Here is a 115,030-nt window from a genome sequence, read left to right as displayed (position 1 = left end):
TACTCCTCGGCCGTGCATGCCTTCGCGCCCGAGATCGCGGACGCCTTCTTCGCCGCCTTGAACAGCGGTGACGACAGCACTGTCGACCGGCTGCTGCGTGACTTCTACGTCCCCCTGGTCGAGCTGCGGGACCGGGTGCCGGGATACGCGGTCTCCCTCGTCAAGGCCGCGGCGCGGCTGCGCGGCAAGCCGGTCGGTCCGGTCCGCGCACCGCTCACCGACCCGGGCCCGCAGGACCTCGCCGAGCTCGAGAAGCTCCTGGAGACGGGGCTGGAGCTGGTCGGCGCGACGCGCTGAGACACGTCCCAACTGCGCACAGTTCAAAGGGGAACTGACCCATGCCTCTCGTCGTCGTCGGAATCAGCGTGCTGGTCCTGCTGTTCCTCATGACCAGGCTCAAGCTCAACGGCCTCATCGCCCTCCTCCTCGTGGCCGTCGGCGTCGCGCTGGTGCAGGGGATTCCGGCCGCGGAGATCGGAGACACCCTCGGCGAGGGTGTCGGCAGCCAGATCGGCGACACCCTGCTCGTCGTCGGACTCGGTGCCATGCTCGGCCGCGTCATGGGCGACTCCGGCGCCGCGCAACGCATAGCCGGCCGGCTCGTCGACGCCTTCGGCCCGCGGCACGTCCAGATCGCCATGGTCATCACCGCCATGCTGATCGGCGTGACGATGTTCTACGAGGTCGCGTTCGTCATCATCGTGCCGGTCGCCTTCACCATCGTCCGCGTCACTCGCAAGAACCTGCTGTGGGTGGGCCTTCCGATGTCGATCGCCCTGTCCACGATGCACAGCTTCCTGCCGCCGCACCCCGGGCCCACCGCCGTCGCCGCCACCTTCCACGCCTCCGTGGGCCACACCCTGCTCTACGGCCTGTTCTTCGCCGTCCCCATCGGCGCGGCCATCGCTCTGGTGTGGCCGCGGCTGCCGTTCGTGCGGCGGATGGACCCGTCCATCCCCCAAGGGCTCGTCACTGAGCGGGTGTTCGAGGAGGACGAGCTGCCGGGCATGGGCTGGTCCCTGTTCGTCGCCCTGGTCCCGATCGTGCTGATCGCGGGGGCCGCCGTGGCCGACATGGCGGTGGACGACGACAAGAACCGGGTCCTGCACGCCGTCGAGTTCATCGGCTCGGCCCCGGTCGCCCTGCTGCTGACGCTGTGCCTGGCCATCTGGGCGTTCGGTCCGCGCATCGGCCGCAGCCTGGACGAGGTCAGCGCCTCCTGTGTCTCGGCCGCCAAGTCGATGGCGATGATCCTGCTGGTCATCGGTGCCGGCGGCGCCTACAAGCAGGTCCTCGTCGACGGCGGGATCGCCGGCTACATCAAGGACTTCACCGAGGGCTGGGACATCTCCCCGATCATCCTGGCCTGGCTCATCGCCGCGATCCTGCGCGTCGCGCTCGGCTCGGCGACGGTCGCCGTCGTCACGGCGGCCGGTGTGGTGGCGCCGCTCGTCGCGGGCAGCGGGGTCCACCCCGAGCTGATGGTGCTGGCCGTCTCCTGCGGCTCCATCGCCTTCAGCCACGTCAACGACCCGGGCTTCTGGATGTTCAAGGAGTACTTCAACCTGTCGGTCCTCGACGCGATCAAGACGCGTACGACCTACACGACCGTCCTGGCGGTCCTCGGCCTGGGCGGCGTACTCGCCGTCGAACGCGTCCTGGACGCCCTCAGCATCTGACCTGCCCCCTCTTGAGCCATAAGGACTTCCGATGACCAGCCGCACCCAGCCCACCGTCACCGCGTTCGCCGTCTATCCCGTCGCGGGCCGCGACTCGATGGAACTGAACCTCTCCGGCGCCCACGGCCCGTACTTCACCCGCAATGTGGTGGTGCTGACCGACTCCGAGGGCCGCACGGGGCTGGGCGAGGTGCCCGGTGGCGAGAAGATCACGCAGACGCTGCGGGACGCCGAGTCGCTGGTCGTCGGCGCACGCGTCGGTGACTACAAGCGGGTCCTGCGGGCGATCGGGGACCGGTTCGGCGACCGCGACTCCGGCGGCCGCGGCCTGCAGACCTTCGACCTGCGCACCACCGTCCACGCGGTCACGGCCGTCGAGTCCGCGCTCCTGGACCTGCTCGGCCAGCACCTCGACGTCCCCGTCGCGGCCCTGCTCGGCGACGGGCAACAGCGCGAGTCCGTACGGGTCCTCGGCTACCTCTTCTACGTCGGTGACCCCGACCGCACCGATCTGGAATACGTCCGCGAACCCGACGCCGAAGTGGCGTGGCATCGCATCCGGCACGAGGAGGCCCTCACCCCCGAGGCGATCGTCCGCCAGGCCGAGGCGGCCTACGAGCACTACGGCTTCCGGGACTTCAAGCTGAAGGGCGGGGTGCTGGAGGGCGCGGAGGAGGTCAAGGCGATCCGGCGGCTGAAGGACCGCTTCCCGGACGCACGGATCACCCTGGACCCCAACGGGGCGTGGTCCCTGCGCGAGGCGGTCGAGCTGTGTGCACCGCTCGTGGGCACGCTCGCCTACGCCGAGGACCCGTGCGGCGCGGAGGACGGCTACTCGGGCCGGGAGATCCTCGCGGAGTTCCGCCGGGCCACCGGGCTGCCCACGGCCACCAACATGATCGCCACCGACTGGCGGCAGATGACCCACGCCCTGGCGCTGCAGTCGGTGTCCATCCCGCTCGCCGACCCGCACTTCTGGACCATGCAGGGCTCGGTGCGGGTGGCGCAGTTGTGCAACGCGATGGGGCTGACCTGGGGTTGCCACTCCAACAACCACTTCGACATCAGCCTGGCCATGGTCACGCACTGCGGTGCGGCGGCACCCGGCGAGTACAACGCGCTGGACACACACTGGATCTGGCAGGAGGGCCTGGAACGCCTCACGGTCGCCCCGCCGCGCATCGTCGACGGTGAGATCGCGATTCCCCGGGCGCCGGGCCTCGGCGTCCAGCTCGATACGGACCGGCTGCTCGCCGCGCACGAGCTGTACCGGGAGAAGGCCCTCGGCGCCCGGGACGACGCGGTCGGCATGCGCTACCTCGTCCCCGACTGGACCTTCGACAGCAAGCGGCCGTGCCTGGTGCGCTGACCAGGTGTGCGCCGTGGCTGTCGTCGCCTCTCAGGGGGTGGCCGTCGGCCAGGTGCGCAGCTGGGCGGTGATTCGCGCCGTGGTGCAGGCGGGGTCGCGGAGCAGGTCGCGCAGGGCGATGGCGTCGTCGCGGGTGGGCTTGAGGGGAATGCCGGAGGCCTCCAGGTACATGACGCCGGTGGCTGCGGCGACGGCCATGTTGGAGCGCTCCAGCCAGCGGCAGCGGCCGAGGATGTGGACGAGGGCGGCGGCGCGGGCGTAGGGGCCGTCGTAGACCGGATGGTCGAGGAGTTCGGCGCGGTGGGCGGCGACGGCGGCGACCGGGATGCCGTAGTCGTCGGGGGCGGGGTCGCGGGCACCGGCGATCTCGGCGACCTGCAGGATCCAGGGGACGTCGATGTGGAGATCCATCAGGCGGCGTGGGCTCCTGGGGCGGCGCGGTCGGCGTCCTCGGCCTCGTCGAAGAGGGCCTGGTGTTCGTCGAGGAAGCGGCGGGCGGCGTCCAGGCCGCGGGCGCGCAGGCCGTCGGTGTCCTCTCGGACGAGCGCGGCGATGTAGTCCCCGACGCTCAGACCCCGGTCCTTGGCGCGGGCCTTGGCGAGCTCGGCGACCTCGTCGTCGACGCGGGCACCCAGTTGTGTCTTTGCCATACGAGCATGGTAACAGCTGTTACCAGGCCGCTGAGGGCTCTGCGGAGGCGCCGGACGCCAGGGCGCTGGGTGCACGACAGATGGACGCGACGGGGGCTGCCCTGGGCGGCGTTGCAGTCCCCCGTCGCGAGCCCGTGTCAGGCCTCGGCGCGCTTGGGCAGGCGCCAGTTCGGGCGCGGGAAGTGGCAGGTGTAGCCGTCCGGGTAGCGCTGGAGGTAGTCCTGGTGCTCCGGTTCGGCCTCCCAGAACGGGCCGGCCGGTACCACCTCGGTCACCACCGGCCCCGGCCACAGCCCGGAGGCGTCGACGTCGGCGATGGTGTCCTCGGCGATACGGCGCTGCTCGTCGTCGTAATAGAAGATCGCCGAGCGGTAGCTGAGGCCGATGTCGTTGCCCTGGCGGTTCCTGGTGCTCGGGTCGTGGATCTGGAAGAAGTACTCCAGGATCGCCCGGTAGTCGGTGACCTGGGGGTCGAAGGTGATCTCGATCGACTCCGCGTGCTTTCCGTGGTCGCGGTAGGTGGCGTTGGGCTTGTCGTTGTCGCCGCTGTAGCCGACCCGGGTGTGGGTCACTCCGGGCAGGGCGCGGATCAGCTCCTGCATGCCCCAGAAACAGCCGCCCGCCAGCAGCGCCTTCTCCTCGGCGTCGCTCATGACACCACACCTTTCCGTCGCGTGTTCTCGGATCCGTACGCCCAGGCCGCCAAGCCCGCACACCGGCGAACGAGAAACTTCCAACCCTGCATCACCGCTCAAAGCGATGATGAGCTCGTAGGGCCTGAACACCGTCGACAGCGAGGAAATTCCTGATCAGGGGGTTCCCGAGCTCGGTGAAAGGGGCCTACGCGAGGCGGCCGGTCAACCGGCGGCCGCGGTCGGCTTGTGGGCCAGGTCGTAGGCGAAGCTCACCGTTTCGGTGAGGTGGCCGTCGATCGCGTAGGGGCTGAGTTCGCCCCTGAGGTCGGCATCGAACTCAGGGGCGCGGTCCGCGAGCACCGACGGAGACAGAAAGGAGGTCGAGCGCACATGTCCGGCCAGTTCGTCGATCGTCCAGCGATGCTCGGCCGTGAACTGGTGGCGGTCGGCAGGATCAAAACCGGCGCGGGAGAGCACGTCCTGATCGGGGTCCGTCTGTCGTTGTCGCTCAGCACCGGGCGGAATCCGGCTTGTTGCGCCCAGCGCCTCTTGCCACTTGCGCAGGAGGCCGGCGAAAACCCGCTGCCAGTCCAGGGGACCGGCCCATGGGCTCGTCGACCAGCAGAGAGCCAGATGACCGCCTGGTCCGAGCCAGGTGAGGGCGAGTTGGGCAACTCGGTCACGGCGCAGGCGGTGGAAGGCATTGCCGATGACGATCAGTTCGACGCTTCCCGCGTCCATGGTCAATTCCTCGGCTTGGGCGGTGACAGCCCGGACGTGGGTCGCGCCCTCGGTGGCTGCTGCTTTGGCGCGGATCGCGTTCGTCATGTCGCACTCGGCGTCCACGGCCCAGACGTCCGCGAACCGCTCGCGGAGCGGGAAGGCGAGTTGGCCAGTGCCACAGGCCAGATCCAGCAGACGTCCGCGCCCGGAGGGGCCTGTGCGGCGGCTCAGGTCGGTGAGCATCGTGTCCGGGTAGGACAGTCGGAAGCGGTCGTAGTAGTTGGCGGTGCCTTTATACAAGTCGGGTTGGAAAATTACGTCGTTGGCCATGCGCCGCATGCACCGCACCCTCCATGGACCTGCTTTTTCAGGAGACTTTCTCTCCTGCCGTGAAACGAAAACACACACCCGAGGTCGCGGTCCGGTGCAGCCACCAGGGGCGGCGCAACCGTAGTGGTGGTGTCAGGTGTGTGACCATCTCGCATTGACACGTATCCCCCAGATCCGTCGCGTGGGTACCATGCGCCACATCATCCATATCGAGGGAGGGAACGGTCGTGACCAGCGAATCAGCCGCCACACTCCGTTCGCGGTATGTAGCACAAGCCGCGTCGGACTTGGAGGAAAACCGTCGGCTACAGCAGGAGTTGGCGAAGCGAATCTCTGTTTTGAAGCAGGAGGAAGCCCTCCTCTCGGACATCCTCACCCTCGCAGAGGGGTACGAAGAAATCGCCGACACGCCCCCGCAGCCCGAGCAGTCGAAGGACGAACCCGTCGCCGCGGAGGCGAAAAAGACGACCACCACAACCGCCGCTCCCCGAAAGTCGACGTCGGCGAAAACAGCTCGGGCCGGCAAGGCGGCGAAGACGGCGAAGGCGGCCGTAAAGGGGACGCCGCAGCAGCCGCTCCTCGGAGACTTGCTGGCGGACGTGCTGAGCCAGTACGAAGAGCCGCGCCTTGCGAAGGAACTGCGCGACGAACTCCTCGAAAAGCACCCGGACCGCAATCCCACGCCGCAGGTGGTGCGCAACACCCTGGAATCCCTGGTCGCCAAGGGCCGTATCCGACGTCACAAGCAACAACGCTCCGTCATGTACACCCTGGTCAAGCCGGGCGAGTCAGTCAGCGACGACAGCTCCGACTGACCGTCCCGCCGGGAAAATCAATCTGAGCGAAGAATCGAACTGTTCGATTCGGGGTTGGTGGTCACCGCCCAGATCCCCTCTGGAGGGTTCTGACGAGTCGGCTCGCTCACCGGCGACATTGCCCAGATGGCAGACAAGGCGTCCCGTGGATCGCCCCTCATTGACGTGACGTACATGAGGGGCGATCCACGGGACGGCTGCGAAGCTCGGTCAGGTGGCCCGCCGGAGCGGAACAACGACCCGCTCCCCCAGCCGGCCCGGCGTGATCCGGTAGTACTTGATGTGCCCGATCTTCTCGGTCTCTTCCAGCCAGCCGAGCCCGATGACCTGTTTCCGCGTCCTGGAGAAGACGGGCGGCGCCATGCCGACCAGCTTGGCCAGCTGCGCAGCGGTCTCCAGAACCGCGCCTGACCGGTCGGTCGGGTGCAGGGCGTAAAGCATGACGACGAGACGCTGGTTGGCGGTCATGCCGGCCGTGGCCTCCAGCAGCCTGAGGTTCTGCTGCTTGTCGTCGCTGGTCACTTTGCCTCCCACCGTGCGGGGGTGTTCTCGTCGAAGCCCGGAATGTCCGGTGGATTACATGCTTTCACCGCTTCACGCTGTTCCAAGCCTGTTCCGTGGAAAGCGATGTAAGGACTGATCCGGTACAGGTTGTAGTTCCCGATACGTCCACGAATCACCAGGACGCGGTGCTTCGTCAGCTTCCTGTTGATTTTTCCGACCGCATCGGTCGACATGCCCACCCGCTTGGCGATGTCGGCCCCTGTGGCCCTCAACGGCTCCATCCCCTCGGGAGATACGCCGATCCACCACAGGACGAGGAACTTCTCACTGGGCGTGAAGGCCCTGGACTCGGTGATGGCCTCGACCCTGGCCTTGTCCACCTGAGTGTGCCTTCCGGAGAAGGCGTACGGCGCATAGGGGATGGGCTCACCGGTGTCGGCGTCGACCAGTCTGCGTACTGCTCCCAACACGCCCTCCGTGCATAGGTCGTTGCCGCACTGTCTCTTCGAGGCGGCCCTCGGACCGCGCTCATGAACTTAACGTACATGAGCAGCAAGTCAATTAACTCCGCCTGTCGGCCGTGTCGCTGACCCCTGAGGGCGGGTGAGACATGTACGTGGCGTCAATCAACCACGATCCTGGAACAGCGGTACTCAGTTCCTGTGGACGTGGTGGCAGTTCCTGAGAACTGACTGCCACGATCCCTGGGACTGGGTACTCAGTTCCTCTGAGCTGCCTGTGCTGTCACAGGAACTGCCTGGCAGTCCCCACGATCGTGGTCCAAACCCCTGTTTTCGCAGGTCAGAGCCGCTTTGGAGAAGTCGCTCTCTTACCTTGTGACACAGCGCCGTACTCCACTCCCCCACCCCCTTTCACCCCGACAACTCACCCGCGCGGCACGACCTCCGCCCCCTCTGCTCCCGCACCACAGAAAGCCAGCCACGACGGCCCGGAACGCGGTCGCTGAGGCGCGCGTATGTCTCGGCCAGCCCCCACTGAGCTCAGCCACGCCAATTGCTTTTGAACCCAGCACAAGCAAGCTGGTGGGCAACCGGCCTGCGGCCCAAGCGACGGGGCCTCGGCCCGACGTGGAGAGCCCGGCTTGCTGCTCGGCCGACCTATTACGCCGTAATAGGCAGAGACGGCTGTGGCCGGTACGGGATCTCCCGTACCGGCCACAGCCGCATCAACCAGAAGCGTCAGGCTCGAGACCCGATGCGCTGGCTCTGATGTTCCTTGAGGATGTCGAGCATCCTGTCGAACTCGACGTCGCTCATCTTCTGGATGAGGTGCATGGCGATGAACGCGCCGTCCTCATAAGGGAGTCGTCGAGCAGTACCGGACTCGACCTGGTCCTGGTCTACATCTCCGATGACGCTGTCGGCTGTCCGGGGGTCGGGCACGGTCTCCCCCGGTTTCGCCGATACTTCCTTCTTCGCCGGCTGAGGAGTTGGCGTCGGATCGGCTACGGCGGGTGAGATGGGAGCCGCCTCGGAGACCGCTTCCTCAACCGGTTCCGGTTCGTCGAGGACCTGGGGGATGTCCGGTACCTCCGGCGCGGGGACAGGTGGCGGGGGCATCCGCCGTTCCGCCTCCTTGCGGGCGCGTTCGGCCTTGAGCTCCTGAAGAGCTGCTTCCTGTCGGTCGTGGGGTTCCTTCGCGACCGAACGCAGGAGCTCGACGGGCTCCTCCCCTACTGCCGCCTGAAGCTCAGGACTCAGATTGAGCAGAGCCAGACGCTGGGACACCCATCCCTGCGACTTGCTCAGTCGCTTGGCCAGCTTGACCTGTGACCCGTGGATGGCGAGCAGCCGCTGGAGCGCCTTCGCCTCGTCCAGGGGGTCGAGGTCGTTGCGGTGGATGTTGGCGACGAGTGCGGACTCCAGGATGGCGTCGCCATCACTCCCCTGCTCGTCGTCGACCATGACGTTGAGATGGGTCAGGCCTGCGTCACGGGCGGCAGCCAGTCGGCTGCTGCCGTCCACGACGACATGGGTGGTGTCGGGCTCGAGGTCGTTCGCCCGGGCGGGGTTGGCCTTGATGTAGGCGTCACGGTTCATGACCGTGATGGCCTGCTTCTGGCCGTGTTCTTTGAGGCTGTCCGCGAGTTCGGTCAGGTCCCCGAGCGAGGTGCGGGGGTTCTCAGGGTTGGGGCTGATGCGGGTGACGGGGAGCCGGTTCGGAGGGGCGACCCCCTCGGTCGGCACGCCGGTGGCTGCGCCGATGGCAGCTCGCCGGGCGCTGACGGGCCGGGTCCCTCCCCCGAAGCGTCCGGTTCCCAGCTGGTCGGCCTTGCTCATGAGATCTCCCGGGCCAGTGCACGCATGGCGATGGCCTGCTGCGAGGCCGGCGCATAGCTGAGCAGCGGCTGCTTCATACGGACGGCTTCCTTTTGTTCCTTGAGGTCGTTGATGAGGCCGACAACTCGCGGATCCTTTATGTCGACCCATCCCTGCAGCGACGAGGTGGCGATGTAGCCGCGGCGGCCGTCGTAGAGGTTGACGACGATGCCCAAGTAGTCGATGTCGAGGGCGAGGTCGTTACGGAGATCCTCTATCTGGTTCGTCAGCAGGTCGTAGGCGTCGGCGGAGCTGTCCTCGGCCTGGACGACGATGAGGGCGCCCGACTGGCCCGGCCCCTCGCCGTCCCGGCGGCGGCCGTAGTAGGCAGCGGCGTCCATGCTGAGGCCGAGGCTGGGCGGGCAGTCCACGATCACTACGTCGTAATCGGCTTCGAGCGGCAGAAGGGCCCGCTCCAGCGCGGCCTCGCGGGCGCGGACGGCAGACAGCCGGACGTCAAGGAGGAAGGCGTCATGGCACGCGGGCAGCAGATGCAGCCGACCTCCGAAGTGGTCCTCGTCGACTGAGACGATCAGGTCCTTCAGCTCGCCCTTGGGGTCGCCGGCCATGTGATTGGTGAGGCTGTCACCGTTCATCGCCAGGGGAGCCGCACCCAGTTGGTTGGTGAGGTGGCACTGGGGGTCGAAGTCGACCAGCAGGACGCGGAGCCCGTGTCCAGGAAGCTTCTCGATATCGAGCGGGTCGCTTTCGACGGCAGCCGCATCGGTTTCGCTTTCGCCTGCGCGGAGCGCGGAGACCAGAGCCTTGGCAACGCGTACGGGGAAGAGTCGGTCGGGGTCCTCTGACAGGGCCTCACCCACTCCTGCCGTGATGGCGGTCTTGCCTACCCCGCCCTTCTGGTTGCAGACGACGATGCGACGCGTGATGGCCGGACGCTGGACATCGGGCGCAGGGTTCGTGTCGAGCCAGAGCTGAACGGACTGGGCGAGTCCCTGAATCAGCGAGACACGGCGGTCCTCCGCGATCCTCCGGAACTCCTCCCACTGGCCCGGGGGAAGGAAGGTGGAGAAGGACTCGGCTCCAGCGGTGTCGACCGGTGCCGTGGCTGAGGCGAGGTCGCACCATGCGGTGATGCCCTGCTCGACGGCGGTCTGAATCTCGATCCCGAGCTGGGCAGTTCTGACCTTGAGGTTCTGCCGGAGCCATCCCGGCAGCTTGGAGACGACCTTGGCTCGGTCGCTTGAGGTGGCTGGCATACTCATGGCGCTACCTTACTAACGTCAGAGATCATCTTCAGCAGCGACACGTTAGTTAGTGCGACTTGGTGATGGGGGAGGGGCCTCGCACCCCTATTACGGCGTAATAGCTCGGCCGGGTTTCGGGACCCTCAAGGCTCCCCAGACTCCTCGGCTCGGGCTCTCTCTACAAGCCCCCGCGGCCCTCGAGGCTCTCCTCCTCGACGAGTCGTCGAGGGCCTGTCGAGCCCTCAGACCTATTACGGCGTAATAGGTCTGGCAGAGAAGCCCTTGCCTCGCTCTGTCCCGAGGTTCGATCCTCTTTACGAGTCATGAGACTGTCTGGCCGTGTCAGAGATGCTGAGTGGGGTGGAGGCTGCCTTGGCTGAGGCATCGTCTCCTTCCTGGACGCAACGTGTTCGTGCCGGGCGTGTCCTTGCTTCCTTCGCTGATGTTCCCGAGGCTGCTGAAGCGCTCTTGGGGCTGCTGCTGGATGTCGAGGACACGGCGGTGACCCGTCAGACGGCAGAGGCCCTGGCCCGGGTAGGGATGGTGACCGCCGTAAGGCTCATCGCTCTCGCGGTTGCTGAGGCTGACGACAACCAGGCTGACTGGCTGCAGACCGGAGTGCATGACGCGCTCGTGGGAGTGGGCGGAGGGCCGGACGTTGCAGCGGCCTGCGGCGAGCTCGTCCGGGACCCAGAAGAAGCTGTCCGTCGCGGTGCCGCAGAGATCTGGGTGTGGACAGGCGACACAAGGCATTGATCTGAAGCGACGTGCCTGTGGCTGGTTCATGCAGCTGCCGCTTGAGCGAGGCGGGGTGGGCGACGTCGGGCTCATGCCTCACCTATTACGCCGTAATAGGTTCAGCGCCCTGCCAGGCGGCGCCCGACTCCAGGGACTGGAAACGCCGGCCACTCCAAGGCGGGGGAGTGGCCTATCCCAGGGGGCGGTCCCTGACGTAGGGCCAGGAGAGAGATCGTCTGAGGGACCAGGGGCTGAGAGGCGGGACTGGGAGGGACTGGGTCTCTTTCAGTCCCTGGGCCTCGGTCCCTGGTGTTTTCGCAGGTCAGAGGCTTTTCGCTACTTCAGTTAGGGACTGAAGGGACTGAAAAGCGCAATTATGACGTAGACAAGACATGTATTCGTACGCGCGCGCGTATACGAAACACACATCAACTTCAGCTCATAATGGCGAAGTTCAGTCCCTACAGTCCCTGCCTCGGTAGGCTGTACGTCCCTGACCTGCAATGATGTCCAGGGACTGACCCAAGACTCCCGCTCCGCACAGACCCTGCCGTTTGGTCCCTGGACCCTTGGGTCCCTCCCCGGCCCCGCACCGGACCGGAGGGACCCAAGGGACTGAGGAACCTGGTAGAAACGGCACGCCGATTGGACAACCTCGTTTTTGCGAAGGTGGGCCCTACACTCCTTTCGCATCAGAGTCCCTTCGGTCCCTGGCGGGGTGTCCCGCAGCAGGTGTGTGAAGTGACCGGCAGACACGAAGTGACAAGGACGAGACCTGTGCCGCGCGAGGGTGAAGACCGAGACAGTGCAGCCAGAGTCACGCCCGCGTCCCCTACGCCCCCGCAGGCCGTCGCCCGCTGGTGTGCGTCGCAGGGCTGGCCGGTGCACCCTCTGTCCCCAGGCCGTAAGACGCCGGTCGGGAACTGTGCCGCCTGCGCAGGGGGCCGACACGAACCCTCGACCTGCCCTTGCCTCCCCGCAGGACGTCCCTGCCATGGTTTTCACTCGGCGACGACCGACCCGACCCTCATTGACCGCTGGTGGGCGGACATCCCTTCCGCCGGTGTGGGAGTGGCCTGCGGGCCTGCCGGTCTCGTCGTGATCGACATCGACGCCCATCAGGTGTCGGCCGCCGACCGCGCGCATCTGCTGCCGGGTATCCCCATCCCCGAACAGGTCGAACTCGCCGGTCTGGCTTCCGGTTTCGACACCCTCGCGCTTCTTGCCGCCTACCGGGGAGAGAAGGATCCCGCGTACGACGAGAGCACGCTGCGGGTACGGACTCCTTCCGGCGGCCTGCATGTCTGGTACCGGAACCCCGATGCCGGCACCCGCTACCGCTGCTCGACCGGTTCCGGGCGAAACACGGCGCTCGCCTGGCAGGTCGATGTGCGGGCGGACGGTGGCTACATCGTCGCCCCCGGCACCCGCACGCCCCAGGGTGTCTACCGTGCCGAAGGCACCGCCAGGTATCCGGCCGTAATACCGGAGTGGCTGGGGAGCGAACTCCGCCGCACAGGGCATGTCATCGAACCCAGGCCGCCGCAGGGCGCGTCTGCCGCAGGGTCCCCGACAACCGCCCCGTCTCCTGAGGCAGCTGTCCCGAGCAGAAGTCGTGCCAGGCGGACAGCCGGTGCGCATCAGGTCATCGATCCCCTGATCGCCCAAGTCGCGGAGTGTGCCTCCGCGTCGGAGGGCATGGGCTTCTCCGAAAAGCTCAACAGGGCTGCCTACACGGCCGGTGGCCTGGTCGGCGCGGGCCATCTGGAGCACGCCGCCATTCGCGAGCGACTTGTCCGTGTCGCCCACTACGCCCGCCCTTGGCAGCAGTCCAGGAATGAAAAGATCGTTGACGACGCCCTTGCCGTAGGGTCCGTCCGCCCTCTTCACCTCAAAGGACGTCCATGAGCAGCAGTGCCGAAGGCTCCCCGCGTTTTGATCCGCAGGCCGCCGCTCAGCAGATGCTCGACCTTCAGTCGGAGGAAGTGGTGGTCCCGGGGACGCCCCGGCTCCCGGCGCAGGGCTCTGCCGGTTCGTCTGTCGCCCCGGTTCCCCAAGGAGGGCTTTTTCCGGCTGGGGCTGCCGTCGGTGTCCCGGCCGCGCTTCCTCCCTCGCTCTCCGACCGTGGCAACGCGCGTCTCTTCGTGCAGCTGCACCGCGACCAGTTCCGTCATGTCGAGGGCCTGGGCTGGTTCTCGTGGGACGGCTACCGATGGAAGCGTGGGGGAGGGGAGAAGGCAGCGCTGTGGGCCGCGGGAGAGATGGCGGAGGACATGCCGCTCAGTGACCCGCGCGGTGTCTTCAGCGACCGTGAACTCGCCCAGCACAAGCGGCGCACCCTGTCGACCACGGGCCTCAAGGCGCTCCTGACCCAGGCGAAGGCGTCCCCGGACATCTCCGTCGACCCCGACCAACTCGACGGAGACCCCTACGCCCTGTGCACACCCGTCGGTGTCGTCGACCTCAACAACGGACATCTGCGCAAGCCCGACCCCACCCGCGACTTCCACTCCCGTGCCACCAGCGTCGCTCCCCAGGACATGGAGACCCCGCGCTGGCACCGCTTCCTCGCCGACACCTTCGGGGACGACGACGAAGGCCGGGAGATGATCGACTTCCTGCACCTGCTGCTCGGGTACTCCATCACCGGCGACGTCGGCGCCCAGGTGCTGCCCTTCCTGCACGGTGAAGGCAAGAACGGCAAGTCCGTCCTGCTCGACATCATGATCCAGATCCTGGGTGACTACGCCGACGCGGCCCCGCCGGGCTTCCTGATGGACCGAGGAGCCTTCTCCGAGCACTCCACGGAGCTGACCGAACTGCACGGGCGCCGCCTGGTGGTGTGCAGCGAGCTGAAGCCCAACGACAAGTTCGACGAGGCCCGGGTCCGGCTGCTGACGGGCGGCGACAAGATCAAGGCCCGCCGGATGCGGCAGGACTACTTCTCGTTCACCCCCACCCATCACCTGTGGCTGCTTGGCAACCACCGCCCGGAAGTGTCCACCGGCGGCTTCGCCTTCTGGCGCCGCATCCGGCTGCTGCCCTTCACCCGGACCGTCCCGGCGCACCGCAGGATCGACAACCTCGCCTTCGAACTCGTACGGGACGAAGGCCCGGGGATTCTGCATTGGCTCATCCAGGGGGCGCAGCGGTATCTGCGCACCAGGGACCCGCTGGAGGGCCCGGACCGGGTGCGTATGGCGACCACCGCCTACGCCACCACCGAGGACCACATCGGCCGCTTCCTTGCCGAGTGCTGCACGCGGGACTGCGATCCGGGCAAGGATCTGCGAGTCGAGCAGGGGCTGCTCTACGCCGAGTACAGCTCCTGGTGCAACGCTGGCGAGGGCATCCGGCCCGCGACCCCGCGTGCCTTCGCGAACCGCGTCCGCCAGGAGGTGGGCGTGGCCTCGCCGACCGACATGATCAAGTCGAACGGCCGTAAGTACTACCCGGGTATCGGCCTGCTGGAGCAGGTATGAGGGCTGGCGGTGGGCGGCCGCCCACCCGACATGCCCTACACCGGTGTCGCGGTGCGCTCTACGATGGTGGCCCGGCCCCGCGCGCGGTGGCCCCCACACAGCGGCCCGTCATCTGGCGGCGAGCGGGCCGGAGCGAGACGGACAGATGCCCGGACATGCCCCCATGGCCGGGGAGCACGCCGGAGAAGGAGGGGCTGCAGCCATGAGTTCGCTGTTGACCGAGAGCGACCTCATCCACGAGGCCGAGGTGGTGTGGCTGGAGAACCTCGAGCGGCTCGACTACGTCCGTCAGGCACTGGACAAGACCCGGCGGCGCAACACCAAGCCGCCGTACGCGCGCGACGGCCGCATGGTGGGTTACGCGCTGCTGGACGAGGGTGCCTCGCCGGACCCCGACAGCGGGCTGTACAAGCGGCGGGTGTTCTTCCTGCTGCCCCATGACCGTGACAGCTTTCCCGACGGCCTCTACCGAGAGGGAGCGCCGGGGGAGGCCGTAGACCCGCGGACGATCGAGCCGAAGAAGCCGGGTGCGAAGACTCCTCGGTCCCAGTCCGGTTCGGTGGCTGTGGCATCGGCGCCCTGACCCTCGCCGATCGGCTTCCGGCGCACCCTTGCGGCGCGGAAGAGGGAGCCCTTGGGGGAGCGGCGGTCCTTGACCGCCCTGCTGCGCACGTCCCACGGAACGGGAGGGCCGTCCAGCATGTGGTCGCCGCGGCGTGCGCCCTCGCGTCGGCGGCAGACTGGAGGGGCGGTCGGCACCTGCTGGTGAGCCTGATCGAAGCCGGGTCACCGGTACTTCAGCGGGCGCGTTGCACAACGGAACTTCTGCTGCCCCGCGACAGGACCTCCCCGAGGAAGGCTGAACACGGTGACGACCGCCGCATATCAGGGTGAACCCGGATCAAACTCGGCGACCGCCGCGCGTGCCCTGTTCCCCGACGGCCGCGAACTGCCCTGCACCAGCTTCGAACAGGCTTTGGACGCGGTGACGCTCGGCGCCGCTGACGTCGCCGTCATCCCGGTCGACAACTCCGCGGCCGGCCGTGTCGCCGACGTACACCATCTGCTGCCCGAGTCGGGGCTCTTCATCGTCGCCGAGTACTTCCTCGCCATCCGCTTCGACCTGATGGGCGTGCCCGGCGCGCGCCTGGACCAGGTGGAGTGCGTACGCAGTCATGTGCACGCACTCGGGCAGTGCCGCAAGATCCTGCGGGAGGGCGGCTGGCGCACTCTCGTCAGCGACGACACCGCGGGAGCCGCCCGTGAGGTGGCCGAGCTCGGCGACCCGCGGCATGCCGCGCTCGCCCCGCCCGCCGCGGCCGAGCTCTACGGCCTGGACGTGCTGCGCCCGGAGGTCGAGGACGACCCGGACAACACCACCCGCTTCGTCGTCCTGTCCCGGGACGCGGCCTTCGCCCCGCACAGCGGGGAGCCGACGATGACGAGCCTGTTCTTCTGTGTGCGCAACATCCCCAGCGCGCTGTACAAGGCGCTCGGCGGGTTCGCGAGCAGCGGCGTGAACCTCACCAAGATCGAGAGCTACCAGATGGGCGCGGGCCTCAACCCCAGCCGTTTCTACGTCGAGATCGAGGGCCATCCCGACGACGAGCGGGTCGCCCTCGCCCTGCACGAACTGCGCTTCTTCTCCTCCGAGGTGCGCATCCTGGGCGTCTACCCCGCGCACCCGCACCGCGCGAAGAGCTGACCGCACACCACGCACGTCAGGCAACAGAGGTTTTACCTGGAAGAGGAATGTGTCGGCCCCGTCGACAGTTGCTCGTAGCACTCGCCCTGCGGCTTCGCAGCCATCAGTGTCTGCTGTGCCCAGAGGCCGAGGCACGTCGAGCACACCGATGGGAGAAGCCTTGAAGCGCTCCACCGTCACGAACGACCAGCCCCGCCTGCGCCGCGTCCACCTGCCCGGTACCGTGCCGTCGCCCTCCCCGGCGGCCCCGCAGCCACGAGACGCGAAGGAGAAGCGGGAGGCCTCCGACAAAGACCCTGCCCGGCTCGTAGTGGAATGAGGAACCGGAACGCTGGCCTGCGGGCGGCGTGTGTCAGGCCGCGAACCCGATGTTGGTGACGTACTCGTACTGGCCCCACTGCGAGCCCAGGTCCACGATCTGGTCGACCCACGCGTCGTCCAGGGCCTGGAGGTTGTCCGCGGCCCAGGCCTCGACGATGCGGTCCCAGTGGCGGACGTTGAGGGTGCGGTACTCCACCACGCGCTGGCGGGGGCGGGGGACCTGCGACTGGTTCAGGGGGTGGATCTCGACGCGGGTGCCGCGGCCCTCGCGGTTGAGGCGGGCCAGGAGGTAGCGGGCGGTGTTGTGGCGGCGGACCGTGCGGTAGGCCTGCTCGATGCGGTCGAGGTTCTTCCTGGACGGGCTGCGCTTGCCGTCCAGCCAGGCCTTCAGGGTGCGGTCGGTGACCGTCAGGCCCGCGGCGCGCGCGGCGGCCCGGGCGTGGTCGGTGCGGGTGAGGTAGTGCAGACGGGCCATCAGACCGCGCTTGGCGGTGATGGGGGTGGCGATGTACCCGGCGAGGGCGTCCAGGCGGCGGGCGACGGCCTCGTGGCCCTTGATGCCACGGGCGCCGTACAGGCCGAACTCGTGAGTGCGCTCCGGCATTTCCTCTCCTTGCTGGCCCGGCGTCCTTGCTCGCCCGTTTTTCCCGCAGGAGATCAGTATGGGCCAGGAGGGGGAGAAGTCGGCCGTACGGGGTAGCGGTGTTGCCGTTTGGCCCGGAGCCGGGGCGGCAGGGCTTCGGTCGCTTCCGTCCGCTCTCGGTCGCTGCCAAGAAGGCGCAGGTCAGGGCGTTTTCGGTGGGGAACAGCGACTGAAGCGATTGAAAGCCTGAAATATGCGAAGGAGTTGGCGGTCGCACCGATGCTTTTCGGACGGGAGGGCCTCACCCGGCTTCAGGGCGGATGCAGAGTCGCTTGAGTCGCTTCGGTAGCTGGGCCCGCGAGTGGCGCCGGCTTCGGTCGCTGACCTCGGATCGGCCCGGAGAGCGGCCAGCGACTGAAGTCCAGCTACTGAAGCCGGTTCGGTAGCTACTCAGTCGCTGGGGAGAAATACCAGGTCAGGTTGGGTGTGCCCAGGGAAACAGCGACTGAAGCGACTCAAGGTCCGGGTATATGAAGACATTGGCGTGTGCGTGCGTGCGTGTGCGCGTGCGCGTGTGCGCGTCATATATTCAGTCGCTCAGTCGCTTCAGTCGCTGTTTTGGTCTCTCTACCATCTCTGACCTGCGGTTTTCTTTGAGCGACTGAACAGCTACCGAAGCTGCTTCAGTCGCTGGGTCGCTTCTCGTTCAGTAGCTGGGCCTCGAATCGAATCGAATCTTTGTTTTCCACAGGGGACTCTGCGTTCCCACTTGCTTCGCTAGGCTGTTCCGGTCGCTCAGTCGCTTCGGTCGCTGGTGGGGGGTGCGCATGGCCTCTGAGCTGCACAACTGGCGTAGCTACTCATCTGTGTCCGCCCCGCTCGCGGGCGCGCTGGTGACGGCTCGGTGGTGTGCCAGCCGAGGATGGCCCGTCCATCCGCTGGCCCCGGGGCGCAAGACCCCCGCGGGCAACTGCGACGACTGCCGCCGCCCCGGCCATCACCACAAGGGCTGCGGCTGTCCGGCCGCGGGTCGCTGGTGCCACGGATTCCACGCCGCCACCCTCGACTTCGCCCGCATCGAGCGCTGGTGGGGCGCCAACCCGAGCTTCGGCGTCGGCATCTCCTGCGGGCCCGCCAATCTGCTGGTCATCGACATCGACGCACACGAACGCCAACTGCCGGACCGGGACCGGCTTTTACCGGGCATCGGTATCGCCGACAGCATCGACCTGACCGGGCTGGCCAACGGCTTCCACACCATCGGCGTGCTGGCCGCCCTGCGCGGCTTTCCCAGCCCCGCCGACGACGAGACCACCCTGCGCGTCAGAACCCCCTCGGGCGGCCTGCACGTCTGGTACCGGGCCCACAGCGGGCACCGCTGGCAGTGCTCCACCGGCTCCGGCGTCCGCGCCCTGGCCTGGCAGGTCGACGTACGGGCGCACGGCGGGTACATCGTCGCCCCCGGCACCGTCACCGACGCGGGCGTCTACGAGCCCGTGGGCCCCGCCCGCGAGCCCGCGCCGCTGCCCGACTGGCTGGCCCGCGAACTGGAGCGCACGGGCCATCTGCCGCCCGCGTACGTCCCGGCGCCCCGACCGGTCCCGCCGCGGGCCCGGCAGGCCGTCCTGGCCGCAGGGCGCGGCGAGGGCGCTGCCGCCCGGATCCTGGCCGGGCTGCTCGCGGAGGTGGCCGGCTGTGCCGCCGTCGCCGAAGGAGCCGCGTTCTCGGAGAAGCTGAACCGGGCCGCCTTCACCGCGGGCGGGCTGGTGGCCGGTGGGCAGCTCGCCGCGGACGAGGCCGAGCACGCCCTCAAGGAAGCCGCCGAACACGCCAGACCGGGCCAGGAACGCCGCTACACGGCCATCATCCGCAGCGGGCTCAACGCCGGCCGCACCCGTCCACTGCTGCCGGGAGGTCGCGCATGACGTCCCGCCAGGAAGACACCCTCTTCGACGCGCAGACGTACGAAACCGAGACGTACGAAGCCCAGGCGTACGACCCGAAGGCTTTCGACCCCCAGGCCGTCGCCGCACAGATCCTCGCCCAGCCCGTGCCCCGCTCCGGTCCCGAGGAGACGGCCCCGGCCCCGGCTTCGGGGGAGGCCACCGCCGACGGGCTGCTGCCCGACACCCTCAGCGACCGCGGCAACGCCAAACTGTTCGTCAAGCTCTACTCCAACGACTACCGGCACGTCCCCGGCCTCGGCTGGTTCCGCTGGGACAGCACCCGCTGGCAGATGGACGAGGACGACACAGTGATGTGGGCGGCCGGCGACCTCGCCGAATCCCTCGCGAGCAACGACCCGCGCGGCGTGTTCACCTCCTCCGCGCTCCAGCAGCACCGCCGCCGGGCCCTGAGCACCAGCGGTATGAACGCGATGCTCGCGCAGGCCAAGTCCGCCCCCGGCATGGTCCTCAACGCCGCCCGGCTGGACGCCGACCCGTACGCGCTGTGCACCCCGGCCGGAGTCGTCGACCTGCGCACCGGACTCATCCGCACCCCCGACCCCGACAAGGACTTCCACTCCCGCTCCACCACCGCCGCGCCCCAGGCGATGCCCACCCCGCGCTGGGACCGCTTCCTCACCGACACCTTCGGCGACGGCCCCGAAGGCGCCGAGATGATCGACTTCCTGCACCTGCTGCTGGGGTACTCCATCACCGGCGACGTCGGCGGGCAGGTCATGCCGTTCCTGTTCGGCTCCGGCAAGAACGGCAAGTCGGTGCTCCTGGACGTCCTGATCAAGCTCATCGGGGACTACGCGGATGCCGCCCCGCCCGGCTTCCTGATGGCTCGCCCCTACGAGGGGCATCCCACCGACCTGGCCGAACTGCACGGCCGGCGCGTCATCGTGTGCAGCGAGGTCAAGCCCGGCGACCGCTTCGACGAGGCCCGGGTCAAGCTCCTGACGGGCGGTGACCGCATCAAGGCCCGCCGGATGCGTCAGGACTTCTTCAGCTTCCAACCCACCCACAAACTCTGGCTGCTGGGCAACCACCGGCCCGAAGTGGGCACCGGAGGCTTCGCGTTCTGGCGGCGCATGCGGCTGATCCCGTTCCAGCGGGTCGTCCCGGACGACCGCAAGATCGACAACCTGGCGGACATCCTCGTCACCGAGGAGGGCCCAGGAATCCTCAACTGGCTGATTCTGGGCGCCCGTCGCTACCTGGGCGGCCAGAAGGACCTCTCGGGCCCCGAGCGGGTACGGATCGCCACGACGGCGTACGCGGAGACCGAGGACCACACCGGCCGCTTCCTGTCGGAATCCTGCCGGCTGGAGCCCGCGCTGCGGGCCGAACAGACACAGCTCTACGCGGTCTATAAGACCTGGTGTCAGAATGAAGGGGCCCCGGCGATCTCGTCCCGGGCCTTCGCGGCGCGGGTCCGAGAAGCGGTGGGACTGGTATCGCCCAAGGAGATGATCCTGTCCAACCAGCGCAAGTACTACCCGGGCATCGGACTTGTCGCCGACGAGGAGACAGCATGAGCGCCCTCATCGCCGAGGACGAGCTCGTCCACGAGGACGAGCTCGTCTGGCTCGAGGACATCAGCACGCTCGATTACGTGCGTCAGAGCCTGGACCGGCTGCCGACACGCCGCGGCAAGCCCCCCTACCACCGCGACGGACGCATGGTCGGCTACGCGCTGCTGGGCCCCCGCGCCAAGCCCTCCCGCTCCTCGGGCACGTTCCGGCGCCGGGTGTTCTGGCTGCTGCCGCACGATCGCGACACCGATCCCGAGGGCCTGTACACGACCGGCGCGCCCGCCGAGGCGATAGACCCGCGCACCCTGGCGCCGGGCAGCAAGGGCTGCAAGACCGAGCGTTCCGAGGGCGGGCCCCTGTCGTCGGACGTGGCCCAGCTGCTGCCCTGAGCTTTCACCCTCATCCATTGCAACGACTGACGGGCTCTTCGTTGCATTCGATTCAGGTCGGTTGCAACGGCCTTAACGTCTTGAGCTGCAAGCCGCCCGCAGCCTGTGAGAAGGCGGCATGAACCCCGTACAACGGCCGGTTCGCCCAGAGACCCGACCCGGCCGCACCGCCCTCGGGATCACTGCTGCGGAGCCGCGGTCCCGGCTCCGGCGGCAGGCTGCCGGTCGGTGCGCGGCAGCAGCGCCGCGGCGGTCAGACCGCCCAGGCCGACGACCATGAGCGCCGCCATCGCCGCCGCGTACCCGCCTCTACTGAGCTCGGAGACCAGGATCGTGCCCGCGACGGCCGTGCCGAGCGAGGAGCCGAGGTTGGAGACGCTGCGCGACAGGCCTGAGATCTCGCCCTGCTGCGTCTCGGGGAAACATGACTGGACCACGTTCACCGACGGGGTGAGCATCACCCCCAGACCCAGGCCGATCAGCAGCAGGCCGGGGGTGAACGCCCAGGCGGCGGGCTTCCACGCGACCAGGGCCAACAGCACGGCGACCCCGGCGATCGTCACGATGAAGCCCGCCATGATGAGGGTGCGCTGTGCACGGCGCCGGGCCAGCTTCTCGGCTGCCAGGGAGGAAGCGAGGATGCCCAGGGTCGCGGCGGTGAAGATGACGCCGGTCTCGATCGCGTCGTAGCCGCGGACGACCTGGAGGTAGGCCGCGACGGTGAACGAGACGCCCATCAGCATCAGCCACTGCGTGTTCTGGGTGACCAGGCCGAGGTTGGAGGTGCGGTTGCGGAACAGGGCCGTCGACAGCAGCGCCTCCCGGCCGGTGCGCTCGCGGCCGCGTACCCAGGCGAAGAAGCCCGCCAGCACCAACACGCCGGCCAGCAGCAGGGCCAGCGCCAGCCAGCCGTTGTTGTCGACGGCCAGGATGCCGGTCACCAGCAGCACCAGGCCCGCCGCCGACAGCAACGCCCCGACGGTGTCGAAGGGCCGGTCGGGGTCGGGCGGCAGGGGATCGGTGAGTTTGCGGCTGAGCACCACGATCACCACGATCACCAGCGCCTGGAACACGAACGCGGCCCGCCAGCTGATCGCGCTCGTGATCAGTCCGCCGATCAGCGGACCGGCGGCCGCCCCGATCCCTCCCATCGCCATGATCGAGCCGAACGCGCGCGCCCGGGACGCCGTGTCGGTGAACAGCAGGGTGGTCAGGATGTAGACCGGCGGGATCAGCAGGGCCGTCCCCACACCCTCCAGAATCGAGTTCCCGAGGATCAGCACACCCAGCCCCGGCGCGGCCGCACTGAGCACCGCCCCGATTCCGTAGATCACGAGCCCCGCCAGCAGGCAGCGCTTGCGTCCCCATTTGTCGGTCAGCTTGCCGCCCGGGATCATCAGCGCGGCCATCACCAGCAGGAAGATCGTGATCGCGACCTGCACCCCCTGCACAGTGGTGTCCAGGTCCTCGCTGATGTCGTTGATCATCACGTTCATGTTCGAGCCGGCGAAGCTGCAGATGAACTGCGCCAACGCCAGTGGAGCAAGTACCCGTCGCGCTCCTGCCACCGCCGCCTCTGCCATGCCGCCACCTGCCCATCCACCGCGTCCGGTGCACCGAGAAGGGCTGTCCACCACAGCCCGGCGCCGACGAAATGCAACCGTCGCGACGACCGTCGCATGATCAACCGTCCTCGGCCCGAAGGCGCGCAGCGCATACGCCAGCCGGTTGGTCTCGGGCCGGCCGCACCTGGCAAGGTGCGAGAACAAGAACACCGGCTTTGACCTGCGCGAGGCATCGCCGCGCTGCTGAGAGGGCGTTCGGGCCAGGCCCGGTGACGTTCGAGCCGGGAATGGCGCTGTGGCTAGTGGCGTTGCTGCGCCGGGGATGCGGACCCACCCCGCCTCCCGGCAGGAACGAGCGGTCGGGCTGAGGCAGGCAAAGAAACGGTTCAGGGGATCCCGACCGGCATTGCAAAGAACCGTCCATCCGGTATATTTCTTCGCTGTCCGCACTCATGAGCGAATGGGGCAGCTCAACTCCCTGAGGGAGCCGGGGAGTTGATCCGGACGGGGGACCCGCTGAGCGGTCGTACGCCTTGGTTCTCCGCCTGCCCTGTGCGCCATTGATCCACGACTGGGGGAGGCCCGCAACGATGCGCGGTATGCAGGCTCAAGTGGTGATCGTCGGCGGAGGACCCGTGGGGATGGTCCTCGCCTGCGAACTGGCGGGATACGGCGTGCGCACGGTCGTCTTCGAGGCGGAGACGCAGGTCTCCCAGCGGCCCAAGGCGACCACACTGCACGCCCGTACGGTGCAATGCCTGGTCCGGCGCGGTTATCTCCGCGGGTTCGTGACGCCGGGGGAGTGCACCGGCTCGGCGGTGACGAACAGCCCGTTCCACTTCGCGGGCATGCCGGGGCTCGCCATCTCGGCGCCCGCGGCGGAGCCGGAACCGATTCTGAAGTGTGCGCAGGAGGACCTCGAGCGTCACTTCGGGCAGCGGGCGCGGGCCGCCGGTGCGCGGATCGTGCGCGGATACCGGGTGACCGAGGTCCGGCAGGGGCCGGGCGGGGTGGCCGTCGTGGCCGAGGGCCCGGACGGCCCGGTGACGTGCAGGGGCGACTATCTCGTGGGGACCGACGGGGCGCGCAGTCTCGTCAGGGAAGGGGCGGGCTTCACGTCCCGCACCTACCCGGCCACCGTCTCGGCGATGGCCGGTGACGTCCGCCTCGACGTCGCTGAGGACCTTCCGCCGGGCTGGCACCGCACCGCGCGCGGCTGGATCGTCACCAAGCACCTGGGAGCCGGCGCGGTCCGGCTGCGGACCCTCAACTGCGAGGGCGCCCACCAGAACCGGCACGCGCCGCTGACGCTGGAGGAGTTGCGTGCGGAGGTGTCGTGGCTGGTCGGGCGGGACATCGCGATGGGCGACCCGCGCTGGCTGAGCAGGTTCAGCGACTTCTCCCGGCTGGCCGACTGCTACCGCAAGGGCCGGGTGTTCCTGGCCGGGGACGCGGCGCACCTGCACTTCCCGATCGGCGGCCAGGGGCTGAGCACCGGGCTGCTGGACGCCGTCAACCTCGGCTGGAAGCTCGCCTTCACCGTGCGTGGGACCGCCGGCGAAGCGCTGCTCGACACCTATGACGAGGAGCGCCGGCCCGCCGCGCAGCGGGTCATCGACAACACCCGGGCCCAGCTTGCGCTGATGCGGCCCGCTCCCGAACTCGACCCGCTGCGGGACCTGTTCGGCGAGCTGCTGGCCGGAAGCCGGGAGAGCGGGGTGCTGGCGTCCATGGTCAGCGCCCAGGACACGGTGCTGCCGGCCCGCGGCGCGGAGTCCTCCCCTTGGGAGGGAAGGTTTCTGCACAACGTCGACCTGGTGACCGGCACGGGGCGGACCGATGTGATCTCGCTGCTGGGCGAGGGGCGGCCGCTGCTGCTCGTCTTCGGCGACCGGGGCGACGACTACGCGGAACAGGTGCGCGGCTGGGCGGGCCTGGTGCGGGTGGTGTACGCCGAACCGGTGCCTCAGCTGTCCTGTGCCGCCCTCCTGGTGCGGCCCGACGGCTACATCGCCTGGGCCGCCGGGGGTGACGGGCCGGCCGCCGCTCTGACCGGGTACTTCGGGGCGGGCGCGGCGGCGGAGACCAGGGGTGTGCTGGCCGGGACCGTCAGCTGACGGGGACGCGCAAGGAGGCGGCGTGCAAGGCCTCGAGCTCGGTCTGGACCGCAGCACCGCGGTGCTCGGTGATGTCGACCGTGGCCAGCACGGAGGAGACCACCACGCTGGGCAGCAGATGCTGCAGCAGGCAGCTGACCCGGCGTGGCAGGTCCTGGTAGTTGCACAGGGCCTGGGACATCGCCTGCACGCCGGCGAAGGCGCCGACCAGGACGTCGGCGGTCTCGGCCGGTTTGACGTGGGAGAGCAGTTCCCCCTGGGCCTGGGCCTTCTCCAGCAGCTCCGTGCCGACCTCGCTCCAGCGCAGGAAGGGGCCGCTGCGGTCGAGTCCCTGGGCCTGCTGGTCCAGCGACAGACGCACGCTCGCCCGCACCATCGGATCGGTCTGCAGGTGGTAGGCGTGCAGGACAACGGTGTCCACGAGCCGCTGCACCGTGCAGGAACGCTCGGGGATGGGCAGCCGCTGGTCCTGCTCGAGGAGCACCCCTTCGGCGAGGTGTTCCTTCGAGGGGAAGTGGAAGTACAGAGCGCCCTTGGTCACTCCGGCGACCGCCAGGATCTCGCTGATGGTCGCGGCCTGGTAGCCGCGCTCCTCGAAGACCTTTGCCGCCGCCGTCAGGATTGCATGTCGAGTACGGATCGCCCGGTCCTGCTTGACCAACTTCGGCCTCCTCCAGTCGATGAGCCCGGAGACCCAACAAAAAAACCGTCCAGTTTGTATCTTACAGATGGTTGGCTCTCGCGCAGCCCCTCGACTCGTAACAGATTCAAGGAGTTGCTTAAAAGCATCGCCAGCAGGGAGGGGATCCAGATGGCGGCGATCAGGTGGGGCGCCGGTGCAACCGGGGCCCGGACGGGGGAGGGAACGCGATGATTCTGGTGACCGGAGCCACCGGAACGGTGGGTCGAGCATTGGTTGAGCGACTTCCCGCCGATTTACGCGTTCGCATCATGTCCAGGGATCCCGCGAAGATCGTGGGGGCGGCGCCGACCGCGGAGAAGACTGCCGGGGACTTCGAGGACCCGCAGTCGCTGGCGCGGGCTCTCCAGGGGGTGCGTACGGCGTTCCTCGTCACCACGAGCCCCTCCGGCGAGGACGACGTGCGGTTCGTGCGTGCCGCGCAATTGGCCGGAGTGCGACGGGTGGTGAAACTCTCGGCGGCGGCCGTGCTCGACGAGGAGGCCGACGACCTCATCACCCGCTGGCAGCGGGCCGGCGAGGAACTCCTGCGGGGCTCCGGTCTGGAGTGGACCCTGCTGCGGCCGCGTGCGTTCATGTCCAACTCCCTTTCCTGGGCTGCTTCGGTACGGTCCGAGCGCACCGTCCGCGCGCTGTACGGAACCTCGGGCAACGCCTGCGTGGACCCACGGGACATCGCGGAGGCCGCCGTACGCGTCCTGACCGAAGAGGGGCATGCCGGGCGCGCCTACACCCTGACCGGACCCGAGGCCGTCACCGCCGCCGGACAGACCCGGCAGCTCGCCGGGCTGCTGGGGATCCCGCTGCGCTTCGCGGAGTTGACCCTCGACGAGGCACGTGCCGGTCTGGCCCGGCGCTATCCGGCACCGGTGGTCCAGGCGCTGCTGGACAGCGCCGAGCGTCAGCGCGCAGGCGCCAAGGCAGCGGTCGACGGCACGGTCGAGGCCTTGACGGGACACCCGGCGCGCACCTTCTCCCACTGGGCGCAGGACCATCTCGCCGCCTTCGCACCGACCACGGAACCGGTGGGGGCGTAGCCGCGGTGCGGGCCGCCGGGAGAGGACGCACGGTCCTGCCTCCCGCGGCCCGCACCGCCCGGCCCGTCCGGTGGCCGTCCTGCGCGTCGAGCGGTCGTATGGCTCAAGCGGTCGTACGGCTCAAGCGGTCGTCCATGACAAGCCGCCGCGTGCCCTCTTGTACTCAGCCCGTACGTGAACGGCCCCCCTCCGGGCGAGCCGTGGCGTCAGGAGGGAGGCCGGTCAGAGGGAAGAAGCTCGTCAGTCGGTGGGCGCCGCCATGGCCACGGTGCAGCGGAACACTTCCGCCTCGCCCTGGTAGGCGGTCACGAGCACGGTCTGGCCGCCGTCCTGGTGCACGTCGGTGAGGCGGCGGGCCTCGATGACGCACGGTGCGTTCAGTTCGACGTAGCGCAGGAACTCACTGGAAATGGAAAGCGGCAGAGAGGCATGTCCCAGCGTGGCGGCCGCGGCCTGGCGGGACGCTTCGAGGAGCACCATGCCCGGCACATGGTCGACCATGTGGTCGAAGAGCACCGGATGCCGGGTGTCCACGCGCAGCTGCCAGCGGCCGGGCTCACCGACAGGGGACAGGACCACATCCGTCGGGGACATACGGCCGACGGTCTGCGGGGCCTCCGGGGCCGTCAGGGCGATGACCTCGGGACGTTCGCCCGTGGGCACACGGGCGGCGCGCAGCCGCTCGTAGACCCGAGGGTTCATGCACGTGAGTGCGCCGCCGCCGGTCGCGGCGAGGGCGCCGTCACGGTAGATCGTGACCTCGATGCGGAACCCGGACACGTTGGCACCGCGCCGCTTCACATCGACGCACCGGACGTCGAGTTCGAGAGAGGCGGGAGTCCAGTCGACACGCACCTGCTCCGGTCGGACGGTGACGCTGAGGTCGCTCACCAGGAAGTGGTGACCGAGGGGGACGTCGTACTCGGCGTGCGCCAGCAGGATGCCGGCTTGCCGGATCGTCTCTGCGGCGATCAGCGTGTCGTGGCAGCCGTCCACGTTGGCGAAGAAGCTGTGCCCGCGCGGCCACTGGGCGTCGACGGCGAAGCGGTCCTCGGCGACGGGCCGCCAGTCGGTCAGCATGACCTCGGCGACGCTCGCACGGTGGACGAATTCCTTCGGAACAGTAGTGGTCAGGGACTGGTAGAGCGGGGCCCGCGAGCCGGTCGGCTCCGTCGTGGCGCTCCCTGTGACTGCTGTGCCGGCTATCGCGCGGTGCATGCGGAACGTACTCGCAGACATAGTTCCCCCTGAGCCGCCGTTGGCTTGAATGTCGGTGGTGGATCCCTCAGGCCTGTGAAGATACATACCATCCGGTTTAATTTCTAGAGGAGCGCGGCCCTCCAGCCGACGATAAATGGAACGACTCGTTCCCAAATGTGGAGGCGGCGGCACCGGATCTGAGGCAGCGGTCCGAAACCCGCAGGTCCCCTTGAGGCGCCCCCCGGGCGGGCGGTATCCGGGCCGGCGGATGCCTGTCCGGCGTTCCGGCGCTCCGCATCTCAAGTGATCTCAAAGCGGCCCTTGAGTGGCTTGCCCGATCGTGTCTGCAGGCCCGTGGCGAAGGGGGATCGGTTGTATGGCTGGCGAAAAGCTGCTGATCAGGGTGGAGAAGGGGCAGCCTGACGAGGCGGAGCTGGCCGCCGTCGTCGCGGTGCTGCTGTCTTTGCAGGAGGGCGAGCAGGCCGCGCCCGAGGAATCGCCGGCGGCCGAAATCGACTGGTGGCGACGGCCGGAGCCCTATGCGGCGCCCGACAGCTGGCGCTGACCCCGACGGTATCTCCCGAATCCCTTCACCGTTCAAACAGAAACCGCTTAAGCGGTTTGTTATGCTGGCTAACGGACCCGGGGCGGGACCTCCTCGGCCTTGTCCCAGGAAGGCACCTGACATGGCTCTGAAGACTGGCCCGGTACCGAGCGAACCGGGACCCCCGGACATCCGCGGACGCGTGGCGGAGCTTCACAGCATCCGCGAGCAGGCTCTGGCAGGCCCCGGCCCGGAGGCGACCAAGGCGCAGCACGCCAAGGGCAAGCTGACTCCCCGGGAACGCATCGAACTGCTGCTGGACCCGGACTCCTTCCATGAAGTCGAACCCCTGCGCCGGCACCGGGCCACCGGTTTCGGCATGGAGACGAAGAGGCCCTACACCGACGGTGTCATCACCGGCTGGGGCACGGTCGAGGGCCGTACGGTCTTCGTCTACGCGCACGACTTCCGGATCTTCGGCGGCGCGCTGGGCGAGGCCCACGCCACCAAGATCCACAAGATCATGGACATGGCCCTCAGCGCCGGGGCCCCGCTGGTGTCGCTCAACGACGGCGCGGGCGCCCGTATCCAGGAAGGTGTCTCGGCGCTGGCCGGCTATGGCGGCATCTTCCAGCGCAACACCAAGGCCTCGGGTGTCATCCCGCAGATCAGCGTCATGCTGGGTCCCTGCGCGGGCGGCGCGGCCTACAGCCCCGCCCTGACCGACTTCGTGTTCATGGTCCGCGGGACCTCGCAGATGTTCATCACCGGCCCCGACGTGGTCAAGGCCGTGACGGGCGAGGAGATTTCGCAGAACGGCCTGGGCGGTGCGGACGTCCACGCGGAGACCAGCGGTGTGGCCCACTTCGCCTACGACGACGAGGAGACCTGCCTCGCCGAGGTGCGCTACCTGTTGTCGCTGCTGCCGCAGAACAACCGGGAGGCGCCGCCGAGGGTGCGCGGCGACGACTACGTCGACCGTCGCTCGGACGCGCTGCTCGATCTGGTGCCCGCCGACGGCAACCGGCCCTACGACATGGCCAAGGTCATCGAGGAGGTCGTCGACGACGGGGAGTACCTCGAGGTCCACGAGGGGTGGGCGCGCAACATCATCTGCGCACTGGCCCGGCTCGACGGGCAGACCGTCGGGTTCGTCGCCAACCAGCCCCAGACCCTGGCCGGCGTCCTGGACATCGAGGCGAGTGAAAAGGCCGCACGGTTCGTGCAGATGTGCGACGCCTTCAACATCCCGATCATGACCTTCCTCGACGTCCCCGGCTTCCTCCCGGGCGTCGACCAGGAGCACGGCGGCATCATCCGCCACGGCGCGAAGCTGCTCTACGCCTACTGCAACGCGACCGTGCCGCGGATCTCGCTCGTCCTGCGCAAGGCCTACGGCGGCGCGTACATCGTCATGGACAGCCAGTCCATCGGCGCCGACCTGACGTACGCGTGGCCGACGAACGAGATCGCCGTCATGGGCGCCGAGGGCGCCGCCAACGTCATCTTCCGCCGTCAGATAGCCGAGGCCGAGGACCCCGAGGCCATGCGGCAGAAACTGGTCAAGGAGTACAAGGCCGAGCTCATGCACCCGTACTACGCGGCCGAGCGTGGCCTGGTGGACGACGTGATCGACCCGGCCCGCACCCGCGAGGTTCTCATCCGCTCCCTGGCCATGCTGCGCAGGAAGCACGCCGAGCTGCCGTCCCGCAAACACGGCAACCCACCGCAGTAGCAGTACGTTCCGAGGGACTGGGGATGTCGGTGCGGTGCCGGCCTTCGACGTCCCTGTTCTCAGGAGACAGCACATGGTCAAACAGGAGCGGGCAGCTCGTACCCGGCAGGCACTGATCAAGGCCGCGGCCGAGGTGTTCGCCGAGGAGGGCTTCGTCACCGCGTCGCTGAGCACCATCAGCAGGCGAGCTGGGGTCAGCAACGGTGCCCTGCACTTCCACTTCGCCAACAAGGGGATGCTCGCCGACGCGGTCGAGTCGGAGGCCGCCCAGGCGGTCCACCGGATCACCGAGGCGGCGCGGGCCTGGCAGGGCGACTCGCTCCAGGCCGTCGTGGACGCCACGCACGAGCTGATGAGCAGCCTCGCCCATGACCCCGTGGTCCGCGGTGGCTTCGAACTCGCCGGCGACTGGGCGCGCCGCGGAGAGAGCTCCCTGCGGGCCCAGTGGCAGCACTGGGTCGAGGACAGCCTGCGCCGGGCCGAGCGCAACGGCGCTCTGGCGGAAGGGGTGTCCTGGGTCGACAGCGCCCGTGTCATCGTCGCCGCCACCACGGGCTTCGAGGTACTCGCGGGCGAGGACGACTCCTGGCTGTCGCGGCAGAACGTCACCCGTTTCTGGGACGTCCTGCTGCCACGGCTCGTCGGGCGGCAGGACCTGGACCGGCTGGTGAGCGCCGGCTCGCGGTCGACGACCGCGGTCTCCTCGCCGTTGTCCGAGCGGCCCGCGCCCTGACCTCGCGCTTTAGCAGACTGCATGGTCTGTTTCTGTATTCTTCCTTCGCTGGCTCCACCTTGGTGTGCCCTGGAGATCCACTCCAGGGCGCCTTGAGCCTCGCCGGAAGTTCTATGTAAGTGCAGGTCAGCTGGGTTGGGGCGCTATGCCTCCACTAAGAAAATACAGGATGTGCGGTTTGATATTGACAGACCGCGCGCGCGGTTTTTACTCTTGCTGTGGCGCCGGGCTGGCATCTGCTGACGGCCGCGGACCGACCGGAGCACTCGGGCACAAGACAGGGGAGATCGCGTGGACATCGAGGTACTCGGCGCACTGGCCGTACAGGAGAACGGAGTCTCCATCACGCCGACGGCTCCCAAGCCGCGGCAGGTGCTGGCCCTGCTGGCGCTGCACGCTGACCGGGTGGTGCCCGTCTCCGCACTGATCGAGGAACTGTGGGGCACCACACCGCCGCGCAGCGCCCGCACCACCCTTCAGACCTACATCCTCCAGCTGCGCGAACTCATCGCCGTGGCCCTGGAGAAGGATGAGCAGGACGGCGCGGAGGGCGAGAGCAGGCCGCGCACCGCCAAGGACGTCCTGGTGACCATGCCCAGCGGCTACCTCCTGGCCAGCGGCGGCGGCGAGAGCGACGTGCGCGCCTTCGAGCGCCTGGCGGGCGTGGGATACCGGGCCATGGACGCCGGCGACTTCCCCGGCGCCGCCCGGCAGTTGCGGGAGGCGCTGGCGCTGTGGTCCGGCACCGCCTTCGCGGACGTCCAGGCCGGGACTCAGCTGGACATGGAGATCAAGCGTCTGGAGGAGAGCCGGCTGTGCGCGCTGGACCAGCGGATCGAGGCCGATCTGCGGCTGGGGCGGCACCGGGAGCTGCTGGCCGAACTGACCGTGCTGGTGAATCGTTACCGCACGCACGAGAGCCTGCACGGCCAGTTCATGCTGGCGCTGTACCGCTCGGGGCGGCGCGGCGAGGCGCTGGAGGTCTATCAGCGGCTGCGCGCCACGCTGGTCCGGGACCTCGGTCTGGAGCCCTCGGCGGGCCTGCGGCGCCTTCAGCGTTCCATCCTGACGGCCAACCCCGAGACCGCGACGGCGGCACCGAAGACCACCAAGGACCGCCTCGTCCCCACGAGTTGAGTGGCCGCCCCCTTTCCCAGGGCCTCCGCGCAGCCGGTTCGTCCGGTACGCCGACGCCTTGGGAAGCGGCATGTCCGGGGCCGCGAGGGGTCGCCCGGCACCACGGCGCACGACCTTGCGATGCCCGTGAAGTCCACCGGGGCAGGTCGTCCCTGTCGTCCTCGTAGGGGGCGTACGCGCACCGATCCCGGGGGAGGGTCGGCATCGGGCCAACGCGGCTCGTCCCGCAAGCGGTGCCATGCATTCCGCAATCCGGTTTCTCTGCAGTGGAATTCAATGGAAAAGGTAACCAGGCAGAGCATTCTGTGATAGTGCGGACTCTCTTTCTTCCAGTCGTCGTTTACATGCCCTTGAGTGGATCAATTTCCGGACTGCGGAGTTCAGTTGAAACACCCTCAAGCTCCGGTTGAGGAAAATCGGGTGTGGCGCGAATCCGGCTAGTGTGCTGACGGTGATGGGATTCAGCCACGAGAGGAACTCGACGAGGTACGGAGGAAAGCAGTGAAGATTCAAGTTCTGGGCCCGTTGAGTGCCGAGGTCAACGGGGGGTCGATTGTCCCGACGGCCGGTAAGCCGCGGCAGATTCTTTCCCTGCTCGCTCTCTACCCCGGACGGGTGATGCCTGTCCCCATGCTCATGGAAGAAATCTGGGGAACCGAGCCGCCGCAGAGCGCCCTCACCACCTTGCAGACCTACATCCTTCAGCTGCGTCGACGCCTGGGCACCGCCATGGGGCCCGACGCCCCCGGCGCGGCCAAGGAGGTGCTGGCCACCCGGCACGGCGGCTACCTGCTCCAGATACCGCCCGAGAGCGTGGACGTCCACGAGTACGAGCGCATGGTCACCGAGGGACGGTCGGCGTTCGAGGCCGGGGACGACGAGACGTCGGCCAACTGCTTCCGCAAGGCGCTGGAGCTGTGGCGCGGCCCCGCACTGGTCGACGTCCGGGTCGGGCCGATCCTCGGGATCGAGGTCATGCGTCTGGAAGAGAGCCGGCTCGGCACCGTGGAGCGCCGCATCGACGCGGATCTGCGGCTCGGCAGGCACTCCGAACTCATCGCGGAACTGGCCGAACTGACGGCACGCTACCCGCAGCACGAGGGACTGCACTCGCAGGCCATGGTGGCGCTGTACCGGTCCGGGCGGCAGGCGTCGGCCCTCGCTGTCTACCGCAAGCTGCGCATCCGGCTCATCGAGGAACTGGGCGTGGAGCCCTCGCCGCAGGTGCAGCGACTGCACCAGGCGATGCTCGCCGTCGACCCGCAGCTGGACGTCGCCGCCGGTGCCCGGCGCAGCTCGACCTTCGATCTCTACGCCGCCTGAGGCCGGCCGGAGCGGGGGCTCGAGTCGTACTCAGAGGTCGGTTTCCACCAGCGCCTCATCCTGCGCCCGCCGGGGGGACGGCGGGCCGCCGGAAGGGGGCTCGACCGGGGGGACGGTGGCCTCGGGACGGTGTGGGGGTTGATGGTTGCGGCCGGGCGGCCGGGGGAACGTCGCCTGGCCGTAGCCGGGCCGGAGCCCGGGCGGGCAGTGGGGCGCCGAGGTGCTTCCTGCCGGCCTTCGGCGCCCGTCGACCGGCACGAGATCCGCAGATCGCGCAGACCTTCGTACGTACGGACCTCTCCCGAGCTCGCCGCGGGGGAGGTCTTCTCCATGATCACACCCTTCGGCCGTGTCGCCGAGCCGGCGGAAGCCGGCCTCTGGTCGTTCTCGAGCGGGCATTGAGGTCGTCCGGCGATTCTCGAACCCCGCCCCCGTGTGTCCAGGGGCGAGGGGAGAGGAGGACGGCCATGTCGGACGGACAGTCGGTGCGGCTGCACTGTTTCGCGCACTCCGAGGGGGGCCTGTCGATCTTCGAGCACTGGGCCGCGCACACCGGACCCGGTGTCGAGGTCCTCCCGGTTGCCCTGCCGGGGGGCGAACGGCGGCGCTCCGAACCCCGGGTGACCACACATGAGGCGCTGCTCGCCGATCTGCTGCCCCTGTTCGCGGACCCCGACCCCGGGCCGTACGTCCTCTACGGGCACGGGCTCGGTGCCATGGTCGCCTTCACCCTGACGCGCGCCCTGCACGAGGCGGGGCTGCCGGGTCCGGCGCTGCTGGCCGTGGGCGCCTGTCCGCCGCCCGACACTCCCTCGGAACTGCCGGACGTGCGCGGGGCGTCGGACGCCGAACTGCTGCATGTCCTGGGCGGCGAGGGTGCCGTGCCGGCCGAGAGCGACGAGGGGATCTGGCTGCGGGCCATGCTGCCGGTGCTCCGCGCCGACCTGGAGCTCTCCCGGGCTCTGGAGGAGGCTGCCCGCAAGCCGTCGTCCGCGGGGCCGCTCAGCACTCCCGTGCTCGTGGTCGCCTCACAGGACAACCCGCTGGCGCCGCCCACGATCGCCGAGGGCTGGCAGCAGTGGACCACGGGGCCCACCCGGCTGCGTACCGTCCCGGGCCATCACTTCTTCGCACGGGGTCGTGGACTGCCCAGGCTGCTCGGCCGGGCCTGCCGCGTCGCCGGCCGCCTCGCCCTCGCCCGGGAGAGCGTGGCCGTCGGCTGAAACCCTCGGCCCGGTCCTCCGGTGCGGGCATCCCTTGTCCGCGGGCCCCTGAATCCTCTCGCGACGCGGCGGTTGACAGCTGACGGGACCAGCGCTTTTCGATCTGCTTTCCGCTCGTCCTTCAGCGGTTTTCTTCCGGCCGTCTGAATTCTGTTCGCGTACCCGTCGGCGCAATGTAGGAGAGGTGTTCAGATGTCTGTTGAGCTCGCGGAGAAGACGGCTCACAGGGTTCATGTGTCCGCGTCCGCCGGGGTGGTCTATGCCCTTTTCGCCGATGCGGTGAACTGGCCGCTCTATTTCGCTCCTAGCGTTCATGTGGAGCGCCTGGAGTTCGACGGTGAGCGGGAGCGGCTGCGCACGTGGTGTTTCCTGGACGGCGAGCTGAAGTCATGGACTTCGTGGCGTCGCCTGGACCCGGTGAAGCGCCGTGTGGAGTTCCGGCAGGAACTGCCCGCGCCGCCGTTGAGTGCACTGGGCGGCATCGTGACCGTACGGGCCGACGGGCCGGACGCCTGTGACCTGGAGCTGGTGTACGACTTCAGCGTCGTCGACGACAGTCCCGCCGACCGGGCGTGGGCGCAGCGGGCCGCCGACGGGCACAGCCGCAGCCAGCTCGCCGGGCTGAAGGCGATCGCCGAGCGGTGGGCGCGCCTGGACGAACTGATCCTGACCTTCGAGGAGTCGGTGCACGTCCACGGGCCGGCCGAGCTGGTCTACGACTTCCTGTACCGGGCGGCTGACTGGCCGGAGATGGTGCCGCACGTCACCCGGGTCGACCTCGTCGAGGACGAGCCCGGAGTTCAGCGCGTGAGCATGGAGACGCTGACCGAGTACGGCACCCACGCCTCGGACTCGGTGCGGATCTGCTTCCCGCACGCGGAGCGCATCATCCACAAGCAGACCACGACGCCCGCCCTGATCCAGGCGCACACCGGCGAATGGTCCGTCGTCCCGGACGAGCGGGGCGTGACCGTCCTCGCGCAGCACACCGTCGTCCTGCGCGAGGAGGACATCGTCACCGAGCTCGGCGAGAACGCGACCTTGGACCAGGCCCGCCGCCGGGTGCGTGAGGCGATCGGCCGCAACAGCCGGGTGCTGCTCGCTCACGCCAAGCAGCACGCGGAGACGGCCGTCCGCATGCTGTGACCGCGGGTCTCCGGCCGGGAGGCGGATGTCCTGACCTGCCGCTCATGGATGGGCCCTGACGGGCTTGGGCACCGCTTCACACCCGCTTGGGAAAACGGACGGGGGGCCGGTGCTGCCACTAGCGTGCTGAGTCGGAGGGTTGTGAAGATCTGCTGACCAGGAGGCGTCATGGAAGCGAGGCGGTGTGGTGACACCCCCGTGCGCCCCGCGTCCCGTCCCCCGCGCAGCGGCCGCTCCCTCCGTCCCGGCCGGCCCGGCTCCGTCGGGCACGCACGCGGCCCGTCCGCACCGCCGACCACCCGTCCTCGGGCGTTCCCCTGTCTTCGCCACGGCCCTGTACGGCGCAACCGGGCGCGAACCGTCCGGCCCGCCGCCAGGGCCGCACTCGGCACGTCGGCCACCGACTCCGTGGCACGGTCCTCCCAGGGACCGGGCGTCGCAGCTCATCCAGCGCCTACAGAGGAGAGGAGGGAGGGGACCGCACCGGTCTCAGCAGACCGCACGTCCCCGGACACGCATGACTGTTTCCCGCTCCTCCCACGCGGCGATCTCCGTGATCGTCGACCCCGGGCCTGCTCCGCACACGGCCCCGTGGGACCTCGAGTTGCGCGGTCCGCTCGACCCCGCCGTGCTGGAAGACGTCCTGGGCGAACTCGCCTGCGGTGACCCGGGCCGGCCCGGCTGGCAGCACCGGCTGCTGCGGCACGGGCCCGAGCACCACACACTGCGCTTCATCCAGCGCGACGGTGCGATCGCGGCGTCCGTGGTGGGCCGTATCGCGGACCTCCTGACCGAGCCGCCGCCGGCCGACCGTCCGCTCGTTCCCGCCCAGTGCGCGGTCCTGACCCGGCCGCCACGGCAGCGGTACGAGGCGGTGTACCTCGAACCGGCCGGGCCACTGGACGCGGACGCGGTCCGGGAGGCGCTGCGCTGTGTCGTGGCCGCCCACCCGCAACTGCGCGCCCGCGTGGACGCGACGGGCGGCCGCATCCTCGGGCCCGCCGCGGTCTGGGACGGCCAGGTGCCGTTGACCGAAGGGGAGTTCACCGACGAGGCCGGTTTCGCGGCGGCCGTCGCAGCGACCGGCCATGCCCTCGATGCGACCAGCGGTGTCCAGGTGCGGGCCCTGCTCGCCCGGGACCGCCGTGCGACGGGGCCGCGCGCCGACCGGCTCGCGGTGATCGTCCATCAGCTCGCGGTGGACGCCGCGTCCTGGCGGACCCTCGTGGGCGACCTGACGGCCGCCCTCGGCACGGCCACCGTGCCGCCGCGGCCACGGCGCGTCCCGGACGCCCTGGCCGACTGGATCGGCGAACTGCGGGATCTGGCCCGCGACCCGGACGAGGTCCGGCACTGGTCCCTGGTGGCCGAGCGCAGGGCCCACGCGCTCAGCTCCCGTCGCTCCGCCGCGGTGACCCGCTCCGGCGAGGTGCCCGAGACCGCCCGGGCGGCGTGGGACAGCGGGCCGGGTGGCGAGCGCCACCTGGAGTTCACCGTGGACGAGGAGCTGACCGAGCGGATCACCCAGGGCCTGGCGCGCCGGCTCGCGCTGACCACCGGGCAGGTGCTGACCGGTGTGTTCGCCCTGACTCTCGCCCGCTGGCAGCGGGTCGACGAGGTCGGCTTCGACGTACTCAGTGACCCCCGCGAGGGCCATCCGGCGCTACGGCGTCACGTGGGCCGGCTCACCGGCGAGCACCCCGTGCATCTCGCCCTCGACCCCGGCCTCGACCCCCTCGGCCAACTGGCGGCGGTGGCGGGCCCGTTGGCGGCCTCCGCAGGACAGGCGGCGGGCGGCGCCGGGTTCGGGGCCTGCCGGGAGTGGAGCCCCGACCCGCTGCTGCGCGACACCCTGCGCGCGCTGGCGCCCGCCCCGGCTTGTCTGATCCTGCACGGCCCCGACGAGGTGCTGCCCGGCTCCGCGTACCCCGTGCCCGGCAGCGCGCCGGGCCGGCCCGCGCACCGGCTGGAGGTTCGGGTCCAGATCACCGGCGGCCGGCTGCGCGTCGGCCTGGACTGGGTGAGCGACCCCGCCGAGGGCATCACCGACACCTCCGTCGCCGCCCTCGCCGATCTGCTGCGGGAGACGTTCGGGGAGCTCGCCGGCGCGGCCGACGCCCCCATCCCGTCCGTGTTCCGGGCCACCCCCCAGCAGAAGGCGCTGTACACGGCGGGTGACGCGCAGCCCGGCACCGGGCGGCATGTCGAGCAGCTCGTGTGGGTCTGGCACGGCCCGCTCGACGTCGATCGCTTCACCTCGGCCTGGCAGTCGGTCTTCGACTGCGAGACGGTGCTGCGGACGGCGTTCACCGGCGGCCCCGAACCGCAGCTCATGGTGCACAGCCGGGTCACGCCCGAGATCACCGTCCGGGTCCGGCGCGGCGACGAGGACCTGTCGGGCCTGCTGGAACGCGACCGGCTGCGCGGCTTCGACCTGCGCTGCCCAGGACCGCTGCGGCTGACCCTGCTGGGTGCGGAGGGCAGTCCGCTGGAGGGCGCCGCCTCGCCCACGCGGATCGTGCTCACCTACCACCGGGCGCTGCTGGACACCTGGAGCGCGCACATCATGTTGCGCGAGTTCCACCGGGCCTATCTCGCGGGCGGCTCCCTGCCCGGCGGGGAGCGCCGCCCCGATCTGCGCGACTACACGGCGTGGATCGCGGCCCAGGACCTGGAGCCCGTACGGGGGTTCTGGTCACGGTCCGTGCCGCCCGCGGACGCGGCGTCGCGGCCGGGCCGGCCCGGCGGGGCCACCGGGCTGACCGGGGTGGGGCGTTCCCGGCTGCGCCTGGACTCCGCAGAAACCATCCGTCTCGCGCGGTGGGCGAGCCTGTGGGGCATCGCCGAGAGCAGCGTCCTCCAGGCCGTCTGGGCCATGCTCATCCACCGGGCCTCCGGCGCCACCGGACCGGCCCCGGTCTGCTTCGCGGTGACGGTCCCGGGCCGCGGCATCCCGCTCGACGGCGTCGCCCGAATGCTGGGACCGCTGCGCAACTCGCTGCCGATGTCCGTCGAGGTGGACCCGGAAGGAACCCTGCCGCAGCTGATGCGGCAACTGCGCGACCACGCCCTGGACATGGCCGCCTACGAATGGGTCCCCGCCGACTGGATACGGCCCCCCGGACGCCGCGGCACGGGCACCGACCCCGCCGCCACCGTCATCGTCTTCGAGGACCCGCCGCACCCGGTGGAGGGCCTTGAGAACGAACTCGCCGCGCAGGGCATCAGGGCCGAGTTCGCCGGCACCGTACCCGCCCGCTCGGTGCTGCCCATCGGGCTGCTCGCCCACCACGACAGCACCGGCGGCCTGGTCCTGACCGGCGTGCACGACCGCGATGTCCTCGACGAGGACGCGGCGGCCGAACTGCTCATGCAGAGCGCCCTGCTGCTGCGTGAACTGCCGTTGTGGGCGGGCGAGTCCACCACCGTTGCGGACGCCGTGAAGCTCCTGGAGGGCCGGGCCGTACCGCAGATGGCGGAGGCTTCCGGTACGGACCCGGACGGGCCGCTGCTCACCCTGCGTCCGGCGGTGCGAGAGCAGGCGGGCACCATCTGCCTGGTCCCGCCGCCGGGTGCGCCCGCGACCTGCTACGACCTGCTGGCGCACACCTACGCCGGCTCCCGGGAGCTGCTGGTGCTCACCGGCGACGCCGACCGCGCCCGGCCCGCGCTGGCCGCGCACGGCACCGGCACGTCCCTTCTGCTCGGCGGCTTCTCCGGGGCCGGCGCCCTGGCTTGCGACATCGCCCGGCGGATCGCCGCGGACGGCGGACGGCCGCCCCGCGTGGTGCTCGCCGGCGCGAGCACGGACGAGGAGGAACGGGCCCGCGATCTCGCCCGGGCGCTCGAGGACGCCACCGCCTCACCGGACGGCTGAGGCACCCCGCCCCGAAGCCCGGGGCGGGGCGGAGTGGGGAGGGGGCGGGGTGCCACGGCGGCATCGGGCGGACCACGGCCGGCAGGGCGCTACGACCGGTCGGCCGGCTCTCTCCGCTGGGGTTCCGCCGCTCTTCGAGTGCTCCTCGTTCGAAGTCGTACATCTTTGGCTGCGTCACGGGTGACCGCGCCCGGTTTCTGACCCCCTTCCAGGCTTTGAGCCCGCAGCCATCAGGAGAGCCATGTCCCGTCGTCTGTTCACCTCGGAGTCCGTGACCGAGGGACACCCCGACAAGATCGCTGACCGGATCAGCGACACGATCCTGGACGAGCTGCTGCGCCAGGACCCCACGTCGCGCGTCGCGGTCGAGACGCTGATCACCACCGGTCAGGTGCACATCGCCGGTGAGGTGACCACGAGTGCCTACGCGCCGGTCGCCCAGCTGGTGCGTGATGCCATCCTCGAGATCGGCTACGACTCCTCGGCCAAGGGTTTTGACGGTGCGTCGTGTGGTGTGTCGGTGTCGATCGGTGCGCAGTCGCCGGACATCGCGCAGGGTGTCGACACCGCCTACGAGCAGCGGGTCGAGGGCGACGAGGACGAGCTGGACCGGCAGGGTGCCGGGGATCAGGGTCTGATGTTCGGTTACGCCACGGACGAGACCCCGAACCTGATGCCGCTGCCGATCGAGCTGGCGCACCGGCTCTCACGCCGGCTGACCGAGGTCCGCAAGAACGGCACGGTTCCCTACCTGCGCCCCGACGGCAAGACGCAGGTGACCATCGAGTACGACGGTGACAAGGCGGTGCGTCTGGACACCGTGGTGGTCTCCTCCCAGCACGCCTCCGACATCGACCTCGAGTCGCTGCTGGCCCCTGACATCCGTGCGGAGGTCGTCGAGCATGTGCTCGCCGAGCTGGCGGATGAGGGCATCAAGTTGGAGACCGGGGGCTACCGCCTGCTGGTGAACCCGACGGGGCGTTTTGAGATCGGTGGTCCGATGGGCGATGCCGGTCTGACCGGGCGGAAGATCATCATTGACACGTATGGCGGGATGGCGCGTCACGGGGGTGGCGCGTTCTCGGGCAAGGACCCGTCGAAGGTGGACCGTTCGGCGGCGTATGCGATGCGCTGGGTGGCCAAGAACGTGGTCGCCGCCGGCCTCGCCTCCCGCTGCGAGGTGCAGGTGGCGTACGCGATCGGCAAGGCCGAGCCGGTGGGGCTGTTCGTGGAGACGTTCGGTACGCACACGGTGGAGGTGGAGAGGATCCAGCAGGCCATTGGCGAGGTGTTCGACCTGCGTCCGGCCGCGATCATCCGGGATCTGGACCTGTTGCGGCCCATCTACTCCCAGACCGCCGCCTACGGCCACTTCGGCCGTGAGCTGCCCGACTTCACCTGGGAACGCACCGACCGCGCCCAGCAGCTCAAGGAAGCCGCGGGCATCTGAGCCCGACACCTGACGGCCGGGCCCGACGGTCGCGGCCGACGCCGTACGACAGCGGCGATCAGCGACCGAAGCGACCGAAGGAGTTCCCGTGCGCATCGCGGTGACAGGATCCATAGCCACCGACCATCTGATGGTCTTCCCCGGCCGGTTCACCGACCAGCTGCTGCCCGACCAGCTCGCCCACGTCTCCCTCTCCTTCCTCGTCGACCGCCTCGAGGTGCGCCGGGGCGGTGTCGCCGCCAACATCGCCTACGGGCTTGGCGGGTTCGACCTGTCACCGCTCCTGGTGGGGGCGGTCGGCACCGACTTCGCCGAATACGCGGTGTGGCTGAAGGAGCACGGCGTCGACACCGGGGGAGTGCACATCTCCGCCGAACAGCAGACCGCCCGCTTCATGTGCATCACCGACGAGGACGCCAACCAGATCGCCTCGTTCTACGCGGGCGCCATGACCGAGGCGCCCGACATCGACCTCGGCGCCCTCGTCACCGGCCCCGACCGGCCCGGCCTGGTCCTCGTCTCGCCCAACGATCCGGCGGCGATGCTGCGCCACACCGCCGACTGCCGCACCCTCGGACTGCCCTTCGCGGCCGACCCCTCACAGCAACTAGCCCGCCTCGACGGCGACCAGGTCCGCGAGCTGGTCGACGGCGCCACCTGGCTGTTCACCAACGAGTACGAGGCCGCCCTGCTCAAGGAGCGCACCGGCTGGAGCCGCCAGGAGATCCTCACGGTCGTCGGCGCCTGGGTCACCACCCTCGGCGAGAAGGGCGTACGCGTCGAACGGGCGGGGCAGCCCCCGCTCGTCGTCCCCGCGATCCCCGACGTCGAGACGGCCGACCCGACCGGTGTCGGCGACGCCTTCCGCGCCGGTTTCCTCGCCGCCGTCAGCCACGGCGTGCCGCTCGAGCCCGCCGTCCGCCTCGGCTGCGCCCTGGCCTCCGTGGTGCTCGGCGCGGTCGGCTCGCAGTCCTACGAAGTTGACCCCGCGCAGCTGTCCGACATCGTCGAGCGAGCCTACGGCCCCGGTACGGCCGCCCCGCTCACACCAGTCCTCGGAGCACGCTCATGACCGCTGACCACCGCACCCGCATCGCCGAGCTCCGTGAGGCCCTTGCCACCCGTGTGGTGGTCGCCGACGGGGCGATGGGCACCATGCTCCAGGCGCAGGAACCCACGCTGGACGACTTCCAGCAACTCGAGGGCTGCAACGAGATCCTCAACGTCACCCGGCCGGACATCGTGCGCTCGGTGCACGCCGCGTACTTCGACGCGGGCGTCGACTGCGTCGAGACCAACACCTTCGGCGCCAACCACGCCGCCCTCGGCGAGTACGACATCCCCGAACGCGTCCACGAACTCTCCGAAGCCGGCGCCCGCGTCGCCCGCGAAGTCGCCGACGAGTACACCGCCCGCGACGGCCGCCGGCGCTGGGTCCTCGGCTCGATGGGCCCCGGCACCAAGCTCCCCACCCTCGGCCACGCCCCCTACACCACCCTGCGCGACGCCTACCAGAAGAACGCCGAGGGCCTGGTCGCGGGCGGCGCCGACGCGCTGCTGGTGGAGACCACCCAGGACCTCCTGCAGACCAAGGCCGGCGTCCTCGGCGCCCGCCGCGCCCTCGACGCCCTCGGCCTGGACGTGCCGCTCATCGTGTCGGTGACGGTGGAGACGACCGGCACCATGCTGCTGGGCTCCGAGATCGGCGCCGCGCTGACCGCGCTGGAGCCGCTGGGCATCGACATGATCGGGCTGAACTGCGCGACCGGCCCGGCCGAGATGAGTGAGCACCTGCGGTACTTGGCCCGGCACTCCCGCATCCAGCTGTCCTGTATGCCGAACGCCGGTCTGCCGGTGCTCGGCAAGGACGGCGCCCACTATCCGCTGAGCGCCGAGGAGTTGGCGGACGCGCAGGAGAACTTCGTCCGCGAGTACGGACTTTCGCTGGTCGGTGGCTGCTGCGGTACGACGCCGGAGCATCTGCGCCAGGTGGTCGAGCGGGTGCGTGGTCTGGTGCCGTCGGCCCGGGAGCCGCGCCCCGAGCCGGGTGCCGCCTCCCTCTACCAGACCGTCCCGTTCCGGCAGGACACGTCGTACCTGGCGATCGGTGAGCGCACCAACGCCAACGGGTCGAAGAAGTTCCGTGAGGCGATGCTGGAGGGTCGTTGGGACGACTGTGTGGAGATGGCCCGGGACCAGATCCGTGAGGGCGCGCACATGCTGGATCTGTGCGTGGACTATGTCGGCCGGGACGGTGTGGCGGACATGGAGGAACTGGCGGGCCGGTTCGCGACCGCGTCGACGTTGCCGATCGTGCTGGACTCCACCGAGGTCGACGTCATCCAGGCCGGTCTGGAGAAGCTCGGCGGGCGTGCGGTCATCAACTCCGTCAACTACGAGGACGGCGACGGCCCCGAGTCCCGCTTCGCGAAGGTCACCCGGCTCGCCCAGGAGCACGGGGCGGCGCTGATCGCGTTGACCATCGACGAGGAGGGCCAGGCCCGCACCCCGGAGAAGAAGGTCGAGATCGCCGAACGGCTGATCGAGGACCTGACCGGCAACTGGGGCATCCACGAGTCCGACATCCTCATCGACACCCTGACCTTCACGATCTGCACCGGTCAGGAGGAGTCCCGCAAGGACGGCATCGCCACCATCGAGGCGATCCGCGAGCTCAAGCGCCGCCACCCGGACGTGCAGACCACGCTGGGCCTGTCGAACATCTCCTTCGGCCTCAACCCGGCCGCCCGCATCCTGCTGAACTCGGTCTTCCTGGACGAGTGTGTCAAGGCGGGGCTGGACTCGGCGATCGTGCACGCCTCGAAGATCCTGCCGATCGCCCGGTTCAGCGAGGAAGAGGTCCAGACGGCCCTGGACCTGATCTACGACCGGCGTGCCGAGGGCTACGACCCGCTGCAGAAGCTGATGGCCCTGTTCGAGGGCGCCACCGCCAAGTCGCTGAAGGCCGGCAAGGCCGAGGAGCTGGCCGCGCTGCCGCTGGAGGAGCGCCTCAAGCGCCGCATCATCGACGGCGAGAAGAACGGCCTGGAAGCCGACCTCGACGAGGCCCTCCAGGACACGCCCGCTCTCGACATCGTCAACAACACCCTGCTGGACGGCATGAAGGTCGTCGGTGAGCTGTTCGGCTCCGGCCAGATGCAGCTGCCGTTCGTGCTCCAGTCCGCCGAGGTCATGAAGACCGCCGTGGCTTATCTCGAGCCGCACATGGAGAAGTCGGACGCCGACGGCAAGGGCACCATCGTGCTGGCCACCGTGCGCGGGGACGTGCACGACATCGGCAAGAACCTCGTCGACATCATCCTGTCCAACAACGGCTACAACGTGGTCAACCTGGGCATCAAGCAGCCGGTCTCCGCGATCCTCGAGGCCGCCGTCGAGCACAAGGCCGATGTGATCGGCATGTCGGGGCTGCTGGTGAAGTCCACGGTGATCATGAAGGAGAACCTGGAGGAGCTCAACTCCCGTGGCATGGCCGCCGACTACCCGGTGATTCTCGGGGGTGCGGCTCTGACGCGTGCGTATGTCGAGCAGGATCTGCACGAGATCTACGAGGGCGAGGTCCGTTACGCCCGTGACGCCTTCGAGGGGCTTCGGCTCATGGACGCGCTCATCGCGGTCAAGCGGGGGGTGCCGGGTGCCACACTGCCCGAGCTGAAGCAGCGGCGGGTCAAGAGCACCGCCACCGCGGCCGCCGTCGTCACGGAGAGCCCTGAGCAGGGTCGCTCCGATGTCGCCGTCGACAATCCCGTGCCCACACCGCCGTTCTGGGGCACCCGGGTCGTCAAGGGCATCCAGCTCAAGGAGTACGCGTCCTGGCTCGACGAGGGCGCTCTGTTCAAGGGGCAGTGGGGGCTGAAGCAGGCCCGCAAGGGTGATGGTCCGTCGTACGAGGAACTTGTCGAGACCGAGGGGCGGCCCCGGCTGCGCGGCTGGCTCGACCGGCTCCAGACGGAGAACCTGCTGGAGGCGGCCGTCGTGCACGGATACTTCCGTGCCGTCTCCAAGGGCGAGGACCTGATCCTGCTCGACGAGAACGAGTCCGAGCTGACCCGGTTCACCTTCCCGCGTCAGCGCCGCGGCCGCCGGCTGTGCCTCGCGGACTTCTTCCGGCCCGAGGAGTCGGGGGAGACGGACGTCGTCGGCCTCCAGGTCGTCACCGTCGGCTCCCGGATCGGGGAGGAGACGGCGAAACTGTTCGAAGCCAACGCCTACCGTGACTACCTCGAACTGCACGGTCTGTCCGTGCAGTTGGCCGAAGCGCTCGCCGAGTACTGGCACGCGCGCGTGCGGGATGAGCTCGGCATCGCCGGGGGCGACCCGGGCTCGCTGGACGGCATGTTCCGTACCGAGTACCAGGGCTGCCGATACTCCCTCGGCTACCCGGCCTGCCCCGATCTGGAGGACCGGGCGAAGATCGCCGAACTGCTCCAGCCGGAGCGCATCGGCGTCCACCTGTCCGAGGAGTTCCAGCTGCACCCCGAGCAGTCCACGGACGCGATCGTCCTGCACCACCCCGAGGCCAGCTACTTCAACGCCGGAGGCCGGGAATGAATACCCTGCGCGACATCCTCGACCGGGGGACGCCGTCGTTCTCCTTCGAGTTCTTTCCGCCCAAGACGGCCAAGGGGGAGCGGACGCTGTGGGAGGCGATCCGCCGGATCGAGCCGATGGCACCGAGTTTCGTGTCGGTGACCTACGGGGCCGGCGGCTCCTCCCGGGACCGTACCGTGGAGGTGACCAAGCGGATCGCGGCCGAGACGACCCTCAGGCCCGTCGCCCATCTGACCGCGGTCGGGCACTCGGTGGCGGAGCTGCGGCACATCATCGGCCAGTACGCCGACGCCGGTGTCCGGGACGTCCTGGCGCTGCGCGGCGACCCGCCCGGCGACCCCAACGCACCCTGGATCCCGCACCCCGACGGCTTCACGCACGCCGATGAACTGGTGCGGCTGGTCAAGGACTCCGGGGAGTTCAGCGTGGGGGTGGCCGCCTTCCCGGAGCGTCATCCGCGGTCGGCGGACTGGGACAGCGAGATCCGGCACTTCGTCGCCAAGTGCAGGGCGGGCGCCGACTACGCCATCACCCAGATGTTCTTCCGGGTCGAGGACTATCTGCGGCTGCGCGACCGGGTGGTCGCCGCGGGCTGCGACACCCCGATCATCCCGGAGATCATGCCCGCGACGGACGTACGCCAGATCGCCCGCTTCGCCGAACTCAGCGGTGCCGCCTTCCCCGAGGACCTGGCCCACCGTCTGGACGCCGTGCGCGACAACCCGGCGGAAGGTCACCGCATCGGCGTCGAGTACGCCACCGCGATGGCCGACCGGCTCCTCGCCGAAGGCGCCCCGGGGCTGCACTACATCACGCTGAACCGTTCGACGGCGACGCTCGAAATCCACCGCAACGTGACCAACTCAAGGAGTGCCCAGCATGCCCTCGCAGCCCAGCGCTGACTTCACGGACTTCAAGGTCGCCGACATCTCCCTCGCCGAGTTCGGCCGCAAGGAGATCACCCTCGCCGAGCACGAGATGCCCGGCCTGATGGCGATCCGCAAGGAGTACGCCGCGGCGCAGCCGCTCGCCGGCGCCCGGATCACCGGCTCCCTGCACATGACGGTGCAGACCGCCGTCCTCATCGAGACCCTGGTCGCGCTCGGCGCCGAGGTCCGCTGGGTGTCCTGCAACATCTTCTCCACCCAGGACCACGCGGCCGCCGCCATCGCCGCCGCCGGCATCCCGGTCTTCGCCTGGAAGGGCGAGACGCTGGAGGAGTACTGGTGGTGCACCGAGCAGGCTCTGACCTGGCCCGGGCACGTCGGCCCGAACATGATCCTCGACGACGGCGGTGACGCCACCCTCCTGGTCCACAAGGGCGTCGAGTACCGCAAGACGGGCCGGCTGCCGGCCGCCGAAAACGAGGAACTGGCCGTGGTGCGGGCGCTGTTGGAGAACAGCCCGCTGGACTGGACGGCGATCGCCTCGGAGATCCGCGGCGTCACCGAGGAGACCACGACCGGCGTCCACCGGCTGTACGAGATGCAGCGCGACGGGGAACTGCTGTTCCCGGCGATCAACGTGAACGACGCCGTCACCAAGTCGAAGTTCGACAACAAGTACGGCTGCCGGCACTCCCTGATCGACGGCATCAACCGCGCCACCGACGTCCTCATCGGCGGCAAGACCGCCGTCGTGTTCGGCTACGGCGACGTGGGCAAGGGCTGCGCGGAGTCGCTGCGCGGTCAGGGCGCCCGGGTCATCGTCACGGAGATCGACCCGATCTGCGCGCTGCAGGCGGCGATGGACGGCTACCAGGTGACGACGCTGGACGAGGTCGTGGAGACCGCGGACATCTTCATCACCACGACCGGCAACAAGGACATCATCATGGCCTCGGACATGGCCAAGATGAAGCACCAGGCCATCATCGGCAACATCGGCCACTTCGACAACGAGATCGACATGGCCGGCCTCGCGAAGATCCCCGGCATCGTCAAGGACGAGATCAAGCCGCAGGTCCACACCTGGACGTTCCCCGACGGCAAGGTGATCATCGTGCTGTCCGAGGGCCGTCTGCTGAACCTGGGCAACGCCACCGGTCACCCCTCGTTCGTGATGTCCAACTCCTTCGCGGACCAGACGCTGGCCCAGATCGAGCTGTTCACCAAGCAGTCCGAGTACCCGATCGGCGTGTACACGCTGCCCAAGCATCTCGACGAGAAGGTCGCCCGGCTCCACCTGGACGCGCTCGGCGTGAAGCTCACGACGCTCCGTCCCGAGCAGGCCACGTACATCGGTGTCGAGGTCGACGGCCCCTACAAGCCCGACCACTACCGCTACTGAGCCGACCGAGCAGGAGGACCTACGTGTACGACATCGTGGAGGAGGACAGCAGGCAGACCCATGACGTCCCGGTGGCCCTCGCCCCACCGCTCCGGCTTGCCGGCATCGACGAGGACGACGGCTGGGAACCCCACGTCGTACGCGGTATCGACTGACGACCGACCACCCGTCAGCCCTACCCGAGAGGCGCGTCGCACCCATGGTGCGGCGCGCCTCTTCGCTGTGTCCCGGGGCCGTTCAAACAGCACAAGCGCGCGCCAAGACTTCTCGACCGGTCCACGAGTGAACCTTGTCAGTCTCTATAGGAAACGACGAGTGGAGGCGTGGAGGTGCAGACATGATTCGGATGCTGCGTGGCGTTCTGCGGATGCTGATCAACCGCTGCCTGCGGCCTCTGTGGCGGGGCTTGACGGCCTACGGAGCCATGTACGCCGGCCCTGAGGCACTACAGGCCGTGGACCCGCCCCGTTCCGCCTCGCGTTCCCAGAACCGCCTGGTGCGCTACGCGCAGAACCGGTTCCTGGTGCTGCCACCGGGCGTGGGCGGGCCGCCGCCCGCCCACCCCGAGCGGCTGTGTGAGGACGTGCCGCTGTCCTCGCAGGAGCTGTTCCTGGTTCGCGAGGTGTGGCCCGCCTACGAGGAACGCGCCCGAGACCGCCGCTGACCGCCACGGGCACCTGACGGGCCCGTGGCAAGCGGAAAGGCCGGGTGCGGAGAGCGTGAAGCTCTCCGCACCCGGCCTTGTGGCGGGAGCGGACTCACACGGTGGTGATGACCTCGTCGGCGTCCAGGCGGGGTGCGCGCGGGAACCAGGCGTTCGGGCCGGGCTTGCCGATGTTGACGACCATCAGCGGGGTGTGGTCGTCGTCCAGGAACTCCTTCCGCACGCCGGCGGCGTCGAAGCCGCTCATCGGCCCCGCGGCCAGGCCCGCGGCACGGATGCCGATGATGAAGTACGCGGCCTGGAGGGCGCCGTTGAGAGCGGCGGAGGCCTCACGGGTCGGACGCTCGGCATACAGCAGGTCCTTGACCTGGGGGAAGTGCGGGACCAGCCTGGGCAGCTCCTCGTGGAACTCGTTGTCGGTGGCGAGGATCGCCACCAGCGGGGCCGAGGCCGTCTTCTGACGGTTCGGCTCGGCCATGAGCCGCACCAGGCGCTCACGGGCCTCGGGGGAGCGGACCAGGGTGATGCGCAGCGGGCTCTGGTTGGAGGAGGTCGGGCCGTACTTGACGAGGTCGTAGATGGCCAGGATCTGCTCGTCGGTCACCGGCTCGTCGGTGAAGGTGTTCGCCGTGCGGGCCTCACGGAACAACAGGTCCTGGGCAGCGGCGTCGAGCACGAGCGACATGGGAGGCAACCTTTCGGCGGTAAGGGCTGTGAGGATCGGGAAACGGGTGCCGGATCGGGGTGGTGGCGCTGCCCGCCGGGCTGCTCACCCCCACTCCACGAGCGCGAAGCTCGCGGCCATGCCCCCGCCGAAGCCGGCCAGCAGGATCAGCTCGCCGGGGCGGAAGGCGCCGTCGCGGACGGCCGCGTCGAGGGTGATCGGGATGGAGGCGGCGCCCGTGTTGCCGTAGTGCGTGACCGTGCGGTGCATGGTGGCGCGGGGCAGGGCCAGGTCGGCGAAGACCTCGTCGAGCATGACGCCGTTGGCCTGGTGCGGAATGAAGTGGCTGATGTCCGCGGCCTCGACACCGGCCTCGTGGAGGAACTCCTTGGTCAGCTGCGGCAGTTGCTCCACGACGAAGCGGCGCACTTCCCGGCCGTCCATCGCGAAGTACTGGAGTCCGGCGTCGAGTCCGGCCTCGTCGAGGGGCTGACGGCTGCCGCCGCCGGGAACCTGGATCAGGTGCGACAGGGCACCGAAGGTGTGCAGGGCGACGTGCTTGACGATCGGGCCCTGGGTGGTCGGGCCGAGGACCATGGCGCCGGCGCCGTCGCCGAACAGGACGACCGTGCGGCGGTCGGCCGGGTTCAGGATGCGCGAGTAGGTGTCCGCCCCGATCACCAGGGCGTAGCCGCCGCGCCGCAGGATCACGCTGCCGACCGCGGAGAGCGCGAACACGGTGCCGGAGCACACCGCGTTGACGTCGAACGCCGCGGTGCTGGCCGCGCCGAGGTTCTGCTGCACATAGGCCGCCGTCGGCGGCTGCGGCCGGTCCGGCGTGGACGTGGCGACCGCGATCATGGAGAGCTGCTCGGCGGTGATGCCGGCCGACCTCATCGCGGCCCGTGCCGCGGCCGTCGCCAGATCGGACGTGGCCTGGCCGGGGGCGGCCCAGCGCCGCTCCCGGATCGCGGTCTTACGGGTGATCCATTCGTCGTCGACGCCGGCGGGCGCGCCGACCTCGTCGTTGGAGACGATCCGGTCCGGGACGTAGGAGCCCGTGCCGAGAATCCTGATGTCCTTCATGGGGCTGCCGTGGGCGGCGATCGTGGCGTCTGTCATGCGGCTGACCCCTCCCCTCAAGTGGTCTGTGATGGGCGGTGCGCACGGGCCGGCGGTGGGCGGCCCCCGAAGGGGCCGCCCAGGGTGCCGCGAGCCCGCGCGAGGCGGTTCGAGCGGTCAGCGCGTCTGGTAGATCCGCTTGTGACCGCTGATGCCGGCCAGCCGGAACGGTCCGGTGGTCTGCTCCGGGGTGGCGTGGTCGCCGCCGTCGGTGGGGAACTTCCACTCGTGCAGCTCGCGGTAGGTGGCGTAGTCGACCGTCTTGCGCCGGGAGATCGCCTGAAGGTTCGCCTCGGTGCGCAGGTGGTCGCGGTAACCGGCGACGACCGTCCCGGAGAAGAACTCGGCGACGCTGCCGGAGCCGTAGCTGAGGAAGGCCAGCGGCTTGCCGGTCAGGTCGTCCGCCTGGTCGAGCAGCGCGGCCAGGCCCAGGTACACCGAGGCGGTGTAGCTGTTGCCGATGACCGTGTTGTACGCGGTGGTCTGGCCGAGGGCGCTCGCGATGACGTCCTTGTCGGTGTCGTAGCCGCAGTAGTTCAGCAGGTGGGTGTGGGCCTTGTAGGCCATCTTCGTGAACGGCTGGTGGTAGCAGAACGCGGCGAACTCCTCGAGCGCGCGGCCGCCCTGCTCGGAGTAGTCCTTCCAGGTGCCCTCGACGGCCTGGAGGTAGGCGCCGATGGACTCCTGGCCGTCGACGAGCGCGGTGGAGAGGTAGTTCGGCCGCCAGAAGTCCATGACGTCGGCGGTGAACAGGCCCGAGGGGTCCTCGATGCGGACCAGGGCCGGGTTCACGCCGACCAGCATGGCCACCGCGGACGCGCCCTGGGTCGCCTCACCTGGGCTGTCCAGCTCGTACTTGGAGACGTCGCTGGCGATCACGAGGACCTGCTGGGCCGGGTCGCGGCGCACCAGGCCGATGGCGAACTGGAGGGCGGCGGTGGCGCCGTAGCAGGCCTGCTTCAACTCCACGACGCGGGTGGCCGACGGCAGGCCGATCAGCGAGTGGACGTAGATGCCGGCCGCTTTCGCCTGGTCGATCGAGGACTCCGTGGCGAACACGAGCGTGCGGATGCGGTCCTTGCCGTGCCGGGCGATGATCGGCGCGGCCGCTGTCGCCGCCATGGTGACGATGTCCTCGTCGGCGGCCGGCACACTCATCGACTCCTGGCCGATGCCCACGTGGTACTTGCCGATGTCGGTGCCGTTGTACTCGGCGAGCGCGGTGTGCGGCAGGACGTACTCGCTGGTCGCGATGGACAGATCGTGGATTCCGATGGATATGGACATGCCTCATACACCAACCTTTGCGGTCTTGTTGTCGCGTTCCAGTTGCACGTGCGCCCGCATCAGCTCTCCGGGGTTCGTCTGCGCGGCGAGCAGCGAGAGCTCACCGCACAGCACCGTGGCCGCGGCGAGGACGGCGAGCCGGCGGGCGTTCTCGCCGGGGGCGACGTCGGCACGGCAGCCGAGCCGGGTCAGGTTGGTCTCGACGAAGCCGAGCCCCTTGCCGTTGCCGACCGAGCCCACGATCAGGTTGGGCAGGGTGCAGGCGAAGTAGAGGTCGCCGTCGCGGTCCTCGGCCATGACGACGCCCTGCGAGCCCTCGACGATGTTGGCCGCGTCCTGGCCGGTCGCCAGATAGAACGCGAGCAGCATGTTGGCGTAGTGGGCGTTGGCCGAGCGGATGCCGCCGGCGAGGAGGGTGCCGAGCAGGTTCTTGCGGATGTTCAGCTCGACGATCTTCGCGGCGGTGGTGTGCAGGACGTCGGCGACGACGTCGCGCGGTACGAGGATCTCGGTGACGACGTTCTTGCCGCGGCCGAGGATGCCGTTGATGGCGGTGGCCTTCTTGTCCGAGCAGTAGTTGCCCGAGATCGAGCCGTAGGAGATGCCCGGGATCGTCTCCAGCAGGTGGGCGAGGAGCGCGTCGGAGGCGAGGGTGGCCATGTTGTGGCCGGAGGCGTCACCGGTGGAGAACTCGAACCTGATGAACAGCAGGTTGGCGTTGATCTCGTGCCGGATGCCGATCAGCTGGGCGAACCGGCTGCACCCGCGCACCACTTCGCGCAGTTCGTCGATGCGCGCCTCGATGGTCCGGGCGGCGGTGAGCGCGGTGAGCGCGTCGGTGGCCTCGACGAGGACCGAGCGGGTCATCCGCTCGTCGACGAGGGTGGCGACGATGCCCTTCTCGGCCAGCCGGGACACCTTCGCGCCGCGCCCGACCGACGGCCACAGCGGGGACTCGTAGGTGGCGAGCGGGACGTGGGTCTCGGTGTTGGCGACGTTCCCCGAAATGCGGAGGGGGCCCACCCACCTCATGGGGACCCCGGCGATCGCGTGTGCTTCGGTCATCGTGTGCTTCCCGTCATCTCGGTAAGGGCGTCGATGGAGCTGGAGCGCTGGGCGAGCCGGCGCGTGTCGATGCCCCGGTCCTCGCAGAAGGACCGGAGTTCGCCGTGGATCAGCAGATCGCAGCGTGTGAGGTCGGCGGGGGTGCGGGCGCCGAGCATGGTCTGGAGGGCCGCCAACTGGTCGAGCCACGTGGAGATCTTCGTGACCAGCGCGGAGACGTCGCCGTCGAGGAGGGTGCGCAGGAAGCCCCCGGAGGAGCCGACGGCACGGGCGCCGAGGGCGAGGGAGCGGGCCACGTCGAGCGGTGTGCGCACCCCGCCGGAGGCCAGCACCGGGATGCCCACGTCCTGGGCGTCCAGCAGACAGGCGGCCGTGGACTGGCCCCAGTCGTGCAGGTAGGCGTAGTCGGCGAGTTCGCGCCGGCCGTTCTCGATGCGGGCGAAGTCGGTGCCGCCGCGGCCGCTGACGTCGGCGACCCGTACGCCGAGGTTCGGCAGTGCGAGGAGGGTCTGGCGGCTCAGCCCGTTGCCGACCTCCTTGACGATGACGGGGACGTCGACGGCGGCCGCGATCCGCTCGATCTGCGCCGCCCAGGAGCCGAAGGAGCGGTCGCCCTCCGGCATGGGCGTCTCCTGCGCGGTGTTCAGGTGGATCTGCAGGGCGTTCGCCTCGATCAGGTCGATGGCGGCCCGCGCGTTGTCGACCGAGGCGGTCGCGTTGACGTTCGCCATGACGAACCCGTCCGGGTTCTCGGTGCGCAGCACCCGGAAGGTGTCCGCGCAGGACGGGTCCTTGAAGTAGGCGTGCATCGAACCGGAGGCGATGGCCACCCCGGTCTCGCGGGCGGCGACCGCCAGATCCCGGTTGATGATGCCGGTCTTGGCGCTGCCGCCGGTCATGGCGTTGATGTAGAGCGGCGCCTGCCAGGCGATGCCGGCGAAGGACGTGCCCAGGGACACGTCCGGCCGGTCGATGCCGGCCAGGGCGTGGTGGACGAACGACACCTCGTCGAACTGGTTGCGTCCGCTGTGCGCGTGCTGCTGCTCCATGGCGAGCCGGACGTGATCGTCCTTGCGCTGAGCGCTACTCATTCTTCGTTCCCTTCAGGGGCGGGACCAACGGGCAGGAGCAGCACTCCGGCCGCGGCCCACCGTTGCCGTACGTGCGCGATGTGGTGCGGGGCGTCGGCGTCCAGCAGGGCGATGCCGCAGTCGCCGCCCCCCGCCCCGGAGGGTTTGGCGGCGCCGCCGACGGCTTCGGCGGTGTCGCACAGGGCCGTCAGTTCGGGGGTGAAGATGCCGAGGCCGACCTCGTCGTCGAGGCGGGCCAGTTCCTGCCGGGCACGCCGGATCTGCTGGGCGAAGGCCGGGCCGTCGCCGGCCTCGAGGGCGTCGATCGCGGCGTGCACGAAGTCGTGGCTGGTCTCCATGAACTTCTGGTGCGAGGGGCTGCCCCGCCAGGTGCGCCGGTGCAGACCGGCCACCAGGGAGGTGGTGGAGGCCGGGTTCCCGGTCCAGCCGACCTGCAGGGACAGGCCGGCGGGCGCGGGCAGCCGGCGTATCTCGAAGCCCGGCCAGTCGGCGCGCAGTGCCTCCTCGACGCCGTGGTCGCGGGCCAGGTCCAGGACGAACGCACGGTCGGGGGCCCGGTAGGCGATCCAGCCGCCGAAGGTGCCGGCGGCGAGGTCGCCGCCGGAGCCCTTGGGGTCGATCCGGGCGGTCGCGAGCAGGGCGAGCCGGAACCGGGCCTCAGGGGTGAGCTCCAGCGCGCAGTACGACGCGACGGCGGCGATCGTCGCCACGGTCACCGCGCCGCTGGAGCCCAGGCCGTACTTGCGGCCGTCGTCGTGCAGGTCGCTGTGGACGGACACGCTCAACGGGGGTACGGGCAGGCCGCGTTCGGTCAGCAGGGCGGCGACGGTCTCGACGGCGGACACCACGTAGGCCGTCGTCCCGTCGCCTCCGGTGAGCCGGCCGTCGCGCCACCGGTGGCGCACCGTGCGCGCGGTGAGGTCGGAGGAGATCTCGACGCCGGAGTCGGTGCCGGACACGGTGACGGTGAGGTAGCGGTCGACCGCGACCAGGATCGCGGTGTTGCCGGGTTCCACCACGGCGTACTCGCCCGCGACGTACAGCTTGCCCGGCGCGCGCCGTACGACCGTGTGCCCGGCCGTCATCGGTCGTCCTCGGTGACCAGGCGGGCGCCCGGGCCCGGCCGGGCGATGTGCACCGCGACGTCCGGGGCGGCGGCGCGTACGGCCGTGGCCACCCGGTCCGCGTCGGCGCGCGGGCACAGCACCTTGACGTTCGGCCCGGCGTCCATCGTCACGTAGGCCGCTACGCCGTCCCGCCTGAGCTGGAGGACGCTGTCGATGACGGTCAGGGAAGCCGGTGACATGTACCGCACGGCGGGTCGGGCGGCCAGCATGGTGGCGTGCATGCCGAGCGCGTTGCGCTCCGCGATCTCGCCGATCGCGTCCAGGTCGCCGCGGATCAGTGCCGCGCGCATGTCGACGAGGTCGTCCTTGCTGGAGACCGCCCACGGCTCGAACAGCGGCGAGGTGTCCACGGTGCGGCGCATGGCGGCACGGCTGGAGACCTCCTTGGGGCCCGCGTTGACGACGGCGACGACGAGCGCGGGGTCCAGGCCGGCGGCGGCGTCGACGGGCTCGGCGTAGGAGGTGAGGTCGTCGGTGCCGGCGTGCCAGACGGCGAAGTCGCCGAAGATCGACCGGGAGGCCGAGCCGGAGCCGCGCCGGGCCAGCCGGGACAGCGAACGCGGGTCGTCGTCGAGGCCGTAGACGGCGGTCGCGGCGACGGCGAGGGCGGCGAAACCGCTGGCGGAGGAGGCCAGACCGGCTCCGGTGGGGACGGTGTTCTCGGTGTCGACGACGGCCCGTTCGGCGCGGCCGGCCCGCTCCCGCACGAGTTCGAGGAAGGCGGTGATACGCCGCGCGGCCTCACCGGTGGCCTGCTCGCCGTTGAAGACGACCGTGTCCTGGTCCGCGTCGGGGGCGAGGCGGACCCGGGTGGTCGTGGGGAAGATGTCCAGGGTCATCGACAGGCTGTCGGTGCGGGGCAGGAACAGCCGCTCGTCGCTCTTGCCCCAGTACTTGATCAGCGCGATGTTCGGGTGCGCGACGGCGGCGGCGCCCGTCGCCGTCGCGCCTGCCGCGCGGGCTCGCGCGAGCTGTTCAGTGCGCATGGGCGGCGAGCCTCCTCAGCGGAACGACCCAGGTCTGGACGGCACCCGCGTCGTGGAGCCCGCGGGCGACCTCACTGGCCAGCTCCGGCTCGGTCAGGGCGAGGACACAGCCGCCCAGGCCACCGCCGGTGATCTTGGCGCCGAGGCTGCCCGCCGACATCGCGGCCGCGACCATGCCGTCGATCTTCTCCGTGCTCAGGGAGGCCGCGCGCAGCAGTTCGTGATAGTCCGTCAGTCGTGCGCCGAGCTCCTCCGGGGAGCCGTCGGCGAGGGCCTGCCGGGCCCCCTCCACGAGCTCGGTGGCGCGGCCCAGGAACCTCTCCTCGGCGCCCGGCTCACGCCTGAAGCCGTCCCGCAGCAGCTCCACGGCCTCCTTGGTGCTGCCCGCGGTGCCGCTGTCGGCGACGATGAACAGGCCGTCGCAGCCGATGACCAGCTCCTCGGCCCGGCCCGCCTGGAACAGCAGCGGGCCCGCCGCGCCCACGGTCATGGCGTCCACGCCACTGGCGCGGCCGTGCGCCATGTTCTCGGCCGTCTGCACCAGGTCGAACGCGGTGGCGTCGGACAGCTCGTGGCCGAAGAGATCGGCCAGTGCCAGGACGATCGCCCGCGAGTTCGCGGCACTGGAGCCGAGGCCGCGCCCCGGCGGGATGGCCCCGTCGAGGATCACGTCCAGATGCGGCTCGCCCGGCACACCCATGCGCTCCTTGAACGCCGCGGCCAGCCGCTGGAGACCGTCGGAGGCCAGCGTCACCACCGCCCGCGAGGCGGAACCGGTCATGGTGAAGGACAAGCCGCCCTGCGCACCGGAGGCGTGCGAAGACCATCCCGCGCTCGCCGTGGCCGTCAGCTGTGGGATCGGCAGCGCGAGAGCCGGGGTTCCGTACACGACCGCGTGCTCGCCCAGCAGGATCGCCTTGGCGTGGGCGCGACCGATGCCGACCGAGCGAGCCCGACGGTTTTCCGAAACCCCCTCCACTGAGGTCGGTTGCGTCAACGCACTCACTCCCCTTGTCGTTTCACGTTGTCGTTTCACGAAAGAATTCGAGACGGACGGGTGGACTTTCTGCGGCACCGCGGGGCGATACACGCGACGGGATATCGTCACCGGGCCGCGGTACGACGCCTCATGGCGATCTCCGTGAGTTCCTCGATGTCGAACTCCGAGCGGCAGTTCGGGGCGCCGTAGCGAGTGATCTTCCCGCGGCTCACCCATTTGCGGATCGTCGCTTCCGACACCCCTACGGCGAGTGCGGCGACTTTGGTGGGGACAAGCCTGTGGCGTGGCGGTCTCGTCATACCGTGACACCCTTTCGCTGTCGCTCCATGAGCCGACGCAGAGTCAGCCATTCGTGCATTTCCCAGGAATGTCCCGCCGAGCATTCGATGCTGCGGCTGCCGGGCTTGCCGGCGTCCTTGGGGGAGGCGCTGATCGTGCCGCCGCAGTCGTCCACCACGCACCGCCGGATCAGCGTCCGCGACCCGGGGTCCGGGTCGATCGTGCCGCGCAGCTCAGCGACGAGACTGTCCACCTCGTCGACGAAGTCGGCGGCCGGGGGTTGCCCGGCGAGCCACTCCAGATGCCGGGTCAGAAACCGGGCCAGTTGCGGAACGGAACGGGCCGGCGCGGTGACGCCGAGCTGCTCCGCGACCAATTCCGACCAGGACTCCAAGGTCGCGAGGAGGTTGTGACGGACGTCCAGCACCGAGATGTTCAGGTAGTCCCGGTTACGGCTTCCCGACACCCGCGTGGGATTGGTCCGCCGATGGGTCGGCGACACATGGTGCAGACACTCCTGATGCAGTACGGGGAGTGCGCGCAGCTGGCGTTCCACCTGGCTGATGCAGGAGGCACACAGGACGAAACCGGGGACGGCACAGCTCTCATGAGAGTGATTTCTGGAGCACGGGTGGACCATCAACGAATCCCCTTCATGAGGCGGCTCGCCCTCCGCGACCGTGGTGCGCCGAATGGCCGGGTCGATCCGGTGACGCCTTTTTCCCGAACGTAGCGAGCGGCGCTGGAGTCCTGATACAGCCCCGTTCGCGGCCTGCCGGAGATGACGTTGCGCCGCAGCTCCCCACCCGGTCGCCGGCGGCCGGTGAATTCCCCTGCCATTTCTCCAGCGGATTTCCATCGAGGGCCGAGCGATGGTTGAGCGCCTGCACCGACGGTGGCGGAGAAAGGAGGCACTGTGGACGGTACGCATGGAGGCGAACGCGCAGTTGGCGTCGCACTCACCGCAGGGCCGCCGGAGACGGCGGCCGGACAGTATGCCCTGAACGATCCGGTGCCCCACGGCCATCCGGACAGCCGGGAACCCGCCCAGCCCCGTCAGGACGCGGCGCACTTGGAGGTCTGTCTGGTCGGTGCGGGCCCGCGAGGGCTGTCGGTACTGGAACGGCTCTGCGCGCAGGAGCGGAAGTCGCCCCGCTGGGACACCGTCACCGTGCATGTCGTCGACCCCGACCCGCCCGGCTCGGGACGGGTGTGGCGTCCCACGCAGTCCCGGCATCTGCTGATGAACACCGTGTCCTCGCAGGTCACGGTCTACACCGACGCCAGCGTCCGGATCGACGGCCCGCTGGACGAGGGACCGAGCCTGTACGAGTGGGCCAAGGCGCTGGTCTCCGGCACCCTCGAGGACGCCCCGCGTGGCGGCTACGACGACGGGGTCGTCGACGAGGCACAGCGGCTCGGCCCCGACTCCTACCCCACCCGCGCCCTGTACGGCCGCTATCTGACGTGGGCGTTCCAGCGGGTCGTGGCGGGCGCGGCCGCACATGTCACGGTGCGCACCCACCCCGTACGGGCCGTCGCGCTGGCCGACGAGGGGCCCGCGGGGGAGCAGACGATCGTCCTGGAGGACGGCACCCGGCTCACCGGCCTGTCCGCGGTCGTCCTCGCCCAGGGCCATGTCCCGGCCCAGCTGTCCGACACCGAACGCGAGTTGACCGAGTACGCCGAGCGCAACGGCCTGACCTACCTGCCCCCGGCCAACCCGGCCGACGTGGACCTGTTGGGCATCCGGCCCGGTGAGCCGGTACTGCTGCGCGGACTCGGACTGAACTTCTTCGACTACCTGGCCCTGTTCACCCACGGCCGCGGCGGCGTCTTCACCCGCGTCGGCGGACGGCTCGTCTACCGGCCCTCGGGCCGCGAGCCGCGCCTGTACGCCGGCTCCCGGCGCGGCGTGCCCTACCAGGCGCGCGGCGAGAACGAGAAGGGCGCCCACGGCCGCTACTACCCGCGACTGCTGACCACCGGGTACATCGCCGCGCTGCGCGCCCGCGCCCCCCGCCACGGTGCCATCGACTTCGCCGCCGACCTGTGGCCGCTCATCTCCAAGGAGGTGTGCAGCGTCTACTACGCCGCGTTGCTGGACGCACGCGGTGAACTCCCGGACGTGGTCGAGGAGTTCGTCGAGGCCTATCTGGAGGCCGAACCGGGCGCGGAGGAGGATGTGCTCCTGGACGCGAGCGGTGTCGACGCCGCCGAGCGCTGGGACTGGAAGCGGGTGGCCCGCCCCTACGGCGACCGCGTCTTCACCGACCAGGCCGCCTTCCGCGCCTGGCTGCGCGACCACCTCGACAACGACGTCCGCCTGGCCCGCCAGGGCAATGTCAGCGGACCGGTCAAGGCCGCCCTCGACGTCCTGCGGGACCTGCGCAACGAACTGCGGCTCGCCGTCGACCACGCGGGCCTGACCGCAGCCTCCCACCGCGACGACCTCGACGGCTGGTACACCCCGCTCAACGCCTACCTCTCCATCGGACCGCCGGCCCTGCGGATAGAGGAGATGGCCGCGCTCCTGGACGCCGGCGTCCTGGATGTGCTCGGCCCCGGCATGCGGGTCGCCCCCGACCCGGACCATCCGCTCGGCCCCGGCTTCAGCGGCACGTCGAGCGAGATACCGGACGTGCCGGTGCGGGCCACGGTCCTCATCGAGGCCCGGCTGCCCGAGATCGACCTCAGGCGTACCGCGGACCCGCTCATGAACCAGATGCTGCGCACCGGACAGTGCCACCCCTATCGCATCCCCGACGGGGACGGCACGGGCGGCGCGGACTACGAGACCGGCGGCCTCGCCGTGTCCGAGCGGCCCTACCACGTCATCGACGCCAGGGGAGTGCCGCACCCGCGGCGCTTCGCCTACGGGGTGCCCACCGAGTCCGTGCACTGGGTGACGGCGGCAGGTATCCGGCCCGGCGTCGGCTCGGTCACCCTGGAGGACTCCGACGCGATCGCGGCCGCGGTCCTCGCCCTGCCCGAACTGCCCGGTGCGCAGGTGCAGTCGTCGACAGCGCGAGTGGAGGCGGGAGTATGAGGTCCGTATCCGTGTCCCCGGGGACGGGGAACCTCACCGGTCATCTGGACGCCGGGCTGCTCTCGCCGGTGCGGGCGGGCACCCCCGTCGAGGCGGCCGTCGGTGACAGCGCCTGGCTCCAGGCGATGCTGGACGCGGAGGCAGCCCTGGCCCGCGCCCAGACCCGCTGCGGCACGGTCCCCGCACAGGCCGCCGCGGCCATCACCGCCGCCGCCCGCGCGGAACTGCTCGACGTGCGTGAACTGGCGCTGGCCGCGCGGGAGACCGCGAACCCGGTCGTGGGCCTGGTCAAGGCGCTCACCGCGGTGGTCGCCGAACGCTGCCCGGAGGCCGCCGAGTACGTGCACCGCGGCTCCACCAGCCAGGACGTCTTCGACACCGGCGCGATGCTGGTGGCCCAGCGGGCCCTGCGGCTGATCGTCGCCGACCTGCGGGCGGTCGCCGAGGTGCTGGCCGCCCTCGCCGCCGCCCACCGGGACACCACGATGGCGGGCCGCACCCTCGCCCTGCACGCCGTGCCCACGACGTTCGGGCTGAAGGCGGCGGGCTGGCGCGCGCTGGTGCTGGACTCGATCGAGCGCCTGGAGCGCCTGGCCGACGGCGGGCTGCCGGTGTCGCTCGGCGGTGCGGCCGGAACCCTGGCCGGCTATCTCCAGTACGCCGGTGACGGCGCGGACCCCGCGCGCGTGCTCGACGAACTGGGCGCCGCGTTCGCCGACGAGACGGGGCTGGCCGTGCCCGTGCTGCCCTGGCACGCCCTGCGCACTCCCGTCGCCGACCTCGGGGCCGCGCTCGCCCACACCACCGGGGCGCTCGGCAAGATCGCCGCGGACGTGCTGGTGCTGACGCGCACCGAGATCGGCGAGGTGGCCGAACCCGCGGTCGCCGGGCGGGGGGCGTCCTCGGCGATGCCGCACAAACGCAACCCCGTGCTGGCGACCCTGATCCGCTCCGCCGCGCTCCAGGTACCGGCGCTGGCCACTGTGTTGATGCAGTGCCTGCCCACCGAGGACGAGCGGTCGGCCGGCGTGTGGCACGCGGAGTGGCAGCCGTTGCGGGAGGCGCTGCGCCTCACCGGCGGCGCCGCGCACACCGCCGTCGAACTCGTCCGGGGTCTGAGCGTGCGCCCGGAACGTATGCGGACCAACCTCCGGGCGACCGGCGGCCAGTTGGTCTCGGAGCGGGTCTCGGCCGTCCTGGCGCCCCGCATCGGCAAGACGGCCGCGAAGGACCTTCTCACGCGGGCCTCCCTGCTCGCCACCCGCGCCGGGCTGCCGCTGGCCGAGGTGCTCGCCGAACTCCCGGAACTGGCGGGCGTGCTGAGCCGGGAGGAGGCCGCCGCCCTCCTGGACCCGGCCGGCTACACGGGCGTCGCCGGTCCTCTGGTGGACCGGGCACTGACCGCGCCGGGGCCCGGGCGAACCCCGGCGTCCTGAGAGGGGCTGCCGGTGCGTGCGGTGACGACGGGAACCTGACACCTCCGCACGCACCGGCCGCCCCACGGCCTGCTGTCCCACGGTCCGCCGCCCCTCGTACCCCTCCCCGCCGGGCAACCGTCCTGGTCGGACCCCCGGTGTCAACGTCCCTGCCCCACCCGGCACTTGAGTCTTCTTCGCGGCTGTCTCGAATGTCGCTCGAGGCGGTGTCCAACCTGCTGGCGCGGGCTGCCGTGCGGCGCATGATGCAAAGCACAACGCACTGGGGAGGCGGCCGAGTTGACGGTGGACGCGCGTGTTGTGGACAGGGGCAGGGGCGGTGGCCACGGTCACGGTCTGGTGATCGGCTCCGGCCTGGCCGGACTCACCGCGGCCCGGGCACTGACGAGCCTCATGGACCGGGTCACCGTGATCGAGCGCGACTGGCTGCCCCGCGGCCCCGGTCGCCGCCGCGGTGTGCCGCAGGCACGGCACACCCACAGCCTCATGACCGCCGCCCAGCAGGGCCTGGAACAGCTGTTCCCCGGCATCGTCCAGGACCTCGTGCGCGCCGGAGCGGTCCCCGTCCGCATCCCCGAGGACATGCTGCTGCTCGGCCCGTCCGGCTGGCTGCCCCGCTGCGCCACCGACCTGTCGATGCTCAGCGCCGGCCGGGACCTCATCGACGCGGTGGTACGGGACCGGCTGCGCGCCGACCCCAAGGTCACCTTCCTCCAGGACCACGAGGTCGTCGCCCTGGAGCCCGGCCCCGAGGACACCGTCACCGGCGTCTGGGCCTGTCGCCGCAACCGCGGGCAACCCGACGGCTGGAACCCCGAGCACCTCATCCCCGCGGACTTCGTGGTGGACGCCTCCGGACATGGCTCACGCGCCCCCGAGTGGCTCGCCGAACTTGGCTACGCGCCGCCCGCGGAGTCCGTCGCCGAGACCGGGACCTCGTACGCGACCACCCTGTACGCGCCGCCCGTCGGCCATGTCGCCGACTTCAAGAGCCTGTTGCTCATGGCCACGGCGGACGACCCGCGGCAGGCCGTGCTCAACCCCGTCGAAGGCAACCGCTGGTCGGTGACCCTGGCCGTCGGCGACGGCACCCTGGCCCCCACCGACCACGCGGAACTGCTGCGGGCCGCCGGCACCCTGCGCCACCCGCTGCTGCGCGACCTCATCGAGACGGCCACCCCGCTCGGCCCCGTCTACACCCGCGGCCGCACCGACAGCCGGTTGCGGCACTACGACCGACTGCGCCGCTGGCCCGACCAGTTCCTCGTCGTCGGCGACGCCCTCGCCACCCTGGACCCGGCACACGGCCACGGCATGACCCTGGCGGTGGAGTCCGCCCTGGTCCTGGGGCATCTGCTCACCGCCCACGGCACCGCGGTCGGCATCACCCACCGGCTGCGCCGGGCGCTCGCCCGCCAGGTGACCCCCTTCTGGCAGGCGAGCCTGCGCGCCCAGGGGCCGGCGCGGGGACTGCGCGCGAGGTTCGGCAGGCGCTACGCCTCCCGGATCGCGGCCGCGGCGACCACCGACGCCCACGCGGCGGCCCTCCTGCTCCACCAGGAGCAGACGCTCACCCCGCCCGCCGCACTGCGTTCACGCGCCCTGCGGTCCACCCTGATCCCGCGGCGTGATCCGGCGGCCACCGCACCACCCACTCTCACCCACGGCCCCGAGTCCCGCAGGCGCCGGCCTGTCACACCGTCGGCACCCGTGATCGGGGTCTCCACCGGCTCCGTGACCAGGCCCCGCCCCACCGGATCCTCGGCCCACTGGCCGACCGCGACACCGGCCGGCGAACGGCGAGGACCGTGAGGCCGCCGGGTTTCGGCCGGATGACGCGTAATACACCGTCGCGGCCGAAAATGGCCGGCCATACGCTCGATGACATGACTGCTGTGGATCAAATGCCCGACAGTGAGACCCACTTGACATCCGGCATCCCACAACTCGCTAGAGAAACGCTTGAGTTGGAACTTGAGTATCACTTGAGCACGGTTGTCCCGTTCACAGGCCCGTGGATAGCGTTTGAACGGCTCCAGGGCACCGGCCGGCTTGCGCCGCGGCAGGCCACCATGCCTGTCACGGACGAGCGGCGAGGGGAGGGCGCGCGGGTATGAGCACGACCGAAAGGGCGCCGTACAGTACGCGCACCGAACCACCCAAGGGCGAGAAGGTCGCCGACTGGGTGGACGGGCGACTCGGGATCTACAATCTTCGCTTTCTGATCCGTAAGGCCTTTCCGGACCACTGGACGTTCATGTTCGGTGAGATCGCGCTCTACAGCTTCATCGTGCTGCTCCTGACCGGTGTCTGGCTCACGATGTTCTTCGACCCGAGCATGTCGGAGACGACCTACCACGGATCGCACGAGGCGCTTCAGGGCATTCCGATGACCCGGGCCTACGAGTCCACGCTGCACATCAGCTTCGACGTGCGCGGTGGTCTGTTCATCCGGCAGCTGCACCACTGGTCGGCGCTGGTCATGATCGCCACGCTCTGCATCCACATGCTGCGGCACTTCCTCACCGGCTCGTTCCGCAGGCCGCGTGAGATCAACTGGCTGATCGGCTTCGTGCTTCTGGTCGTGGTCACCCTGGAGGGCTTCATCGGGTACTCGCTCCCCGACGACCTGCTCTCCGGCACCGGCCTGCGCATCGCCGAAGGCGTCACACTCGCCATCCCGGTGGTCGGCACCTACGCCACGATGTTCCTCTTCGGCGGCGAGTATCCGGGCACCCAGGTCATTCCACGGTTCTACAGCCTGCACATCCTGCTGATGCCGGGCATCATCGTCGCCCTGGTCACCGTTCACCTGATCCTGGTCGTCGTGCACAAGCACACCCAGTTCCGGGGTCCGGGGCGCACCGAGAGCAACGTCGTCGGTCATCCGCTGATGCCGGTCTACGTGGCCAAGGCGGGCGGGTTCTTCTTCCTCGTCTCCGGTGTGCTGGCGATGATGGCGGCCGTCGCGCAGATCAACCCCGTGTGGACGTACGGCCCCTATCGCTCCGACCAGATCTCGCAAGGGTCCCAGCCCGACTGGTACATGGGCTTCCTCGAAGGCGCCCTACGGGCCATGCCCGCCTGGGAGATCGGGGTGCCGGGCGGCTACACGGTCAACCTGGGCGTGCTGCTGCCGGCGGTCGTCCTGCCCACGATCATGATGGCTGTGGTCGCGCTGTGGCCGTTCCTGGAGGCCTGGGTCACCGGTGACAGACGCGAGCACCACTTGCTGGACCGGCCTCGCGAGCGGCCCACCCGGACCGCGTTCGCCATCTCCTTCGTCTCGTTCTACCTGGTGCTGTTCTTCGGCGGCGCCAACGACATCCTGGCCGAGCGCTTCCATCTGTCCCTGAACGCGATCACCTGGTCCGTACGGATCGGCGTGTTCGTCGTCCCGGTGGTGACGTACATCGTCACCAAGCGGATCTGCCTGGCCCTCCAACTGCGCGACCGCGACAAGCTCCTGCACGGCCGTGAGACCGGACGGATCAAGCGGCTGCCGCACGGCGAGTTCGTCGAGGTGCACGAACGCCTCAACCGCGAGCGGGAGTACTTCCTGCTGTCGCGTGAGGTCCCCGAGGTCCTGCCGGCCCCCGAGACCCACGACGACGAGGGTGTGCCCAACCCGAACGTGCGCAAGCAGATGGTGCGCCACCGCATCAGCCGCTGGCTGCACGGCCCGCAGATCCCGCCCCCCACGTTGCAGGAGATGCAGCACGCCGTGGAGCACCTCGGTCACGCGCCGGGCCTGCCCTCGTCCAACGGACATGCCTCGTCCAACGGACACGGATCGTCCAACGGACACGGATCGTCCAACGGACATCCGGGCAACGGCAGTCGGACCGCGGTCGCAGGACGGGAGTCCGACCAGGAAGTGCACTGACCCGGTAGCACCACGTACCGCACCGGGCCGGATACGGCGGCGCGGGTGATCAGGGGACGGTCACCCGCGCCGCCGTCGTTCCACCGCCGGCCGGCCACCCCGCCCGGCGGCCCCGCCGGAACAGCCACGGAGGCCCGATGAACCGCACGTCACGGCAGAGGGACACGTCCCCGGCCGAGTCCATCACCCGGGCCCGCACCGGCCTGTCCCAGGACCTGCGCGGCCGTCAGCGCCGCTACGTCACCGCGATGCTGGTGCGCAGCGCCTGCGTGGTCGTGATGGCCCTCACCTGGAACCGCTGGCCCCCCGTCGCCTTCTGCGCCCTGGCCGGCGGGGTCGTCATCCCATACGTCGCCGTCGTCGCCGCCCAGGCGGGCTGGCGCCAACAGCGGGGTGTACGGCCCGAGTTGGCGCGACCGGCCGAGGAGTCCGCGGCCCGGATCGTGCTCGAACCCACGCTGATCCTGCCCCCGGAACCGGACCGGGCGACCTGAGCCGCCCGCGACGCGTCACGCGCCGTCCGGGTCAGGCTCGGTGACGGGATCCGGGCCGGCCGTTGCGGGCTTCGTGTGGAGGATGTCGCGGGCCTGTTCCGCGGCGCGCGCGATGCTCTCGGAGACGAAGTCGAGGAAGCGGGAGACGTTCTCCAGGCGCACGGCCGCCGGGGTGCCGGGGCCGAGCACGCCGACGCCCTGCCGCGCGATCTCCCCCATCTGGGCGGTGGAGCGGGCGCTGGCCAGCATGGACTCGTACCAGATGTCGTCGTCGACGACATAGCGCTCGCGGCGGCTGTCGTCGCGCTCCCGGCGCACCATGCCCTGGCTCTCCAGGAACGCGATCGCCTTGGAGACGGACGCCGGGCTGATGTGCAGGCGCTCGACGAGTTCGGCGGCGGTCAGGCTGCCGCTGTCGGTAAGGGTGATGCACGTCATCACGCGCGACATCATCGGGGGCATGCCGGAGCCCGTCATGACGGCGTTGAACGTCTCCTCGTACGCGTGCACCGCCTCGGCGTCGCGCCCGAAGGCCGGTCGGGGCGCCCGCGGGTCCCGGGGCGCGGTCCGACGGCGGCGGTGGGCGCGGCGTTCGGTGGCGCGGTGGGCCACCTCGGCGCGGTAGGCGGTGGGGCCGCCGTTGCGCATCACCTCGCGGGTGACCGTCGAGGTCGGACGGTCCAGGCGTCGGGCGATCTCGGCGTAGGCGAGGCCGTCGGCCAGCCCCAGCGCGATCTGCTGACGTTCCTGCTGGGTGAGTCTGCCTCCCGGCATCGCGGTCTCCTTTGTGCTGCGTCAGAGCTCGAGCATAGCGTTCATCCTCACTTCATTGCAACGACTCGTCATGTCGCGTTGCGTTTTGCTTGAGATCTGATGCAACGAAATATCTGCTCTGAGCTGCGTTGATTCTCTAAGTACGCAACAAACTTGTTGCCTGAAGCGTGAATGCAACGTAGCTTTTCGTTCATCGAAAACGACGCAACGAACAAGTCACAGGAGAGAACGATGCAGAAGTTCGCCACCCCGGCCGCCATCACCGCCGTCCTGGACATCCCCGCCGGACGCATCCAGCTGATCGCCGCCGACCGCACCGACACCACCGTCGAGGTCCGGCCCGCCGACTCGACCAAGAGCCGGGACGTGAAGGCCGCCGAGCAGATCACGGTCACCCACACCGACGGTGTGGTGCGCATTGAGGCTCCGGAGGCGAGGAAGCAGCTGTTCGGTCCCTCGGGTTCGGTCGAGGTCACCGTCCAGCTGCCCGCCGGCTCCCATGTCCGGGCCACCGCGGCCTGCGGTGAACTGCGCGGTGTCGGACGGCTCGGCGACGTCACCGTCGACAGCGCGCAGGGTCCGGTCAAGCTCGACGAGGCGGCCGGCGCCCGACTCACCCTCCAGGACGGGGACATCACCATCGGCCGCCTCGGCGGCGACGCCGAGATCAGCACCCAGCGCGGCGACCTGACCGTCACCGAGGCCCTGCACGGCACCGTCACCCTGCGCACCCAGTCCGGTGACATCTCCGTCGGCGCCGCCCGCGGCGTCTCCGCGACCCTCGACGCCGGCACCGGATACGGCCGGGTCGACAACTCCCTGAAGAACGACGGCGACCCCGAGCTCGCCCTGCACGCCACCACGTCCCACGGCGACATCACCGCCCGCAGCCTCTGACCACCGCCGACTTCGGCCGTCACGGCCTTTGAGAAGGAGCACTCCTCATGACCAGCTTGGCCATCACGGCGAACGGGCTGCGCAAGTCCTACGGCGACAAGAACGTCCTGGACGGCATCGACCTGCGTATCCCGGCCGGGTCGGTGTTCGCGCTGCTCGGTCCGAACGGGGCGGGCAAGACCACCACCGTGCAGATCCTGTCCACCCTGATCAGCGCCGACGCCGGCCAGGTCGAGGTCGCCGGGCACGACCTGCGCACCGCACCCCAGCAGGTCCGCGCCGCGATCGGTGTCACCGGTCAGTTCTCCGCCGTCGACGGTCTGATCACCGGCGAGGAGAACATGCTGCTGATGGCCGACCTGCACCACCTGCCCAAGCGGGAAGGCCGGCGGCTGGCCGCCGAACTGCTGGAACGCTTCGACCTGACGGAGGCGGCGAAGAAGCCCGCCGCCACCTACTCCGGTGGCATGAAACGCCGCCTGGACATCGCCATGACCCTGGTCGGCAGTCCGCGCATCATCTTCCTGGACGAACCCACCACCGGACTCGACCCCCGCAGCCGCCACAACATGTGGCAGATCATCCGCGAACTCGTCGCCGACGGCGTCACCGTCTTCCTCACCACCCAGTACCTCGAAGAGGCCGACCAGCTCGCCGACCGCATCGCGGTCCTCGCGAACGGCCGGATAGCCGCCGAGGGCAGCGCCGAGGAACTCAAACGGATCGTCCCCGGCGGTCATGTACGGCTGCGGTTCTCCGACCCCGCCGCCTACCGCTCCGCCGCCGCCTCCCTCGACGCCGCCACCCGCGACGACCAGGCGCTGTCCCTGCAGATCCCCAGCACCGGCAGCCAGCGCGAACTGCGCGCCGTCCTGGACTGGCTGGAGGCGGCCGGCATCGAGGCGGACGAGCTGAGTGTGCACACCCCCGACCTCGACGACGTCTTCTTCGCCCTCACCGACCAGCCCGCCCACACCAAGGAGTCCCTCCGATGAGCTCTCTCTCCCTCGCCGTGCGCGACTCCTCCACGATGCTGCGCCGCAACCTGCTGCACGCCCGCCGCTACCCGTCCATGACACTCAACCTGCTGCTCACACCGGTGATGCTGCTGTTGCTGTTCGTCTATGTCTTCGGCGACGCGATGAGCGAAGGCGCGGGCCGGGACGCCTACCTCGCCTACCTCGTCCCCGGCATCCTGCTGATGACCATCGGTTCCACCACCATCGGCACCGCCGTCTCCGTCTCCACCGACATGAACGAGGGCATCATCGCCCGCTTCCGCACGATGGCCATCCACCGTGGGTCGGTGCTCGTCGGACACGTCGTCGGCAGTGTGCTCCAGTGCCTGGCCAGCGTGGTCCTCGTCGGCGCCGTCGGCGTGGCCATCGGCTTCCGCTCCACCGACGCCACCGTCCTGGAATGGCTCGCCGCCTTCGGACTGCTCACCGGGTTCGCGCTGGCGCTCACCTGGATCGCGGTCGGCATGGGACTGGTCAGCCCCAACGCCGAGGCGGCCAGCAACAACGCGATGCCGCTGATCTTCCTGCCCCTGATCTCCAGCGCCTTCGTCCCCGTCGACGGCATGCCGGGCTGGTTCCAGCCCATCGCCGAGTACCAGCCCTTCACCCCGGCCATCGAGACCCTGCGCGGACTGCTGCTCGGCACCGAGATCGGCCACAACGGCTGGCTCGCCCTGGCCTGGTGCGTGGGCCTGGCGGTGCTCGGCTACGCCTGGGCGGCCGCCAAGTTCGACAGCGACCCGAAGTAACGGCGCCGACCGTGCGGGCGGCCCCGCGCACCCCGCCCCACCACGAAGGCGGCGTACCCCGACCCGGTGTCGGGGTACGCCGCCCTTCCGGTACGCGCACGCGCTGTCGTCAGTGCTTGGGCAACTCCATCGGACGGTTCCGCCAGGGACGGCACACGCCGAGGAAGGCGGCCATCGCGGCCAGCGCACTGCACAGTTGGACAGCGGCCATCGGCACCGCGGTCTCCTTGCCGGCGATCCCGACGAGCGAGGAGGCGATCGCGCCCATCACGAAGCACGAGGTACCGACCAGCGCGGAGGCGGAACCCGCGGCGTGCGGGGTGCGCATCAGGGCGAGCGCGTTGGTGTTGGGCAGGATCAGGCCCAGCGAGGAGATCATGACGAACAGACAGGACGCGATCGCGAACGTGCCCGCCTTCCCGAAGACGCCCTGCGTCACCAGCAGCAGCGCCAGCCCGCCGGCGGTGAGCAGCGCCAGCCCGTACCCGAGGACCTTGTCCAGCCGGACCCGGCCCACCAGGAGCTTGCCGTTGATCTGGCCCATCACCAGCAGACCGAAGGAGTTGAGGCCGAACAGCAGCGAGAACGTCTGCGGAGACGCCCCGTAGATGTCCTGGATCACGAACGGCGAGGCGGCGATGTAGGAGAACAGCGCCCCGTACGCGAAACCGTTCGTCATCAGGTAGCCGGTGAAGACCCGGTCGATGAACAGCCCGCGCATGATCCACAGGGCCCCGCGCACCCCGCCGCGCTGACGCCGCTCGGGCGGCAGCGTCTCCGGCAGCCGGCGCCAGACCAGCACGGTGAGCGCGCCGCCGATCATGGTGAGAACGACGAAGATGCCACGCCAGTTGGTGAAGTGCAGGACCTGGCCGCCCACCACGGGCGCGACGATCGGGGCCACGCTGGATATCAGCAGCAGCGTGGAGAAGAACCGGGCCATGGCCAGACCGTCGTAGAGGTCGCGGACGACGGCCCGGGCGATGACGATGCCCGCCGAGCCGGCGAGCCCCTGGAGCACCCGGAAGGCGATCAGCATCTCGGTGTTGGGGGCGAACGCGCACATCGCGGCGGCGACGACGTAGACCATCAGTCCGGCCAGCAGAGGGCCGCGCCGGCCCCACCGGTCGCTCAACGGCCCCACCACGAGCTGCCCGATCGCCATACCGGCGAGGCACGCGGTGAGGGTCAGCTGGACGGTCGTCGCGGTCGAACCCAGACTGCGGGTGACCTCCGGCAGGGCCGGAAGGTACATGTCCATCGACATCGGCGGTACCGCGGCGAGGGCGCCGAGGAGGAACGTGATGAGGACCCCGGTCCGGCGCACCGACCGGTCCGCGCGGGCCGAGTCCACCTCACCTCTGGCCGGGGAGCGCGCCCCTGGGAATCGCCTGCCTTTGGCGGTGGCTTCCTCGGCTTGCTGAGACATGCGCCCTCCGCGTGCAGTCGTTACATGGCTATCGCCGATGCTCGCAGCCGACCACTACAGAAACGGCAGCGCGTGGGTTGCGCCTGAAGCGAGCCGATACCGCGACAAGGCCGTTGATCTGCCCGGGTCGAGAGTCGTCAGCGTGGGGCTCGAGTCTTCCTCGGAACGGATCGGAGCACTTGGGGACGGCCTTGGCGAGGCGAGTTCGGCCGTGTCACTATTCCTGCACGCCTTCCCTGCCCGAAATCAGTTCCGGGGCAGTGGATCGAGCCTGAGTCCACCGGTTCTGTGCTGGTGAGACCGCGTCCGTGCCAGGTACGGCACAGGTTTCCACTCGCAGTCAAATTCCCGCGCGCCGCGGTGTTTTCTCCCGTGTGCCGCGCTCGCTTCGGAAGCTGTGTGCAGATTTCTTCACGTACAGAAGGCAGATTCTAGAGAAAGTAGAGCCCAGATATGCCCAGGCTATGCAAGCCCGCGGTGCGCGCGCCGGAACACGTCATCACGATCGAAGAGACTCTCGAGTTCGCCGCGAAAGCCCATGCGGGAAAGCCGCAGCTTCCCCTGGCGCTCCGGCTGATCCGGAACACCGGAGTGCTGAAGCGGCATATCGTCCAGCCGATCGAGCAGACCCTCAAGCACCCGGGCCTGACGGAGCGCAACCGTATCTACGAGGCCGAGTCCAAGCGGTGGACCCCGCCGGTCATCGAGGAGGCCCTGCGCAACGCCGACCTCGCCGCCCGCGACATCGACGCCATCATCTATGTGTCGTGCACCGGCTTCAGCATGCCGTCGCTGACCGCCTGGCTGATCAACAAGCTCGGTTTCCGGCCCGACACCCGCCAGATACCCATCGCCCAGCTCGGCTGCGCGGCGGGCGGCGCGGCGGTCAACCGCGCCCACGACTTCTGCCTGGCCCACCCCGGCAGCAACGTCCTGATCGTCTCCTGCGAGCTGTGCTCGCTGTGCTACCAGCCCGACGCCGACGACATCGGCTCGCTGCTGTCCGACGGTCTGTTCGGCGACGCGGTCGCGGCCGCCGTGGTGCGCGGCAACGGCGGTGTGGGCATCGAGCTGGAGCGCAACGCCTCCTACCTCATCCCGGACACGGAGGAATGGATCTCCTACGCGGTCAAGGACACCGGCTTCCACTTCCAGCTGGACCGCCGGGTGCCCGGCACGATGGAGCCGCTCGCGCCGGTGCTGCGCGAGTTCGCCAAGGACCACAGCTGGGACGCCGGCAAGCTCGACTTCTACATCGTCCACGCCGGTGGCCCGCGCATCCTCGACGACCTCGCCAAGTTCCTGGAGGTCGACCGCTCGGTGTTCCGGCACAGCTGGTCGACCCTGACCGAGTACGGGAACATCGCCAGCGCCGTTGTCTTCGACGCGGCCCGCAGGCTGTTCGAGGAGGACACCCCGGCCCAGGACGCCACCGGCCTCATCGCAGGCTTCGGTCCCGGTATCACCGCCGAGATGGCGCTGGGCCGCTGGAGCGTCGACGGCCCCGAGACGCTGGACTGACAGCTGGTCCGCTACGCCGGAACCCTCGCTCGAGTGAAATTCTGCGCGGACAAAGGAAGCTGACCGCATGACAGGCCTCATCCTCCCGCCCGGTCAGGGGCGAAAGCTGATCACCAAGGCGCAGGAAGTGACCTTCAAGGCCACACAGGAGCATGGCTCCGCCATATCGATCTTCGAGGTGGTCGTGCCGCCCGGATTCGATGTGGGGGCGCATGTGCACGCCGATTCGCAGGAGTTCTTCTACGTCCTGGAAGGGGAACTCCAGCTCCTGGCTTTCGAGCCGACCCGGCGTACCGACAAGGACTGGCACGAATGGGAGTCGCCCGACGGCGACAAGGCCGTCCACGCCACAGAGGGTGCCTGCATGTTCGTACCCTCCGGAACTCCGCATGCCTTCAGGAACGCCTCCGACAAACCGGCGCGCATGCTGTTCCAGTGCTATCCGTCACCCATTCACGAGCGTTACTTCGAGGAGATCGCGGAAATCTGGGCGACCGGGGGAATCGACCCCGACGCCATCGACGAGATGCGCAAGCGCTATGACGTCAGTCAGATCACGCCGCAGCTCTACGAACCGCCGGTCCCTCTCGATTCCCGTCCTCTGAAGCGCGCGGAGCGTAAACCAAGATGAGCGACATCGACAAGATCCCCCTGGTCTTCGCGAGCCTCGGGGAGCAGGAACTGGCGGCCGTCGCCGAGGTGTTCGCCTCGGGCTGGGCGGCCGGCCAGGGCCCCAAGGGGCAGGCCCTCGAGGCGCAGCTGAAGGAACGCTTCGGAGCCGGGGACGCGGTCGCGGTGAGCAACTGCGGCGCCGCCCTGCACCTGGCGATGCTCGCGTTCGGCGTCAAGCCGGGCGACGAGGTCATCGTCGCCGACTACACCTTCCCCGCCCCCGCCCACGCGGTGCGCTACGTCGGCGCGACGCCCGTCTTCGCCGACGTGCGCGCCGACACCGGCACCGTGGACCCGCAGGCGGTGGCGGATCTCGTCACCCCCAGGACCGTCGGCATCATCGCCGTCGACACCGTCGGCCTGCCCGCGGACTACACCGAGCTCCAGGCCATCGCCGACCGGCACGGGCTGTTCCTCGTCGAGGACGCCGCCTGTGCGGTCGGCGCGACCTACCAGGGGCGCGAGGCGGGTGCGCTCGCCGAGGTGGGCTGTCTGTCCTTCCACGGCCGCAAGGGCGCCACCAGTGGCGAGGGCGGTGCGTTCATCGCCGCCGACCCGGCCATCGGGGCGAAGGCGCGGCAGCTGTCGGCCTTCGGCATCGGCAGCATCTTCGACATGGGCCAGGTCATCGGCCTGCCGATCCCCGAATTCACCGAGATCGGCTACAACTACAAGCTCTCCGACATCGCCGCGGCGATCCTGACGGTGCAGCTGCGCCGTATCGAGGAGCTGCTGGCGCGTCGCACCGCCGTCGCCGCCCGCTACGCGGAACTCCTCGCCGACGAGGAGCTGCTGACCCTGCCGCACGTCCCGGCGGACCGCACCCACGCCTGGCAGTCCTACCTGGTGACGCTGGACGCGAGCGTCGACCGCGGGGCCGTCGCCACCGAGCTGCGCGCCCAGGGCATCGGCACCCTGCACGGCACCTGGGCCAACCATGTGCAGCCCGCCTTCGAGGCCAAGCAGGTGTGCCCGGTCTCGGCGGACCTCTTCCAGCGCAACCTCGGCATACCCATGCACGCCGAGCTGACCATGAGCCAGGTCGAGCGGGTGACCGAGGTGCTGCGCGGCGCGCTGCGCACCCACGCCAAGTCCACGCGCACCCTGAAGGGAGCGGCATGACGAACAACCAGCCTGCACCGGACGGTGTGATGAGGCTGATCAACGGCTACTGGAACACCGGTGTCATCGGCGCCGCGGCCACCCACTCGGTCTTCACCCACCTGGAGAACGGCGCGGGCACGGCCGCGGAGGTCGCCGCCCGCGCCGAGATCTCCGTGCGCGGCGCGCAGAGCCTGCTCGACGGTCTGGTCAGCGTGGAGCTGGTGGTCCTTCAGGACGGCCGGTACCGCAACACCCCCGAGGCGTCCGCCTTCCTGGTCGAGGGCAAGCCCGCCTCCCTGGCCGGCTTCGCCAAGCTCAAGCTCCAGCACACCGGCAGCCTCATCGACTTCCCCGAGGTCGTGCGCGTCGGCGGCCCGCTGGCCGGCGGCGAGACCGAGAAGGCCGACAACCCGCACTGGGAGGGCATCGTCCCGGCCATCGCCGCGGTGTCGGTGCCCGCCGCGGAGGCCGGTGCCGAGGCGCTCGGCATCGCCGACGCGGGCGAGATCTCGATCCTCGACGTGGGCGGCGGCTCGGGCATCTACTCGTCGATCTGGCTGAAGGCCAACCCGGCGGCCCGCGCGGTCCAGCTGGACTGGGAGCCGATCAACGCCATCGCCCGCCGGCTGGTGGGGGAGCAGGGTGTGGGGGACCGTTTCTCCACCCTCGACGGCGACTTCCACACCACCGACTTCGGCACCGGGCTGTACGACATCGCCGTGTACTCCCACATCGCGCACCAGGAGAACGCCGAGAGCAACATCGAGGTGTTCAGCCGGCTGCGCAAGGCGCTCAAGCCCGGCGGTGCGCTGGTGGTCGCCGACTACGTCGTCGACGACGACCGCACCGCTCCGGCGTTCCCGCTGCTGTTCGCCCTGGAGATGCTGCTCAAGAGCAAGGAGGGCGGCACCTGGCGGCGCTCCGACTACCGCGACTGGCTGGTCAAGGCGGGCTTCGAGGACGTGTCGTTCCACGCCGCGGCGCCCGCCACGATGGTCATCGCCCGCTGAACGGAAGGCCGGTTCACCGTGGTGACAACGAACGGCAGGGACCTGCGGGGCGATACCGACCCGGCAGATCTCCCGATCATCGCCGAAGTCTCCCGGCTGGTGGGAGTGGAGTACTCGGCCGAGACGGTCCGGTCGGTCCTGTCCGCGTACGGGGACACCCTGGAGCCGGCCGTCGTCGCCTTCCGGGTGGCGACGGGGGAGCGCAACGCGGGTGATGTCGACTGCCGTTACACGATGCTCCCCCCGGAGCTCGACCCGTACGCGGTGGCCGTCGACCACGGGCTGATCGAGGCGACGGACCACCCGGTCGGCAGCCTGCTGGCCGAGCTGCACGCGGGCTTCCCCATCGGGTTCAGCGGCATCGACTTCGGGGTCGTCGGCGGCTTCAAGAAGACCTGGTCCTTCTTCCCGCTCGACGACCTCAAGCCGCTGTCGGAACTGGTCACGCTGGAGTCGATGCCGACGAGCGCGGCACGGAACCTGGAGCTGTTCACCCGGTACGGCGTCGCCGACAAGGTGAGCCTGGTCGGCATCGACTACCGGCACCGGTCGGTGAACCTGTACTTCGGAGCGGCGCCCGCCTCGGTGTTCCGGCCCGAAACGCTCACCTCGCTCCTGGCGGAGGTCGGGCTGCCCGCGCCGAGCGAACGGCTGCTGCGGTTCGCCGGCGGGGCGTTCGGCATCTACGCCACCTTGACCTGGGACTCCCCGAAGGTCCAGCGGATCACCATCGCCGCCATGACCGACGACCCGCGGTCCCTGCCGGTGACCATCGAGCCGGACATCGAGGACTTCCTGAAGAACTCGCCCTACCGCACCGACGGCCACCAGTTCGTCTACGCGATCACGGTGACGCCGGGCGGTGAGTACCACAAGCTCCAGTCGTACTACCGATGGCGATCCCAGGTGGAGACCACGCTGCTGGTGCCCGACAGCCGGTAGCGCGAGGCCGCCCCATCCCCGCACCCCAGCCGAATCCCCGAAGGAAACGATCATGAACATTGCCCTGTGGATCATCGCGGGAATCCTGGGCGCGGCCTGCCTGGCGGGCGGTGCCCAGAAGCTGGTCCAGCCCCGCAAGAAGCTGGCCGCCGCCGGCTACGGCTGGGTCGACGACTTCGGCGACGGCGGTGTCAAGGCCATCGGCGCCCTGGAGGTGCTGGCCGGGCTGGGCCTGATCCTGCCCGCCGCGCTGGACATCGCGCCGGTCCTGGTGCCGATCGCCGCGACCGGCCTGGTGCTGCTGATGATCGGCGCCGCCCTCACCCATCTGCGCCGCCACGAGGCCCAGGCGATCGTGGTGAACGCGGTCCTGCTCGCCGTCGCCGCGTTCGTGGCGTGGGGCCGCTTCGGCCCCTACTCCTTCTGACGTTCCCTCCCGCCGCGGCCCTTTCCCGTCCGCCCCCCGCCTGTCCCCGCACCCGCACCCAGCCGGCGACCGCCCGCACGTCCACCCGCCCATCACAAAGGAGACAGCCCACATGAAGGGCTCTGTGGCCTATCGATCGATACAGAAGCGCGGTCTTCACATCGGCCTGCTGCCGGAGATGGCGGCCGCGGTCAACCCGGCGACCCCGATCAGCCTCGACCACGACCTGGGCGTACTGCCCGAAGCGGGCCGCCGTCTGACGGTGGCCCAGTACGCCGACCACGTCGACGACCTGGCGGGCCGGCTGTGGGCGGCCGGAGTCCGGCCCGACGAGCGCGTGGTCATCTACAAGACGGCCAACGCCGACCACTGGATGCTGGCCGCCGCCGTCTCCCGCGTCGGCGGTGTCGTGGTCAACCTCTCGCCCGCCCTCGACCCCACCACCGTCGGCGTCCTGCTGGAGCGGGTGGACCAGCCGACGCTGCTCACCGACAGGGCCAAGTTCGACCTCCTCGCCGACGTGCCGCTGGCGGACCTCACCCGGAGGATCATCACCTCCGACGGAGACCGGCCCGGGACCGTCCCGCTCCCCGCACTCGCCGGCAGCCCCCGCGTCGCCCCCGTCGTGCGGCCCATCGACGAGGCCGCCGTCATCACCCACACCTCCGGCACCACCGGCATTCCCAAGCTGGTCGTGCACACCCCCCGCACCCAGGGCATCCGCCTGGTCCCGCAGTGGCGGCTGCTGTCGCTCATGCGGAAGAAGGAGACCGTCGCGATCAACGTGCCCTTCGTGCACTCGCGGATGGTCGCCGCGATGTCCCTGGCACTGCTGCGGGAATACCCCGTGCTGCTGATGCGCGAGACGGGCCCCGCCGAGGTCGCCGAGCAGTTCCTCAAGCACCGCCCGGCATTCGTCGAGGCGCTGCCCAACTCGCTCATGGAGTGGGAGGAACTCGCCGACGACCCGCGCGCCCCGTTCGGGTCGGTGAAGGTCTTCAGCAGCACCTTCGACGCCATCCACCCCGGCACGATGAGCAAGCTGCTGCACGCCTCCGACCGGCGCGGCGCCCTGTTCTTCCAGATCTACGGGCAGAGCGAGGTCGGTCCGGCCGTCGGCCGCGCCTACTTCCGCGGCTCCGCCCACAAGGCGAACGGCCGCTGCGTCGGCTGGGCCATGCCCAGGGGCGCGGCACGCGTGCGGGTGGTCAGCCGCGACGGCAACCCGCCCTCCGAGACCAACCCCGGCTACATCGACGTCGCCTGGGACGGCATCGCCAAGACCTACTACGGGGAGCAGGACCGCTACGACACCAACCGCGACGGCGAGTGGTGGCGCACCGGAGACGTCGGCTACCGCACCCGGTTCGGCTGTCTGCACCTGCTCGACCGCGAGATCGACATGATCCCCGGCGTGAAGAGCTCCCTGGAGATCGAGGACGTCGTCCTCGGCCGGCTGCGCGAACTGACCGAACTGGTCGTGGTGCAGGGCCCGAAGGGCGAACCGGTCCCGGTGATCTGCACCGTCGACGACCGACCGCTCGACCCGGACCGCTGGCGCACGGCGGTCGCCGAGTTCCCCCAGCTCGCCGACCCCGTGCAGATCCCGCAGGCGGAACTGCCGAGGACCGCCACGCTCAAGGTCCAACGGCGGGCGCTGGCCCAGCGGTTCGAGAACCAGCTCCAGGACCAGGCGTAAGCGGTGACCAGCGTGCCGACGCCGTGACGCCACACCTACCGAAGGGGACCAACGCCGTGACACCGGAAGCCGTGCTCGCCCGATTCCGCGAGTACATGGTGGGACCGTCGCGCTTCATGACCCTGCTGTCCGTCTTCGAGCTGGGCGTCATCGACGCGCTGCGCGACACCCCCGGCCTGACGGCCGAGGAACTGGGCGAGAAGGCCGGAGCCAAGGCGGACGCCCTCGAACAACTGCTGTTCCTGCTGGTCAAGGAAGGTTTCGTCGCCTATGACGAGGCCACCGGCGGCTACCGTCTGGACGCGCTCGCCGACGTTCCCGAGACGGACCTCGCACGGGCCCTGGCCTACATGAACCTGATCAAGGTGGTGGTGCTGCGCCAGCTCTACTACCTCACCGAGTCCGCCCGCACCGGTACGGTCGTCGGCCTGAAGGAGCTCTACGGCGCCGAAGGCACCCTCTACGACGCGGTGGCCCACCACCAGGATCTCCACGACTCCTGGCTGAAGCTGATGAACACGGTCACCGCCAACATCGACCCCTGGTTCTTCGCCAACATCGACATCCCGGCCGGCTCCCGGGTGCTCGACGTCGCCGGCAACACCGGCCTCGGCGCCATCCACACCTACCGGCACAAGGCGTCCGACGGACTGACCGTCACCACCTTCGACCTGCCGGACAAGGAGTCCAGGGCACTGGCGAACTTCCGGGCCGAGGGCCTGGAGGAGCACCTGTCCTTCATCGGCGGCAACGTCTTCGACGAGATCCCCCAAGGGTTCGACGTCGTCCTGATCAAGCACTTCCTCGACATGTTCGACCGGGGCAACGTGCTCAGGATCCTCCAGGGGGTCAACGCCTCCCTGGAGGCCGGCGGCCAGATCCACATCCTGGTGCCGGTGTACCCCGAGGACATCAAGGAGACCGACAACTACAACGTCGACTTCTTCCCGGCCTTCTTCATCGGCGCCGCCATGGGTGAGGGCGGCCCGCAGAAGCTGTCGGTCTATCAGAGCCTGCTGGAGGAGGCCGGGTTCAAGGTGACGCAGACGATCACCAAGGACGCCTCCGAGATCCCGCCGGACGTCATTCCCGTCCAGGCCATCCTCAGCGCGACGAAGGCCCCCTGACCGCCGTCCCGCGTACCGCACCCATGTGTCCGTCCATCCGCCAAGTGTCCGTCCATCCGCCTGGGAGAGTCATGCCCCGTCGTCTGTTCACCTCGGAGTCCGTGACCGAGGGACACCCCGACAAGATCGCCGACCAGATCAGCGACGCGATCCTGGACGAGCTGCTACGCCAGGACCCCACGTCGCGCGTCGCGGTCGAGACGCTGATCACCACCGGTCAGGTGCACATCGCCGGTGAGGTGACCACCAGCGCGTACGCCGACATCGCCGCCCTCGTGCGGGAGAAGGTCCTCGAGATCGGCTACGACTCCTCCACCAAGGGCTTCGACGGCGCCTCCTGCGGTGTGTCGGTGTCGATCGGTGCGCAGTCGCCGGACATCGCGCAGGGCGTCGACACCGCCTACGAGCAGCGGGTCGAGGGCGACGAGGACGAGCTGGACAAGCAGGGCGCCGGCGACCAGGGCCTGATGTTCGGTTACGCCACCGACGAGACCCCCACCCTGATGCCGCTGCCCATCGAACTCGCGCACCGGCTCTCACGCCGGCTGACCGAAGTCCGCAAGAACGGCACCGTCCCCTACCTGCGCCCCGACGGCAAGACGCAGGTCACCATCGAGTACGACGGCGACAAGGCCGTCCGCCTCGACACCGTGGTCGTCTCCTCGCAGCACGCCTCCGACATCGACCTGGACACCCTGCTGGCCCCCGACATCCGCGACCTCGTCGTCGAACCCGTCCTCGCCCAGCTCGCCGACGAGGGCATCAAGCTGGAGACCGAGGGCTACCGCCTGCTGGTGAACCCGACGGGGCGTTTTGAGATCGGTGGTCCGATGGGGGACGCGGGTCTGACCGGGCGGAAGATCATCATCGACACGTATGGCGGGATGGCACGTCACGGGGGTGGCGCGTTCTCGGGCAAGGACCCGTCGAAGGTGGACCGTTCGGCCGCCTACGCGATGCGCTGGGTGGCCAAGAACGTCGTCGCCGCGGGCCTCGCCTCCCGCTGCGAGGTGCAGGTGGCGTACGCGATCGGCAAGGCCGAGCCGGTGGGGCTGTTCGTGGAGACGTTCGGTACGCACACGGTGGAGGTGGAGAGGATCCAGCAGGCCATTGGCGAGGTGTTCGACCTGCGTCCGGCCGCGATCATCCGGGATCTGGACCTGTTGCGGCCCATCTACTCCCAGACCGCCGCCTACGGCCACTTCGGCCGTGAGCTGCCCGACTTCACCTGGGAACGCACCGACCGCGCCGAGGCCCTGCGCGCGGCCGCCGGACAGCGCTCGGCACAGGGGAAGTAGCCGGTCCCCGGACCGCAGCCCACAAGCCCGTTCACCACCGTTACCGAAAGAGGTCGGTTGCCTTGACACCGGAAGCCACACTGGCGCGGTTCCGCGAGTACATGGTGGGACCGTCGCGGTTCATGACCCTGGTGTCCTGCTTCGAGCTGGGCATCATCGACGCGCTGCGCGAGCGGCCCGGCCTGACCGCCGCGGAGCTGGGCGAGGTGGCCGGCGCCAAGCCGGACGCCGTGGAACAGCTCCTCCTGCTGCTGGTCAAGGAGGGCTTCGTCGCCCAGGACGAGACCACCGGCGCCTACCGTCTCGACGGGCTCGCGGGCGTCTCCGAGAAGCTGATCGACCAGGCGCTCGCCGACCTCTACATGATCAAGGCGATCACGCTGCGGCAGCTCTTCTACCTCACCGAGACCGTCCGCAGCGGCGAGGTCGTCGCCCTCAAGGAGCTCTACGGCTACGAGGGCGACCTCTACGGCGCCCTCGGTGAACTACCCGAACTGCGCGAGCCCTGGGCCAAGTTGATGGACACCGTCACCGCGCACGTCGACCCCTGGTTCTTCGAGAACATCGACATACCCGCCGGGTCCAACGTGCTCGACCTCGCCGGGAACACCGGCCTCGGCGCCATCGACACCCTCAAACTGAAGGGCTCGCCCGGCCTTCGGGTCACCACCTTCGACCTTCCCGACAAGGAAGAGGAGTGCCTGGCGAACTTCCGGGCGCACGGTGTGGAGGAGACCTGCTCGTTCGTCGGCGGGGACGTCTTCGAGGGCGTTCCGCAAGGATTCGACGTCGTACTGATCAAGCACTTCCTGCCCATGTTCGACAAGAGTGATGTCCTGAGGATTCTCGACGGTGTCAGCAAGTCGCTGGAAGTCGGCGCCCAGGTGCATGTGCTGGTGCCGGTGTTCCCCGAGGACATCAAGGACCCCGAGAACTACACCGTCGACTTCTACTCCAGCTTCTTCGTCGGCTGCACGATGGGCAAGGGCGGGCCGCAGAAGCTGTCCACCTGGCGGAACTGGCTCGAGGAATCCGGACTCAAGGTCACCAAGGCGGTCATGGACGACTGGGCCAACTTGCCCCCGCACGCCCTCACCGCGGAAGCGGTCCTGTCCGCGACGAAGGTCGCCTGACACACGTCGAGTTGGCGTCGAGCCGACGTCTAGTGCCGCGTATGACCATGTTTCTCGCTGTTCCGGAAGGAACGATGGCTGAAGCCTGGAGGATGAATGTCCGTGTCAGAAAAAGCGGAAGCCGTGTATTCCGCGATCGAGGAAGCGTCCGGTCTGCTGGACATCGCCTTCCCCCGGGACAAGGTCCGCTCGGTCCTGGACGCCTTCGGCGAGGGGGTCTCGGAGGAGTCCCTGGTCGTCCTCGCGATGGCCGGCGGTGAGCGCCACCGCGGGGACATCGACTACAACTTCACGGTGCCGATCGAGGCCGGCGACCCGTACGAGACAGCCGTGCGGGAGGGCTGGATCGAGAAGACCGACCACCCCGTCGCCCGCATCATCCCCGAGATCCTCGACAACTGTGCCGTCACGTTCTACGGCATCGAGTGCGGGGTCGTCGGCGGATTCAAGAAGACGTACATCTTCTTCCCCCTGGACGACCTCGGCGACCTCTCGGTGCTCGCCTCGCTGCCGTCCATGCCGAAGAGCCTGGCCCAGCACGCCCGCACCTTCACCGAACTCGGTCTCGAAAAGCGTGTGTCGATCGTGGGGATCGACTACACGAAGAAGACGGTGAACATCTACTTCATGGCCGGTGGCCTCACCGAGGAGACCGTTCTGTCGGTGCTGCACGACACCGACCTGCCGGAGCCGAGCACGCCGGAGCTGCTGGAGTTCGTCCAGAACTCCTTCTCGATCTACCCCACCTTCCGCTACGACTCCCCGCAGATCGACCGGATCTGCTTCTCGGTGGTGAGCCCGAACCCGGAGTCGTACCCGACGACGCTCTTCCCGGAGATCTCGGACTTCGCGAAGAAGGCCCCGTACGAGTACGACGGCGCACGCGTCCTCGTCTACGGCGAGACGATCTCCCGCGAGGAGGAGTACCACAAGCTCGCGGTGTACTTCCGCCGGCCGGCCTCCTTCTGGAACAACCTCCCGCTGGCCGCCACCTTCGAGAAGCTCGTGGCCGCCTGGCGCGCCGAGCAGTGACAGCACGGCCCCTACGCACAGCACAGCCGATTCAGGCAGCACCGGCAGCACAGGCAGTACAGGCAGCGCAGGCAGCACAGACAGCAGTGGCATCAGGAGGAGCAGTGACCGAAACCGTTGGGATCGAGGAGCGCAGCGCCGCCGTCGACACGCTGGGCGGTGTGATCGGCGAGGCCGGCGCCGCCGCCCTCGACGGACCGCGCGAGCAACTGACCGAGAGCGCCCTGCGCGCGGCCTTCGCGCTGTGGGAGGACCCGGAGGTACGGCCGAAGCTCCTCGGCATCCTCCAGGCAGCGGTCAACAGCGAGGAGGGCGCGGAGCAGATGCGCCGGTTCATCGCCGAGCAGCTCTTCGCGCAGGCCGGGAAGTCCATCGGCGCCACCGACCTGGACATCTACCAGATGGCCGAGTTCCTGGGGGTGCCGCCGGTCAACTTCGGTGCGGCGGCCGGGCAGGTGTGGGGCGCCGTCCTGATGCGCTACGTCGTCAAGCTCGAGCCGATCGCCTCCATACCGGTCGACGACCTGATCAAGCTGATCAACCCCACGCTCCACCGCTACCTCGGCGTACCGCAGCAGTGACGTGAGGCGTACCGCAACAGTGACTTGAGGAGGGAAACATGTCCGAAGCCATCCAGGCTCAGGAGCGCGGCGCCGCCTGGGACACCCTCGGCGGGGCCCTCGGCGAGGCGGGCGCGGCCGCGCTCGCGGGGTCGCGCGAACACCTGGCCGAGGGCCTGCTCCGCGGGGCCTTCGCGCTGTGGGAGGACCCGCAGGTACGGCCGAAGCTCCTCGGCATCCTGCACGCCGCGGTCAACAGCGAGGAGGGCGCGGAGCAGATGCGCCGCTTCCTCGCCGACCAGCTCTTCGCCCAGGCCGGGAAGTCGATCGGCGTCGAGGGCATGGACATCTACCAGGCGGCCGAGACCTTCGGGGTGCCGGCCGTCAACATCAACGCGGCGGCCGGGCAGGTGTGGGGCGCCGTCCTGCTGCGGTACGTCGTGAAGCTGGAGCCGATCGCCTCGGTGTCGGCCGAGGAACTCATCCAGCTGCTCAAGCCCACCATCCAGCGCTACCTGGGCTGACCGAGCGGCGCCGCCCGCGCTGACCGTGGGCCGGCCGGCCCGGCCCACGCCGGTGGCGCCCCGGTGAACCGGGTGCCCGCGCCGCCCCCCGGCACGTGGGGCGGCGCTCGTCGCGCCCCGCACCCCGTCGCCCCCGTTCCCGCACCCCGTCACCCCTGCGCCCCGCCCCGCCCCGCCACTCCGACCGAGCCCGCCTCGCGCCGAAGCACACCACCGCACAAGGAGATGTGTCGTGACCACTGAAGTGATCCCCCAGAACGTCCGGGGCGAGGAATCGGCTGCCGCCGCGCGGCGCACCGTCGAGGAGCTGCTTCAGCGGGTGCAGGACCGGCTGAGCGGCTTCCTCGCCGCCGAACGCGCCCGCTACGCCGAGGTGGACGAGCGGGCGGTCGTTGCCATCGACGCGCTGTCCGACCTGGTCGAGGCCGGGGGCAAGCTGGTCCGCCCGGCGTTCTGCCTGGCCGGCTACCTCGCCGCGGGCGGCGACCCCGAGGCCCCCGGCATCATCGACGCCGCAGCCGCCCTGGAGATGCTGCACATCTCCGCCCTCGTCCACGACGACGTCCTGGACGACTCCCGTACCCGGCGCGGCAAGCCCGCCGTCCACGTCCTGCACTCCTCGCTGCACCGCAGCCGCGGCTGGCAGGGCGAGGCCCGCCGGTTCGGCGAGGGCGTCGCCCTCCTGGTCGGCGACCTGGCGCTGGTCTACTCCGACGAGCTGATGTCGCACGCCCCGGCGACGGCCGGCCCGGAATGGCACCGGCTGCGCTCCGAGGTGATGATCGGCCAGTACATGGACGTCGCCGCGGCCGCCGAGTTCTCCGTCGACCCCGCGCTCTCCCGGCTGATCGCCCTGATCAAGTCCGGCCGGTACACCATCCACCGCCCCCTGGTCGTCGGCGCGAGCGCGGCGGGCCGCGCCGATCTGGCCCCGGCTCTGGCGGAGTACGGCGAGGCCGTCGGTGAGGCGTTCCAGCTCCGCGACGACCTGCTCGACGCGTTCGGCGACGCCGCCCAGACCGGCAAGACCGCAGGCCTCGACTTCAGCCAGCACAAGATGACCCTCCTGCTGGGCTGGGCGATGCAGCGCGACGCCCACATCCACGGCCTCATCACCGAGCCCGGACACACCCCCGACGAGGTGCGCGCCCGCCTGCTGGACACCGGCGTCCCCGAGGAGGTCGAGCGGCACATCGCCGCCCTCGTCGACCAGGGCTGCGCGGCCATCGCCGACGCCCCCATAGGACCGCAGTGGCGCAGCGAGCTGACGAACATGGCCCTGCGCGTGGCCTACCGGAACAAGTGATCCGCACGAGCACGACACTGGGAGGAACAATGCCGGGAACCACGCGGCTGGCGGAGCTCTTCGCGGGCGTCGAGGAATCGGCGGGGCTCATCGGCGTCGCCTGCTCGCGCGACAAGGTCTGGCCCCTTCTGGAGGCGTACGAGGACGCGCTGCCCGAGGCCATCATCGCCTTCCGGGTGGCGACCAACGCCCACCACGAAGGGGAGTTCGACTGCCGCTTCACCCTGCCCCGCAGCATCGACCCCTACCTCAGGGCCCGCGCCCACGGCTTCCTCACCGAGACCGGCCGCCCCATGGAGTCGCTGCTGTCCGACATCCAGCGGACCTGCCCCATCGACAGCTACGGCATCGACTTCGGGATCGTCGGCGGGTTCCGCAAGCTCTGGGTGTACTTCCCCGGCGGCGTGAGCCAGAGCCTCGCCGTCCTCCGCGACCTGCCGTCCATGCCGGCCGGCCTCGCCGAGAACTTCGCGTTCTTCGCCGACCGGGGCCTGGCCGAGAAGGTGGACGTCGTCGCGATCGACTACCGCAGCGGCACCGTCAACCTGTACTTCACCGGCTTCCCCGAGGAACTGCGCCGTCCCGCCGAGGTCCTGGCGATGCACCGCGCCATGGGCATGCCCGACCCGAGCGAGCAGATGCTCGCCTTCTGCGAGAAGTCCTTCGGTTTCTACGCCACGCTCAGCTGGGACTCCCCGCGCATCGAACGCATCGCCTTCAGCGTCAAGACCCAGGACCCGCTGTCGCTGCCCGCCCGGTTCGGCCCGAAAATCGAGCACTTCCTCACGAACATGGCATACGGCCGTAACGACCCGAAGATGGTGTACGCGGCCATGACGGCGTCCGGCGAGGAGTACTACAAGCTCCAGACGTACTACCGCTTCCGCACGCGCAGCAGGCTGGACCTGATGCCGTCGATCGACCATGCCGACGCCGCCGCGTAGCGCGAACGGCCCCGTGGAGTTCCAATTCAGCCGGATGGAGCGCCTGCTGCGGGGCCACCCGGTCCGCACGGTGTCGGTGGACGGCGTGCCCGCCGAGTTCGTCGGCGACCCGGCCCTGGTGCGACGCATCCTGGTCAAGGACGGCAAGCACTACGGCAAGGGGGAGCTCTTCCAGAAGGCCCGGGTCCTCAGCCGGGCCGGGCTGCTCGCCGAGGACGACTCCCAGCACCGGCACTACCGGCGCCTGGCGCACCCGTATCTGCGCACGGCGGCGGTCGCCGGCCACGCTCCGGTCATGGCCGGGGTCGCCCGGGACACCGCCGCCGCGTGGCGTCCCGGCCAGGAGGTCGACGTCCAGGCCGCGATGTGCCGGGCGGCGAGCGACATTGCGCTGCGCACGCTCTTCGCCGGTCTGCCGCACGAGGTCTCCGACGAGCTCGGCGAACGGCTCGCCGTGCTGTCCTGGGAGATGATCAGCAAACCGCTGCACGGCAGGGCGGCCCTGCGCGCCCAGCGGCAGACCCCGTCCCGGCGGCTGGCGACGGCGTTCGCCGACGTCCGTGCCCTCATCGCCGGACAGCTCGACTCCCCTGACGCCACGACGGGTTACCTCTCCGCCCTGCTGTCGGACACCGCCAAGGACGGCGCACCCGCCCTGAGCGCCGACGAGGTCTGCGGCGAGGCCGTGATGATGCTGACCGCGGCCACCGTCACCACCGTCTCGGTGATGTCCTGGGCCCTGTACGTGCTCGCGGAACATCCCCTGATCGAGGAGAAGGTCCTCAAGGACGTGGCGCGCACGGCGGCCGCCGGTCACCGCGCCCCGGCCGGCCACGGGCACGGGCCGCCCGGCTACACGCTGCGCTTCCTGATGGAGGTGCTGCGGCTGTACCCGCCGGTGTGGATCACCTGCCGCAAGGCCCTCGTGGATGTCACGCTCGGCGACCGCGCGCTGCCCGCGGGCACGCACGTGATGTTCAGCTCCTACCTGCTGCACCGGGACCCCGACCGTTATCCGGACCCGCACCGCTTCGACCCCGACCGCTGGCTGCGCACCGCACCGTCCGCGCAGGACGCCTCCTACATCCCCTTCGGCGCGGGTGCCCGAGGGTGCGTGGGAGAGGCGTTCGCGTGGCGGGAGCTGGAGATCCTGCTCGGCACGCTGGTGCGGGAGTGGCGGCTGACCGTGCCGCCCGGCGGCCGGGTCCGCGCGGCGGCCGACACCACGCTGCATCCGCGGCGACTGGTCATGGTGCCCGAGCCGAGGTAGTGCGCACCGCCTCTGTACCCCGACAAGCCGAGGAGTGCCCTCATGGCGACCCCGACCCCGACCACCCCCGCACGAACCGCCGAACTCACCTCCCAGGCCTGGGCGGAGGCCCGCTCCATGGCGGGCCGCGCGCCGGCTCGCGGCACCTGTCCGCCGGGCACTCTGACGGCCGCCGCGCTCCGGACACACCGCAGGCTCTCGGCGGGCCTCGGCCACACCGTCCCCTTCACCGCCCTCGGCCCCACCGGCGCCGCGGTACCCGGCCTCGCCGCGTTCCTCGCGGTGTACGCCGCCCCGGACCACCCCTGAAGGGTCGGCACCGAACCCCGACGCCACCCACCGTGCCCACTAGGGGGGCCGTGGCGGGCCGCCCCGCTGTCCTCGCCGTCGGCTGTTCGCCGCGCCGTCCTGGCCGTTGGGCACCGCCCGTTGTCGTGTCTGCGGCGGTGGTGGCGGTTCGCCCCGACGTCCTGGCCGTCCGCACCGCCCCTTGGCACATTCCCGGCGGTCATGGTGGGTCCCTCCGCCGTCCTCCCCACCGGCCCCGGCACCGGCCCCGGCGTCGGTGTGCCGCGGTCGCCCGGTGGGGCGCGGGCCGGGGCGGCAGCCCGTGATCAGGACCCGCCGGGGTCCCCGACCCCGCCCCGGCGGCGACCCGGACCCTCGACCTCCGGGGCAGTCGGGCTCGAAGTCCCGTTGCGGGCGCGGGACATGGGCCGGGCACGCACCTACGGTGGAGCTGCGAGTCGCCCCGCCCGTCTCCCTCCCCCCGGAGACGGGCGGGCATGTCGGACCATGTCCGCCCGCGTGGCCCCAGCCCCCGTGCCGTGCCCCACGCCCGCCGGTCCGGTCCGGCAGGGCGCACCCGGTGCCCCGACCGACAGCGCGCGCGGCGCCGCGGCCGCGGGAAGCCCGCCGTCGCCGCCGAACCGGGAGATGCGCGATCGGTGTCGAAGGCCCGACGCCCGCTCGGATCCAAGGAGGGGCCAGCATGAGCCGGATCGAAGAGTTCGAGGAGGCGCGGCCCCTGCTGTACTCGATCGCCCACCGGATGCTGGGCAGCGCGGGCCGGGCCGACGACGCGGTGCACCAGGCCTGGCTGCATTACCAGGCCGCCCCCGAACAGCCCGACCCGGGCCGCGAGTTCCTCACCGCTGCCGTCGCCCGGATCTGCCTCGACATCCTGCGTGGGATCCGCCTGCCGGAGCCGGCCGAGGCGCAGGCGACGGCCGCCCTGTCCCTGCTGGAACGGCTCAGCCCGCTGGAGCGCGCCGTGTTCGTGCTGCGCGAGGTCCTGGGCTGCGGCCCCGCCCAGATCGCGTCCGCCGTCGGCTGCTCGGAAGCGGCGTGCCGACAACTCGCCACCGGCGGGACCGCCCTGTCCTGGCCGCGCCGCATCGCCGGCGCGGAACACGTCGCCCGCGTCCTCGCCACGATCGTCCCGGCGCTGGTCCGGGTCGGCGTCACCCTGGAGCCGCGCCAGGTGGACCAGCGCCCGGGCGCGGTGTTCCGGGACCGCAACGGCACCGTCCTCAGCGCCCTCGCCCTCGACTTCCTCGACGGGCGGATCCACACCATCCGCTGGGTGACCGATCCGGACCTGTCCACCGCGGACACCCCCGCGCCGACCTGATGCGAGACCAGCGTCATCGGGCCGGGCGGGATCGTAGGACCGTAGAAGAGATGGAGGGGCCGGCGTGACACGGACCGAGGAGTTCGAGGAACTGCGGCCGCTGCTGTTCGCGATCGCCTACCGCATCCTGGGCAGCGTGAGCGAGGCCGAGGACGCCGTACAGGAGACCTGGCTGCGCTGGGATGCCACCTCGACCGTGCCCAGGTCGGCCAAGGCCTATCTGGCGACCACGGTGACCAGGATCTCCCTGGACATGCTGCGCTCGGCCCGCGTCCGGCGCGAGACCTATACCGGGCCGTGGCTGCCCGAACCCCTGCTCACCGACTCCTACGAGGACCCGGCGCGCTCCGCCGAACTCGCCGACTCCCTCTCCACGGCGGCCCTGTTGCTGCTGGAGCGGCTGTCACCGCTGGAGCGGGCGGTGTTCGTGCTGCGGGAGGTGTTCACGTTCGGCTTCCCGGAGATCGCGGCGGCGGTGGGGCGCTCGGAGGCGGCGTGCCGTCAGCTGGCGGTGCGGGCCCGGCGGCACATGGACGAGGGCCGGCCCCGGTTCGAGGCCGACCGCAAGGAGCGCGACGCGCTCGCGCGGCGGTTCTTCGACGCCCTGAAGGAGGGCGACGTCGACGGCCTGCGCCAACTCCTCGCCGCCGACGCCCAGATGGTCGGCGACGGTGGCGGCAAGGCCCCGCAGCTGGCCAGGACCGTCGTCGGCGACGACCACGTGGCCCGGCTGATGACGTCCCTGTTCAGCACGCTCGCGAGCCTGGACGTCACCCTGGAACCGCACGCGCTCAACGGCCAGCCCGGCGCGATCCTGCGCGACCGGGACGGCAAGGTCGTCACCACCTGGACGCTGGACATCGTCGAGGGCCGGGTGCAGTCGATCCTGTCCGTCACCAACCCCGACAAGCTCGGTCACCTGGGCCCGGTGGCGGACGCCTGGGCCCTCAACCGCGAGGCCCACCAGGCCCGCCGCACCACCCCCTGAACCACCATCCCGCCCCCCGCTGCCCCCACGCGCCGAGCCGTCCGCCACGCGCTCGCCCGCCTATGCCGCTCGGCTCGTACGGCGGGTGACCGCCTCCTGGAGTTCGCGGCGGCGCAGGTCGCCGGAGTCGGTGCGGGGCAGGGCGCCCATCAGGACCAGGCCGGCCGGGAGATGGGCGGGCGGGACGCCGTGGTCGGACAGGTGGCCGCGCAGCTGAGGGAGGGTGGGCGGGGTGCCGTCGGGGACCACGACCGCGTACGGCAGTTCGCCGTGCCGGGCATCGGCGCGCGCCACGACCGCGGCCTCGGCCACCCCGGGATGCCGCAGCAGCAGCGTCTCGATCTCGGTCACCGGCACCAGGAACACCCCGCCGACCTCCTCCGTGCGCAGCCGCGGATGTCCCCACTCGTCGAGGTCGTGCTCCGCCGCCGCGCCGTCCTCCTCCCAGGTCACGGTGGTGCCGGCGGCACGCCGCCACACCGCGAGCGGCGAGGCGGGCCCGCGCGAGCCCAGCCGGTACGGCGCACCCTCCGCGTCCCTTTCGCACGCGGTGCGGGCGGCGGACCGCGGCAGCGCGCGCGGTGGCACCCCGAAACCCGTCTCGACGCGCCGGCCGAGCGCGGCGGAGGTGCCCGCCGGATCGGAGGTGTAGGCGCCGGAGAGCTCCACGGCCTCCCGCGGCCGGCGCTCCCGCGCGGCGGCGAGCTCCGTCCACTGCGCGGGTGTCGCGTACACCTGGCCCACCTGGGCCGAGGCCATCAGGGCGAGCGCGCCGTCCGCGTCCCACACGTCCTGAAGCACCACCGTCCCCCCGCGCGTCAGCGGTCCGATCACCGTGTGCAGGAGCGCCGGCAGCGACGCGGGCGGCAGCGCCGAGAACGCCGCCCCGCCCGGCTGCGCGGCCGAAGGCAGGCTCGCGTGCAGCGAGTTGGGCGTGTGCAGGGCCATGCTGTGCGCCGCTGCCATGCCCAGCGAGGTCACCGCCACGGCGACCCGGTCGGCACCGCGCGCCGGCAGCCTGAGCCATCCCGCGCGCCGGTACCGCTCGTGCGGGGTGTGCACGAAGTGCCGGAGGAAATCGACGGCACCGGGGTCCACCGTGTCGCCCAGCACCGCCCGGTGCCGCAGCCACGGCAGCCGCGGCGCGAGGCCGGCGAGGACCTGGCCGGGAGCGGTGCCCTCCCAGCGATCCGGTACGACGCACAGCCGCGGCTCGGCCGCCTCGAGCACCGCCTGCAGGTCCCGGGCCCCGTAACCGGGCATGATCGGCACGGCCACGGCGCCCGAGCGCAGACACGCCAGCAGCAGCGCCACCGTCTCCCAGCGGCTGGGCAACTGGAAGGCGACCGGGTCGCCCGGGCGCACTCCGAGCGCGTCCAGGGCGTGCGCGAACCGCCCGGTGAAGGCGGCGAGTTGGGCGTACGACAGCCGTGTCACGCGGGACGCGGCCGGCCGGTGCGACTGGTGGGACACGATCGCGGTGCGGTGCGGATGCCGGGCCGCGCCCCGGTACACGTCGTGGAGCACGGTCTCGGTCCGCCACCAGCCCCGCCGCAGGAAGGTCCGCGCTACCTCCTCCGGAGGGCGCAGGCCGGTGAGGAGCCGGGCGAGCGGAACACCGCTGCCGGACAGCGTGTCCGGGGGCGCGGTGGGGGCTGTGGGCGTGGCGGGGGCTGTGGGTGTTGTGGGGGCCGCCATCACCGGCTCCTGCCCACGGCCCAGGCGACCTGGACCCGGGAGGAGCAGCCCAGCTTCCGCATCACACCGCGGACATGGTTGACCACCGTCCACTCGGCGATGTCCAGGGCCTGCGCGATCTGCCGGTTCGTCAGGCCGTCGGCCACCAGCAGCGCCACCTGGAGCTGGCGCGGGGTGAGCGCGACCCGGTCCCCGGCGTCGTCGGCCTCCGCCGGTTCGGCCGCCGCGAGCGCCTCGACGGCCATCGCCTCGGGACGCAGTCGCAGCCCCTCGGACCACGCGGTGGCGAAGACCGTCGGGCCCAGCCGGCGGCGCAGTACGTCGACGGCGGCCCGCGACCGCTCCGCACGCTCCCGCTCGGTGCCCGCCCCGGTGACCGCGCGCAGCGCACCGGACGCCGCGAGCAGCCGGGTGGCGCGCTGCGGCTGGCCCGCCTGCTCCAGGATCAGCAGCGCGAACATCTCCAGTACGGCGGGCAGTTCGGTGCGCTCGCCGATCGAGTCGTACAGGGCGATGCTCTCCTTCAGCGCCGCGCGGGCGCCGGCGTCGTCGCCCTCGCACAGACGCAGCCGGGCGCCGAGATGGAGGGTGCGGGCCAGGTCGCGGATCGCCCCGTGCCGTCGCTGGACGCGGCCGGCACGCTCCAGCAGGGCTCGTGCCCGCTGCGTCTCGCCGGTCGCGAGCAGTACGTCGGCGAGCGCGGCGGCGGCCTCGGCGGCACCGGTGGTCTCGCCCTGTGCGTCGAGGGCGGCCAGCGACGCGGCCAGCAGGGACTGTCCCTCGGAGCGCTCGCCGCACCGGAACAGCGCGTGCCCGAGCCGGACGGAGGGCAGCGCGGCGGAACGCGGGTCGTGCAGTCGCCGGTAGAGGGCGACGGCCCGGCGGTGCCGGTGTGCCGCCCCGTCGTGGTCGCCGAGGGCCGCGGCGAGCACGCCCGCACCGCTGTACAGGCGAGCCCGCGCCCGCAGCCACTCCTCGGATCCGGCCCGCTCCTCGCGCCCGGTGTCCTCCAGGGCCTGCCCGGTGGCGTCGAACCAGCGCAGCCCGTCCTTCAGTTCGCCGTGGACGAGCCAGGGCCGCAGACAGGCGGTGACGAACCCCGCCCTCGCGAGGACGGCGTCCTCCTTCTCCTTCCCCTCCCCCAGTTCCTCGTTCTCCTCCCGCTCCAGGTGGCGCAGCGCGGCGAGCACGTTGTCGTGTTCGGCGACCGCCGCCCGCAGCCAGCGCCCCTGCCGCGGGCCGTGGAAGCGGTCCTCGAGGGCGGGCAGCAGCCGCTGGTAGCAGCGGGCGTGCGCCTGCCGGGCCGCTCGAAGCCCTGGCCCGCCCCCGTCCGGCAGGGCCGTCTTGCCGGCGTCGACCGTCTCGTCGGCTTCGTAGAGCAGGCGGAGACCGTAGGCGAGGATGGTGCGGGACATCGTCAACCGGCTGTCGGTGTGCGGCTGTTCCTCCAGGGTGAGCAGGCCGCGTTCGAGCAGGGCCTCCAGCGCGGCGGGGGTCTCGTCGGGCCCCAGCGGCGAGGCCTGCTCGGCCATCGCGAGGGTGAGCCCGCCCCGGAACACCGCGAGCCGGGCCAGCAGCGAGCGCTGCGGACCGCTCAGCCCGCGGCAGCTCCACTCGCCGATCGCCGCCGTGGAACGCTGCCGCGCGGGCACGTCGACGGGCCCGGGCAGATGGTTGTCGCCGCCCCGGCGCAGCCAGTCGAGCACTTCCTGCGGCGGATACAGCCGCAGCCGGCGCGCGGCGAGTTCCAGGGACAACGGGAGCCCTTCCAGCAGATTGCAGAGCTCGACGACCGCCCCGACGTTGTGCGGGGTGAGCGTGAAGGAGGCGTTGGCCTGCTGTGCGCAGCGCACGAAGAGCTCGACGGCGGGGTTGTCCCGGACCTCGGTGACATCGGCGTCGGGCAGCGGGCCCGGCAGGGGCAGCGGCGGCACGGACAGCACGCACTCGCCGTGGATCCGCAGGATCTCCTGCCCGGTGGCCAGGACGGTCAGCAGGGGCGTGGCGCTCAGGTGGCGGGCGAGCGGCGCCGCGAGAGCGCCCGCGACGTGCTCGACGCCGTCGAGCAGCAGCAACGTGCGTTCCGTGACGTCCCGTACGGTCTTGTCGATGCTTTTCAGCACCGACTCCAGGTCCAGGCAGGACGGCAGGTCGATGCCGTGGACGCCGCCGGGGAACAGCTCCGCGACCCCGGCCACGGCCTCCGCGGCCAGTCGGCTCTTGCCCACTCCGCCGGGCCCGGTCAGGGTGATCAGACGCACGGACGGGTCCTGGAGTCTGCCCTGGACGCCGATCAGGTCGAACTCCCGGCCCACCAGTGCGGCCGCCGGTCGGTACGTCCACAGATCCGTTGACATACGTTCCCCCGTACAGCCGCCCGGCGGCATCTCCCGCCGGTGTCCGGACATGCCGTGCTTCGAGGATCGCTGGACAGGCTCGAACTCGGCTCAAGACGGGGCTGAGACCGCGTCGCGCGGAGCTGCCGGAAACCGCCGGACGTGCATGACAGGCCGGTGCCGGGTGATCTTCGCGTTTCCCGGCGGCCCTTGAAAAGGCGTACAGAGCGGGTCCTGAGCATCTGGACATTTCCGGGCCGCAAGGGCTCCCGGGTGTTAGATGAAAGTGCGTACCCCACTTCCTTCACGACGCGCGGGAGAGGTAGATCGACATGGTTCACACCGCTGGTCCACGCGACATGTTCACCTCGACGCCGGTGATTGCGGACGGAGGCGATGTCGTGCTGTCTCTCGCCGACGAGAAGTGGCAGTAGGACCACCGCCGCACCTGCCGCCGACCCACAGCTACGGGGCCGTCCGCACGCCGGACGGCCCCGCTGGTGTCTTCCGAGCCGAATCGGACCGAACCGAACCAGACCGAACCGGGCTGGGCCGGGCCGGGCCCGCGGTGGTCAGCGCAGGCTCGGCACCCCCCGGCGCGCAGGCCGCGCCGACGCCTCCGCCTCCACCGTCCGCCTGCCCCGCCAGACCCCCGGCCGGACCTCCGTCCAGCCCGGGTGGACGGAGCCGTCCCGCAGCCGGACCAGCCAGCGCCGCGCGTAGGCCTCCAGACGACGGTCGTCCAGCGTGCCGGCGAGGGCGAGGCACTCCCGGAAGTGACGCTCGGCGGCGGCCGGCCCCTCGGCGTCCAGGGCGTGCAGGCCGAGCACCCGATGGGCCTCGAAGCGGCCGCGGACGTCACCGGACGCCCGGAGCAGGGCAGGCGCGACGAGACCGGCCGCGGCTGAGCCGGCGCCGTCACCGAGCCGCACATCGGCCAGCCCGGCCAGTGCGCGGCTGCGCTCGGCGTCGTCGGCCTGCGGACAGGCCAGCACCTGCTCGTACAGCTCCCGCGCCTCCTCGCACCGCTGCCGCTGCCAGGCCAGGTCGCCCAGTGAGCGCAGCACCCGTGCCCGGGCCGCCTCGTCCGGCAGCCGCGTGGCGGCGTCCAGGGCCAGGGTGTGCGTGTGCTTCCAGGCGTCCCAGGCCGCCAGCGCCTCCAGGAAGGCGCTCATGGCGTCGGCCATCCGCAGGACGTGCGCCCACAGGCCCGCGCCGTGGACCCGGTCGAGCAACGTGACGAGGTCCGCCCGTCGGCGGGTGAACCAGTCCAACGGGTGCAGTCCGTCGACGCGGGTGGCACGCTGGGCGCTCTCGGCGCGGTCGGCCGCCGCCTCGCTCAGCCGGATCAGGGCGGCCCGCAGCCGCACCGGCTCCTCCTCGCCGAGGGCCTCGGCGGCGGTCAGCCGCTGGAGCGGGGGGAACCGGTGGACGCTGCCGTCCGGGGCGGTGGCCAGCAGGCCGGCCGCGACCAGGGATCGTATGCGCGCCTCAGCGGCCTGCTGAGGTACGCCGAGCGCGACCGCGGCGTCCGCGCTCGTGAACGGTTCCGGTGGCAGCAGGCTCAACAGCCGGGCCGTACGGCGCACCTCCTCGGACGCCGCCGCGTACGCGGCGTACAGCGAGCGGCCGTGCTCCTCGTCGAGGGCGCGCAGGGCGGCCGGGCGGCTGGCGGCGGCCGACAGCCGGGCGGCGAGGTCGGCGGGGGAGCGGTGCGGGTTCAGCGCCAGATGCTGTGCGACGGCACGCAGCGCGCCGGGGAACCGCTCGCACTGATCGGCGAGCCGGTCCCAGACGTCCCCCGCGGCGGGCTCTGCCGAGGCTGCCTCCGGCTCGTCGGGGAGCGCCTCGACGCCCTGGTGCGCGGAAGGGGTGCGGCCGGACGCCGTGAGCAGCAGCTCGCGGGCGTCGGCGGGCGACAGCTCCTCGAGCGGCAGGACGGGTCCTTCGACGCCGGGCAGTACGGCGGGCCCGGTGACCAGGGTCGTGCAGCCCGTCGGCAGGGGCAGCAGCGCGCGCAGCTGCTCGGCGTCGACCGCGTCGTCCAGGACCAGCAGCAGCCGGCGCCCCTCGGTCAGCCGGTGCACGGCGTCGCGCGCGGCCGCCGCGGAGGGCGCGGGCCGGTCGGCGCCGCCCAGGGCACGCAGCACCGCGTGCGGGACCCGCTCCGCCGGCAGCGGACGCCCCGCCTCGTCGCGCAGTCCGACCAGGACGCGCCCGTCGGGGAACAGCTCCGCCACGCGATGCGCCGCGCTCACGGCGAGCGCGGTCTTGCCCATCCCCGCCGGGCCGGTCACCTGGACGCAGCCCCCACCGGGCAGGCCGCGCAGCCATCCGGCGAGCTGCTCCAGCTGCTCCTCGCGACCGGTGAAGTACGGTTCCACGGACGTGAACTGAGGGAGCGTCAAAGAGACGGAGGGCGCCTGGTCGGTGGGGGTCGCCGCGGCCGGCCGGTCAACGATGACCCGCTGCTGCCGCTTGGCCGCCGGCTGGAGCAGCGCCGGGTCGCCGGTCAGGATGCGGCTGTGCAGCTGCTGGAGTCGCCGGCCCGGCTCGATCGCCAGCTCCTGGACCAGGGTGCGCCGCAGCTCGCCGAAGGTGCGCAGCGCGTCCGCCTGCCGGCCGGTGCGGTACAGCGCCACCATCAGGTGCGCGTGGAAGTCCTCGTGCAGCGGCAGTTCGGTGGTCAGCGCCTGGAGCTCGCCGAGGATCTCCTGATGCCGGCCCAACTGGAGTTCGGCGCGCACCCGCTGTTCGAGGGCGGCGATACGGGCCTCGGCGAGCCGGACGGACATGCTCTTCAGCAGGCTGCCGTGCGGGGTGTCCGACAGCAGCGGCCCGCGCCACAGGGCGAGCGCCTGCCGCTGGAGTTCGGCGGCGGCCGCGTAATCCCCCTGGCCGAGCTCCTCGCGGCCCCGGCGGTGCAGGTCCTCGAAGACCGCGAGGTCCAGCTGGCCGGGGTCCACCCGCAGCAGATAGCCGGGGGCGCGGGTGAGCAGGGCGTCGCGCCCCAGCTCCGGCTGGACGTCCTGGAGCAGCTTGCGCAGCTGGGAGATGTACACCTGGAGCGTGGTCATCGCGGTGCGCGGCGGCTGCTCGCCCCACAGCTCGTCGATCAGCCCGTCGACGGAGACGACCTCGTTGGCGCGCACCAGCAGCGTCGAGAGCACCACCCGCACCTTCGCGGCGCGAGGCGTCACCGTCCGGGCGTCGGCCGCCGTGGACACCTCCAGAGGCCCCAGCACCTTGAATCGCATACGAGAACCCCCGCTCTCTGACGTCGGTACGGGACGTGCCGACCCCCCAGTCTCCCGGCTCACGCGCGGTTTCGCTGAGATGAGCCCCGCGCAGGGGGCCGTTCGCAAGTGTCTCTTTAGCCGGTCTCGACAGGATCCGGACCAAGAGCACAGTGCCGTGCGGAGCGGGCCGCGCCGCCGAAGCGCGTCAGAGGGGGCCGACGTTGAGTTCTTCTTCCACGGACACCGGACACGGCGCCGCGCGCGCTCGCCTCCTCGGGAGCCGGGCCGACGGGGCACCGCGGTGAACGCTGCCGCCCTCACCCGCCCCTCGCGCGCCGGAGAGCCGGCGGCGGGGCATGAGCGGGTGCGGCGACTCGAGGCCCTGCTGGGCGACCCGGCCGAGGACACCAACCCCTCCGGCTACCGGACCCTGCTCGCCGCCGACCGGGCCGGGGTGATCTGCGACCCGGCCGAGGCGGTGCTGGACTCCTTCGGGATGAACGAGGAGTTCGTGCCCACCGCTCTGGGCGGCCGCTTCGACTCGCCCGAGACCCTGCTCCAGGTGATGCGGGCGGTCTTCCGCCGGGACGTGGGCCTCGGCATGGGATACGGCATGACCACCTTCGCCGCCGCCAACCACGTGTGGCTGCGCGGTACCGCCCCGCAACAGCGCGTGCTGGCGGGGCAGTTGCTGTCCGGCTCCAAGGCGTCGCTGGCCCAGCACGAGACCGCCCACGCCAACGACTTCGTCCGCGGCCGGGTGCGGGGCGTCCCCCGGCCCGGGGGCCTGTCGGTGACCGGGGCCAAACAGGTCGTCAACAACCTGCAACGGGCCGACGCGCTCGTGATGGTGCTGTCCACCGCCCAGGGCGGCGACGGCGGTCGGCTGTCCACGCTGCTGCTGGACCCGCGTGAACTGCCGCCCGACCGTTTCGAGATCACCGGCCGGCCCGGCGCCGAACCGGTGGGGCTGCGCGGCTACTTCCGCACCGGCGCCCGTTTCACCGACTGCCCGGTGCCCGACAGCGCCCTGCTCGGGCCGATGGGCAGCGGCGCGACCACATCGCTGCTCGCCTCCCGGATGAGCCGCACCCTGGTCTCCTCCCTCGCGGTCGCGGCCGTCGACACCGGCCTGCGCACCGCCCTGCGGGCAGGCCGGGTGCTGGGCGCCGGCGTCACCGCGGCCCCGGACCCGCACAGTGCGGCAGCGACACTCACGTGGGCGTTCGTCGACCTGCTGCTGTACGACAGCCTGGCGGTGGTGACCACCCGGGCGCTGCACCTGCGGCCCGCCGAGACCAGCCTGTACGCGGCGGCCCTGAAGTCGCTGCTGCCGAAGGTCCTCAGGGACACCCTCCACGACCTGGCCAGCGTGCTCGGTTCGCGGATCTACACCCGTGAGGGCCCGGCCGGTGTCTTCCACAAGTACCTGCGCGACGTGCCGATCATCAGCCTCGGACACGCGGGGACGGCCGCCTGCCAGGCCACGATCATCCCGCAACTGCCGCTGCTGGCACGCCGCGCGTGGTTCACGGGGGAGCAGGCCCCGGCCGCGATGTTCCGACCGGGCGCCCCCTTGCCGCCGTTCTCCTACGACGACGACACACCCGTGCTGACCGACGGACGAGACGGTCTGAGCGCCTCGCTGCCGGCCACCGTCGCCGAACTGCCCACCGGCGACGCGGTGGAGCGCGTCCTGCGCACCCTGGCCGAGCGGATGGTCGACGAACTGCGGGACCTGCGCGGCCGGGTGCTCGCGCTGGAGCCGCCCGGCCCGCAACGCTCCGTCGGTCCGGCGTGGTTCGCGCTCGCCGACCGCTATGTCCTGGTGCTGGCCGCGGCCGCGGTGCTCGGGGTGTGGCGCCGCGGTGACGCGCACGGCGAGCCCTTCCTCGCCGACCCCGCGTGGGCGGCCGCCGCGCTGTACCGCATCGCCGGCCGCCTCGGCGTCAGGGACGTCGAGCTGCCTGCGGAGTGCCTGACCCGGGTGCACCGGGAGGTGGTGGCCCGGTTCCGCGACCCGCACGGCTTCGACCTCTACAACATGCCGCTGGCCGGCTGACGCCCCCGCACCGGCGGGACGACGCCACACCTGCCACGAAAGCGAGGAGTTGACCGATGGACTGTCCGCCGCGCCCGTCACCGGGCGAGCCGATCGCCATGACACCCGACGGCGCCGACTGGTCGCCGCTCCGCGCCGACCTGCGCCGGCACGGCACCGCGCTGGTGCACGGCCGCCTCACCGACTGGCAGGTGCCGCCCGGTGAGGAGCGCCTGCTGCACGAGGTGCTGGGCCGTGACCTGCCGAGCTATCGCGCGCTCGGCCACCGGCACCTGCGCGCCCGCTACGCCGCCTCACGCCGCCTGCTGAAACGGGCGGCCGCCGCCGCGCTGAGCGTCCACCCCGCCGATCTGGAGCTGTCGTACGGTCCCACCGGGCGCCCCTTCGTGCGGGGCTTCGACCAGATCGACATCAGCCTCAGCCACACCGCGGACCTGCTCCTGGTCGGCCTGACCACCCGGGGGCTGATCGGGGTGGACGCCGAGCCCGCCTCCCGGCAGCTGTACCGCAGAGGTCTGCGGCGGCACACCTGCACCCCGCAGGAGAGCCGGGACCTGGAGCAGCTGCCCGAGGAGGACCGGGACGGCGCCCTGCTGCGGCTGTGGACGCTGAAGGAGGCCTACAGCAAGGCGATCGGACAGGGCATGGCGTTCCGGTTCACCGAGTTCGGCTTCGGCCCCGCCGGCCAGCCGGTCCGTGTCAACCGGCCGGACGGCCGTGCGGGCACCGGCGCCGAGTGGTCCTTCTCCACCTACGCCGTCGACGCGGGCGGAGCCGCCTTCGTGGTGAGCGCGGCCGTCCACGACCCCGGTCTGGGCCGCACGCTCGACACCGAGGTCGCCACGATGCTCGATCCGGAGACGGTCACCGCCATCACCGGGGCACTGGCCGCGGTCGGCTGACGGGCTGCGGCGAGCTCCCGTCGACGAGGCGGGGCAGGAACGCGTCACAGGTCCTCCACCACCGTGGCGACCGCTTCCAGCACGGCACGCCCGGACTGGGCCAGGGTCAGCGTCACCGGGCTGAGCCTGCGGCCCTCGGCGTCCCGTGCGCACAGGCCGACCACCGCCGAGCACCGCATCGGCAGGTCCGGCTCCGCGTATCCGCGGAAATGGACCTTCAGCGAGCCCAGGGTGCACCGGTCGGTGGCCAGATGGTGCATCCGGCCGGCCGCGAGCAGGGAGGTCTGGCGCAACGCCTCCAGCTGGACCAGGCCCGGCACATGGCCCTCGGCCGAACCGTCGGGCAACGGCCAGCCGTCGGGTACGCGCACGGTGGCCGACAGCCGGCCGTGGGTGAGTTCGAAGGGACCGTGCACCAGGACGGTGTCCGGGTGAGCGCGCCCCACCTCGGCGGGGTCGGCGGGCCGTGTGACGGCGGGCTCGCCGTCGGAGGCGGCCAGGACCGTCGCGAGGCTGAGCACGCGGTGGTTGCGGTGCACCACCGGCGGCAGGAAGACCACGTCGGCGCTGCCCGAGCCGCACGGGACGTCGTCGATGCTCAGCCGGGCGCTGAACCGCAGGGCGCGCGGCACCCCGTCGATGACCTTGTCGGGGCGCACCCGCAACTCGCTGGTGAGCAGCGGGGCGTGGCCGCCCCGGCCCGCGGAGGTGCGCCAGGCGGAGATGTCCTGGGTGGCGACGGCGATCCGGAAGAAGACGGCGGTGCGGTTGGCGGGCACCGAGAAATGGGTCTGCCCGATGAACTCGCCGGTCTCGCGGACCATGTCGACGGCCGTCTGGAGATCGTGGAAACGGTGGGATCCGGCTGCCAGGAGGGGGTGGGCGGTGGGCAGTTCGCCGGTCAGCACGAACTCCTGGATGTGGTCGGTGTCCGCGTCGGACAGGCCGAAGGGCTCCCAGGAGCGCTGCCGGTGGATCAGGCCGCGCGGGGCGCCGCCGCGGGCCGGCGGGTCGGCCAGTGCGGAGGGGCTCGAGCCGTCCACGCCGTCACCACCTTCCGTCGCGTGGCACCGCGATCCGGCCCCCGGAAGGGGTGCTCGGGCCGGACCGCGGTCTGTGTGCCGCCGGTATCAGGGTGGCCGAGCCCGCGCCGCCGGCACCAGCGCGGACCGGCGGCAGCAAGCTGCGCGGCAGCAACTTCCCCGCCGGTGAACACCGTTGCCGTCCCGCCGGCGCCCGTGCGTTCGCACAGGTCAGGAGGGTCGCGGGGGGTCGGAGTCGCGGAACAGGCCCGAGAGCACCGCGTTCACCCCGGCCTGGAAGCGGCTGGTGGCGTCCAGTTCCTCCATGATCTCCGAGATGTGGCGACGGCAGGTGCGCACCGACATGCCGAGCCTGCGGGCCACCATCTCGTCCTTGTAGCCCTGCGCCATCAGCTTGACGATGGCCCACTTCACGTCGTCGGAGATGTCGGTGTGTTCCTCGGCGTCCGGCTCGAACGGCGTGGCCTGGAGCCACAGATGGTCGAAGAGCTTGCACAGGAAGGCCACCAGGGTGGGCTCGCGCACCACGATGGCTCCCGGCGGCCGCCCCTCGACGCCCTGCTCGGGCAGGAACACGATCTCCCTGTCGTAGATGATCATCCGGTCGACCAGTTGGTCCGTGGTGCGCACGTCGGCGCCGAGCGCGGTGACGTCGCGGATGTAGGCCGTGTTGGCGAGGTCCCCGCGCACGGTGTGCTGGTAGAGGTGCTGGACCCGGATGCCGCGGGCGAGGCGTTCGGCGGTGAGCGCGCGGGCGCTCTCCAGCAGGTGGGCGGGGCGGGGGCCGCCGGGCTGGACGGTGAGCACCTCGGTGCGGCAGCGGTCGCCGCAGTCCTTCAGCAGCGCCTCGACGACGAGGTAGTCGCTGATGATGTCGAAGGACTCCATGGGATTGCGCCGGCGGCGGCTCTCGAAGTAGGCGGGCAGCAGGGCCAGCAGGCCGTCGCGGGTCCGGGAGACGGACTGCTGGAGCTCCCGGATCTGTTCCTCGGCCGGCCCGACCAGGTTCGCGGCCGCCGCGTCGGGGCTCACCGGCACCAGCACGTCCGGGGCGCCGGGCATCGGACGCAACAGGCACAGGTGCACGAGCCGTTGCCCGATCGTCTCCGCTTCCCGAAGGGGGATGCCGATCGCCTGGGCGATGTGATCGGGCGCGTAGCGACCGGCGTGGACGGCCTCCCGGTATGCCGACACCCCCTTCTCGTCCAGCTCGTCGAAAGCGGCGTCAGAAAGGGATATGTCCGGCATCCTGCGTGTACCCCCCCGCGGAATGGAAATCAGTCGCCTGGCCACCCTACGGGCTGATCAGGCCAACCGGGCGGGAGGTTCGGCGGCGGCCCGGACGGGGATGGTGCGCGCGTCGACGAGAGCCAGCTCGACCGGATGACGGCCGGGTGGCGTCACCTCGCCGACGACGGCGGCGTCACGGCCGTAGGGATGGGCGCGCAGCGCGGCGAGGACGTCGTCCGCGGCCTCGGCGGAGACGACGAGGCACACACAGCTCACGGTCGCCGCGTGCACCGGCTCCACGCCGAGCTCGTCGAGGGCCACCCGCACCTCGTAGTGCACCGGCAGCGCGGCCTCCCGCACCCGCATGCCCAGACCCGTGGCGGACGCGTACGCGTGCAGCGTGCCCGCCAGGCCGGCCCGCCCCACCACGCGCACCGCGCGCAGCGCCCCGTCGGCCCGCGCCCCACGCACCTGCTCCAGCAGTCCGGCGAGCGGCACGCACGCGGCGGAGACCACACCCTCGTGCCCGAGCCTCGCCCGGGCCGACAGCAGGTGGGCGCCGAAACCGCCGAGCGGGGCGCTGACCAGGAGGCGGTCGCCCGCCCGCGGCGGGGTCTCCTGGCCGGCGCCGGGGGAGAGCACCCCCAGTCCGGCGGTGTGCAGATAGATCTGGTCGGCCTCGCCCGCGCGCACCACCCGGGCGTCCACGTCGAGCACCGACACCCCGGCCGCCTGGGCCACGTCGCGGACCGAGTCGGCCACCCGGCGCACCTGACGCAGCGGCAGCCCTGCCTCGACCACCGCCGACACCGACAGGCCGAGGGGGCGGGCGCCCGCCGCCGCCAGTTCGTTGACCGCGCAGCACGCCGCGAGCTGGCCGATGTCGCCGTCGCCGTAGAACGGGGGGTCGGCCACGTACGTTCCCGACAGCAGCAGGGGCTGGCCCTCGCCCAGCGGCGGGCACGGGCCCCGCGCCTCGTCGAGCGCGTCCCGCAGGAACGTCCGCAGCCCGCCGCCGGCGCGGCCGTCGAGGTCGTCCGGCAGCGCGACGTGTCCGGCCAGGGTCGGGGCGGACCCGGGGGAGAAGGCACCACCGGCAGTCATGAGGGATTGCCACCTCTTCGTACGGTCGACGGACAGGACACGGACCGAACCACCGAGACCGCCCCGGCCCGCGGACGAGGACCCACCGGCCGGCATCCGGGCCCACGGCGGGCCGTCGTGGCGTCGTCGGCTTCGCCGGTGGCGTGCCGCGACGCGCGCCCTGCGTCCCGACGCGCGTCGCCCGGGCCGCCGTACGACGGGTGCGGTGTGTGCCCGCTCATCCGGCCTCCGCCGTCACCGCCTCTGCCTGGGCGGTGGTCCGTCCCGCCTGGCGCAGCGTGAGGAGTATCCGGGTCAGACGGCGGCCCGTGCCGTCGATCCCGCCGGGTTCGGTGCGGGCGGTGCACAGGAGCGGCAGATCCAGTTCGGCGTGGCCGCGCAGGTGTACCGACAGCCGGTCCAGGGCCGTCGGACAGGGCGCGGCCCCGTCGGAGGCGACCGCCAGCAACGCGCTCTGCCGCAGCGCCTCCACGAGCAGCAGCCCGGGCACCGAGTCGGTGGCCCCGGTGAAGAAGACCGGGTGGGACGGGTCCACCAGGACGGTCGTGGTGAGCGTCGCGCCCTGGCGCACCGGCTGCGACACCACCACGCTGTCCGGGGTGCACCGGCCGACCAGCGAGGGTGCTGCGGGCCGCAGGCCGGGACGCGGGCCGTCGTCGGCGGGGGTGCGGGCCAGCGCCGCGAGGCGACTGGTGGCGCGGTGGTTGCGGGCCACCGTCGGGGTGACGAAGAGGAGTTCGGCCGAACCGGTGCAGGCCTCGGCGCCGTCGAGACGCAGGGTCCCGCCCAGCCGCAGACTGCGCGGCACACCGGCCACCGTCCGGGTCGGCTCGGCCCGCATCTCCAGGGCCAGCCGGGCGCCCTCGGCGCAGTCCTGCCAGACGGCCGGATCCGACAGACGCAGCGCGAACCGGTAGAACAGCGCGGGCCGTTCGGCCGGCACCCCGAAGTTGCGGTGCCCGACGTGCAGGCCGGCCCTGCGGATCAGTTCCACGAAGATCAGCGGGTCGTGCAGGTTCGGGGTGTCGTTGAACAGCGGGTGCCCGACCGGCATGTCGTCGCGCAGGACGAAATGCTGCTCACCGGCTCGCGGGCGGCGGGCGCCGGGAGCGGTGGGGGGAGCGCCGAGGACTGCGTGCTGGGACATGGTCGGCTCCTCGGTCGGGGCGGGCCGATTGGTGCCCGGGGTCACGGGTCCGGTGGTGTTCGGGGACGCAGACGGTCCCACAGGACTGCACACCAGCCTCGCCCGTCCTGCCGACGGGGGCCAAGCACAGGGCGCTGGCAGCAAGTTGCGCCGCAGGCATTACCGAGCCACCCCCGCCGGTCAGTACATCGGCTGCCCCCCACCACCGAGGCCACCCTCACCCACCCCTCCCCCCGCCACCCATCTCGCCCTCCCCGCGACCCCCCTGAAACGACCGCTCGTGCACGGCTTTAGTCGGACACAGGCCGTCCTGCGCAGACTCACCGGCGCAGGGTCATTCCCCGCAACCGCGGTTCCGCACCGCTCAACCCCAGCGGCGCACCCCCAGGCGTCCCCTCCCATCGCCAGGAAGGTCATGTTCATGATCGAGCCGTCGGGCGCACGCCGATGAGCGTCACCGTCCGGACACCGGCCACGACCGACCTCCCCCACGGCGTGCGCCCGACGCGGGGGACCGGCCCTCGCGCCTCCTTGCGCACCGAACGGCCGAGCCCGGTCCCGGACACCGCGCACCGCGGCGGTCCCTCTATCCGTGAAGGAGCAGCGTGAACAGTGTGGCGACGTCGGCCCCGGCCGGCGCACAGACCGCGGCCGGGGTGCCGTTCTTCTCCCAGGCGGCCACCTTCGAACGGCTGTGGCCGCAGATCGCGGCCCACACCTCCGACGTGATGGACCGCGGCAAGTACTCGCACGGCCGCAAGGTGCTCGAACTGGAGCGGGCGATCGCCGAATACACCGGCGCCCGGCACGCCATCGCCATGAACAACGGCACCGACGCCCTGGTGCTGCTGCTGCGCGCGGCCGGAGTCCAGCGCGGCGACGAGGTCGTGGTCCCCGCCTTCACCTTCGCGGCGACCGCCACCTCCGTGGCCCTCGCCGGCGCCACGCCCGTCTTCGCCGACATCGACCCGGTGACCTACGCGATGGACCCCGAGTCGTTCGCGCGGGCGGTGACCGAGCGCACCAAGGCCGTCATGCCGGCGCACCTGTTCACCCAGCTCGCCGACATGGACGCGATCGGCGAGGTCGCCGCCGCGCACGGCGTGACCGTGCTCGAGGACAGTGCCGAGTCGATCGGCATGCGGTGGAACGGCAAGCACGCCGGTCTGCTCGGACGCGGCGGCGTGCTGTCGTTCTTCCCGACCAAGACCCTGGGCGCCATCGGTGACGCGGGCATGGTCCTCACCGACGACGACGAGGTGGCCGAGCGGGCCGGGATCCTGCGCCACCACGGCCGTATGGGCAAGACCATCGACCACATCGCCGGCATCTCCAACCTGTCCGGCGCCTCCGGCACCAACTCCAAGATGGACGACATCCAGGCCGCCGTCCTCCTGGCCAAGCTGACCGACCTCGACCAGGACATCGCCCGGCGTGCTCACCTCGCCGAGGCCTACACCGAGCGCCTGAAGGACATCCCGGGGGTCCTGCGCGTGCCCACCGTGGTGGAGCGCGCGGTCCCCACCACCCCGGTCTTCTACGTCTACGAGATCGAGGTCGAGCGGCGCGACGAACTGGTCGCCCACCTCAACGCGCGCGGCATCGGCACCGAGACGTACTACCCGATCCCGCTGCACGTACAGCCCTGCTTCGCCGAACTCGGCTACCGCGACGGCGACTTCCCCGTAGCGGAGGCCGCCTGCCGCAACGCCGTGGCGCTGCCGTTCTACCCGGACCTGTCCGAGACGCAGCTCGACCTCGTCGCCGACACCATCCGGGATTTCTTCCAGGGGAGCCAGAGTTGAGGACACTGCCTTTCTTCCCGCCCGACCTGTTCGAGGCGGACCGCGACGCGTTGCTCAAGGCGATGTTCGAGGTGGGCACCGACCCCGAGCAGCGCTTCATCCTCGGCCGCCGCACCGCCGAGTTCGAGCAGGAGATCAAGAAGGCCACCGGCGCCGGTGACGTCGTGGCGTGCGGCAGCGGCACCGGCGGCCTGGAACTGGCCGTCGGCGCCCTGGACATCGGGCCCGGCGACGAGGTCATCGTGCCCGCGTTCTGCTGCCAGCCCGTCGCCTCCTCCGTCGCCAACGCGGGCGCCACGCCGGTCTTCGCCGACGTGGACCCCTGGACGATGGTCATCGACCCGGACTCGGTGGAGTCCCTGATCACCGACCGCACCCGCGCCGTCATGCCCGCCCACCTGTTCAACAAGATGGCGGACATGCCGCGGATCAACGAGATCGCGCGGCGCCACGACATCGCGGTGATCGAGGACGCGGCCGTCGTGCAGGGCGCGGTCCTCGACGGGGTCCCGGCCGGCCGCTGGGGCACCCTCGGTGTCTTCTCCTTCTTCCAGGTCAAGGCGTTCGGCACGGCCGGCGAGGGCGGTGTCGTACTGACCGACGACCCCGAACTGGCGCGCGCCGTGCGCATGCTGCGCAACCACGGCCAGGACGGCGTCAACCGCTTCCTGCACCACCGCATCGGCCGCAACAGCCGCTTCGACGAGGTCATCGCGGCCTTCCAGCTGCACCGGCTGCCCACCCTCGCCGACCGTCTGGAGCGCCGCGCCACCATCGCGGACTACTACACCGAGCGGTTCGCCCCGCTGGCCGAGCGAGGCGTCAAGCCGCCGCCGGCCGGCCGCAACGGCCGCTGCTACTACGTCTACCCGATCCAGGTGACGCGCCGCGACGACCTGCGCGCCTACCTGACTGAGAACGGCATCGGCTCGCACGTCTACTACCCCACGCCGCTGCCGTTGCAGCCCGCATTCAACGCCTGGGCCCCCGAGGGCGCCGACTGGCCGAACGCGCGCTGGGCCAGCCGGTCGAACCTGGCCATCCCGATCTGGCCGCACCTGACCGACGCCGACGTCGAGCGCATCGCCGACACCATCTGCGACTTCTTCGCCTAGGGAGCCACCTGCCATGACGACAACCGTCCAGAGCGCCGACGCCGCGCAGGAGTACGTCTTCGACTCCTCCTGGGACAAGGAGACCGAGCGGCTCATCACCAACGAGGCCATCTGGGACCCGGGCACCTTCGAGCGGTTCGACAGGCTCGGGGTGAGCGAGGGCTGGCACGTCCTGGAGGTCGGCGCCGGCTCCGGCTCGGCCGCCCGCCGGCTCGCCGAGCTGGTCGGCCCCACCGGCCGCACGGTCGCCGCCGACCTGAAGACCGTGCGTCTGCTCGAGGACCAGAAGAAGGGCACGCTCGACGTCTGGGAGATCGACATCCGCGAGGACGAACTCCCGGAGAACTCCTTCGACCTGGTGCACGCCCGGATGCTGGTCCAGCACCTGCCCGGCCGCCAGGCCGTCATCGACAAGTTCGTACGCGCGCTGCGCCCCGGTGGCCTGCTGTTCCTGGAGGACACCGACTCCTCCACCCTGTTCCGCTCCGCGTCCGGCGAGGACTTCCTCCAGGACGTGCGCGCCGCCGGCTACGGGCTGATGCGCGAGGCCGGTCACGACCCGCGCGGCGGTCACGTCGACCTCCAGCTGGCGCTCGCCTCGGGTCTGGAGGACGTCACGGCCGAGGGCCGCGTGGTGATGGTGCGCGGCGGCTCCGACCAGGCCCGCCACTACCAGCTGTGGCTGGAGTTCATGGCCCCGCAGATCGTGGCCGCCGGCCTGGTCACCGAGGAGCGCATCGCCGAGGCGATCAGCGAGATGGGCGACCCGGCCCACCACTGGCTCAGCCAGGTCCAGATATCCACCGTCGGCCGCAAGCCCCGTACCGCCTGACGGCCCCACAGCAACGACGAAGAAAGGAGGAGCGGACATGAGCCAGGCCCTCGCGGTCAAGCCGACCGGGCGGCTGCGCGCCTACGCGCGGCTGGCGAAGCTGTCGTTCTTCGACTACTACCTGGCCGCGCCGGTCGTCTGGGCGCTGCTGCCCTCCGATCTGCGCGACGACCCCAGGGTGCTGTGGACGCTGGTCGTCAGCACGCTCGGCTGGGTGGCGATGACCGCCGCCACGGTCGCGTTCGACGACGTGCACGGCTTCCGGGACGGCAGCGACGACGTCAACTACGACCCGAAGGCCGCGCTGCGCAACCGTCAGCGCAAGCCGCTGCTCAACGGCGACCTGACGGAGCACCAGGCCCTGCGCTTCGGATACCTGACGCTGCTGGCGAGCGTGGTGTGGATGGGCGTGGCCGTCGCCGTCGCCCCGCACACCCCGGCCTGGGTGCTGGTGCTGATCCCCTTCCAGATCGCGATCAGCGTCCAGTACTCGCACGGCATGCGGCTCAGCTACCGCGGCGGACAGGAACTGGTGCTGCTACTCAGCCCCGGTCTGATGGCGCTGATCCCCTACGGCCTGACCGACGGTCACTTCACCGGCGTCATCGCGCTGGAGACGTATCTGATCGGCGTCTGGTCGCTGCTGGTGTCGGTGTACTCCAACGTCAACGACCGTGACGGCGACCGTGAGGCGGGCCGCAAGAACCTCGCCACCGTGCTGTCACCGGCCGCCTACTCGGTGGCCATCGCCCTGATCTCGCTGACCGAGACCGCGGCGCTGCTCATCGCCTGGGTGGCCGACGCCGTACCGGGCTGGTTCCTGCTGTGCATGGTCCCCGTCCTGGTGATGCGGGCCCGGCAGCTGCGAGCGGGGCTGGGCCAGAACAACGCGCTGCTGGCCCGCAAGCTCGGCGTCGACACCCACCGACTCGGGGTGGCGGCCCTGCTGATCGCCAACCTGCTCGTCATCCGCTGAATCCCAGGAAGGCAAGGCAGAGCATGAAGAAGACCCCACGCCCCAAGAACCTGGGTGCGTTGTTCGAGTACTACGCCGAGGCGAAGACCCCCACCTGGTACCTCGACCGGCCCTACGACATCGCGCCCGAGGGCGGCCGGACCTACGACGTCGCCGGCCTGGCCCGGCTGGTCGCGGACATGTCCGGCCGCCTGCACGCGGCCGGTCTGCGCCGCGGCGACCACCTGGCGATCATCAAGGAGAACCACCACGACGTGGTGCTGCTCGCCGCGGCCGCCGCCCGGATCGGCGCGCTGCCCGCGATGATCTCCTCCTCCAACGCCCCGGACGTGCACGCCAAGATCATGGAGCGCTTCCAGCCGAAGGTGCTCGTGGCCTCCGGCTCGGTGCTCGGCGCGGCCGCCGCCCAGGGTGTGAAGCTGACCGGTCCCGGCTGCCAGGTCATCGCCATCGACGGCGACCCCGCGCTGGCCGAGGGCGGCATCAGCCTGGCCTCGCTCGCCGGCGCGGACATCCCGCCGATGAACCTGCGCCCGGACCACGAGCCGATGATCTGCACCCACACCTCCGGCACCACCGGTGTGCCGAAGCTGGTGGTGCACTCGCCCAACACCCTCCTGGGCGTGCTCACCAAGCTCGAGACCATGCCGCTGCCGGGCCTGTCCATCCGGCCCGACGACGTCTTCGCCTCCTGCATCGCCTTCGTCCACGGCCGGGCCATCACCTGGACCTTCGCCCAGCTGGCCCGCCCGCCGAAGAAGGTCGTCATCCTCGGCGGCAACGAGCCGGACCTGGTCGCCGAAGTGCTCAGCGAGCACCGGCCCACCGTGCTCGAGGCCTGCCCGAACATCTTCCAGCGCTGGGAGCGGCTCACCGAGACGCACCGCTCCGCCTTCAGCCGGGTCCGGTTCTTCGTCAACACCTTCGACGCCATCCACCCGCCCACCGTGCGGGCGTTCATGGACGCCTCGGACCACAGCCGTCCGGTGTGGGGTCAGGTGTGGGGACAGAGCGAGACGGGCCCGGTCGCCATGGCCGTCTACTCCCGCAAGCAGATCCGCAAGAACCAAGGGGCGCTCGACCCGGTCACCAACGTCGTCGGCCGCCCGATCCCCTTCATCACCCAGGTCAAGATCGTCGACCCCGACACCCGCAAGCGGGTTCCGGCCGGCCAGGCCGGTGTGGTCCTCGTCAAGACCAAGGGCCGCTGCCTGACCTACCTCGGTGAGGACGACCGGGCCCGGGAGAAGGACTGGGACGGCTGGTGGAACACCGGCGACCTCGGCGTGAAGTCCCGCACCGGCGCGCTGCGCCTCCAGGACCGTGAGGTCGACCTCATCCCCGGCACCAGCTCCATCGCCCTGGAGTCGATCCTGCTGGAGCGCATCCGGCGGGCCACCGAAGTGATCGTCCTGGGCGACCCCGAGGGCGGCAAGCCGGTCCCGGTCCTCAGCCTCTCCGAGGGCGAGCTGAGCGAGACGGAGTGGCGTGAGGCCACTCGGGGCCTGCCCGAGCTCGCCCCGCCGCACGTCATCGCGTGGGAGGACTTCCCGCGCACCGGCACCTGGAAGGTGCGGCGCTTCGACCTGCGCCGACAGGTGCTCGATTCACAGGCCACCTTCGGCACCGGCCGCTGGACCTGAGCCGCGACCGCCACCACACGACTTCATCAGAAACGGACGGGTCGATGCCAAAGATCGTCATCATGGGCCAGGGGTACGTCGGCCTGCCGCTCGCGGTACGCGCCGTGGAGGCCGACGAGAACACCACGGTCGTCGGTTTCGACGTCGACGAGGACCGCGTCAAGCGGCTTGCCGCGGGCGAGTCCTTCGTCGAGGACGTCGCGCCGCAGCGGCTCCTTGCCGCACTGGCCAGCGGGCGCTATCTGCCCACCACCGAGGAGCGCGCGGTCGGCGGCTTCGACGTGGCCGTCATCAGTGTCCCGACGCCGCTGCGCGAGGGCGTCCCCGACCTTCGGGCCATCGAGTCGGCCGCCCGCATCCTGGGCCGGTTCCTGCGCCAGGGTGCCACGGTGGTCCTGGAGTCCACCACCTATCCCGGGACCACCGAGGAACTGGTCGCCCCGATCCTGGAGGAGTACTCCGGGCTCACCGCGGGCGCCGACTTCCACCTGGGCTACAGCCCGGAGCGGATCGACCCGGGCAACCGGGTGTGGACCCTGGAGACCACCCCCAAGGTCGTCTCCGGTGTGGACGAGGCCTCCCTCGCCGCCGTCGACGCCTTCTACCGCACGGTCGTCGAGACGACCGTGCCGGTGAAGTCGCCCAAGGTGGCGGAGCTGACCAAGCTGGTCGAGAACACCTTCCGGCACGTCAACATCGCCCTGGTCAACGAACTCGCCGTCTACGCACGGGAGTTGGGCATCGACGTCTGGGAAGCGGTGGACGCCGCCTCCTCCAAGCCGTTCGGCTTCATGCGCTTCACCCCCGGCCCCGGCGTCGGTGGCCACTGCCTGCCCGTCGACCCGGTCTACCTGTCCTGGCGGGTCAACCGGGCCCTCGGCCGCCGCTTCCGGTTCGTCGAGCTCGCCAACGACGTCAACGACCACATGCCCTCCTACGTCGTGCAGCGGCTGCTGACCGCGTTCAACGAGCGCGGCCGTGCCCTGTCCGGCTCCCGGGTGCTGGTGCTCGGCCTGGCCTACAAGCCCGACACCGGCGACGCCCGCGAGTCGCCCGCCGTCCGCGTCGTCGACGGGCTGCTGCGGCTGGGTGCCGAGGTGCGGGCCGTCGACCCGCACGTCGTGGAGAGCGCCCCCGTCGACCCGCGGGTCATCCGCACCGAACTCGACGAGCAGGAGATCGCCGCGGCCGACGCCGTCGTCCTGCTCACCGACCACAGCGCGTTCGACCTCGACCTGATCACCCAGCACGCCTCGTTCGTCCTCGACACCCGTCACCGGCTGCCCGCCGGCCCGACGGTGGAGTACCTGTGACCGGCACCGCCCGCCGCGTCCTGGTCACCGGCGCGAGCGGGTACATCGGCGGCGCCGTCGCCCGTGCCCTGCTCGCCGCCGGGCACCGGGTCACCGGCCTGGTGCGCGACCCGTCCCGGGCGGCCGGGCTGGCCGCCGCCGGGGCGGACCTGCGCACCGGCGACATGCTGCGCCCCGAGACGTACGCACCGCTCGTCCAGGACGTCGACGCGGTGGTGCACGCGGCGCAGCTGCGGTTCACCGGCCGCCTCACCGAGGCGCGCATCCGGCGCATCCGCCGGGCCGACGCCACCATGGCCGGCGCCCTGGCCGACGCCTGCCTGACGCACGGCCGGCGGCTGCTGTACGCCAGCGGCGCCTGGGTCTACGGCGACCACGGCGAGCGGTGGATCGACGAGACCGTGCCGCACCGCCCCGCCCCGCTCGGGGTGTGGCACGCCGCGGCGACGGCCCGGCTGCGCGCCAAGGCGTCCGACGGCCTCGACGCGGTGGTGCTGCACGCCGGTTTCGTCTACGGACCCGGCGGCAACTTCCGGGCGGCCTTCGCCGACCAGGCGGACCGCACGGGACGCATCCGGCACCCCGGAGACGGCTCCAACTACTGGAGCTGCGTCCACCTCGACGACCTGGCGGCCGCCTACGTGGCCGCCCTGCACGGGGCACCGGCCGGCGCCGAGTACAACATCGCCGACGACCAGCCGCTGCCGCTCGCGCAGTTCGCCCGAGAAGCCGCCCGCGCGCTGGGCGCCGAGTCGGCCGCACCCGTACCCCGGGCCGTGGCTTCGCTCGTCCTCGGCCGCTCCGTCACCACCTCACTGACCACCTCCTACCGGTTGAGCAACGCCCTGGCACGGGACGAACTGGGCTGGCGCCCGGCGTATCCGACCGTCGCCGACGGCCTGCCCTCGGCCGTGGCCGCCCTGCGCGGCAGCCCCACCGCGAGCCCGACCCCGACCTGACGCCCTACCGGACGGCCGGTCACCGGCAGTGCCGCCCTCCGCGTCCCGCGGACCCGGCCCCGGGACGCGGAGGCACCGCACCACGCAACCCACAACGCACGAGAGAGGGCGCACACATGAGCCTCAACCCAGGTGCCCGAGGCGGGCACGGCGGTGCCGACCACGCCGTCGTGATCGGGTCGAGCCTCGCCGGAATGGCCGCAGCGCAAGCTCTGTCCCCGTACCTGAGCAAGGTCACCGTCATCGAGCGTGACCAGCTGAGCGTGGAGCCCCGCTGGCGGCGGGGCGTGGCCCAGGCGCGGCACGCGCACAACCTGATGGCCGCCGGCCACCGGGGCCTGGAGCAGCTGTTCCCCGGCATCACCGACGAACTCATCACGGCCGGCATGGTCCGCGTCCGGATGCCCGAGGACATGCTGCTGCTCGCCCCGGGCGGCTGGATGTCCCGCTTCGAGACCGACATGGCGATGCTGACCGGCACCCGCGACGTCATCGACGCGGTGGTGCGCGAGCGGCTGCGCAAGAACCCCAAGGTGGAGTTCGTCACCGAGCACGAGGCCCTCGGTCTCCAGGGCGGGCGCGACGGCGGCGTCGTCGGCGTCTGGGTGCGCGGCAAGGACGGCGAGGCGCGCACCGGCTGGGGCGAGAAGTACCTGATCGACGCGGACTTCGTCGTCGACGCCACCGGCCGCAAGTCCAAGGCCCCGCAGTGGCTGGAGGAGCTCGGCTACGAGCGCCCGCGGGAGTCCGTGGTCGACGCGAAGACCGCGTACGCCACCAGCGTCTACGAGCCGCCCGCCGACCACGTCGCCGACTGGTCCTGCATGCTGCTGATGGCCTCGCCCCAGACCCCTCGCCAGGGCATCCTCAACCCCATCGAGGGCGGCCGCTGGATGGTGTCGGTGTCCGCCAGCGGCGGCGACCGCCCGCCCACCGACCACGAGGGCCTGCTGCGCGCCGCCGGCACCCTGCGCGACCCGGTACTGCGCGACGTCGTCGAGACCGCCACCCCCGTCGGACCGGTCTACGGCTCGGGCCGCACCGAGAACCGCTGGCGGCACTACGAGAAGCTGAGCCGCTGGCCCGACGGCTTCCTCGTCATCGGCGACGCGTTCGGCGGCTTCAACCCTTCCTACGGGCAGGGCATGTCCGTCGCCGTGCAGTGCGCCCTGGTGCTCAGGGACCGGCTCGCCGCGCGCGGCACCCACGTCGGTCAGGCCGGCGCTCTGCGCAAGGCCTTCGCCCGCACCATGACCCCCGCCTGGCAGCTGGCCACCGGCATGGACTTCTCCTACCCCTGGGTCTACGAGGTCACCCGCCCCGACGTGGTGACCCGGCTCGGCAAGCGCTATGTGGACCGGCTCGCCGCCGCCGCCGTCACCGACCGGCACGCGGCGACGCTGATGCTCCAGCACACCCAGCTCATCGCCTCGCCGACCGCGATGTTCCACCCGCGGGTGATAGCCGCGGCCCTGCGCGGCCCGAGCGGCCCCGGCCCGGTCGGACCGCCCAGCACCACCCACGGCCTCGGTGCCCGCCGCTCCCAGGCCGAAGAGCGCGAGGCCACGAACATCGCGGACCTGTCCGCCCGCCGGAGCACCGGACCGGCGCAGCCCGCGCCCGAACAGGTGCCGACGGCGGCCGCGCCCAGCACCCCCGGTACGCCCGTGCACAACGCAAGGAGAACCCCATGACCGTCGTCCCGGCGCCTCTGCCCGAGGCGGACACCCCGCCCTGCGTCGGCGAGGACATCACCGTGCGCGTGCCCGTGGACGGCACCGACCAGCACATCGCCGGCCGGCTGCTCGTGCCCGAACAG

At 70.8% G+C, this 115,030-nt stretch carries 98 protein-coding genes (2 of these 98 running past the window's edge); 67 read left to right on the top strand and 31 right to left on the bottom strand.

What is annotated here, in order from left to right:
- The 3 genes in view from ACFUO4_RS38495 to ACFUO4_RS38485 are tightly spaced (at most 41 nt apart) and all read left to right on the top strand, a layout consistent with a single transcriptional unit that may run on beyond the window.
- Positions 1-297: the 3' portion of a 5-dehydro-4-deoxyglucarate dehydratase gene (locus tag ACFUO4_RS38495; RefSeq protein WP_383493826.1), read on the top strand. Its footprint begins 651 nt before the window's first position; the window shows 297 of its 948 coding nt (coding positions 652-948); its start codon lies off the left edge, out of view; it ends in the stop codon at positions 295-297.
- Positions 298-338: 41 nt separating this feature from the next.
- Entirely contained in the window at positions 339-1,679 is a 1,341-nt protein-coding gene (locus tag ACFUO4_RS38490) for a gluconate:H+ symporter (protein ID WP_383493823.1), read from the top strand.
- Between the two features lie 31 nt (positions 1,680-1,710).
- Complete coding sequence (locus tag ACFUO4_RS38485) at positions 1,711-3,048, top strand: enolase C-terminal domain-like protein (protein WP_383493820.1); 1,338 nt, start codon at positions 1,711-1,713, stop codon at positions 3,046-3,048.
- A 30-nt stretch (positions 3,049-3,078) separates the two neighbouring features.
- On the opposite strand, the gene ACFUO4_RS38480 is transcribed toward ACFUO4_RS38485, so the two are convergent.
- The 4 genes from ACFUO4_RS38480 to ACFUO4_RS38465 form a co-directional block, all read right to left on the bottom strand.
- The gene (locus tag ACFUO4_RS38480) at positions 3,079-3,459 is read right to left on the bottom strand and encodes a fic family toxin-antitoxin system, toxin component (RefSeq protein WP_079307058.1); all 381 of its coding nucleotides are present in this window, start codon (positions 3,457-3,459) and stop codon (positions 3,079-3,081) included.
- Positions 3,459-3,698: a hypothetical protein gene (locus ACFUO4_RS38475; RefSeq protein ID WP_079307222.1), complete on the bottom strand. Its 240-nt coding sequence runs from the start codon at positions 3,696-3,698 to the stop codon at positions 3,459-3,461. Before ACFUO4_RS38475 ends, ACFUO4_RS38480 begins: the two co-directional genes overlap by 1 nt.
- Before the next feature lie 137 nt (positions 3,699-3,835).
- Entirely contained in the window at positions 3,836-4,351 is a 516-nt protein-coding gene (msrA, locus tag ACFUO4_RS38470) for a peptide-methionine (S)-S-oxide reductase MsrA (protein ID WP_383493813.1), read from the bottom strand.
- Positions 4,352-4,555: 204 nt separating this feature from the next.
- Positions 4,556-5,395, bottom strand: coding sequence for a class I SAM-dependent methyltransferase (locus tag ACFUO4_RS38465; protein ID WP_383493810.1), 840 nt, complete (start codon positions 5,393-5,395; stop codon positions 4,556-4,558).
- A 218-nt stretch (positions 5,396-5,613) separates the two neighbouring features.
- On the opposite strand from ACFUO4_RS38465, the gene ACFUO4_RS38460 reads away from it, so the two are divergent.
- Entirely contained in the window at positions 5,614-6,201 is a 588-nt protein-coding gene (locus ACFUO4_RS38460) for a hypothetical protein (protein ID WP_383493808.1), read from the top strand.
- A gap of 210 nt (positions 6,202-6,411) precedes the next feature.
- Here the strand turns inward: ACFUO4_RS38460 and ACFUO4_RS38455 are convergent, their stop codons facing one another.
- The 4 genes from ACFUO4_RS38455 to ACFUO4_RS38440 all read right to left on the bottom strand — a co-directional run bounded on the left by ACFUO4_RS38455 (position 6,412) and on the right by ACFUO4_RS38440 (position 10,267).
- Positions 6,412-6,723, bottom strand: coding sequence for a replication initiation protein, RepL2 (locus ACFUO4_RS38455; RefSeq protein ID WP_079307099.1), 312 nt, complete (start codon positions 6,721-6,723; stop codon positions 6,412-6,414).
- Positions 6,720-7,172, bottom strand: coding sequence for a MarR family transcriptional regulator (locus ACFUO4_RS38450; RefSeq protein ID WP_383493974.1), 453 nt, complete (start codon positions 7,170-7,172; stop codon positions 6,720-6,722). The genes ACFUO4_RS38455 and ACFUO4_RS38450 overlap by 4 nt, the downstream gene beginning before the upstream one ends.
- A 732-nt stretch (positions 7,173-7,904) precedes the next feature.
- The gene (locus ACFUO4_RS38445) at positions 7,905-9,005 is read right to left on the bottom strand and encodes a ParB/RepB/Spo0J family partition protein (RefSeq protein WP_383493804.1); all 1,101 of its coding nucleotides are present in this window, start codon (positions 9,003-9,005) and stop codon (positions 7,905-7,907) included.
- Positions 9,002-10,267: a ParA family protein gene (locus ACFUO4_RS38440; RefSeq protein ID WP_383493801.1), complete on the bottom strand. Its 1,266-nt coding sequence runs from the start codon at positions 10,265-10,267 to the stop codon at positions 9,002-9,004. Before ACFUO4_RS38440 ends, ACFUO4_RS38445 begins: the two co-directional genes overlap by 4 nt.
- 330 nt (positions 10,268-10,597) lie before the next feature.
- Between ACFUO4_RS38440 and ACFUO4_RS38435 the strand changes: the two genes are divergently transcribed.
- From ACFUO4_RS38435 to ACFUO4_RS38415, 5 genes are all read left to right on the top strand, one after another.
- On the top strand, positions 10,598-11,005 hold the full coding sequence (locus ACFUO4_RS38435; RefSeq protein ID WP_383493971.1) for a hypothetical protein: 408 nt from the start codon (positions 10,598-10,600) through the stop codon (positions 11,003-11,005).
- A 651-nt stretch (positions 11,006-11,656) separates the two neighbouring features.
- Positions 11,657-12,895, top strand: a complete 1,239-nt coding sequence (locus ACFUO4_RS38430) for a bifunctional DNA primase/polymerase (RefSeq protein ID WP_383493968.1) — start codon at positions 11,657-11,659, stop codon at positions 12,893-12,895.
- Positions 12,892-14,469, top strand: a complete 1,578-nt coding sequence (locus ACFUO4_RS38425) for a phage/plasmid primase, P4 family (protein ID WP_383493798.1) — start codon at positions 12,892-12,894, stop codon at positions 14,467-14,469. The genes ACFUO4_RS38430 and ACFUO4_RS38425 overlap by 4 nt, the downstream gene beginning before the upstream one ends.
- 202 nt (positions 14,470-14,671) lie before the next feature.
- Positions 14,672-15,052 carry a DUF6009 family protein gene (locus ACFUO4_RS38420; protein WP_383493795.1) on the top strand — a complete coding sequence of 127 codons (381 nt, stop codon included), beginning with the start codon at positions 14,672-14,674 and terminating at the stop codon, positions 15,050-15,052.
- 285 nt (positions 15,053-15,337) lie between these two features.
- Positions 15,338-16,174, top strand: coding sequence for a prephenate dehydratase (locus tag ACFUO4_RS38415; RefSeq protein ID WP_383493792.1), 837 nt, complete (start codon positions 15,338-15,340; stop codon positions 16,172-16,174).
- Positions 16,175-16,526: 352 nt separating this feature from the next.
- Here ACFUO4_RS38415 and ACFUO4_RS38410 read toward each other — a convergent pair whose 3' ends face one another.
- Positions 16,527-17,099 (bottom strand): transcriptional regulator, encoded by a 573-nt coding sequence (locus tag ACFUO4_RS38410; protein ID WP_079307123.1) that lies wholly within the window; start codon positions 17,097-17,099, stop codon positions 16,527-16,529.
- An 806-nt stretch (positions 17,100-17,905) separates the two neighbouring features.
- Between ACFUO4_RS38410 and ACFUO4_RS38405 the strand changes: the two genes are divergently transcribed.
- The 3 genes from ACFUO4_RS38405 to ACFUO4_RS38395 are packed head-to-tail and all read left to right on the top strand — an operon-like array spanning position 17,906 to position 20,951.
- Positions 17,906-19,003 carry a bifunctional DNA primase/polymerase gene (locus ACFUO4_RS38405; protein WP_383493789.1) on the top strand — a complete coding sequence of 366 codons (1,098 nt, stop codon included), beginning with the start codon at positions 17,906-17,908 and terminating at the stop codon, positions 19,001-19,003.
- Complete coding sequence (locus tag ACFUO4_RS38400; protein WP_079307127.1) at positions 19,000-20,565, top strand: phage/plasmid primase, P4 family; 1,566 nt, start codon at positions 19,000-19,002, stop codon at positions 20,563-20,565. The genes ACFUO4_RS38405 and ACFUO4_RS38400 overlap by 4 nt, the downstream gene beginning before the upstream one ends.
- Positions 20,562-20,951: a DUF6009 family protein gene (locus ACFUO4_RS38395; protein WP_079307129.1), complete on the top strand. Its 390-nt coding sequence runs from the start codon at positions 20,562-20,564 to the stop codon at positions 20,949-20,951. The genes ACFUO4_RS38400 and ACFUO4_RS38395 overlap by 4 nt, the downstream gene beginning before the upstream one ends.
- Positions 20,952-21,130: 179 nt before the next feature.
- Here the strand turns inward: ACFUO4_RS38395 and ACFUO4_RS38390 are convergent, their stop codons facing one another.
- Positions 21,131-22,534 (bottom strand): MFS transporter, encoded by a 1,404-nt coding sequence (locus tag ACFUO4_RS38390; RefSeq protein ID WP_383493786.1) that lies wholly within the window; start codon positions 22,532-22,534, stop codon positions 21,131-21,133.
- Between the two features lie 572 nt (positions 22,535-23,106).
- Between ACFUO4_RS38390 and ACFUO4_RS38385 the strand changes: the two genes are divergently transcribed.
- Positions 23,107-24,633, top strand: a complete 1,527-nt coding sequence (locus ACFUO4_RS38385) for an FAD-dependent monooxygenase (protein WP_383493783.1) — start codon at positions 23,107-23,109, stop codon at positions 24,631-24,633.
- Here ACFUO4_RS38385 and ACFUO4_RS38380 read toward each other — a convergent pair.
- Positions 24,626-25,294, bottom strand: a complete 669-nt coding sequence (locus ACFUO4_RS38380) for a ScbR family autoregulator-binding transcription factor (RefSeq protein WP_079307230.1) — start codon at positions 25,292-25,294, stop codon at positions 24,626-24,628. The genes ACFUO4_RS38385 and ACFUO4_RS38380 overlap by 8 nt on opposite strands.
- A gap of 209 nt (positions 25,295-25,503) precedes the next feature.
- Here ACFUO4_RS38380 and ACFUO4_RS38375 point away from each other — a divergent pair, with 209 nt between their 5' ends.
- The gene (locus tag ACFUO4_RS38375; protein ID WP_079307232.1) at positions 25,504-26,370 is read left to right on the top strand and encodes an NAD(P)H-binding protein; all 867 of its coding nucleotides are present in this window, start codon (positions 25,504-25,506) and stop codon (positions 26,368-26,370) included.
- Between the two features lie 240 nt (positions 26,371-26,610).
- Here the strand turns inward: ACFUO4_RS38375 and ACFUO4_RS38370 are convergent, their stop codons facing one another.
- Complete coding sequence (locus tag ACFUO4_RS38370) at positions 26,611-27,609, bottom strand: ScbA/BarX family gamma-butyrolactone biosynthesis protein (RefSeq protein WP_079307133.1); 999 nt, start codon at positions 27,607-27,609, stop codon at positions 26,611-26,613.
- Positions 27,610-27,946: 337 nt separating this feature from the next.
- On the opposite strand from ACFUO4_RS38370, the gene ACFUO4_RS38365 reads away from it, so the two are divergent.
- The 15 genes from ACFUO4_RS38365 (at position 27,947) to ACFUO4_RS38295 (ending at position 48,263) form a co-directional block, all read left to right on the top strand.
- Positions 27,947-28,135 (top strand): acyl-CoA carboxylase subunit epsilon, encoded by a 189-nt coding sequence (locus tag ACFUO4_RS38365; RefSeq protein ID WP_079307134.1) that lies wholly within the window; start codon positions 27,947-27,949, stop codon positions 28,133-28,135.
- 121 nt (positions 28,136-28,256) lie between these two features.
- On the top strand, positions 28,257-29,849 hold the full coding sequence (locus ACFUO4_RS38360; RefSeq protein WP_383493778.1) for an acyl-CoA carboxylase subunit beta: 1,593 nt from the start codon (positions 28,257-28,259) through the stop codon (positions 29,847-29,849).
- Positions 29,850-29,922: 73 nt separating this feature from the next.
- Positions 29,923-30,582, top strand: coding sequence for a ScbR family autoregulator-binding transcription factor (locus tag ACFUO4_RS38355; RefSeq protein ID WP_383493775.1), 660 nt, complete (start codon positions 29,923-29,925; stop codon positions 30,580-30,582).
- 291 nt (positions 30,583-30,873) lie between these two features.
- Positions 30,874-31,719 (top strand): AfsR/SARP family transcriptional regulator, encoded by an 846-nt coding sequence (locus ACFUO4_RS38350; protein WP_079307138.1) that lies wholly within the window; start codon positions 30,874-30,876, stop codon positions 31,717-31,719.
- A gap of 501 nt (positions 31,720-32,220) precedes the next feature.
- A complete protein-coding gene (locus tag ACFUO4_RS38345; protein WP_079307140.1) occupies positions 32,221-33,042 on the top strand; it encodes an AfsR/SARP family transcriptional regulator in 822 nt (273 codons plus the stop codon).
- A gap of 467 nt (positions 33,043-33,509) precedes the next feature.
- The gene (locus ACFUO4_RS38340) at positions 33,510-34,265 is read left to right on the top strand and encodes a thioesterase II family protein (protein ID WP_079307142.1); all 756 of its coding nucleotides are present in this window, start codon (positions 33,510-33,512) and stop codon (positions 34,263-34,265) included.
- A gap of 192 nt (positions 34,266-34,457) precedes the next feature.
- Positions 34,458-35,411: an aromatase/cyclase gene (locus ACFUO4_RS38335; RefSeq protein ID WP_079307144.1), complete on the top strand. Its 954-nt coding sequence runs from the start codon at positions 34,458-34,460 to the stop codon at positions 35,409-35,411.
- A gap of 517 nt (positions 35,412-35,928) precedes the next feature.
- Entirely contained in the window at positions 35,929-39,288 is a 3,360-nt protein-coding gene (locus ACFUO4_RS38330) for a condensation domain-containing protein (RefSeq protein ID WP_383493770.1), read from the top strand.
- A gap of 241 nt (positions 39,289-39,529) precedes the next feature.
- Positions 39,530-40,738, top strand: a complete 1,209-nt coding sequence (metK, locus tag ACFUO4_RS38325; protein WP_383493767.1) for a methionine adenosyltransferase — start codon at positions 39,530-39,532, stop codon at positions 40,736-40,738.
- An 88-nt stretch (positions 40,739-40,826) separates the two neighbouring features.
- Positions 40,827-41,810 carry a carbohydrate kinase family protein gene (locus tag ACFUO4_RS38320; RefSeq protein WP_383493764.1) on the top strand — a complete coding sequence of 328 codons (984 nt, stop codon included), beginning with the start codon at positions 40,827-40,829 and terminating at the stop codon, positions 41,808-41,810.
- Positions 41,807-45,310: a methionine synthase gene (metH, locus tag ACFUO4_RS38315; RefSeq protein WP_383493761.1), complete on the top strand. Its 3,504-nt coding sequence runs from the start codon at positions 41,807-41,809 to the stop codon at positions 45,308-45,310. The genes ACFUO4_RS38320 and metH overlap by 4 nt, the downstream gene beginning before the upstream one ends.
- Positions 45,307-46,212 (top strand): methylenetetrahydrofolate reductase [NAD(P)H], encoded by a 906-nt coding sequence (gene metF / locus ACFUO4_RS38310; RefSeq protein WP_079307151.1) that lies wholly within the window; start codon positions 45,307-45,309, stop codon positions 46,210-46,212. Before metH ends, metF begins: the two co-directional genes overlap by 4 nt.
- Positions 46,190-47,599: an adenosylhomocysteinase gene (gene ahcY, locus ACFUO4_RS38305; RefSeq protein ID WP_383493758.1), complete on the top strand. Its 1,410-nt coding sequence runs from the start codon at positions 46,190-46,192 to the stop codon at positions 47,597-47,599. The genes metF and ahcY overlap by 23 nt, the downstream gene beginning before the upstream one ends.
- A 23-nt stretch (positions 47,600-47,622) precedes the next feature.
- Positions 47,623-47,754: a hypothetical protein gene (locus tag ACFUO4_RS38300; RefSeq protein WP_383493755.1), complete on the top strand. Its 132-nt coding sequence runs from the start codon at positions 47,623-47,625 to the stop codon at positions 47,752-47,754.
- Positions 47,755-47,936: 182 nt separating this feature from the next.
- Entirely contained in the window at positions 47,937-48,263 is a 327-nt protein-coding gene (locus tag ACFUO4_RS38295; protein ID WP_128112012.1) for a DUF6059 family protein, read from the top strand.
- 94 nt (positions 48,264-48,357) lie between these two features.
- Here ACFUO4_RS38295 and ACFUO4_RS38290 read toward each other — a convergent pair whose 3' ends face one another.
- The 10 genes from ACFUO4_RS38290 to ACFUO4_RS38245 form a co-directional block, all read right to left on the bottom strand.
- Complete coding sequence (locus ACFUO4_RS38290) at positions 48,358-48,948, bottom strand: malonic semialdehyde reductase (protein WP_383493752.1); 591 nt, start codon at positions 48,946-48,948, stop codon at positions 48,358-48,360.
- Between the two features lie 84 nt (positions 48,949-49,032).
- Positions 49,033-50,049, bottom strand: a complete 1,017-nt coding sequence (locus tag ACFUO4_RS38285) for a 3-oxoacyl-ACP synthase III family protein (protein ID WP_383493749.1) — start codon at positions 50,047-50,049, stop codon at positions 49,033-49,035.
- A 117-nt stretch (positions 50,050-50,166) separates the two neighbouring features.
- Positions 50,167-51,336, bottom strand: coding sequence for a hydroxymethylglutaryl-CoA synthase (locus ACFUO4_RS38280; RefSeq protein WP_383493746.1), 1,170 nt, complete (start codon positions 51,334-51,336; stop codon positions 50,167-50,169).
- Between the two features lie 3 nt (positions 51,337-51,339).
- The gene (locus ACFUO4_RS38275) at positions 51,340-52,401 is read right to left on the bottom strand and encodes a hydroxymethylglutaryl-CoA reductase (protein WP_128112013.1); all 1,062 of its coding nucleotides are present in this window, start codon (positions 52,399-52,401) and stop codon (positions 51,340-51,342) included.
- Positions 52,398-53,492, bottom strand: coding sequence for a type 2 isopentenyl-diphosphate Delta-isomerase (gene fni, locus ACFUO4_RS38270; protein ID WP_079307161.1), 1,095 nt, complete (start codon positions 53,490-53,492; stop codon positions 52,398-52,400). Before fni ends, ACFUO4_RS38275 begins: the two co-directional genes overlap by 4 nt.
- On the bottom strand, positions 53,489-54,577 hold the full coding sequence (locus ACFUO4_RS38265; protein WP_383493743.1) for a phosphomevalonate kinase: 1,089 nt from the start codon (positions 54,575-54,577) through the stop codon (positions 53,489-53,491). The genes fni and ACFUO4_RS38265 overlap by 4 nt, the downstream gene beginning before the upstream one ends.
- On the bottom strand, positions 54,574-55,605 hold the full coding sequence (gene mvaD, locus ACFUO4_RS38260; RefSeq protein WP_383493740.1) for a diphosphomevalonate decarboxylase: 1,032 nt from the start codon (positions 55,603-55,605) through the stop codon (positions 54,574-54,576). The genes ACFUO4_RS38265 and mvaD overlap by 4 nt, the downstream gene beginning before the upstream one ends.
- On the bottom strand, positions 55,595-56,602 hold the full coding sequence (gene mvk, locus ACFUO4_RS38255) for a mevalonate kinase (protein ID WP_383493737.1): 1,008 nt from the start codon (positions 56,600-56,602) through the stop codon (positions 55,595-55,597). Before mvk ends, mvaD begins: the two co-directional genes overlap by 11 nt.
- Before the next feature lie 107 nt (positions 56,603-56,709).
- Positions 56,710-56,904 (bottom strand): hypothetical protein, encoded by a 195-nt coding sequence (locus ACFUO4_RS38250; protein ID WP_079307167.1) that lies wholly within the window; start codon positions 56,902-56,904, stop codon positions 56,710-56,712.
- Positions 56,901-57,350, bottom strand: coding sequence for a hypothetical protein (locus tag ACFUO4_RS38245; protein WP_383493734.1), 450 nt, complete (start codon positions 57,348-57,350; stop codon positions 56,901-56,903). The genes ACFUO4_RS38250 and ACFUO4_RS38245 overlap by 4 nt, the downstream gene beginning before the upstream one ends.
- Before the next feature lie 606 nt (positions 57,351-57,956).
- On the opposite strand from ACFUO4_RS38245, the gene ACFUO4_RS38240 reads away from it, so the two are divergent.
- The 5 genes from ACFUO4_RS38240 (at position 57,957) to ACFUO4_RS38220 (ending at position 65,749) form a co-directional block, all read left to right on the top strand.
- Positions 57,957-59,933, top strand: a complete 1,977-nt coding sequence (locus ACFUO4_RS38240; RefSeq protein ID WP_383493965.1) for an FAD/NAD(P)-binding protein — start codon at positions 57,957-57,959, stop codon at positions 59,931-59,933.
- Positions 59,930-61,369 carry a 3-carboxy-cis,cis-muconate cycloisomerase gene (pcaB, locus tag ACFUO4_RS38235; RefSeq protein ID WP_383493731.1) on the top strand — a complete coding sequence of 480 codons (1,440 nt, stop codon included), beginning with the start codon at positions 59,930-59,932 and terminating at the stop codon, positions 61,367-61,369. The genes ACFUO4_RS38240 and pcaB overlap by 4 nt, the downstream gene beginning before the upstream one ends.
- A 339-nt stretch (positions 61,370-61,708) precedes the next feature.
- Entirely contained in the window at positions 61,709-63,181 is a 1,473-nt protein-coding gene (locus ACFUO4_RS38230) for an FAD-dependent oxidoreductase (RefSeq protein WP_383493728.1), read from the top strand.
- 301 nt (positions 63,182-63,482) lie between these two features.
- Positions 63,483-65,255, top strand: a complete 1,773-nt coding sequence (locus tag ACFUO4_RS38225) for a cytochrome bc complex cytochrome b subunit (protein WP_383493725.1) — start codon at positions 63,483-63,485, stop codon at positions 65,253-65,255.
- Between the two features lie 137 nt (positions 65,256-65,392).
- A complete protein-coding gene (locus ACFUO4_RS38220) occupies positions 65,393-65,749 on the top strand; it encodes a DUF3099 domain-containing protein (protein WP_079307179.1) in 357 nt (118 codons plus the stop codon).
- Between the two features lie 15 nt (positions 65,750-65,764).
- Here ACFUO4_RS38220 and ACFUO4_RS38215 read toward each other — a convergent pair whose 3' ends face one another.
- On the bottom strand, positions 65,765-66,523 hold the full coding sequence (locus tag ACFUO4_RS38215; RefSeq protein ID WP_383493722.1) for a helix-turn-helix domain-containing protein: 759 nt from the start codon (positions 66,521-66,523) through the stop codon (positions 65,765-65,767).
- A gap of 231 nt (positions 66,524-66,754) precedes the next feature.
- On the opposite strand from ACFUO4_RS38215, the gene ACFUO4_RS38210 reads away from it, so the two are divergent.
- The 3 genes from ACFUO4_RS38210 to ACFUO4_RS38200 are packed head-to-tail and all read left to right on the top strand — an operon-like array spanning position 66,755 to position 69,188.
- Entirely contained in the window at positions 66,755-67,420 is a 666-nt protein-coding gene (locus ACFUO4_RS38210) for a DUF4097 family beta strand repeat-containing protein (RefSeq protein ID WP_079307183.1), read from the top strand.
- A gap of 47 nt (positions 67,421-67,467) precedes the next feature.
- Positions 67,468-68,415 (top strand): ATP-binding cassette domain-containing protein, encoded by a 948-nt coding sequence (locus tag ACFUO4_RS38205; RefSeq protein WP_383493719.1) that lies wholly within the window; start codon positions 67,468-67,470, stop codon positions 68,413-68,415.
- Positions 68,412-69,188 carry an ABC transporter permease gene (locus tag ACFUO4_RS38200; protein WP_079307187.1) on the top strand — a complete coding sequence of 259 codons (777 nt, stop codon included), beginning with the start codon at positions 68,412-68,414 and terminating at the stop codon, positions 69,186-69,188. Before ACFUO4_RS38205 ends, ACFUO4_RS38200 begins: the two co-directional genes overlap by 4 nt.
- 109 nt (positions 69,189-69,297) lie before the next feature.
- Here ACFUO4_RS38200 and ACFUO4_RS38195 read toward each other — a convergent pair whose 3' ends face one another.
- Complete coding sequence (locus tag ACFUO4_RS38195) at positions 69,298-70,542, bottom strand: multidrug effflux MFS transporter (RefSeq protein WP_383493715.1); 1,245 nt, start codon at positions 70,540-70,542, stop codon at positions 69,298-69,300.
- Positions 70,543-71,070: 528 nt separating this feature from the next.
- On the opposite strand from ACFUO4_RS38195, the gene ACFUO4_RS38190 reads away from it, so the two are divergent.
- The 19 genes from ACFUO4_RS38190 (at position 71,071) to ACFUO4_RS38100 (ending at position 89,807) form a co-directional block, all read left to right on the top strand.
- Positions 71,071-72,138 (top strand): type III polyketide synthase, encoded by a 1,068-nt coding sequence (locus tag ACFUO4_RS38190; RefSeq protein WP_179143279.1) that lies wholly within the window; start codon positions 71,071-71,073, stop codon positions 72,136-72,138.
- 67 nt (positions 72,139-72,205) lie between these two features.
- Positions 72,206-72,769: a cupin domain-containing protein gene (locus tag ACFUO4_RS38185; protein WP_383493710.1), complete on the top strand. Its 564-nt coding sequence runs from the start codon at positions 72,206-72,208 to the stop codon at positions 72,767-72,769.
- 5 nt (positions 72,770-72,774) lie between these two features.
- Complete coding sequence (locus ACFUO4_RS38180; protein ID WP_383493962.1) at positions 72,775-73,932, top strand: DegT/DnrJ/EryC1/StrS family aminotransferase; 1,158 nt, start codon at positions 72,775-72,777, stop codon at positions 73,930-73,932.
- Positions 73,929-74,924, top strand: coding sequence for a class I SAM-dependent methyltransferase (locus tag ACFUO4_RS38175; protein ID WP_079307191.1), 996 nt, complete (start codon positions 73,929-73,931; stop codon positions 74,922-74,924). The genes ACFUO4_RS38180 and ACFUO4_RS38175 overlap by 4 nt, the downstream gene beginning before the upstream one ends.
- 18 nt (positions 74,925-74,942) lie before the next feature.
- A complete protein-coding gene (locus tag ACFUO4_RS38170) occupies positions 74,943-75,866 on the top strand; it encodes an aromatic prenyltransferase (RefSeq protein ID WP_383493707.1) in 924 nt (307 codons plus the stop codon).
- 52 nt (positions 75,867-75,918) lie between these two features.
- Positions 75,919-76,293 carry a DoxX family protein gene (locus ACFUO4_RS38165; RefSeq protein WP_079307193.1) on the top strand — a complete coding sequence of 125 codons (375 nt, stop codon included), beginning with the start codon at positions 75,919-75,921 and terminating at the stop codon, positions 76,291-76,293.
- A gap of 112 nt (positions 76,294-76,405) precedes the next feature.
- Complete coding sequence (locus tag ACFUO4_RS38160; protein ID WP_383493704.1) at positions 76,406-77,992, top strand: class I adenylate-forming enzyme family protein; 1,587 nt, start codon at positions 76,406-76,408, stop codon at positions 77,990-77,992.
- A gap of 56 nt (positions 77,993-78,048) precedes the next feature.
- Entirely contained in the window at positions 78,049-79,119 is a 1,071-nt protein-coding gene (locus ACFUO4_RS38155; protein ID WP_383493701.1) for a methyltransferase, read from the top strand.
- Between the two features lie 71 nt (positions 79,120-79,190).
- Complete coding sequence (gene metK, locus ACFUO4_RS38150; protein ID WP_383493698.1) at positions 79,191-80,417, top strand: methionine adenosyltransferase; 1,227 nt, start codon at positions 79,191-79,193, stop codon at positions 80,415-80,417.
- A gap of 62 nt (positions 80,418-80,479) precedes the next feature.
- On the top strand, positions 80,480-81,550 hold the full coding sequence (locus tag ACFUO4_RS38145) for a methyltransferase (protein WP_383493695.1): 1,071 nt from the start codon (positions 80,480-80,482) through the stop codon (positions 81,548-81,550).
- 102 nt (positions 81,551-81,652) lie between these two features.
- Positions 81,653-82,582, top strand: a complete 930-nt coding sequence (locus tag ACFUO4_RS38140) for an aromatic prenyltransferase (RefSeq protein WP_383493692.1) — start codon at positions 81,653-81,655, stop codon at positions 82,580-82,582.
- Between the two features lie 104 nt (positions 82,583-82,686).
- Positions 82,687-83,163 (top strand): hypothetical protein, encoded by a 477-nt coding sequence (locus ACFUO4_RS38135; protein WP_079307199.1) that lies wholly within the window; start codon positions 82,687-82,689, stop codon positions 83,161-83,163.
- A 38-nt stretch (positions 83,164-83,201) separates the two neighbouring features.
- Positions 83,202-83,666: a hypothetical protein gene (locus tag ACFUO4_RS38130; RefSeq protein ID WP_079307201.1), complete on the top strand. Its 465-nt coding sequence runs from the start codon at positions 83,202-83,204 to the stop codon at positions 83,664-83,666.
- A 232-nt stretch (positions 83,667-83,898) separates the two neighbouring features.
- Positions 83,899-84,972, top strand: coding sequence for a polyprenyl synthetase family protein (locus ACFUO4_RS38125; RefSeq protein WP_383493688.1), 1,074 nt, complete (start codon positions 83,899-83,901; stop codon positions 84,970-84,972).
- A gap of 29 nt (positions 84,973-85,001) precedes the next feature.
- Entirely contained in the window at positions 85,002-85,916 is a 915-nt protein-coding gene (locus ACFUO4_RS38120) for an aromatic prenyltransferase (RefSeq protein WP_079307203.1), read from the top strand.
- Between the two features lie 34 nt (positions 85,917-85,950).
- Complete coding sequence (locus ACFUO4_RS38115; RefSeq protein ID WP_383493683.1) at positions 85,951-87,186, top strand: cytochrome P450; 1,236 nt, start codon at positions 85,951-85,953, stop codon at positions 87,184-87,186.
- Positions 87,187-87,228: 42 nt separating this feature from the next.
- Positions 87,229-87,495, top strand: coding sequence for a hypothetical protein (locus tag ACFUO4_RS38110; RefSeq protein WP_079307206.1), 267 nt, complete (start codon positions 87,229-87,231; stop codon positions 87,493-87,495).
- Positions 87,496-88,177: 682 nt separating this feature from the next.
- Complete coding sequence (locus tag ACFUO4_RS38105) at positions 88,178-88,819, top strand: sigma factor-like helix-turn-helix DNA-binding protein (RefSeq protein ID WP_383493680.1); 642 nt, start codon at positions 88,178-88,180, stop codon at positions 88,817-88,819.
- Between the two features lie 64 nt (positions 88,820-88,883).
- Positions 88,884-89,807, top strand: coding sequence for an RNA polymerase sigma-70 factor (locus tag ACFUO4_RS38100; RefSeq protein WP_383493677.1), 924 nt, complete (start codon positions 88,884-88,886; stop codon positions 89,805-89,807).
- Positions 89,808-89,867: 60 nt separating this feature from the next.
- Here ACFUO4_RS38100 and ACFUO4_RS38095 read toward each other — a convergent pair whose 3' ends face one another.
- The 3 genes from ACFUO4_RS38095 to ACFUO4_RS38085 all read right to left on the bottom strand — a co-directional run bounded on the left by ACFUO4_RS38095 (position 89,868) and on the right by ACFUO4_RS38085 (position 97,098).
- Complete coding sequence (locus ACFUO4_RS38095; protein ID WP_383493674.1) at positions 89,868-91,505, bottom strand: AMP-binding protein; 1,638 nt, start codon at positions 91,503-91,505, stop codon at positions 89,868-89,870.
- Entirely contained in the window at positions 91,505-93,862 is a 2,358-nt protein-coding gene (locus tag ACFUO4_RS38090; RefSeq protein ID WP_383493671.1) for an ATP-binding protein, read from the bottom strand. Before ACFUO4_RS38090 ends, ACFUO4_RS38095 begins: the two co-directional genes overlap by 1 nt.
- Positions 93,863-94,413: 551 nt before the next feature.
- Entirely contained in the window at positions 94,414-97,098 is a 2,685-nt protein-coding gene (locus ACFUO4_RS38085; protein WP_383493668.1) for a BTAD domain-containing putative transcriptional regulator, read from the bottom strand.
- Between the two features lie 283 nt (positions 97,099-97,381).
- On the opposite strand from ACFUO4_RS38085, the gene ACFUO4_RS38080 reads away from it, so the two are divergent.
- Together ACFUO4_RS38080 and ACFUO4_RS38075 are read left to right on the top strand one after the other, a co-directional pair.
- The gene (locus ACFUO4_RS38080; protein WP_383493665.1) at positions 97,382-99,142 is read left to right on the top strand and encodes an acyl-CoA dehydrogenase; all 1,761 of its coding nucleotides are present in this window, start codon (positions 97,382-97,384) and stop codon (positions 99,140-99,142) included.
- A gap of 56 nt (positions 99,143-99,198) precedes the next feature.
- Positions 99,199-100,044: a 4'-phosphopantetheinyl transferase family protein gene (locus tag ACFUO4_RS38075; RefSeq protein WP_383493662.1), complete on the top strand. Its 846-nt coding sequence runs from the start codon at positions 99,199-99,201 to the stop codon at positions 100,042-100,044.
- Positions 100,045-100,088: 44 nt separating this feature from the next.
- Here the strand turns inward: ACFUO4_RS38075 and ACFUO4_RS38070 are convergent, their stop codons facing one another.
- The 4 genes from ACFUO4_RS38070 to ACFUO4_RS38055 all read right to left on the bottom strand — a co-directional run bounded on the left by ACFUO4_RS38070 (position 100,089) and on the right by ACFUO4_RS38055 (position 104,568).
- Positions 100,089-101,087 carry an AfsA-related hotdog domain-containing protein gene (locus ACFUO4_RS38070; RefSeq protein ID WP_383493659.1) on the bottom strand — a complete coding sequence of 333 codons (999 nt, stop codon included), beginning with the start codon at positions 101,085-101,087 and terminating at the stop codon, positions 100,089-100,091.
- A 210-nt stretch (positions 101,088-101,297) separates the two neighbouring features.
- Complete coding sequence (locus ACFUO4_RS38065; protein ID WP_383493656.1) at positions 101,298-102,335, bottom strand: LuxR C-terminal-related transcriptional regulator; 1,038 nt, start codon at positions 102,333-102,335, stop codon at positions 101,298-101,300.
- Between the two features lie 57 nt (positions 102,336-102,392).
- Entirely contained in the window at positions 102,393-103,421 is a 1,029-nt protein-coding gene (locus tag ACFUO4_RS38060) for an AIR synthase-related protein (RefSeq protein ID WP_383493653.1), read from the bottom strand.
- A 217-nt stretch (positions 103,422-103,638) separates the two neighbouring features.
- Complete coding sequence (locus tag ACFUO4_RS38055; RefSeq protein WP_383493650.1) at positions 103,639-104,568, bottom strand: AfsA-related hotdog domain-containing protein; 930 nt, start codon at positions 104,566-104,568, stop codon at positions 103,639-103,641.
- 605 nt (positions 104,569-105,173) lie between these two features.
- Here ACFUO4_RS38055 and ACFUO4_RS38050 point away from each other — a divergent pair.
- From ACFUO4_RS38050 to ACFUO4_RS38010, 9 genes are all read left to right on the top strand, one after another.
- Complete coding sequence (locus tag ACFUO4_RS38050) at positions 105,174-106,373, top strand: DegT/DnrJ/EryC1/StrS family aminotransferase (protein ID WP_383493647.1); 1,200 nt, start codon at positions 105,174-105,176, stop codon at positions 106,371-106,373.
- Entirely contained in the window at positions 106,370-107,488 is a 1,119-nt protein-coding gene (locus tag ACFUO4_RS38045; RefSeq protein WP_383493644.1) for a DegT/DnrJ/EryC1/StrS family aminotransferase, read from the top strand. The genes ACFUO4_RS38050 and ACFUO4_RS38045 overlap by 4 nt, the downstream gene beginning before the upstream one ends.
- A 13-nt stretch (positions 107,489-107,501) precedes the next feature.
- Positions 107,502-108,320 carry a class I SAM-dependent methyltransferase gene (locus tag ACFUO4_RS38040; protein WP_079312226.1) on the top strand — a complete coding sequence of 273 codons (819 nt, stop codon included), beginning with the start codon at positions 107,502-107,504 and terminating at the stop codon, positions 108,318-108,320.
- 37 nt (positions 108,321-108,357) lie between these two features.
- Entirely contained in the window at positions 108,358-109,296 is a 939-nt protein-coding gene (locus tag ACFUO4_RS38035) for a UbiA family prenyltransferase (protein WP_383493640.1), read from the top strand.
- Positions 109,297-109,319: 23 nt separating this feature from the next.
- Complete coding sequence (locus ACFUO4_RS38030) at positions 109,320-110,939, top strand: class I adenylate-forming enzyme family protein (protein WP_383493637.1); 1,620 nt, start codon at positions 109,320-109,322, stop codon at positions 110,937-110,939.
- A gap of 44 nt (positions 110,940-110,983) precedes the next feature.
- Complete coding sequence (locus ACFUO4_RS38025; RefSeq protein ID WP_383493634.1) at positions 110,984-112,252, top strand: nucleotide sugar dehydrogenase; 1,269 nt, start codon at positions 110,984-110,986, stop codon at positions 112,250-112,252.
- Positions 112,249-113,211, top strand: coding sequence for an NAD-dependent epimerase/dehydratase family protein (locus tag ACFUO4_RS38020; protein ID WP_383493631.1), 963 nt, complete (start codon positions 112,249-112,251; stop codon positions 113,209-113,211). Before ACFUO4_RS38025 ends, ACFUO4_RS38020 begins: the two co-directional genes overlap by 4 nt.
- A gap of 116 nt (positions 113,212-113,327) precedes the next feature.
- Positions 113,328-114,905: an FAD-dependent oxidoreductase gene (locus ACFUO4_RS38015; RefSeq protein WP_383493628.1), complete on the top strand. Its 1,578-nt coding sequence runs from the start codon at positions 113,328-113,330 to the stop codon at positions 114,903-114,905.
- Positions 114,902-115,030, top strand: the start of a protein-coding gene (locus ACFUO4_RS38010; protein ID WP_383493625.1) for an alpha/beta hydrolase. Its footprint extends 876 nt past the window's final position; the window shows 129 of its 1,005 coding nt (coding positions 1-129); the start codon lies at positions 114,902-114,904; its stop codon lies off the right edge, out of view. Before ACFUO4_RS38015 ends, ACFUO4_RS38010 begins: the two co-directional genes overlap by 4 nt.

It is taken from the genome of Streptomyces sp. NPDC057280, assembly GCF_042668605.1.
In the GTDB taxonomy this organism is placed as follows: Bacteria; Actinomycetota; Actinomycetes; order Streptomycetales; family Streptomycetaceae; genus Streptomyces.
Note: the sequence above shows the minus strand (reverse complement) of the source record. Positions and strands in the feature narration are given on the sequence as shown.

What these genes read in the sequence shown, in the direction of transcription:
- ahcY (WP_383493758.1), top strand. Translation starts at nt 46,190, where the DNA reads ATGCCCTCGCAGCCCAGCGCTGACTTCACGGACTTCAAGGTCGCCGAC.
- ACFUO4_RS38115 (WP_383493683.1), top strand. Translation starts at nt 85,951, where the DNA reads ATGGAGCGCCTGCTGCGGGGCCACCCGGTCCGCACGGTGTCGGTGGAC.
- ACFUO4_RS38485 (WP_383493820.1), top strand. Translation starts at nt 1,711, where the DNA reads ATGACCAGCCGCACCCAGCCCACCGTCACCGCGTTCGCCGTCTATCCC.
- ACFUO4_RS38410 (WP_079307123.1), bottom strand. Translation starts at nt 17,099, where the DNA reads ATGCCGGAGCGCACTCACGAGTTCGGCCTGTACGGCGCCCGTGGCATC.
- ACFUO4_RS38095 (WP_383493674.1), bottom strand. Translation starts at nt 91,505, where the DNA reads ATGGCGGCCCCCACAACACCCACAGCCCCCGCCACGCCCACAGCCCCC.
- ACFUO4_RS38200 (WP_079307187.1), top strand. Translation starts at nt 68,412, where the DNA reads ATGAGCTCTCTCTCCCTCGCCGTGCGCGACTCCTCCACGATGCTGCGC.
- ACFUO4_RS38390 (WP_383493786.1), bottom strand. Translation starts at nt 22,534, where the DNA reads ATGGCAGAGGCGGCGGTGGCAGGAGCGCGACGGGTACTTGCTCCACTG.
- ACFUO4_RS38205 (WP_383493719.1), top strand. Translation starts at nt 67,468, where the DNA reads ATGACCAGCTTGGCCATCACGGCGAACGGGCTGCGCAAGTCCTACGGC.
- ACFUO4_RS38060 (WP_383493653.1), bottom strand. Translation starts at nt 103,421, where the DNA reads ATGACTGCCGGTGGTGCCTTCTCCCCCGGGTCCGCCCCGACCCTGGCC.
- ACFUO4_RS38295 (WP_128112012.1), top strand. Translation starts at nt 47,937, where the DNA reads ATGATTCGGATGCTGCGTGGCGTTCTGCGGATGCTGATCAACCGCTGC.
- ACFUO4_RS38405 (WP_383493789.1), top strand. Translation starts at nt 17,906, where the DNA reads ATGGCCTCTGAGCTGCACAACTGGCGTAGCTACTCATCTGTGTCCGCC.
- ACFUO4_RS38465 (WP_383493810.1), bottom strand. Translation starts at nt 5,395, where the DNA reads ATGCGGCGCATGGCCAACGACGTAATTTTCCAACCCGACTTGTATAAA.
- fni (WP_079307161.1), bottom strand. Translation starts at nt 53,492, where the DNA reads ATGAGTAGCGCTCAGCGCAAGGACGATCACGTCCGGCTCGCCATGGAG.
- ACFUO4_RS38265 (WP_383493743.1), bottom strand. Translation starts at nt 54,577, where the DNA reads ATGACGGCCGGGCACACGGTCGTACGGCGCGCGCCGGGCAAGCTGTAC.
- mvaD (WP_383493740.1), bottom strand. Translation starts at nt 55,605, where the DNA reads ATGCGCACTGAACAGCTCGCGCGAGCCCGCGCGGCAGGCGCGACGGCG.
- ACFUO4_RS38225 (WP_383493725.1), top strand. Translation starts at nt 63,483, where the DNA reads ATGAGCACGACCGAAAGGGCGCCGTACAGTACGCGCACCGAACCACCC.
- ACFUO4_RS38220 (WP_079307179.1), top strand. Translation starts at nt 65,393, where the DNA reads ATGAACCGCACGTCACGGCAGAGGGACACGTCCCCGGCCGAGTCCATC.
- ACFUO4_RS38030 (WP_383493637.1), top strand. Translation starts at nt 109,320, where the DNA reads ATGAAGAAGACCCCACGCCCCAAGAACCTGGGTGCGTTGTTCGAGTAC.
- ACFUO4_RS38105 (WP_383493680.1), top strand. Translation starts at nt 88,178, where the DNA reads ATGAGCCGGATCGAAGAGTTCGAGGAGGCGCGGCCCCTGCTGTACTCG.
- metK (WP_383493767.1), top strand. Translation starts at nt 39,530, where the DNA reads ATGTCCCGTCGTCTGTTCACCTCGGAGTCCGTGACCGAGGGACACCCC.
- ACFUO4_RS38335 (WP_079307144.1), top strand. Translation starts at nt 34,458, where the DNA reads ATGTCTGTTGAGCTCGCGGAGAAGACGGCTCACAGGGTTCATGTGTCC.
- ACFUO4_RS38025 (WP_383493634.1), top strand. Translation starts at nt 110,984, where the DNA reads ATGCCAAAGATCGTCATCATGGGCCAGGGGTACGTCGGCCTGCCGCTC.
- ACFUO4_RS38395 (WP_079307129.1), top strand. Translation starts at nt 20,562, where the DNA reads ATGAGCGCCCTCATCGCCGAGGACGAGCTCGTCCACGAGGACGAGCTC.
- ACFUO4_RS38035 (WP_383493640.1), top strand. Translation starts at nt 108,358, where the DNA reads ATGAGCCAGGCCCTCGCGGTCAAGCCGACCGGGCGGCTGCGCGCCTAC.
- ACFUO4_RS38435 (WP_383493971.1), top strand. Translation starts at nt 10,598, where the DNA reads ATGCTGAGTGGGGTGGAGGCTGCCTTGGCTGAGGCATCGTCTCCTTCC.
- ACFUO4_RS38375 (WP_079307232.1), top strand. Translation starts at nt 25,504, where the DNA reads ATGATTCTGGTGACCGGAGCCACCGGAACGGTGGGTCGAGCATTGGTT.
- ACFUO4_RS38185 (WP_383493710.1), top strand. Translation starts at nt 72,206, where the DNA reads ATGACAGGCCTCATCCTCCCGCCCGGTCAGGGGCGAAAGCTGATCACC.
- ACFUO4_RS38360 (WP_383493778.1), top strand. Translation starts at nt 28,257, where the DNA reads ATGGCTCTGAAGACTGGCCCGGTACCGAGCGAACCGGGACCCCCGGAC.
- ACFUO4_RS38190 (WP_179143279.1), top strand. Translation starts at nt 71,071, where the DNA reads ATGCCCAGGCTATGCAAGCCCGCGGTGCGCGCGCCGGAACACGTCATC.
- ACFUO4_RS38290 (WP_383493752.1), bottom strand. Translation starts at nt 48,948, where the DNA reads ATGTCGCTCGTGCTCGACGCCGCTGCCCAGGACCTGTTGTTCCGTGAG.
- ACFUO4_RS38130 (WP_079307201.1), top strand. Translation starts at nt 83,202, where the DNA reads ATGTCCGAAGCCATCCAGGCTCAGGAGCGCGGCGCCGCCTGGGACACC.
- ACFUO4_RS38285 (WP_383493749.1), bottom strand. Translation starts at nt 50,049, where the DNA reads ATGACAGACGCCACGATCGCCGCCCACGGCAGCCCCATGAAGGACATC.
- ACFUO4_RS38120 (WP_079307203.1), top strand. Translation starts at nt 85,002, where the DNA reads ATGCCGGGAACCACGCGGCTGGCGGAGCTCTTCGCGGGCGTCGAGGAA.
- ACFUO4_RS38445 (WP_383493804.1), bottom strand. Translation starts at nt 9,005, where the DNA reads ATGAGCAAGGCCGACCAGCTGGGAACCGGACGCTTCGGGGGAGGGACC.
- ACFUO4_RS38420 (WP_383493795.1), top strand. Translation starts at nt 14,672, where the DNA reads ATGAGTTCGCTGTTGACCGAGAGCGACCTCATCCACGAGGCCGAGGTG.
- ACFUO4_RS38480 (WP_079307058.1), bottom strand. Translation starts at nt 3,459, where the DNA reads ATGGATCTCCACATCGACGTCCCCTGGATCCTGCAGGTCGCCGAGATC.
- ACFUO4_RS38175 (WP_079307191.1), top strand. Translation starts at nt 73,929, where the DNA reads ATGACGAACAACCAGCCTGCACCGGACGGTGTGATGAGGCTGATCAAC.
- ACFUO4_RS38490 (WP_383493823.1), top strand. Translation starts at nt 339, where the DNA reads ATGCCTCTCGTCGTCGTCGGAATCAGCGTGCTGGTCCTGCTGTTCCTC.
- ACFUO4_RS38440 (WP_383493801.1), bottom strand. Translation starts at nt 10,267, where the DNA reads ATGAGTATGCCAGCCACCTCAAGCGACCGAGCCAAGGTCGTCTCCAAG.
- ACFUO4_RS38280 (WP_383493746.1), bottom strand. Translation starts at nt 51,336, where the DNA reads ATGTCCATATCCATCGGAATCCACGATCTGTCCATCGCGACCAGCGAG.
- ACFUO4_RS38110 (WP_079307206.1), top strand. Translation starts at nt 87,229, where the DNA reads ATGGCGACCCCGACCCCGACCACCCCCGCACGAACCGCCGAACTCACC.
- ACFUO4_RS38090 (WP_383493671.1), bottom strand. Translation starts at nt 93,862, where the DNA reads ATGTCAACGGATCTGTGGACGTACCGACCGGCGGCCGCACTGGTGGGC.
- ACFUO4_RS38165 (WP_079307193.1), top strand. Translation starts at nt 75,919, where the DNA reads ATGAACATTGCCCTGTGGATCATCGCGGGAATCCTGGGCGCGGCCTGC.
- ACFUO4_RS38250 (WP_079307167.1), bottom strand. Translation starts at nt 56,904, where the DNA reads ATGACGAGACCGCCACGCCACAGGCTTGTCCCCACCAAAGTCGCCGCA.
- ACFUO4_RS38065 (WP_383493656.1), bottom strand. Translation starts at nt 102,335, where the DNA reads ATGCCGGACATATCCCTTTCTGACGCCGCTTTCGACGAGCTGGACGAG.
- ACFUO4_RS38160 (WP_383493704.1), top strand. Translation starts at nt 76,406, where the DNA reads ATGAAGGGCTCTGTGGCCTATCGATCGATACAGAAGCGCGGTCTTCAC.
- pcaB (WP_383493731.1), top strand. Translation starts at nt 59,930, where the DNA reads ATGAGGTCCGTATCCGTGTCCCCGGGGACGGGGAACCTCACCGGTCAT.
- ACFUO4_RS38075 (WP_383493662.1), top strand. Translation starts at nt 99,199, where the DNA reads ATGGACTGTCCGCCGCGCCCGTCACCGGGCGAGCCGATCGCCATGACA.
- msrA (WP_383493813.1), bottom strand. Translation starts at nt 4,351, where the DNA reads ATGAGCGACGCCGAGGAGAAGGCGCTGCTGGCGGGCGGCTGTTTCTGG.
- ACFUO4_RS38275 (WP_128112013.1), bottom strand. Translation starts at nt 52,401, where the DNA reads ATGACCGAAGCACACGCGATCGCCGGGGTCCCCATGAGGTGGGTGGGC.
- metH (WP_383493761.1), top strand. Translation starts at nt 41,807, where the DNA reads ATGACCGCTGACCACCGCACCCGCATCGCCGAGCTCCGTGAGGCCCTT.
- metK (WP_383493698.1), top strand. Translation starts at nt 79,191, where the DNA reads ATGCCCCGTCGTCTGTTCACCTCGGAGTCCGTGACCGAGGGACACCCC.
- ACFUO4_RS38015 (WP_383493628.1), top strand. Translation starts at nt 113,328, where the DNA reads ATGAGCCTCAACCCAGGTGCCCGAGGCGGGCACGGCGGTGCCGACCAC.
- ACFUO4_RS38210 (WP_079307183.1), top strand. Translation starts at nt 66,755, where the DNA reads ATGCAGAAGTTCGCCACCCCGGCCGCCATCACCGCCGTCCTGGACATC.
- ACFUO4_RS38385 (WP_383493783.1), top strand. Translation starts at nt 23,107, where the DNA reads ATGCGCGGTATGCAGGCTCAAGTGGTGATCGTCGGCGGAGGACCCGTG.
- ACFUO4_RS38475 (WP_079307222.1), bottom strand. Translation starts at nt 3,698, where the DNA reads ATGGCAAAGACACAACTGGGTGCCCGCGTCGACGACGAGGTCGCCGAG.
- ACFUO4_RS38400 (WP_079307127.1), top strand. Translation starts at nt 19,000, where the DNA reads ATGACGTCCCGCCAGGAAGACACCCTCTTCGACGCGCAGACGTACGAA.
- metF (WP_079307151.1), top strand. Translation starts at nt 45,307, where the DNA reads ATGAATACCCTGCGCGACATCCTCGACCGGGGGACGCCGTCGTTCTCC.
- ACFUO4_RS38425 (WP_383493798.1), top strand. Translation starts at nt 12,892, where the DNA reads ATGAGCAGCAGTGCCGAAGGCTCCCCGCGTTTTGATCCGCAGGCCGCC.
- ACFUO4_RS38365 (WP_079307134.1), top strand. Translation starts at nt 27,947, where the DNA reads ATGGCTGGCGAAAAGCTGCTGATCAGGGTGGAGAAGGGGCAGCCTGAC.
- ACFUO4_RS38215 (WP_383493722.1), bottom strand. Translation starts at nt 66,523, where the DNA reads ATGCCGGGAGGCAGACTCACCCAGCAGGAACGTCAGCAGATCGCGCTG.
- ACFUO4_RS38055 (WP_383493650.1), bottom strand. Translation starts at nt 104,568, where the DNA reads ATGTCCCAGCACGCAGTCCTCGGCGCTCCCCCCACCGCTCCCGGCGCC.
- ACFUO4_RS38085 (WP_383493668.1), bottom strand. Translation starts at nt 97,098, where the DNA reads ATGCGATTCAAGGTGCTGGGGCCTCTGGAGGTGTCCACGGCGGCCGAC.
- ACFUO4_RS38370 (WP_079307133.1), bottom strand. Translation starts at nt 27,609, where the DNA reads ATGTCTGCGAGTACGTTCCGCATGCACCGCGCGATAGCCGGCACAGCA.
- ACFUO4_RS38355 (WP_383493775.1), top strand. Translation starts at nt 29,923, where the DNA reads ATGGTCAAACAGGAGCGGGCAGCTCGTACCCGGCAGGCACTGATCAAG.
- ACFUO4_RS38040 (WP_079312226.1), top strand. Translation starts at nt 107,502, where the DNA reads ATGACGACAACCGTCCAGAGCGCCGACGCCGCGCAGGAGTACGTCTTC.
- ACFUO4_RS38330 (WP_383493770.1), top strand. Translation starts at nt 35,929, where the DNA reads ATGACTGTTTCCCGCTCCTCCCACGCGGCGATCTCCGTGATCGTCGAC.
- ACFUO4_RS38340 (WP_079307142.1), top strand. Translation starts at nt 33,510, where the DNA reads ATGTCGGACGGACAGTCGGTGCGGCTGCACTGTTTCGCGCACTCCGAG.